This is a genomic window from Tengunoibacter tsumagoiensis (assembly GCF_003967535.1).
GTDB classification, from domain to species: Bacteria; Chloroflexota; Ktedonobacteria; order Ktedonobacterales; family Ktedonobacteraceae; genus Tengunoibacter; species Tengunoibacter tsumagoiensis.
This window is the reverse complement of record NZ_BIFR01000001.1, coordinates 4710803-4826145: the sequence shown is the minus strand read 5'-3', so window position 1 is coordinate 4826145 and position 115343 is coordinate 4710803. Positions and strand designations below refer to the sequence as shown.

The following is a 115343-nucleotide window of genomic DNA, read 5'->3' as shown; positions in this document are numbered from 1 at the left end:
GCTTTCAAGAAAGACAGCAATTCCAAAGTCTGCGATCAGAGCATCATTCTGAGCATCAAAGAGAATATTCTCAGGTTTGAGATCTCGATGAACATAATTCTGTTTATGAACATAATCGAGAGCCTGTCCTACCTGAGAGATGATTGTTAGCACCTTCTCCAGACTGAAGAGCCCTTGTTTTAGCTGAGCCTGATGTTTCATCAGATCGCGCAAAGATCCATTTGGGGCAAACTCAGCAATGATGTAGGGCGTTCCTTCATCCACGCCCACATCGTAGATTGGCAGGATATGCGGGTGCTTCAGCAGTTCAAGAAATTGAGCCTCCTGCAAAAAACTCTCCCGCTCATGTTCTGATGCGAGATTCGTATTATGCATCAGCTTGATTGCGACAGTGCGGCTGGACAGGATGACATGTACACCTTTATAAACAGATCCGAATGCGCCAGCGCCAATTGGAGCAGTTATGCGGTAATTGCCAATTTTCCTGCCGATGTACTTGTTTTCACTTTCCATGGCTTTCCCCTTCGTAGATCCGCTCTAAAGCTAGAGACGTTTTATACACACAGTTTCCCAGTATAGCAAGCATGAGCTCTTCATGTCAACACTCAGCAAGTGAATGAGTGCATAAGTAAGTGAATGCGGAGCATGACAATACCGGGCCTTCCGTCTGAGAGCGCTTTTCGCAGAAGGGGCCTTGATGATAAGAAGGTGAGTAGTCTATCGTTTAAGCCGAAATGGGAATGTCTATATATTTAGCCGCTACGGTTGTTTCAAGTAATGGAAGGTGTTCTTCCTGAAGCAATGCCAGATGTGTTTGCAAAGCCTCTTGTATAAGTGTTTCGACCTCCTCTTGCGTATCCCCTACAGCAACACAGCCTGGTACATTGGGTGCATAGGCACCATAAGAGGATTCACCTTTTTCAATAATGACTAGTATTCGAGCCATATTGCTTATTTCCCTTCTAACAGCGCTTGTTTCCAGACACTTTCTCTAGAATATTATACCATTCTTCCTGAGGAGACTTTTTGAAAACCAGTCAAAGGAGGCTCTTCTATGAACTCGAACAAATCGTGCTCTCTAGACGAGCTCGACTATAATAGGATGAGCAGTGGTGAATATTCTCTGCCTATTCAATACTACTTGCTACTGACAGATCGCCATGAGTGAACTTATGGTCTTTTTTGTATGTATGGAAAGATGATGATGTTCTATTTTATCTGGAAAAGATTATTAAAGAGTTTTTAAGTCGATTTATTTTTTTGTGCACATGTTTATTTACGTATAGAGGATGGTTTTCTTATGTCTATGCAACAGGGACGCTCCCACTTGACGCCGGGGGCACGATTATGGCGTAATCGACAGTTTAATATCTTCTGGTTCGGGCAGACACTCTCTGTATTAGGGGATTCATTTGCAGTCATTGCTATACCACTTTTAGTATTGCAGGCGACGGGCTCAGTGGCCACGATGGGGCTTGTCACCGGAGTCTTTGGTGTAGGGCAAGTGGTGATGGGGATTTTTGCGGGTCTGCTTGTTGATCGGCTGGATCGCCGAAAATTGATGATCTTTAGTGATCTTGCACGCACGCTGCTGTATCTGACTATTCCAATCTGTTGGTATGTGTATGGTCCGCAACTCTGGTTAATTTTTGTTGTTGTGGCGCTGGGATCGTGCCTGGGCATGACCTTTCAGATTACCTATGTTACGACCATCGCTAATCTGGTAGATACTGATCAGATTACTGAGGCCAATGGGCGGATGCAGGTCACCTATGCGATTGCCTTTGTCCTGGGTCCGGTGCTGGCGGGGGCTGTCTCTGGTAGCTTTGGCTCCAGTGTTGCTATCAGTTTTGATGCGCTCTCATTTTTTGTCTCTGCTTTTTCGATCTTCTTTATTCGCTTAAAGCCCCAGCAGACGCTGCCACCAGTGAGTATGAAAGGGAACGTCCGGCAAGAATTTCTGGCGGGCTTACAATTTCTGTGGAAGCAGCCGGTCTTGCGCTGGGTCACGATTCTCTTATTCTTTCTTACCATTTTAACGTCGGGCGCAATGGACCTGTTTATGTTTCATTTGAAGCATGATTTGAAGCAGAGCGATAGTGTCGTTGGAATTGTCTTTGGTCTGGCAAGCCTGGGGTCATTGGCTGCGGGACTCATGATTCCTACATTGCGCAAGCGCCTGGGTTTTGGTTTCTGCTGGATTGCTGGCTTTATGTTGAATTGTCTATTCCTGGGGTTAATAGGAGTCTCGGGTCAGCTTTCATTAATTGCCCTTATGGCGGTAGGCTTTACCTTTACCAGCACAATGGCTGGTGTAACCTCGATGTCTTTACGGCAGGAGATCACGCCCGATCATCTCCTGGGGCGCGTCACCTCAGCTTTCTGGACGATTACGGCTGCGCCCGGGCCATTGGGAGCGGCCTTTTTCACCGCTTTGACTGAGAAACTGGGGACGCCAATGGTCTCGCTTATTATTGGTGGAGTGGGGATGCTCGTTGTTGGAATTGCTATCTTTACACCCATTCGGCAAAAATATCCAGAGCGTGCTGCAAATCGTCTGTTAGCTCTAGAGGCAGATCAGCCCCTTGAAATCCTCCCAGGCGAGCCCCAATCAGCCCTTCCGATGGTGAGCAACGAGATCTTTTTAACCACCACTGGCAAACAGCGAGCGATCAAAGTGGGAACGAAAGATTTGTAGCATGAAGCCAGCAGAAATACGAGATGGCGATACAGATAAATCCTGCATCGTCATCCCGCATTTCTGGTGGGATTGTGCAAACGACTCGTTTGCAGAGGCTTATTCCTCAACTCGAAAGACACCTAATTGCTCTTTTGGTGGGATAAGATTCACGAGCTCTTCATCAGAGATTCCCTCGAGCTCTTCATAGATAATCTCAGCCCCATCTTCAAGCTCGCCATCAATGAGATTGAGATCGCTTAAGCCGCGGAAGGCTACGGTAACCCAGCGGCCTTCATCATCTTCATAGTTATCCTCGCGCTCTTTTCCGCGCTGCAAGGCTTTTTTGTATGCCTCCTCAGGCGAGCTTGCGCGGATCAGGACCAGACTATTATAGACGATATGTTCGGCTTCACCAGTGATGCGAGCCTCTTCAAGCAGCTCAGCAAGGTACCATTGAAAACCTCTAGCATTATTTTGCATTCTGTACACCTCGGTCTGTTTTACCCCCTCTTCAGGACGTTGAGAGTCTATTGTAGCGGACCAGTTTCAGAATAGCAAACAATAATTGTTACTTGTCGTCTTTACACTCTTCTCCATCTTGTTCGCCGGGTTGCTTAAGACCCTGGACGGCTGCAGGTGGCGGAGTAAGCCCCCTGGCTGGATGGAGCCAGGCTTTAACGCGCAGGTAGAGCGTCATGATCCCTCCAAACCAGAGGCCGCCATAGATATAGCCCGCCATGACGTCACTGGGCCAGTGTGCTCCGAGATAGATGCGTGAAGGGCCAATCGTTGCAATCAAGAACGTGCAGACCCCCATCAACGAATTGCGTAGTCTGCTTGAGCGCCAGTTTGTGCCAAGGAGATAGATTAAGAGGCCAAACAGATTGGTATAGTGCATGACATGTCCGCTAGGGAAACTGGGCTCATTGATCACGCGAGCCACCGTCACCAGATCTGTTGTCGGTCGAGGCCTTTTAATAATGCGCTTAACGATCATATTCAGAATATTTGAAGAAGAAGTAAGTAAGATAAAGAGGGCCTCCAGCCGGAAGCGCAGAGCCCAGAAGATGCCAGCAATCCCAATCGTAATAGGAGTTGCCAGCCAGGGAAAACCAATCTCTGACACACCCAGAAAGAACTTCCGAATCCAGGGTTGACGATATTTCTGTAGGCGAATAGTAATCGAGCGATCACCAGGGAAAAACTGTGTGCGTTGAGCAATCCAGGACAGAATCATAGCCCCTGATAGAAGCCAGAGATAGAATGCGAGAAACATCGTTCCACGTGAGACTGCGCGACGTCCCGAGAAAGACGTCTCAGCCGCCACGCGTTGAACCTCAGTGGCTACGCGGCCTGCCTCATTGACCATCGGCGCGATCTCAGGTAATTTGACCTGCGGAAGATTATACTGTGCCTCTGGTGTATTGACGTTTGTATCAGATGGTTTCGTGTTATTGGACATGCATTGGACCTTTCTCTTCAAGAAGTCTATCCTGCTGGGCCTTTTGTGTCTGGCGTTTATTTTCTGGTTGTTTTAGATTAGGGCCAGTGGCAGTCTTTTCTGGTACTCTTACGTGCAATACACTTGATTGGATGCTAATAGAAACAGGGGTATGACCTTTGGGGACGCCATCAGCATGAACATCGACAGCTAAGGCTGCATCCACATGAAGCGTTTTAATCTTGCGCTGTGTGACTTTTGTCGCGAGGGCGCGGCGGCCCTGACTGATTGAGATTGCATGACGGAGATAATCGAGCTTGCTAAAATTCTTATAGATAAGTACATCGAGGAAGCCATCATCCATAACTGCATTGGGAGCAAATTGGAGGCGCGCTCCATAAAAAGGAGAATTGCAGATGCTGATCTGTATCGCGTGAAATGTGCGGCTGCGGCGTCCATCGAAGCTCACTGTGTATTTTGTTGGTTGAAAAGAGAAGAGGGTGCCTAACCCCTTAAAAACCCCATGAATGTTCGAGAGCCAATGCTTGCTTTTCACTTCCTCGGCAGCAGGGAAGAGAGCTGCCTCCAGGCCAATACCGGCCACCTCTAGAAAGATATGATCATTCATCTTGCCAACGTCAATTAAACTTGTGGCACCATTGGCAATGATGTGGCACGCCTCGTCAAGATCTTCTGGAATCTTCAGACTCCTGGCAATGTTATTCATTGTTCCCATAGGGAGAATCCCCAGTGTACTCTGTGTATCGACCAGTCCACCTGCAACCGCGTGTAGGGTGCCATCTCCTCCGGCAGCGATGATAAGATCAGCTCCTTCGGCAGCAGCTTGTTGTGCCAGACCACGACCAGACTCTTCAGGAGTTGTATATTGAACTTCTGGTTCAATACCCTGCTTGCGAAGGGCTTCCAGGATTGCTTCCTCTTTTTGTTGGGGTGAATGTTGATTAGACGCGAGGAGCGAAGCTCCCGAACCAGGATTAAGAATAAGAACAGTACGCATAACACCTACTCCCTTAGAAACCACATACATCTCTCTATTAAAAAGAATTAAAAGATTCGTTATGTAAGATTGCTTCTACAACCATACATGATTGTCAGGCCAAACGATTCATTATGTGAGATTGCTTCTGCAACCATACATGATTGTCAGGCTAAGATGCTATTGAGATAGAAGCATAGCCCATCATTTTTTGATGAAACGGTTGAGATAGTTACTTTTAGTACGACTATGCTCATATGTTCGTCTCAGAGAGGTGTCGATGTGGACATGCTCAGATGGAGCTTTCAAAGTCGAGCGACCCTTTGACATGATCGGAGACCCAGCGAATTGCCTGACTTCGTGTTGGATATGGCAAAATAGTGGCAGCCAGTTGTTCGGCGGAGAGTTTAAGCTGCATTGCAAGAACAAGTGGTGCGAGGAGATCATCAGCACGCTGCCCAAGAATCTGACCACCAAGGATGAGTCCAGCCTCATCGACAAATAGTTTTACCTGGCCCATTGTCTCTCCGCTTGTAATGGCACGTTCAATCTCATTGAAAGAGATATGTCCAACGCGATAAATAGCCTGCTTTTCCCGCAGCTCTTCTTCTGTCTTGCCCACATGTGCAAGAGGAGGATCAGTATACGTGACCCATGGAATAATACGTTCGCCAAACGGTTGTGGTTGATTGGCGAAGGCATTTTGTGCCGCTAGTCTCCCCTGTTCATAAGCGAGATGAGTGAATTGTAGCCCACCAAGCACGTCGCCAGCGGCCCAGATATGGGGCACATTCGTCCGCAGCGTCTGGTCCACGGGCACGCCGCTGGCCATGCTTACCACGCCAGCCTTTTCCAGAGCCAGTTCTGTCAGGGCGGGACGCCGGCCAAGTGCAAGCAAGATCTCATCGACCTCAAGCTCACTCTGCTGACCATCCTTGTGTTGTAGTAGAAGTTTTTTCCCCGAAGGTGTGGATGAGACACGAAGCAACTGGACCTCGCTCTGCAACGAGATCCCTTCTTGTCGGAGCAGGCGGCAGAGTTCATTGGCCAATTCACGATCTTCTTTTTCCAGCAGGTGTGCGCTTTGCTCTAAAACGGAGACCTGAACTCCAAAGCGTTGAAAGAGCTGGGCAAATTCTATGCCAATCGCCCCTCCACCCAGGATAGCCAGTCGTCGTGGTAGGCTTGGTAGCGAGACAGCCTCTCGATTTGTCAGGAAGCCGGCCTCCGAAAGCCCCTCAATCGCCGGGATCACAGTTTGATTGCCCGTTGCAAGAATAACGCGTGGTGCTGAATAGGTAGTTTCTTGTACCTGAACTTCATAGGGTGAGATAAAGTGTGCTGTACCTGAGATGACATCAATCCCCTGTTCGTGCAAGCCCTGAACAGCTTCTTCAGGCGTCCCACCGCGAATACGCTGAATAACCTGGCGAACATAGCTCTGGACCTGTTGCCAATCAACAGTGACTGTAGGGATAAAGAGGCCGTAGGGAGCAGAATGTCTGGCTTGATAGAGTCGATGGGCGATTGCTAACAGCGTCTTGGTGGGATCGCAGCCATAATTCAGACAGGTGCCACCGAGCTGGTCGCGTTCCACAAGCGCGACGTGAGCGCCCTGGGCTGCCGCTGTCGCAGCGGCGGTACTACCAGCTGCACCAGCTCCCAGAACGATCAGATCATATTGTACGTTTGGCCTGGCTTGATTTGCATTGATTGTGGGCATTGTGGGCTCCTTTTAGTGACTCTGTTTGAAAGACGTTATCACTCTATAAAATGGCGCGGCTACGGCCAATGGTTGTGCTCATTAATAAGACTGAGGAGTGAAAAAGATATAAGTGAGAGCATGACCCTCCCCCTCTTTTCATAGGATAAGAACAGGGCCAAATGGGATCATTGTGCCTGTACCTGGATTCTTGCATGGTGTTTGAAACTGTTAGCTCAACAGCCTTGTATAGAAAGTAGAAAGTAGCATCTCATCAGCACACTGTAGAGAATATGAGATCATAAAATCATGCATGGGAGGGAAGGGTATGGATCAAGAACACCCGAATGACAAAGACATAGATGCGATCGAATCTGGGATGGCAGTTGAGACCCTGCGCGGCGACCTGGGTGAAGCTGATGTAAGCAAGCCGCAAGTCGTCGCAGTCGAACGAGATCAGGCAGGACATGTTGAGAAAGTCATTGTGAAAAAGGGAAAAATTTTTCAGAAAGAGCTAGATATCCCCATCAGTCGTGTGCAGAACGTTGAAGCGCCTTCCAAACAGGAGTCAGATGGAAGGATTACGCTGAATATATCCGAACAAGAGTTAGAAGCAATGACCTCCCCTGGTGCTGTACAGGTGCAGAAGGCGATAAATGAAGATGATTTTCTCGACGATATTGGAGAGAGCATTCCGACAGCAGAAGCTTTGAGAGATCATGAGGAGCTTTCACATCTTTCTAAAAGCCATCAAGTTCAGGTTGAAGAGCGAAAAGAACAGCCGAATGCCCTCTTGAGGCTATTAGGGCCAGGCTTTCTGGGAGGGATGGCTGGCAACGACTCTTCCGCAGTTACAGCCTATTCAATTGACGGAGCACAGAATGGTTTTGGGCATCTCTGGTTGATGTTGCTCTCAACGCCAATGTATTATTTCGTCATGACAACCTGTGCACGGATCGGCCGCGTCACCCAACAGGGTCTGGCAGAGGTATTACGAGAACATTATGGACGTTGGGTGGCTCTCTTTGCAGCGCTCGTTCTGGTAGTGGCAAATATCGCGATGATCACTGCTGATCTGGTTGCGGTTGGGAGTGGTTGTGAGTTAATTACAGGGATCAGTTGGGTCTGGTTTGTTGTCCCGGTTGCCGTGTTGCTCTGGTATATTACCGTTTTCCGCAATTTTGAATCCTTGAAAAAGATCTTTCTGGTCATGAGTCTGGCCTTTATCGTGTACTTTGTCACAGCTATTATGGCAAAGCCAGATTGGCAAAGCATACTAGTTCATACATTTGTGCCTCATATTGACCTCAATTTTGCCAGTGTGAGTAGTGCAGTTGCCTTATTGGGGGCCACTATCTCTCCATATAATATCTTCTGGCAGGTTCAGGGAGAAAAAGAAGAGATTCGCACAGGCCCTCTCAACAAGAAATTGCATGAATCGGCTCTGGATGTGATTGTAGGAGTCTTTAGTGGAAATCTGATTGCTTATGCGATCATTATTGCAACAGCCGCGACACTTTTTGTTCATCATCGAAGTATTGCCACCGCTGCTGATGCGGCTCTGGCCCTGACCACCGTCCTGGGTCCTGTGGCGAAATATCTCTTTGCGATTGGTTTTATTGGTGCTGGTCTGGTGGCCATTCCTGTACTACTTGCTGGTTCTTCTTATGCCATCTCAGGAACCATCGGATGGCCGGCTGGACTCTCAAAACGACCCTGGCAGAATGAAGGTTTTTATCTGATTTTGACCATAGCCATGCTTATCAGCCTTGGATTAGCCCTATTACATCTAGATCCTATTCAATTAATGTTCTGGGCTAATATCCTCTCAGGAGTTCTCTCTCCAATATTGATTATCTACCTGATTATTATCAGTCGCAATCAGAAATTAATGCGTGGGAAGCAGGTTGGGCTGGGAACGACTATAGCTCTTGTATTCACGTTTCTGGTGATGGCAATAGCCGCTGTGTTACTGTTTTATGGATTAGCGACCGGTCAACAGGCCTGAGAGACTTCGTGACAGAAACGAAATTTCGCGGATCTGCGTGTCAAGAAGGGAGGTTATTCTCCTTGACCGTTCTCTTTATGCTAGACAAGGAACCTTACCTATGGTGAGTAATGAAATCTCGAACTCGGTGAATGTCTTATTTGATAACCCTTTTCAAATAGAAGATATTCAAGTCTTTGATGATGAGACATTACACCATCTCTTAACCCATGCCTCATTTGGTCTGACCTGTTGTCAACTTGGATATGCCTTGCAGGGGGGGGCTGGTCCTTTAACAAAGCGCATAAAGCGGATCCTACCCAATGAGCAGCGAGAACGCTTTCAGGAAGCCTTGCATCAGAAGATCGCACCAGAAGAGAGAGATCATGCTCGTGAAGAGATCTTACAAGGGCTGTTCTGGGAATTAATCTATTGGAAGAAGCCAGAGCTCTACGAAGAGCTGACGGCGGGAGAGTATCTGCATCCTCAGATTTTTCAGCACCTTGCTTCAGATTTGCAGGGAAAAAAGATTTTAGATGCGGGAGCGGGAAGTGGGAGAGCCTCGTTAGAATGCCTACGCGCCAGAGCGCAATCGATTGTTGCCGTTGATCCTTCGATCGGTCTCTTACGCATCCTCAAGCGAAAATTAGCTTTTATGAAGGAGAAGCCACACCTGGTGCTGCGCCCAGGACGTTTTGAGGAGCTGCCTCTAGAGAATCAGAGTGTTGATATTGCGCTCTCCTGTTCGGCATTTACAGCAACAGATGAGCAGGGTGGTGAGCCAGGACTGGCCGAGCTGGAGCGTGTGACGCGGCCTGAAGGCAAAATAGTCATAATCTGGCCGCGAGTGCAAGATCATGATTGGTTCCGGGCGCATGGTTTTCACTATGTCTCTTTTCCAGTACAGGAGGAGATGTGCATTCATTTTCGTTCGCCTGCATCAGCACAACGTTGTGCAAGATTGTTTTATGCACATAATCCCGCGATCTTAGACTACCTTGTAGACAATCAGACGGCAGAGCTTCCCTTTTCGGTCCTTGGTATAAACCCACCACGTGATTATTTCTGGCGTAATGGAGATGAGAGGAACTGATCCTGGTCGCTACAGTGAGGCAATCAGAACTTTTGTGCTCGAGGTATAGATTCAGTATCCGAGAACGACAGGAGATGAAGAGCATGCCTGCGTAAAAAGAAGCAGAGCTCATTTGCGTATTGCTACAATAAAATAGGAATGTTCCAAGAGAAAGCCCATGGTCGGGCTTTCTCTTTTATTAGTAGAGAATTAACAAATAGTTACCTGATTTTAGGGAGATAAGAAAACTTTAAGAATACTAGTAATACGTTAAATTTTGATTACATTTTGCTAAAGCCGGGTTTAAAATAGTTACAGGTCATTGTAATTATAGGTAGAAGAGTATATGCTAGTACTGCAAAGACTCAGAGCTGGATTGATCATATATGCCAAGTGGAAAGAAGAGGTTACCTGTGCAGAAACAAAAAAAGACATTGAATGCAGTGCCAGAGATGTCAGATGCAATGTTAGCCCAACTTGTTTTAGAGGGTGATCAAGAAGCCTTTGAACTCCTGGTAGTACGCTATAATACCTCATTGTTTAATTTTATTTGCCGCTTCCTGGGCGACTATGACCTGTCCTGTGATGTCTTGCAGCAGGTTTTTCTGCGCTTCTACCTATCTCTTCCCAAATTGGGAACTGGTGAGCCTTTTAAATCCTGGCTCTTTCAAGTTGCCCGTAACTGTTGTGTTGATGAACTAAGGCGCAGGCATCGTTACGCTTTGCACTTTTCGCAATTAGAGACCGAGAATAGTGAAGGGGAGCTATCGGGGCTGTGTGAGTTACCAGACCCTGGTCCACTTCCTGAAGAGTTGATGGAGCGTCGTGACTTGCAGAAACTGCTCCATGATGCGATTCAAGCGCTTCCCCCCAAATTTCGTGCAGTTGTCATTTTACGCTATGCTTCACAGCTAAGCTTCTCTGAGATTGGCAAGAGTTTGAGTATGCCCGAGGCGACAGCGAAGACGTACTTTCATCGGGCCAAAGTCCTTTTGCGTAAAAATCTGGGCCCCTTGCAGACCGTCTTTGCTTAATGAATGGATCAACCATCTCATCTGGCAGGGGTGCTATGTATGATTTTTACCTATGTAATCTGGCGAGATTGTGCATAAAGATGAGCAGGTTCATGCGTCAAAGGCCATCAGCCATGTGAGCTATTTTCTGGCATGACTCGTGTTACCGATAGATTGAAACGAGTCATAAAGAAAGTTGGAGATACAATGAGAACGTTGCAAGCAGTGATCTTAGACGTGGATGGTACGCTGGTTGATAGTAATGATGCTCATGCGCATGCCTGGATAGAAGCCATGAAGGATTATGGGCATCAGATTCCTTTTGAGAACGTTCGTCGACTCATCGGTATGGGGGGAGATAAGGTCTTGCCTGAGATTCTAGGAATTGAGAAAGAGAGTGAGGAGGGCAAGAAGATTACCCAGCGCCGAAAAGAGCTTTTCAAAGCGAAGTATTTTTCCACAGTTAAACCGTTTCCGCAGGCAAAAGAACTGTTACAGGCTATGCATGATCATGGTCTTAAGCTGGTGATTGCGACATCTGCCGAGGAAGAAGAGCTCAAAAGTCTCTTGCAGCTCATTGGACCAGATGTTGAGCAGTTATTTGAGCAAGAAGCCGCTGCTAAAGATGCTCCGGCTTCGAAACCCGATCCTGATATTATGCAGGTCGCTTTAAAGAAGGCTGGTAATCATGCCGATGAAGTTGTGATGGTGGGCGATACAATCTATGATATCGAGGCGGCTCAAAAAGTCCATATTCAGACGATTGCCTTGCGTAGTGGAGGCTGGAATGGAGAAGATCTTCAAGGAGCGATGGCGGTTTACGATGATCCAGCAGACCTTCTGGAGCATTATGATGCATCACCTCTGGCTTATAAAGGATAGGAGTGATGCCTGAAACGGGGTCTGGAGCTCATCGGTTCCAGACCCCGTTCGTTTACACTACCTCGTTGTTAGAAGCCCAGGTAGGTGTTGTATTTGTTCCAGAGAGCAATGATGCGAGCGCGCGTCTCTGAACCTTTAATGGGGGTATAGAGCAGCGTGAGCACAACACCGATAAGCAAGCCCCAGCGGAAGATCGCCTTATTGCGCTTGCGTTTGCGCTGATACTGTGAGTACTGATCCTGCACCGAATCGCTGAAGTCTCTGGCATTGCTCCTGGCCTGTTGAAGGCTCTTTGCCGCTTTTTTCGAGCTCTTATCAAAGATCTCCTGAGTGCTGGCGACACCAGTGGTCAGTGTGTCCTGGACCGGAGCCTGTAGCTCTTTCAAGTTTTTCTGAGCCTTTTTAGCATTTTTCTCGTACGCCACCTGAGCAGCGGTCAAGCCTGCCTGGAAGGTATCTTGAGTCCTATTAACACCAGCCCCTAAATTATCCTGCATCACTCCTTGCAGCTCTTTCAAGTTTTTCTGAGCCTTTTTGGCATTTTTCTCGTACGCATCTTGCGCATATTCCAGGCTACTTTGTAGGACATCCTGAGCCTTAGCAATGCTTGCGTTATAGACCTCCTGTGCCCTATCAGCGCTGCTGCTATAGGTATCCAGGAGATTGTTCTGCGACTTTTTCAGGTTTTTTTGCACCTGCCTGGTATTCTTATCTGCTTTCTTCTTATTGTCTTGAAGCAGCAGGCCAGCCAGGCCCGTACCAGCGATCAAAAGATTTTGAGCTTTTTTGGCACCTGGTTTGGTGGTCTTGCGCGTATGTCCATAAATATCCGAAGAGGTATCCTTTGATGAACTATAGACCCCCTGGACAGTATGTTTAGCGCTATCATAAGCAGACTGGGTTGTCTCTCTGGCATTGTCGTAGGCTAGCTGAGCCTTATCTTTGGCAGTATCGTAGGCGAGCTGCGCGGTATCTTTTACCTTATCGAGTCTGGCTTGACTGACATTCGTAATTTTCGCCATGTAAGTTCTCCTTCTATCTGCAAAATGCCCTCATTCGTATTTTTTTGTGTTTATGTTTTACTCTGTTATAAGCACGCAGAAGTTATCTGTGTAGTTTCACTTTGTAATGAAGAGGGGCTTTGTCTCGCAAGAGGCCTTTTTGAGACAAAGCTGTTTTTGTAGTTCGGGAGCAACGTTTAGCTATGAAGATTCTGCCAGCATTCGCGGGCAATCTCCCAATCTTCTTCAGTGCGAACGATGAGCACACGTACTCTAGAATCGGGAGTGGCGATGTCAGTATCGGCCAGGGATTGCTCATTCAAGCTCTGATCTATCTTTAGATCGAGAAAGCCCAGCCTTTCACAGACGCTACTTCGTACAAGACGATCATTTTCACCAACGCCTGCTGTAAAGGAAAGGACATCGATTCCACCGAGAGAGGCAACCATAGCACCAATAAAGTAGGTAATGCGATAGATATAGATAGCAAGTGCCAGCTTAGCACGTTCATTTCCCTCATCGACAGCTTTTTCCAATGTACGCATGTCGCCAGAGATGCCAGAGATACCCAGGACACCGGATTCCTTATTCAGGACCTGATCCAGTCTATCGGCGCTATATCCATGTTCGCGTTGAAGATAGATCAGGATACTGGGATCGACAGTCCCTGATCGACTCCCCATCATCAAGCCCTCGAGCGGTGTAAATCCCATAGTGGTATCAACGCTCTGGCCATTGCGGATTGCAGCCAGGGAGCAGCCGTTGCCAAGATGACAATTCACAATCCGCAGTGTCTTCACATCGCGTTTGAGAATATGAGCGCTGCGCTGGGAGCAATAGAGATGACTTGTACCATGGAAGCCATAGCGTCGAATGCCTTGTTCATACCACGAATAGGGTCCAGGATAGATGGCTGCTTCCTGGGGGATAGTACTGTGAAAGGCAGTATCGAAGACGGCGACTTGAGGAATCTGCCCTAGAATCTGCTCAGTCGCTTTCATACCATCGAGCGCAGCAGGATTATGAAGTGGAGCATATGGGATCAGCCGTTCAATAGTTGCCTGAACTTCAGGGGTGATGCGGACACTTTCGCGATAGTCAGGGCCACCATGAACGACCCGATGCCCTACGACAGAGATCTCTTCAGGTCCAGAGATAACGCGAGTCTTGCCATTCCAGAGTGTCTTTATCATTTGATGCGTAATCTCTAAGCGGGTCCCGGCAGGAACTTTTTGTACCTCTGTCTGACCATTCGCCTTGATTTTAATCTCTGTACTTCCTTTCTCCTTGGTCCAATCGGCATTGGCCTCCCAGAGGGGAGTTAGAGGTTCAAGGCTGGGATTCTGGTCAATAGCGTATAAACGACATTTCTGGCTACTGGAGCCAGCATTGAGTACAAGTATTTTCATTGCAATAGTATGCCCTCACTTTATCAAAAGCGATATCTGCGCCTTATTTATGGTCAATGATAGATGAATTGTGAACGCCTATCATCGACCGTTCTATTATACGTCGCGCTGAACGTGAATAGTGCTAAGAGGGGTCAGTCCAGATCCAGTCTTTCACCTCAGGCAGGTATTGTCTCTTCAGAAGATTGTTGTCTAAAGAGACTGCGCATAGTGGCTGAGCGCTTGAGAAGGTCATTAAGCGTCCCCTGATCGCTTATTCTACCATCCTCGAGAAGCAGAATCTGATCGGCCTGCTCAAGAATAGCGCGGCGATGCGAGATAACCAGATAGGTTTGTGTTCCTTTCTGTTCATGTAACAATCGCTCCCACAGTAGCTGCTCAGTCCTGCCATCGAGCGCACTGGAGAGATCATCCATGACTAATACTTGCGCCTGACCCAGAAGCATACGAGCTGCGGCAGTTCTTTGCACTTGCCCACCTGAAAGCTTCATACCGTTTGTTCCAATCTCCGTCTGCATCCCATCTGGAAAGCCAGCCACATCTTTCTCAAAGACTGCCAGATAAGCGGCTTTTTGTAGCAGCTCCTCATCAGTAAGACGTCCCACTGACAGATTCTCTTGTAATGTAGAGCTAAAGAGATGAGGAACCTGAGGAGTGTAGCCAGCCTGAGGTGGCACAAAAAACTCGTCAGGTTGCTCGATGAGTGTCTCATTCCAATAGATCTCTCCTTCTGTGTGAGGGAGCAGACCCAGGAGAGAGCGAACAAGCGTCGTTTTTCCAGCCCCTACACGTCCAACAAGAGCTGTCACCGTCCCTTGTTGGATCTGAAATGAAATCCCCTCGATTCCTCGTCCTGACTCAGGGTAGCGATAAGTAAGATTGGTAACACGCAAGGTCTGCAAAGGCTCAGCCTGTACTTGTTGTCGAACCTCCAGATGTTTCTCGCTCAGAGAATGAGGCTCAACCAACGTTTTGCCTCCTTGCATAAGTGTGAGCAATCGGCGGAAAGAGATTGTTGTGCGTGTATAGTTTGTCAGTGTTCCTCCAATATTGAGCAGAAAGTTGGTAATAAAACCGATATAGGCGATAAAGAGAGTGATGTCACCGACTTGCAAATGGTTTGAATAAGCAAAGATCGCTGCGAGAAACAGGATCAGGCCTGTGCCCAGACCAGCAATATTGCCCAGGATTGCGTCCACCGTATCGTTGAGCAGGCGATCGCGCAACTGTGTATGCAGTCGTTGCGCATTGATGGTTCGGAAGTGCTCCATGACAGTCTTCTCTGCCTGAGCGACCTGGATGGCTTGCACCGCAGACAGAATCTCACTGATCATCCCTGTCACGTAGCCTGTTGCATTGCGATTAGCCTCACGATAGGTCGCAATCTTTTTCTGCCAGCGTTGTGCTATCAGCACTATAAGCACCAGGGATGCGAGCACCAGCAGAGTAAGCAGAGCATTCAGACGAATAAGAATAACCACAGCAATCACAACCATGACGACCTGACCGAGTAGTCCTATTCCAGGTCCATAGGCCACAACTTCTGTATCGTCACGAAGCGTATTCATTGCCTCACCCGGCGAGACGGCTAAAGCACTGGCAGCCGGAAGTTGAAAGAGCCGGGCCAGGACATTACGCATCATCAGACCTCGTACGGGATAGTGCGTCTTCAACGTATTATCGAAGCCAATAAACTGACCACCCATTTGTAGTAAGCTTGCTGAGATAATCAGGAGTAGAAGCCACCAGAGATGCCCATCAAAATGTGGCTGTCTTGCTGACAACGTATTAAAAAGATCTTGCATCCAGAGTCCACTGGCCAGTATTGCTGCATCCAGAATGAGTCCGATTGCAATCGAGCGAAGTTGGTAGAAAAGTCGATAGCGAATCAGGCCACCGAGAAGTTGATATGTTTTCATACAAGCATTGCTCCTGCTTCTAATTCAAGTTGCAACAGACGAGCAAAATGGGAGTTGGGAGAGGCCATTAGTTCGGCGCGCGATCCAAACTCTATGATATTGCCATCCTCAAGCACCAGAATATCGCTCACATGCTCAAGTGTTGCCAGACGATGCGCGATGATAATGCCAGTGCGACCTGTAAACAGCTGTTCAATGGCCTGTTCAAGCCGCTGCTCTGAGAGAGGATCGAGCCGAGAAGAAGCCTCATCCAGAATGATGAGATCTGGCTGAGCCAGGAGAGAGCGGACAAAGGCCAGGAGCTGAGCCTCACCAGCAGAGAGCCCATACTCCCCGTTGCCAATTTTCGTCTCCAATCCCCGGGGCAACGTAGAGTACCAATCGTACAATCCCACCTTCTGGAAGGCTTGCAAAATCGTCTCATCCTGAATAGCCGTATTAAAAAAGGTCAAATTATCCCTCACCGAGGCATTGAATAACTGAACATCCTGAGTAATGAGCCCCAGCCGTCGTCGCAGATCTGGCAGATGCATCTCCGTAAGTGCAACTCCATTGAGTTTGATCGCGCCCTCCTGCGGATCATACATGCGAAAGAGCAACCGAGCCATCGTTGTCTTTCCTGATCCCGTGCGTCCAACCAGGCCAAGGACATGGCCTGCTGGTAGCGTAAGCGAGAGATCCTTAAAAATGGGTCTCTCGGGGGTATAGCCGAAAGTGACATGCTCAAACGATAGCTCCAGCGGTCCAGACGCTGGCATCTTGCCTGTGCCATTCTTCAAACTTGATGAATGAAGAAGTAATTGATCAATACGTTGAATGGACGCCTGAGCCTGCTGGAGATCCTGAATCTGCCACTGAAGTTGCTCAAGAGGTTGCATCAGCAGACTTGAATAACTAAAGATCAGATAGACCGTTCCAGGTGTTGCCAATCCCCGCGTCCAGAGATATGCCCCCAGGACCAGACCAACAATACCACCGAGACGGAACAGATGTTGAGAGATAATCCAGGGCGATCCTCCAGACCAACCAGCTTTGCACGTTGTGGTATACCAGCGCTGAAAATGCTGATAGAAATGCTGCCAGATATAAGGGGTTCCCCCATTAGGACGGACATCTTCAAGAGCTGAAAAGGCTTCGCCCAGAAAGCCAAACAGATCTGCTCGAGCCTGATCCGCGATGCGCCAGCGATTGGGTGCAGGGCGGCGCATCCAGACCAGAAAGCCAACCACCGCAACGCAATACAGCCCCAGCACACAACCTAATAACCAGTTGATAATCGTCAGAGAGATCAACATACCAATCAGCAGGAGTGCATGGAACGGAAGGAGAACAATGAATTGCGAAAAAAAGTTCGCCAGCACATTGACATCGCCATCGATGCGCTCCAGAAGCTCACCAGATGTATGTTCCTTATGAAACTGTTGATCAAGCGTGAGCAGGTGCGAAAGCAGATCGTTGCGCATCAGATTGGTGGCAGTCCATGACACATTCTCACATAAATAGTTAGACACAACAGTAGCTAACTTTGTGATAATCGTCATGCAGATGAAGAGCAAGGCCAGCCAGATCAGGTCAGTTGAGATTCCATGGGTAGCTGTGGCATCGATAAACGAACTGAGAATGCGTGGATTATAGAGCTGCAAAGCAATACTTAGTAATAGCATAAGCGCCATCAAAAGCGTTTTTAGCCATTGTGGCTGGAGATAGCGAGCTAGCAAAGCCAGGGAACGTTTAAACGGTTGTGAGGTCACGCAGTATATTCCTTTCAATTCAATGCTCTCTACCAGATCAGAAAAAGGTGGTTAGATCACAAATCAAAACAGAGTGGGCGCTTACTCGAGGTGAAAAAAAGAGCAAAGAATGGCAGGCAGCTTTAAAAAAAGCCATTGTGGGCAGCAGAATGTACTATGCTTTGCGGTCCGATAAAGAACGACAACATATGGAAGCTGGCACAGATTTCTGTCTGGTTGTACATGGGCTGCTTTTTTAAGCGAGGAGACGCATATAACTTGAGGAAGCATAAGGAAGGAGAACCCCATGCAACTCAGAGTAGACAGCTCAATTTCCAAATCTGCCTTTGTACCGTATCAAGCGCCATTCATAGCACAAGGAAACCCTCAGTTTTTGCAACAGGGCTCTGATGTATGTGCTGTTTTCACCATTGAGATGAAGCGATACAGTATTACTGGCAGTCTGGCATAGTAGCTCCTCTGAAGACATGAAGATTTTTGAATGGATTGTACCGTCTCTATAAGATTAACTGGATAGAGAAGATTTGTCAAGTGGGAGAGGAGGGAAAAGTGATACCTGAAAATATTTCCACCGACAAGAGCCAGTGCTCTTGTCAGCATGGGGTTATGAGACGGGATACAATAGTTAAAAGGTGTGGAAGAGTAAGAGGGCCGCAATCAGCAACGAATAGATAGCCAGGGTCTCAGCAAAGACCAGGCCAAGAATAAAATTGGTGCGAATAGCTGGTTCTGCGCTGGGATTACGTCCAATCGCAACATACGCTTGAGAAGTAGTAAAAGCAATTGCAATACCGGCACCGATAGCACCCAATCCGATAGCCAGTGCGACTGCAAGGGCTTGTGTAGGCATAATGTCTCCTTTCAGTGAAAGAAATCTTATAGATCGAAACGTTACATTATTTATTGTAATGGATTTAGAGCGTAAAAAACAAGATGTGCGAAGCGAGATTTAACCAGGAAATTCTTGATCGAAGAGCTCACTGATTGCTTGAATGCATTTCTCATGTCGCCATCGTAATTGAGCTTGATTGTAGAGCGTACTGGCTATCTGGTAGTAAAAGTGGCTCCCCAGGTGCAGAGCAGCATCGACTGCTTCTGCAAGTAGCCGACATGTCTGATCACATTCTTCAAGGGCCAGCATTATTCTTGCTTTGAGCAAGAGTATCTCAGCGTAGATAGGAGTCTGATACATGATGGATGCCTCATCTGTACGCAGTAAAGCTTGAGAGGCCTGTTGTGGCTGTTGCAAGTGGAGGTAGACCCGCGCCTCATGGAGGTGGAGGTTTGTATGGTGGAATTGTGTAAAAGGGAAGCTCGAATCCTCTTCTGGTTGCTGCGGAAAGGTCTGACGAGCCAGTTCAAGATATTTCAGTGCAACCTCTTCCTCACCATAATGGGCGTAGACCACAGCCAGCTGGACGAAGAGAGAGCCCTGGAGGAGGGGTGTGCAATGAGAGCTTACGTGTAAGGCCTCCTCATAAGTAGTGAGGCTTTGTTGTGAACGTTGTAGATAGAGAAAGAGCTCAGCCAGACGGAGAGTTGTGGCCAGCAGCAAATTGGTATTATCTGCAAGCGAAGCGTAGGAGCATGCGTCTTGCAATTGTTTGAGTGACGTCCCAAAATCCAGCTTATGCAGAGAACAAAGTGCTGATAATTGAAGCGTCTGAGACGCGAGCGCCGCAGCCTTTGCTTGATAGGGAGAGCTCTGTTGAGCCAGTTGTAAGAGATGAGCGAGATAGCTAGGTAAGACCTGAGCTAATTCCAGGAGCCCACCTTCGGTATAGAGCTGCCAGCAGAGAGGAAGGTTCACGCTACTGAGCGCGAGTGATTCTTCTGGATGTAAAATAGTCATAGCGCTGCCCTGACTCACGCTTAAAACGGCGGCGGGAGCACTAATCAAGAGAGCAATAGCCTGTTTGCGGGATATTTCTTCATTTTCGAGTAGTTGTGGCACATTTATATGCTCAAGGTTTCTTTTTGTCTGTTCGAACACCTCGGCCTCAACGAACGTTGTCTGCTCATGGTACAGGAGCTCGGCAGGAAGGTCGGGCAAAGAAGTGACCATCTCTGTCATTGGATGAACCTTGTGAGGGGATCTGCGGCTGGTCCGGCGTTTAGCACTGATCGCATGAGCGAAGCCAAGCTCTTCTGGTGACATAGCGAAGGCGCGACAAAGAAGATCCAACGTCTCTAATTGAGGGACCTGAAGACCCCGTTCCCAACGGTTATATGTATTCACACTCACTCCAATCTTACTACTTGCCACTTCAACACTCCAGCGACGTTGTAAACGGGCCGCCTCCAGGCGGTTATTGGGTGTGGTCATCGCAATCACCTCCTGTCGTGATAGCCAGTATAGGATGACCCGAGGAGATGAAACAGGATAAGAGAGAAATCATGCCTATCATCTCGCTTGCTCTACCATACATAAAATCTTGAGATACTTAGACTATCATCCCAAAAGCAGGATCGTACAACACTTTTTGTTCCGATATTTGTATATTTCGAGTGTGTATATTTCGAATGTGTATATTTTGAATGATTCAGCAGTGTTATGTCAATACTCCGATGCAAAAATGATAAAACGTTATAAAATGAGATGAATAACAAATGTTGGTCGGATGTACAGCGTTATATTTTCTTATCTCTACATGAGAGTAAGATACGTATTTTTGCTGTTAAAGAGAGAGGAAAGAGGATATAACCAATATAGTTAAAGGTTGATATGGTATGGAAGGAGCAGAGTGTGCACGAACATGTAAGTGAGGTTGCCAGATTACGGCAACAGATTGCCGATGAGTTGGAATCGATGCAAAGAGGATTTAGTCATTTTGCAGCGGGTGTTGCGCGGCATGATTTTATTCGTGCCCGGATGGAGAAGATTGGTGATCGCCAGGAAGAACTGGCCCATTATATTGGTCAGCAGGATGCTGTCCATATTGTTTGTGAGCTGTACATTGATAAGATTGCAGGGAAGCAAGGTCAGCATTGATACTTTTCTACTCTGTAATTATTCATCTGGTACAACCTGAAGATTGTATTTGCTACGATCAAAATTTTTTCTTTTGTTTCATTGTGTGCTCTCTCAGGTCTTGATGGGCAGAGGGAGCACACATTTGTGTGTGACTCCTTCCTGAATTGAGAAGCGCCAGCATGGTCGCCCCTCCATACCATCCTTTCCCATTGAGCTATGGTGGGGCTCACACAGCGGAGCCAGGAGAGAGGAAAGAGACAAGCGGCTTTCCCTACTTTACATCATTTTATACGCAAAATAGATCATGATGTGATAAAACAGTCGCTTGTCTCCTGCCTAAACATCCCCTTCTATAATGGTAGCCCCACCATAGCTTCTGTTCCCATTTCCCGTTTCCCATTGAGCTATGGAGGGGCTCACATAGCGCAGTGGGACCAGAGGAAAGAGACAAGCGACTTTCCCTGCTTTACATCATTTTATATTTGAAATAAAGTCTGACAGCACAAAACAAGTAGGGAAGGTCGCTTGTCTCCTTCCGCATCTCGAAGCTCCGCTGTGTGAGCCCCACCATAACATCCTTTCTCATTTCCCATTGAGCTATGGAGGGGCTTACAGAGCGCAGTGGGACCAGAGGAAAGATACAAGCGACTTTCCCTACTTTACATCATTTTATATTTGAAATAAAGTCTGACAGCACAAAACAAGTAGGGAAGGTCGCTTGTCTCCTTCCGCATCTCGAAGCTCCGCTGTGTGAGCCCCACCATAGCTTCTGTTCCCATTTCCCGTTTCCCATTGAGCTATGGAGGGGCTCACATAGCGCAGTGGGACCAGAGGAAAGAGACAAGCGACTTTCCCTACTTTACATCTTTTTATACGCAAAATAGATCATGATGTGATAAAACAGTAGGGCAGGTCGCTTGTCTCCTGCCTAAACATCCCCTTCTATAATGGTAGCCCCACCATAGCTTCTGTTCCCATTTCCCATTTCTCATTGACCTATGGAGGGGCTCACATAGCGCAGTGGGACCAGAGGAAAGAGACAAGCGACTTTCCCTACTTTACATCATTTTATATTTGAAATAAAGTCTGACAGCACAAAACAAGTAGGGCGTCTCCTTCCGCATCTCGAAGCTCCGCTGTGTGAGCCCCACCATAGCTTCTGTTCCCATTTCCCGTTTCCCATTGAGCTATGGAGGGGCTCACACAGCGGAATGGGAACAGAGGAAAGAGACGCCCTACTTGAAAGTTTATTCATGCGAAAATGATTTTTTCGGGCTTTAATGGTTAATGTGCCATAAATTGTTGCCAGAAGAGATGCATCTTTTCCCGTAAGGGAGCGTGTTCTGGCTTACGGAGGTAGGGATCGCTCTCCCAGAGCTGGCCAGACAGAGTACGTGCTTGCTCAATCAGAACAGTATCGCTGAGATCAGCAATCTGCATCTCGGGCATACCGCTCTGGCGAACCCCAATGAAATCGCCAGGGCCTCGGAGACGAAGGTCCTCTTCAGCCAGGCGGAAGCCATCGGTTGTCTCTTGAAAGACCCCTAATCGATCTTGAGCTTGCATACTGGCATCGGCACTCAGAACATAGCAATAGGATTGATGTTTGCCGCGCCCCACGCGCCCACGGAATTGATGGAGCTGGGAGAGACCAAAGCGGTCGGCATCTTCAATCACCATCACGGTTGCATTAGGCACATCGATCCCAACCTCAATCACCGAAGTTGCCACAAGGATATCTAGTTGGTGATCGCGGAAGCGGTGCATAATCTCATCCTTCTCCTGCGCCTTCATCCCACCATGAAGAAGCCCCAGCCGCAGGTTAGGAAAGACCTCGCGTTGAAGCCGTTCATGTTCGCTCACCGCAGCCTTAGCGGCCAATGAATCGGACTCTTCGATTAAAGGGCAGATAATAAACGCCTGCCGTCCCTCGGCCACCTGATGCGCAATGGTCGTATACGCTTCAGAGCGACGAGCCCCTGTTCGCCAGCGCGTAATAATCTTCTGACGTCCAGGTGGAAGCTGATCGATCGCGGAAACATCGAGATCTCCATACAGGGTCAAAGCCAGCGTACGTGGGATCGGAGTTGCAGTCATGACCAGCATATGAGGATGATTGCCCTTCTGCCTGAGAGCATCGCGCTGTTCAACGCCGAAGCGATGTTGTTCATCCACAATCACAAGGCCTAACTGAGAAAAGATCACATCCTCCTGGATAAGGGCATGAGTGCCAATTGCCACCGCAGCCTGTCCACTTTCGAGAGCGGAGCGGGCCTGGGAACGTTCGCGCTGCTTCTGGCTTCCGGTCAGGAGAACGGTATGGATTCCAAACGGTTCGAGCATCTTGCTGATGCTACGTGCATGCTGTTCAGCCAGCAGCTCCGTAGGGGCCATAATTGCTCCCTGATAGCCATTGAGGGCTGCCATCAGAAGGGCTGCTGCGGCCACGGCTGTCTTACCTGCACCGACATCGCCTTGAAGGAGACGGGACATGGGCCTGCTCCTGGCCAGATCGGCAAAGATCTCACAGATGACGCGTCGCTGAGCAGGCGTGAAGGTAAAGGGCAGTGTCGCCTCAAAGGGTTCATCGGATGCGAACACAGACCAGAGCGTTGCCCCTAATGTTGGTGCAGCTGCCACCCTGGGAGCAGGTTGAGCTCGATGGATGGCTGCCAGAGCAGGTTCATTGGGCTGTTCAATGAAGATCTTTGCGGTATCAATCAGAAATGCATTGCCCTGTTTCGCCTCGCGAGCCCAGCGGCTACGGCGCTCTTGCATTCCTAATTGAATAATAAAGAGCTCATCAAAGGCCAGCCGGCGATGTGCCGCAGCTCGCATCTCTTCACTCTCAGGATAATGAATATGAGAGATAGCTTCAGATAGTGGAATGAGATTGCCGGTATGCCTGATAGAGGCTGGCAAATGTTCTGGCACGATCTGAGCATAGCGATCAACGACCCACTTAGTATAGCGGCGCATCGTTTTAGCATGCAGGCCTTCAGTCAGTGGATAGATAGGAACCAGGCGTCCAGTGCTTAAGAGATCGCCCTGTTCAGGGAGCTCATGGCTACGGACAGAGAACTCAACCTTATTGCCAAAGCGGCGCTTCTCACCGGTAACAACAATATAGGAGCCCTTGGCTGTATTGAGCTGTTTTTGGAGATAGCTCTGATTAAACCAGGAGGCATAGAGCTTACCAGTCTCATCGGAGATCTCAGCAATGGTGCGACTACGTCCGTTGGCGGTGCGCTGAAGTTTGACATCCCAGATCAGACCCATCGTTGTGACCAGCTCATTAAAAGGGATCTGACCAATCTTCGTGAGCTGACTATAATCGCGATGTTCACGCGGAAAATAGAAGAGCAGATCCTGGATAGTACGAAGACCTAAAGCATGTAAGCGCGTAGCAGCGCTGGGACCCACGCCGGGAATCGCAGTAATATCGGCTCTTAGCAGAGTCAGCGATGTATGTCCAGTCGTCATCCCAGCCTCCAGGCGTACAGAATTGGGAGGCGAGGGGGGTGGACTCTGGAGAGGTCTGCCAACCTCAAAGGCAGGCTCTGGATGCGGCTCAGTCTCTTCCAAACTGATTGGAGCACTCATCTTTTTTGCGTGTTTTGGGGTATAATCTGAGCTACTACTGGCTGGCGAGCTACGGCTATTTTCGGAAGGAGGAGCTGAATTGTTCTCAACGGGCGCTGAAAGTGAAGAACTACCAGGAGACTGCCCATCGATCTCATTGAGGAGCGCAAGGGCTGCTCGTAGAGTAGAGGCGCGCTGCATAGGATCTTGCTGTCGATAGCCCGTCAATAAAGTTACAAAACGGCGAAGCGGCGCACTATCCAGCCCGCTCTGCTGACAGAGCGCAGATGCCTCATCATACCAGCGGGCAGTGAAAGCCTCCAGGCCGCCGGGGCGGATAGCCTGATCTTGATGGTTCGTCCGTTGTTCGTGTTGTAATATCTTTCGTGCTCGTTCAACAGAAGGAGCAAGTACGGTGGTATTTTGATTTAGCATGATACTCTGGCTAGATTTCAAATCTGTGGCGCTACGGAAAATGTTCAGTTCCCATAATAGAGGGTAGTTGGAACAAGTGTCAAGTATGAGTACTATGAATCCATCTCGCTTTTTGGCTAAGCTGCCTGGTTCTCTGCTCTTGTAAAGAAGTTACCCATTTCTATCTGGAAACCGCATCTATACTGATAGTAGAGGCTGATCGTTTCCTTGCAGGGTGTATCGTGGAGCGTCTGGTAAGAAGAAACGTAGGCGTACATTGTATGTAAAAATGAATAGGAGAGCTATGATGCGACAGGAACTGGTGACTGATGCCTACGAGTATTGCCGTCAAGTGACGCAGCGTGCATCGAAAACCTTTTACTGGGGGTCCATCTTTTTGCCACCAGCGAAGCGGCGTGCCGTCTGGGCCGTCTATGCTCTATGTCGGGTCATTGACGATATTGTGGATGAGGCAGTGGATGGGCCTGCTGTGGGACATCTCTGTGGCTCGAGTTCTCCAGAGAGAGCCCTAGATGAATGGCGAGAAGGACTGACCCGTATTTATGAAACTGGTCGGGCTGGTGATAATCCTGTACAGCGCGCCTGGAGTGAGATGTTAGAGCACTATGCAGTGCCATTACAGCCAGCATTGGAGCTGTTAGATGGCGTAGCAATGGATCTGACAATGAATCGTTATCAGACCTTTGAAGATCTCTATCTGTATTGCTATCGTGTGGCAGGAACCGTGGGCCTGCTGACCTCGCCGATTTTTGGGTATCACAGCGAGGAGGCTTTACCTCATGCAGTAGAGCTGGGTGTGGCATTACAATTAACGAATATCCTGCGTGATGTAGGGGAAGATGCCAGGCGTAACCGAATCTATCTACCAATGGATGAGATCCACCGGTTTGGGTATAGTGAAGAAGAGCTCATGAATGGAGTCATTAACCATGCCTTTCGCGATTTAATCTGTTTTCAGATGGAGCGTGCCAATGAGTATTATCGCAAAGCCCAGCCCGGAATTGCATTACTAGATACTGACTGTCAACTGGCCGTACGCCTTAGTGGAACCCTGTATCGACGTATTCTAGATCGTATTCGTCTTAATAATTATAATGTGTTTACTCAGAGAGCCAGCGTTCCATTGAAGACCAAGCTTATGACCGTCTCTACCCATTGGTTTATGCAACAGTTTGACCTGTATGTGAGGTGAGCTTTCTTGCAACGTCTTGCCCATGAAACGTCACGTATGAACGGAGAAAAAAGGAGAGGACCTGCTGAAAATTGGGGCGGGAGCCTGATCTAAGGCTATCAGGTCAGGCTCAAATAGAAATGTGAGAATGTGGTTGATCTGAGATCTGGTACTTGCAGCCAGGCGGCTTACAATTCGATTTTGCCGTTGACGAGCAGTGCCTTAAGATATTCGAGGTTGCGTAAGATCTCGGCGCGGTCACTCCCACCGTGTTGATACCATTGACGGAGCCAGAGCAGAGAAATAATCTCATCGGAAGAGAATCCGCTCCGGGCTAATTGATCGGTTTCTGATACTTCATCGTTGATCTGTGTAATCATTTCCAGAGGCCGTGTGTTCATCATTCTATCCTTCCACCAGCGCCAATTTTGTGGGCGTTTTGTCTACACTGCATTCCTTCCACTTTGTTGGAATTCTTCCCGCGCCCTTTCGAGAGAAAGATATTCTCATAAAGAAGACGTTGGGAAGTACATTTTTTCAAATATATGTTTGCCTCTACTCGTGTCTGCCAAATCCTCCCTGCCAGCCCTCCCATACGAGTATAAGCGGAAAAGAATTCAGTAGCTATCATGTATTTGACAGTGAAGCTGTGAAATAGTTCACTATTTGTCTGGCCTGCTCATTGCTACCGCTCTGTAAGGCGGGTTCCTGCATTTGAGCTATCTGTCATATATACGTTTTAAAATCCCGAAAGGTTCCATTTGCCGGGATGAATGAACCAAATGTCTCACCGAGGAGCCACTGGTGTATTTATAACACGGTTCTAATGGAGAATTGGCTACTCATTTGATCACACTTCTAAGACGTTCATGTGATGAAAAGAGGGGAATGGACAGGGGGTGGCAAGATCACAGGAAAAGGCATCCAGTTGAAAGCCTCTTCCTGTGATAAAGATGTCTGTTAAGCGGGACGAACGACGATATTCACCAGTTTACGAGGGATATAAATCACCTTCTGGACGGTGGAATCACCAATAAAGGACTGAATGCGTGGGTTGCTCAGAGCCAGTTCACGAACCTCATCCTCGCTAATCGAGGCATCCACATCGATGCGTTCGCGGATCTTGCCATTGACCTGTAAGACCAGCGTAAAGCTTTCATCGATCGTCAGTCTCTCTTCAAAAGTTGGCCAATTGCTTGTATGGATACTCTGACTATGTCCAATCTGGTGCCACAGTTCGTCGGTCAGATGCGGGGCCATTGGAGCCAGCAGTTGCAGCAGAGTCTCCAGGGAGCGCTGGAAAGCGGCGCTCTGTGCCACCTCTGTTGGTTGCTGCTTAATCAGAGTATTATTGAATTCCATCAGAGCTGCCAGGGCCGTATTAAAGCGGAAGTGGCTCAGATCATCCGTCACCTTTTTGATAGTTTTGTTGCGCAGACGTTCGATGGCCTGGCTCTCCTTCGTCTCGCTAGCGCTGCCAGCCCCATTCAGCCAGCCATCACTTACCAGCGTCCAGACGCGATTCAGGAAGCGCCAGATACCTTCCAGATTATCGGCGCGGAACGAGCCGCCGGCTTCAAATGGCCCGATGAACATCATATAGCAGCGTACAGTATCGGCTCCATATTTCTCCACATACTGATCGGGGGCCTCAACATTGCCGCGTGACTTTGACATCTTCTGACCATCCGAGCCCAGGACCATCCCTTGATGTAACAGACGTTTGAAGGGCTCATCAAAGGTAACATGTCCCATATCATGCAGAGCTTTGACAAAAAAGCGCGAGTACAGCAGATGCAGGATGGCATGCTCTACACCGCCGACATACTGATCGACGGGCAGCCATTGCTGCATTTTTGCAGCGCTCCAGGCCTCTTCGCTATTGTGTGGATCGGCATAGCGCAGGTAATACCAGGACGAATCGATGAAGGTATCCATCGTATCAGTCTCACGTGTAGCGGGCCCGCCGCAGACGGGACAGGTAGTATTGACAAAATCTGGCTCATAGCGCAGCGGGGACTCTCCCGTAGCCTTAAACTGAACATTTTCGGGCAGCCAGACGGGCAGTTGATCCTCAGGAACGGGTACAGTGCCATGCTCAGGACAATAGACAATGGGAATGGGAGCGCCCCAATAGCGCTGGCGGCTAATCAGCCAGTCGCGCAGGCGATAATTAATCATTGCCTTTCCGATCCCTTGCTGTTCAGCGAAGGCAACGATCTTTTCTTTCGCCTCTGGTCCAGTTGCGCCATCGAACGGACCCGAGTTAACCAGGCGGCCCAGGGCCTCTCTAGCGGCATCCCATGTGGCAGGATCGCCAGGTTCTTCGCCCTCTGGGCGCACCACCTCACGAATCTCAATGCCGAATTTGCGTGCGAATTCAAAATCGCGCTGATCGTGAGCGGGAACGCCCATAATAGCGCCAGCGCCATAGCCCATCAGCACATAATCGGCAATCCAGACAGGAACCTGTTCGCCGCTAATAGGATTGGTGACATAACTACCAGTAAAGACGCCACTTTTTTCTTTTTCCGTACTCATGCGCTCGATCTCAGTCATGCGGCGAGCTTGTTCAACATAGGCCAGGACCGCCTCTTGCTGAGCGGGAGTCGTAATCTTCTCGACCCATGGATGTTCGGGAGCCAGAACAAAGAACGTTGCGCCATAGATGGTATCGGGACGGGTCGTAAAGACAGGAATCTCTTCGCGCTCTCCAGCGACCTCAATCGTAAAGCGCAGCTCGGCCCCCTCGCTACGGCCAATCCAGTTGCGCTGCATTGTAATCGTCTTCTCTGGCCAGTCGATCACCTCTGAAAAGTCCAGCAGGCGTTCGGCATAGGAAGAGATCTTCAGCAGCCATTGATCGATCTCTTTGCGAATGACCAGACTGCCACAGCGTTCGCAGGTTCCATCGGCCAGAACCTGTTCATTGGCCAGCGTTGTATTACAGCCAGGGCACCAGTTGGCAGGAGCTTTGGTGCGATAAGCCAGCCCCTGCTTATAGAATTGCAGGAACAGCCATTGCGTCCATTTATAGTAATCGGGCAGGCACGTAATAACCTCACGTTTCCAATCCCATTGGGCCCCCATGGCTTGCAGCTGTTTGCGCATATTCTCGATATTTGACAGAGTCCAGGTACGAGCCTGAATACCGCGTTTGATGGCAGCATTTTCGGCAGGCAGTCCAAAGGCATCGAAGCCAATTGGTTGCATCACATTAAAGCCCTGCATCCGTTTAAAGCGGCCATAGGTATCGAAGGGAGAGTAATTGTACCAGTGGCCCATATGCAGATCACCGGAAGGATAGGGAAACATAACCAGATGATAAAATTTTGGTTTGGGTGAGTCATCGCTGGCCGTATACAGATGCTCGGCTTCCCATTGTTCTTGCCATTTTTTCTCAATCTCTTTGGGATTGTATTTCGTACGTGTAATCACAAGGCCTCTCCGATCTGAATACTAAATCTGAATACTAATATGAACGATGATTGCGTGCTGAAATGAGAAGGGCGACGAAAGAGTAGCAAAAGGTCACAAGAGAAAAGCGACACCGACCAGCATTGGTAGGAAGAAAATAGAAAAAGACCTTTCATCCCGAGGGACGAAAGATCTTTTCGTGGTACCACCCTGATTGTTCGATCGTAGGCGGTGTTGGTGGACCTGAGGGGACTCGAACCCCTGACCTCCTCCATGCCATGGAGGCGCTCTACCAGCTGCGCTACAAGCCCAGGCGAATTGGTAAAACCGCTTTGATCTACTCTCATTATGCGCGATAACGGACGCCCCGACAAGTCCTACTGGTCTGCTGAGTACCTATATACCATCCAAAGGTCCTATGCAGGCTGTTCAAACTTATTGCTCACAGGCGAGTTCAGTCTACCTATGTAGCCTCACACCAACCAGCTACTCTCTGTAATCGTGAGACCTACTACTCCTGCTCTTCGCTCTAGCGTTTACTATACCATACACGTTTGCGTTTTGCAAGGCTTTTTGCCTGACGATTGCAGTGAGAAAAACCACGTATTGCCTGTATTGGTATGCAAAGTGGAGATGAGGGGACTCGAACCCCTTACCTCAGCAGTGCGATTGCTGCGCTCTACCAGATGAGCTACATCCCCGAACACCGATGATATTACCATAGTGGACCAGATTTGTAAAGCCTTTTTGGTCTGGTAATTTGCTGTGAAGATTCCTATTCTCTCAGTCCTCTATCAAGTGGCAAAAAGGTCCTGTAAAAGGTTACATATCTGCTGAAAAAAGCCGCCTGATAGCGTATAGTGAAAGGGACGAGGTGAGCGACCCCGATTTCAACACAGTATTGGGGCCGCGTTCTTGTATTCAAGCACACTCAGAACTAATAGCAGACAAGGCATGTATACGTTTTGTCTCTGCGCCTGACAGAGGCTCATCTGCTCTTCTATTCCAGGAGAAAGAAAACATCCTCGCCAACGAGGCCTGTTTGTGTACCTGCTCTGATAGATGTAGAGAAAGTATTTACAGAAAAAAAAAGCACTGTGAGTAAACCTGTCTGAAGGCTGAAAAAGAGTGTTCCGACGGGAGTTAGCGACGAAGTAGAGAAGATCTCTGCCCGGACAGATTGCAGAGTAAAGAGGGAGAAGCATGATTTATTACCGTGTCGCGTTTCGTATAGCACAACCACAACCGGTGCAGGTTGGAACTACAGAACAAGTCCTCACCAATGAGCCAGCCTGGAAATGGCGTTCGACTATTTTAACGTCGCCACATGCCTTGAATACCTTGTTAAAAGCCTATCATGCTATTCCACAAGAGAATATTCGTATCTTCTTTGCTTCGTCCGAGGATGGAATGGACGATATGCTGAAGCGCCTGAACCAGGGGCAGGTCAGCGCATCATTGACGGCTGAGCAGTTTCTCGCCCAAAAGAAGATCAATACTCAAGTGGTTCGCTGGATGGAATGTGAGCTAAGCACCGCTGCTGACCACGATCAGCCTTATATCTTTGCTTTTCCTACAACCATCCAGGAGCAACAGAGCTGGTTTGAGCTGGCTCGCCGTGTTCATACAGGAGAGCTTGAGCCTTAACCTTCGTATGTTTTCATTTGTTGGATAAAGAAATTGAGGGATGAGCGTCCATCAATGCGCAGGCGAAGCAGAACAAAGGGATCTGCTCCCTTCTGAAGAACGCCTGTCGGGCCAGGATCGGTGGTGGCATCGGTATAGCCCTGTGCATCCAGCAGGGCAGTAATCGCGCGTTGGAGCGTGACATTACTGCCTTTAAAAGGATCGCCATTGGGATAGCAGAAGTGTTGAATGACCATACCAAGCTGCTTTTGCATTGTCAATTGAGAGACCTCTAGCTCCTGCTGGGCCTGTTCAGGCGAGTTCTGATACGTTTTGCCGATCTCTACATGATGGATGGTATGAGAGCCCATCTGCATGCCATTTGCCAGCATCTCTCGGAGTTGATCCCAACTTGCCTGTCCCTGCCAGCCAACCTTGCCAGTAATAATATAAAACATCCCCGAATAGCCATGAGCTCGTAAAACAGGATATGCTCCTGTATAGGCATCCACATACCCATCATCAAACGTAAAAATAATCGGTCTGCTGGGAAGCGCTACCCCATAGTAGAGCGCATTCATCAACTGATTAAACGTGATTGAATGATAGCCCTGCGTTTTTAAATAATCCAGTTGCTTACTAAAAGCAGTGGGACTGACCGACAGGCTGCGGCGAAGCTCTGGATTGGGATCATTTGCAGGGACCTCTGAGACATAATGATACATCAAAATTGGAACATTGACATTCTGACTGACGGGTGTCATAGGGGGGAGAAGTGGCGCTTCAGGATCGGCAGGCCCGCCATTCAGTACATACCATTGATTGCCCTCGCCCTGATGTGCTGAGAGGGAGGCGCGTTGGACGATACATGGTATATTTGTCAGCACATCACTGGCATGCTGATCAATAATAGGTAGTGTGGCAAGATTCGCTGCTGGTGTGATCTGGAGGGTAATGGCCTGTTCTTCGACGCGATTATAGCGTGTCATCGTTTCAGGATTCATCCAGTAAGAAAGATCGTTGACGCTCCCTTTCGTAAAGGTCCCAAGAGTAAAGCCTTGAAAGCGTTTCTGCTCATAGGTAGCAAAAGCCTCCTGACTGCCCCATTGGGCCTGAATATCAGGATGCAGCATCGACCACATAACATCGTATTGGTGATTGATAAGTGCCGAAAAATAAAGCTGTGTGATGGCTCCTACTTCACCCTGATATTTACTGGCAGAAATAACTGGTCGATGCGGATGTGTTTTAGGTTTCTGAGCCGTCGTTGGTGTAAGAGGTTGGGATGAGTGTGCTGCTGAGACAGGTGATAGAAAGACGTATGCCCCTAGAAAAAGAGATAAAAGAATGAGAGCTACAGAACATATCATCAGTATTCTAGCCATAATCACGAGCAGACGAGCCTGGGGAGGGGTCTTTTTATTCATATGCTACTCGCTATACCATATCCTGTTCACGTATAAAAATAAACCAGTACACTCTATTTTTATTGATACATAAATATATGTCAATAAAAAGTGTGTATCTGGCCATTCTTCCTATCTGTGTGCCTGAGCTTATCCCGGGGGATAAGTAGATAAGCAGGGAAAAGGCGCTCATGACAGACAGAAGAGCGCCAGAACTCACTTCAATAGAAGGATCTTCTGGCGCTCTTCTGTCTAAAGAGGCGTGCTTAGCGAGCAGCTTTGGCAGCTTGTTTTGGCGGAATATGCAGAGGATGGCCGGTAACAGCCAGGATCGCTTCGCGTAGCCCTTCACTGAGAGAGGGGTGCGGGTGGATCGTCTCGCTAATCTCATCGACAGTGAGCTCGCCGCGCATAGCCAGCGAATACTCGCTAATGAGATTTGTGGCATCCGGGCCAATGATATGAGCGCCCAGGAGCTCGCCATACTTGCCCACAATAACTTTTGTGAAGCCCTCTGTATCGCTTGTTGCAACTGCTTTACCGATGGCCGTCCATGGGAAGCGTTCCACCCGAGCCTCAGGGTACTTCTCCTTTGCAGCCGCCTCGGTCAAGCCAACAAAAGCGATCTCAGGGAAGGTATAGATAGGATTAGGAATCACATCATAATCCATGACAGTGTCTTTGCCATTGATATTATCGGCGGCGACTTCGCCCTCAGTTGAAGCCACATGTGCCAGGCCAGCGCCATGGATGAGATCACCAATTGCATAGATACCGGGAAGATTCGTCTGCATTTTATCGTTCACGCGAACGCGGCCACGATCGGTATCAAGGCCCTGTTCGATCAGCTTCTCCAGGCCAGTTGTATTGGCGCGTCGGCTGACAGCCATCAAGACATACTCGGCATCGTAGGTCTGTTGACCCTTATCAGTGGTGGCAGTAACCTGTTTCAGGCCTTTTGTATCGCTGATGCCTTCAACGCGTGCCCCTGTCACGACCTTAATACCGCGTTTAGCCAGGAGGCGTTGCAGCAGTTTGCGTACCTCTTCATCGACTGGAGCGAGAATATTGGGCAACATCTCCAGGATCGTGACATCTGTTCCCAGAGCATTGAACATACAGGCCAGCTCAATGCCGATGACGCCACCACCGACACAGACCAGGCTTTTGGGAGTGGCGGTTAGATTCCAGCAGGTATCGCTATTCATCACATTCGTGCCATCGATGCCAGGCATAGGAGGCATCAGAGGAACGGAGCCTGTTGCCAGGATAATATTATCGGCACTAAATTGTTGCGTCGTGCCATTATTGGTCACCGTCACCGTGCGTGAGGCATCCACTGAGCCAATGCCATCGAAGACATCGATATTATTGCCCTTCATCAGGAAACTGACACCACCGGTCATACGTTTGACCACTTTATCCTTAAAGGCAACCGCTTTGGCCATATTGAAGGTTGGTTTGCCTGATAGAGTGATGCCCAGTTCATCCAATGTAGAGAGATTGTGGAATGCCTCGGCCACATGGAGCATCGCTTTAGATGGGATGCAGCCAACATTCAGGCAGGTCCCACCCATATACTGTTTCTCTACAATCGCGACCTTTGCGCCACTCTGGGCGGCGCGAATAGCGGCGACATAGCCCCCAGGGCCAGCGCCAATTACAGCGACATTGTAATGCGTGCTTGTCATGTAAAACTCCTGACAATCTAGAAGTAGACAGGTTACTACACCTTAATGGATTGTTATTGCTGTTCTTTCTATGATGGATTGGGGTCCCGCCGCCCTCTTCGTCTGCATGTGATTTTTGTCATTATATCACGTCGAGCTTCGCGACGATACTCGGCTGCCATGACCTCAGTTGTTTCCAGGTTCCCTGGGGCTTATAGAAGTGCAACCGGGCATGGGATCATGTCTCGTAAATGAGGGTTGGCCTATTTGGCCTATGGGCTGGAAGGAGGAGTGATCTTCAACCAGGTTTAAACGTATCTATAAATGCAGACATGTTTTCTCTATCTTCTATTGATGCTACCCCTGGCCTCAGTGTAGGTTTAAAGAGAGAAACGTAAGGATGTTTGTTGAGAGGATGGGAGTGAATGAGAAAAAAGAAGGTATTATGGACTGGGAGATCTGCAATGACTACAACAGGAGAACTACGCGCAATCATTGAAGAACTGGAGCTGGAAGATATCGGAGATGCTGCCAGCTATCTAGGAGAAGAGTCCGCCTTTATGGATGGTTCGACTGCAACGGAAGCAGTAGCGTTGACGTTCACCAATACTAGGGATTATCTGGCAAGAGATGACCGGTGGACATTCCCGGTGCTCTAATCAACTGTCGTCTTTTTTTGCTAGCCATGAATAGCGCAAGCTCGCGTCTTTGCGAGCTTGCGTATTTTTATAGTCATTGATGTTGGCTGTGCGATCCTAATATCTGGCTTCAGTGAGAACTTTAATGCGTTTCTCGACATTGGGAATACCACTGGTTTTTAGCTGTTTGACGACAGCCTTGAGATCATATTTGATCCGTCGATGTTCAGCCTGCCAGCTGTGATCCTTCCAGGTCAGAATAGCATAGGAGGCGCGAACATCGCCATCGCGCGGCAGGCCACAACTTCCCGTATCCACAAGTAAGAGATGCCGCCAGCGCTTGGAATAGGCGACATGATAGTGCCCAAAGGCCAGGGCTCCAATGGTGGTTGGTAATCCACCCAGTAGATGTTCAAGCTTGCTATTAGGTGAGGTGGGGAAGATGGCCTCCTCCTGATTAAGAGGGTTGGCATGGACAACCAGAAGATCCGAACCCTTTGGATTGGTCACAAGATAGGACTGTGGGAGATTGCGGAGGTATTCGATCCCGTCAGGTCCAATCTGTTCTCGCGTCCAGTTAATAACTGCCTGTTTCTTTGGCCCTTTTTTGGAAGTCTGATTCACCACATCGCTATCGACATTTCCTTGAATAACAGGGCAGTCAAGAGCTTTGAGCATGGTAATGACCTCGCCAGGGCAGGGTCCATTCAAGCAGAGATCACCAGCAATAATCATTTGATCGACCGCAGGCTGTTTGGCGAGATCGGCCAGGATCGCCTGAAAGGCAAGTTGATTGCCATGAATATCTGATATGATAGCTATACGCATTGAAAACCTTATGCTATAAGAGGGTTAGGCCAGCAAGGCTGAGCCTCTATCCCAACACAGTGATATTGGGAGACTGAAACTGTCTTATTGTTAAGTACGGTTGATAAAACAAGTTCGATGAGCAAGCCTATTCCAACAACCGACTAGAAAAAGACCATAGGTAATATATCCCAAAAAACGGACTTTTACCAAGGAGAGTGGCCTCAATTGGTGTCTGTCTGGTGTGAAGGGAAGAGAGAAGGGTGCTGTTCATGCTTAGAAAGATAGGAGTCATCTCGGATACGCATATTCCCCGTTTTACGCAGCTTCCAGAAGCTATCTGGGACTATTTTGCGCATGTTGAGCTGATTATTCATGCAGGCGATCTTTCTATTTTAGGGGTGATTGCTCAGTTGGAGACGATTGCGCCCGTTGTGGCGGTGCAGGGGAATGTGGAGCGGGAAGAGGTTACGCTCAAGCTGCCAATCAAGCGAGAGATTGTAGTGGGTAACTGTAGGATCGGCATTGTCCATATTCTGGGAGAGGCTACACAATATGCTCAGACGGCGCGACGAGAGTTCCCCACAGCGCGTGTGGTAATCTTTGGACACAGCCATAATCCTTACAATCAAGAGCATGATGGCCAACTTCTCTTCAATCCTGGCAGCGCCACTGATCGTCGCCGTCAGCCGTCCTGTAGCATTGGCCTGCTTACGATTGATGATGAGGCGGGTAGTGTACAGGGCGAGATTATTGCACTGAATGTGTAATTGATAGAGATACCTGTCATTCAGTGGTGGTCGTACATCGCGAGACCTGCGAAATCTTGCGATGTACGACCACCACTGATCTGGTTAGCCGATATATTCCTGGCCGCCTAAATAGGGGCGCAGGGCTTCGGGGATGCGGATACGGCCATCGGCCTGTTGATGAGTCTCCAGTAAAGGAATCAGAATACGTGGCGAGGCGATCGCCGTATTGTTCAGCGTATGGACAAACTTCACCTTACCATCCTCATCGCGATAGCGAATATTGGCGCGGCGAGCCTGCCAGTCATGGAGGTACGAACACGAATGGGTCTCGCGATAGCGGCCCTCGCTGGGAATCCAGCATTCGATATCATACATCCCGACTTTTCCATCGCCCATATCGCCTGTACAGACATTGATGACACGGTATGGCAATTCCAGGGCCTGGATGAGCTCCTCAGCATTGCTCAACAACTGTTCGAACCAGTAGAGCGACTCCTGATGATCGGCCTGACACATGATATACTGTTCAACCTTATTGAACTGATGGATGCGGAAGACCCCACGAGTATCTTTTCCGTACGTTCCCGCCTCCTGACGAAAGCAGGGGCTATAGCCAACAAATTTTAGCGGAAGCTCTTCATATTTTAGAATCTCATCTTTATACATTCCTGTAATTGATACCTCGGCGGTGCCAACCAGAAAGAGCTCCTGATCTTTCACCTCATAGACCTGATCGCGGCCCTTAGGAAACTGTCCATTGCCAATAAAGGCGAAATCACGGGCCATCGAGGGGACGATAAGAGGCGTAAAGCCCTTTTTTGCCATCTTATCCATCGCAAAATTGATCAAGGCTAGCTCAAGGCGGGCCGCATCACCTTTGAGCACATAGCTACGCGAGCCAGCGACTTTGACCGCTCGTTCGATATCGACCAGATTCCATTTCTGCATGAGATCGTAGTGATCGAGAGCAGGAAAATCAAACGTTGTGGGTTCGCCCCAATATTTAAAGGGAACATTCTCGCTCTCATCCTTTCCAACGGGAACGCTGGGATCGGGAATATTGGGCACGAGCAGCAAGAGATTATAGCGTTCATCGACTAAGCGGTTCAGCAGAGGCTCCTTCTCTTTGATGGTCTCTGCCAGTTGTTTGCCGTCAGCAATCAGGCTAGTGCGGAGCTCTGTATTTTTCTCTTTGGCGGCCTGTTGAATCTGTTTCGAGAGCTGGTTCTGGCGAGCGCGGGCCTCTTCAACCTCTTTTTGTAACGTGATGACCTGTTGATCCAGAGCCAGAAGAGCATCGATATCGAGCGAATTATTTTTGACGCGAGCTGCCTCCTTCACGATGTCAGGATTGCTGCGGATAAATGCGAGATCTAGCATCAGAGTCTCTCCTTCGATAATGCATAAAAACATGAATAAAAACAATAAAAAAACGCCGTCTCCTTGTGAAAGGACGACGGCGCAGGATGCGCAGAATCGTGGTGCCACCTTAATTCATTCAACCGCAGTTGAAACTCCTCTTTGCCTGTTAACGGGGGCACCGCAATCGCTTCTCGCGTGGGCTCCTGGGCGGACTTCGCTCGCTCAGCCGACTGTGTTGCACCATCCCACAGCTCTCTAAACAGAAGAGTCGAGTTACTTCTCCCAATCGTTGCCGATCTTTTTACTTTAGGCACAGCATAGCAGTCGATATGTGTTTTGTCAAGCAAGGGTTCCTCATTTTTTCAGGTCTGTGTTATTGTCCTGTCTTTGCCTTTGTCGTTCCTGTTGCGTCAGCCGAGGCTGAAGCACTGGGGGTTGGAGAAGCGAATGGATCAGGCGTTGGTGAAGAAAGAGAAGGATCAGAGCTCTGTAAGGACCAGACCTGAGCGTCGCTACAGGAGACATCAATAGGCGTTCCCTGATTAATGACCCCTAGCCCGATCTTCCCGGCACTGAAAGTGCTGTCATTAACACTATCGAGATATGTTCCATTCGCATAAAGGTTGATGCGATTACTATTTGCGATCACTGCCAGTGTATTAGACTGTCCCATACCAATCGTAATAGCAGAATTGCGTCCTTTAATTAACGTATTTGGATTAGCATTTTGATAGAGATCTAATGCGTACGAGCCATCGGAACCGATATGAAAGAAATAATAATTTTTATTGGTGCTATCGATGCGAAAGAGCAAGCCAGCCTGACCAGGATTGCCTTTATTGATCGTCAGGCGAGCCTGGTACGCAAAACTACTAAAGCGCGTTGCCTGAGCAACGCATGGCTGAAGATAGCCTTGTGTCGCCTCACTTACATGATACATCACATCAGTAGTAGAGAATGTGCAGCCAGTATTTGTAGAGGGGGCCCCCTCATCCCATTTGCCTGCGCCAGTATTATCGCTTAATGGATCATCAAAGAGCGGCGTTCCATTGGTTGAGTTTGTATAGAGATCCCCCAATGCAGAAGCTGTAGCTGTAGCGTTGTCAACGGCGGCTGTCGCCTGAGCTACTGTATCTGATTGGGCGGTGGCTGTTGCTTCGATATTTGTCTGGGCTGTATTGAGTGCATTGGCTGTGCTTTGAGCCTGAGCCTGTGCAGTCTTCTGCACACTACTGGTAGCTTTAACCTCGGCGGCCAGCGAACTTGTGATAGAAGAGCGGAACTGTGTCGTTGTGGAATAGGTAATAAAGCTAAAGCCGCCAATAACCAGCAACAGTGCCAGGACCAGGACAATCACTTTTAGGATCGTTGAGAGTCTGGTGCTTTTGCGCGTGCGTGGTGGAGGAGGCCAGACAGGTTTTGTGGTTGTTGGAGGTTGGGGTATGCCTGTCTCTGGAAGTTCCTCCCTGGGGAGAGGAGTCGTCAACGGCAGAGTTGTCTCTGTCGCCAGAGAGGGCTGTACTTCTTCGGGCGTTCTCTCAGACATCGTGCTTTAATCGCTCCTGTTTCTGCAATGTTCGTTTGTATGAGTTCAGCATGGGTAGAGATAACTCCAAGGTGTTTGACTTCAAATGATAGAATAGCACAGAAACGATGCTCGTGCATGCATATCGCCTAAGAGTCATAGGTCCTGTCGCCAGGGCATAGGACCAGACCGCTGTAGAATAAAAGAAGTGACTCAGCCCTCCAATCAGAGAGCTGAGTCAAGAACTGCTGAAAGACGTCACAGAAACATCAGGAAAAAGCCCAGATCTGGAGATTGCTAAAGATCACATCAGTATTCTGGGTATATTTATTCGCCATCAACGCAATATCGCCATAAATATATGCTGTATCATGGATGCTTGTGACATACGTTTGATTGACGTAGATAGAGATCTCAGGTCCCTGAGTAATAAGCGTTAACTGATTCGTCTGGCCCAGCCCTGTATGGAATTGAGGAACAGGGCCACTTTGTAAAAGAGTCATCGCGCTTTTTCCAACGTTATCAAATTCGTAGAAGCCATCCTGGGTCAGAGAGAGCCAGTAATACTCATTCGTTGAATTGTTGACGCGGAAAATAAGGCCCTCTCCATCCCCTGAAACAATTTTCATCTGCACCTGGAGCGCAAAATCTCCCATTGGTTTGATATCAGAGTTTGCACAGTAATAAAAATGATTGGTGTTATTTATCTGTATATGAAACTCTTTACCTTGAAAGAGACAACTCTTATCGCTTTCATTCACAATTTCCCAGTTTGATTTCGCTTGATCATTGATGGGATCATTGAATGTAGGTTGACCTTGCGTTGCCACTGTATAGAGCGTTTTATGATCAGTATCGATACTGGCCAGGGCTACAGAAGCCTTTTTCGTTGTAGTAGTCGCCTGTGCCTGAGCAGTAGAGACCTGATTGGCTGTGTCCGTAGCTCTGGCATGAGCGGTGGCAAAGGTCTGTACATTGTGGCGAACCTCAGCGGGATGCGTTGCGGCAGCATAATAGATCACTCCACCACTTTCGCCAAATAAGGCCACCAATCCCACCACGAGAGCTATCAATAGACCAATCGACCATCTGGGTTTATGGATCTTCTGTGCGTTCGTTGGAGCTGGATACGCGACCGAAGCGGCTGGTTTATCCGGCACAAATGGAATGAACGTCGATGAATATCTGCTCTGATCAAGTGGTGCAAGCGTCTGTTCAGAGGGAATGGGAGCCTCTTGTAAGGTTGGTAGTTCAGCATCCGTCGCCACAGGTTCCTGAAGCGATGCCGTTGCGTGTTGGGCTTCGAAGGCTGTGACGGGCTCTCTGAATGAACCCTCTTCTGGAAAGGTTTGAGCACCGAAAATCTCTTTATCAGGAGTGATGAGAGTTGGAGCCTCATCGACTGGAGAGATCTCATCAGGAGTGATGAGAGTGGGGGCCTCATCGACAGGAGGGACCTCATCAGGAGTGATGAGAGTGGGAGCCTCATCGACAGGAGAGACCTCATCAGGAGTGATGAGATTGGGGGCCTCATCGACTGGAGGGATCTCATCAGGAGTGATCAGGGTTGGGGCCTTAGCGACTGGAGAGACTGGCTCAACAGCAGGCGTTTTGATGGTAGACTCTTGATCATCAAGTGTTGGCGCACCTGATAGTGGCTGTTCAGCAGTCAAAGAAAAATTGGTAGGAGTCGATATTGTCTCCTGTTCGAAAGCAAGCCGATCAGCCTGTTCGGGCATTGACGCTGAACGGATAGCATTTGCATGGAAATCCTCCAATCCTTGCGAGATAGAAATTGGAGTATGGCAAGTTGGACAGACCACCTGTTCGGATGTAAGAGTTGTGCCGCAGACATTACAATGCATTCTGTTTTATCTCCAACCTGAGCATTGACGAGTCTCATGCTCAGATCTGTTATAAATAAATTGCTGCTACAATAATTTCCTACTGGAGGAACTACCAGAGTTGCAAATTGCTGAAAGCAACTTCCGTCGTATTTTTCTCTTCCTCAGCAAACAGGGCGATATACCCATTTGTGTAGGTTGTATCGTGAATCTCCGTGACTAACTGCTGATTGGCGTAGATAAAAAAAGTATTATTCTGCGAGATCAGCATAATTTGATTCATCTGACCTGCTCCACTATGGAAATCATAGGCATGGCCACTCTGAACTTTTTTAGCATGGTCCCCAACGTTATCAACATAGGTAAAGAGACTATAATCACCATCTACCCCAAAAGACAGTTTGTATAACCTGTCATTATTGATATCGGCATGGAAGATAATCCCGCCCTCATCACCAGAGAGAATATTCATTTGAATTTGTAACGCGAAATTTCCGACAGAGGGTATGATCGGTGTTTGACATGGAACAAATACATTGTTCTGGCGAGTCGAGATATGATACGCTCCATTACTAAAGCCGCACGCATTCCCGTATCTATCCTGGTAGATATCCCACAGATAGGTATTCTGCTGTAATGGATCATTAATAATAGCTGGAATACTCGTCATTGAACTGTAGAGAGTTTGAGGGGCTGCATCTAACTTCGCAATGGCATCATTGGTCTGTTTGTTTGAGAGATTGATCTGCCTCTGAGCAGAAGAGAGCTCTTGTGCCCTGGTCGTTGCCTGAGCCGAGATCGTCCCCAGAGCTGCATTTGTGTGATTGACCTCAGCAGGATGAGCCACAGCGGCATAGTAGATCACGCCAGTGTTTTCAATCAGTAAAAGAGAGCCAATGATAATAATGGCAATCAGAAGTGGCAGAAACACATTGAGAGGTTTTGCCGTTGGCCGTACAGGTGGTTGAGCTGATGGCAGCGGATACTGAGTCGGGTCAGTATAAGCCAGTGGTGATACCGCAGCGATAGGTTCTGAAAGCACAGCAGCTGGTACGGTATGATAAGACTCCAGCGGAAGTGGAGCTTGTCCCTCAGGCTCATCAGTTGAGAGATGAGGAAGCGTTTGTGTCTCCTCGGGGCTTTGCAGTTCTGTTGCAGAGGCATACTGTTCAGATGGGTGGCAGTTGGGGCAAACGTCCTGATCTGAAGGGAGCTCCATCTGGCAAACTTTACAATGCATAATAGTTCATCTCCAAAAAGGCATACTGAAGGAGAGAGAACAGTATGAAGTCATACTATAAATACAGGAATTGAAAAACGTTATCTCTTCTTACAGTATTGCTATAAAATAGAAAAGAAAGTTTCAATGCTTGAATATATTAAACAGAATTGTTCAACAATGCATTCGAATTGTAACATAAATAGTACGCCATTTGTTGGGTTTATCTCTCGCATGTGAGAAAAGTGTCAATTCAAGAGGGCCAGCGAAGGGCATCTATAGCTTCCAGACACGTAGATTTGAGAACGCCATCTCTGTCGGATTCGTCGTATCACTGGCGAAAAAGCCAATTTTGCCTGTACTATACGTCGTATCATTGACGCTACCGACCAGCTGCTTATTGATATAAAGATAGATATTGCTTCCCTGAGCAATAATCGTAAGGGTAAGCTTCTTGCCTGGAGCGAATGAGACAAGCGGATTTTTCTCATACGCTAAAGCTGTACCATGAGAAGGATCGGTACGGGCATCCAGGCTAAAGTAGCCATCATGAGTGAGTCGAAACATATAAGAGGTATGAGTTTGATCGTTAGCGCGAAAAATAACGCCGCCTGCATCTCCCTGGATTGGATTGAGTTGAACCTCGAGAGCGAAATTGGTGAGATCTGCCAGCGCTTTGCCCTGAGCGAAGCAGGAGAGATAAAACCCCTTGCCAAGAATAGCAGCATGAAAGGCTCCATCACTAAAGGAGCATCCCCCGCCTTCTTGAGCACTATAGGTATCCCAATTGGCAGTACCTTGTTCGGCCAGCGTTGAGGTTAACAATGGAGTACCGCTGGTTGCTTGTGTATAGATAGCCTGTTGAGCGGTTGTCGTAGCTTGAGCTTGTATAGTGGCCTGAGCCAGAGAGGTTGCAACAGCCCTGGCCTGTCCCTGAGCAATCGTTGTTGTCTGGGCTTGAGCCGTTACCGTTGAATTAGTAGAAGCGGTCTGAAGAGAACGAACAGTAGCCGTTGCCTGGCTGCGTAGCTCAGCAGGATGACTGACCGTCGTATAGAACAGTAAGACGACCCCACTTGTCATCAATAGAATGGTCAGTATCAGGATAGAGAACATCACGCCTTTAGGTAGAACGTATGCTTGCATAGCTTCAACTCAACTTTTCTTCACGAATGCCAGTGGTGGTGTTATTGCTGTGTTAGTATACCATTTAGAGCTTTCGCTGCCAACTCTCTTTGTCAAAAAGCGCCCATGAGCGTGAGCGGGTCATAATTGCCAGACCTGTACCTGTGTATACACGATCTCAGTTGCCGTATGAAGGTCATCGGCAATGACCCCAATCTGTCCAGTCGAGCGAGCTGCATCTTCAACACTTGTGAGATACGTCCCATTGAGATAAAAGTGAAAGGTTTTGCCTCGAGCGAGCACTGCTAACACATTCTCCTGCTGATTATTTGTTGCAATCAAAGAGCTCTGTCCTCCCGTAAGATGTTGTGCAGTTGTGCCTGTTTTATCGGGATAGTAATAGATATCGTAGCTTTGATCCTGCCCGATCTGAAAGAGATAAAATGTCGAGTTTTTGCTGTTGGCGCGAAAGATAATCCCGCCTTTATCGCCGCGCAAGAACTTCATGTGCGCCTGATAGATAAAATTTTGGAAATGGGTATTGAGTGCGGTACAGGAGATAAAATAACCCTTCTGGGTAACGCTTACATGATAGGAACCATTGTTAAAGGAGCAGCCGCTATCGGTCTCCCAATTAAAAATATCAGGTTTCTGGAGGGTATCAGTGAGGAATGGAGTTTTTTGCGTAAGCCGCGTATAGTCATCCTGAAGCTGTGAGACAGTAGTAGCTGTGGCATTATTCTTACTCTGAGCAGTCGCTGTGATGTGTGTAAAGTGCTCTTCGTTACTTTGTCGCGTAGCGGAGAGCGCATACAGAGCCGTTGCAGTTGACTGAAGATGGCTCTGATAGGGCTGGTAGAGCCGGTTGTAGGCCGTAAAGCCACTTATCAGAAGAACAAAAAGCAGTCCGACGAGGCTAAAAAGAAAGCCAGGACGTCGAAAGCGTGAGTGGGTGGTTACCTGTGTCGCCTGGACAAGATCAGATGGTGAGTGGTCCTTTTTCTGTAATGGCATAGCGTCTCCTCCCTACCACATATAGCTTCTCCAACCAGTATAACGATCGCTCGAAGTAGCAAAAAAAGAATTGAGAGTCAATGCTGAACGGGTTGTACCATATAGTATTGAAAGAGGCCATTGAAAAGAAAAAGCACGTTCAAACTGTTGTGAAAACCGTTTAAACGTGCCACCTGATTTAGACCATTCCAAGTTCCCACTTGGCGTCTTCGGTCATACGATCGGGAGACCAGGGCGGATCAAAGGTAATATCGACCTTGCAGCTCTTCACATCTTCGACCTCTTCCACGCGCATCTGAACCTCACTCATAACCTCCCCAGCCATGGGGCAGCCCATAGCGGTTAGCGTCATGGTAATCTGGACACTACCTTGTTCATTATCGATATCTACACCATAGATCAGGCCGAGATCGACGATATTTACAGGAATTTCTGGATCATAACACTCGTGAAGAGCGTCCATTATCGCTGCTTGATTGATTTCTGCCATAGAGCGTACCGTCCCTTGTCATTGTCTTCAACGTTAATCCGAGTAATTTGGTCGGAATATATTCTGTGAGTACTATAGCCCAAGAAACGGTGATTGTCAAAGGTCTATGGAGCGAAAGGGGTCCGTTCCAGGCCTTGATCAAGCTTGTGAGATCTAACGTGCAGTCCTACCAGTAGAGGATATCGAGTATGTTCGAAGAGGTTAAGATTTTTCTGCCTGTATCTGCAAAAATTAACCCTGTTACGCTTGCTAGATACAGATAAATGTAACGACAGAGCTGTATAGTGAAGGTAAGAGAAAGAAAGGTGCGGTCTATCCTCATTCCCTGGAGACAGTCCGATGTTCATTATAAGTGACGGCACCTTTTCTTTCATCATTCTCCACGCTCTAACGGATTTTTCTGTCAGGCGAACTGTACCTACTATAGACGCAATATAGACGCAGAAGACGCAATATAGACGCAGAGGAGAGAAGCTATGGGAGATTTGACAGCACGCGAGCACGAAATTTTACTTTTGATCGCCAGAGGAATGCTTCCTAAAGAGATTGCCAGTGTGCTTGTAGTCAGTGAAAAGACTGTTCGCAATCATTTGCAAAGTCTCTATCGAAAGCTTTCACTCTGTGATCGTACTCAACTGCTTATCTATGCGCTTAAGCAGGGCTTCATCGACCTGCATTCGCTTTAGGGATGTTGTGAGAGCTGTATAGCTTAGAGTTGTATGTTCAAGCGAGAAGTTAAAGCAGTATTTTAAAGCAGTATTTTAAAGTAGTGATATGCTTGTTGCTGATGAAAGCCACAGGATTGATAGAGGAAGAGAGCATTGGTATTGTCAGTCTCTACATCGAGGGCAATCTGCGACCAGCCTTCGGCCTGTAGCATAGCTACCGTGTGTTGGAGGACTTTTCGACCATACCCGCGTTGGCGATAGGCTGGAAGGATGCCAAAAGTTGTGATATCGATGCTCCCTTCTCCTTCTCCAACAACGCTGATGGTGCCAATTGGTGTGCCGTGAAGCTCGATAAAGAAGAAGCGGCGGTTGGATCTCAGAATCTCTCTGGTAATCCATGGTTCTATCTCTGCTGGATCGTCACCAAAGGCTGTACTACTCAAGTGGCTGATCTCACTGGCCTCGTTATGGGTTGCCAGGCGTAAGCTTAACCCCTCTTCATTCAAGAAAGGTGAAGACTGGGAATCAGTGTTGGAGAGCACCATATGATATTCAGAGAAGCTCAGTTCTCCGCCAACGGCTTTGGCAAAGGCAGTGCCCGCGGGAATGGTGTCTAATCCAACGACCAGGAGACTTTCTTGCTGGCGGGTGCGACACCAGGTTTGAGCCGTTTGCAGGAGGCTTCGGCCAATACCCTGGCGGCGATAATGAGGGTGGACGGCTCCCAGGAGCTCCGGGTTGTGTTCACCCAGCAGGTAGGCAAATCCCAGCAGTGTGTCTGTCTCATAATAAAGCAGGGCAGTACCTGGTGTCTCGGCCACATTAACGGGAAAGTGTATCTGATCGTGCTGCTGGCAGATTGCGATTAAGGCCTGTAGTCTGGGAAGGTCAGTTGCGTTCACGCCTTCTGTAATGACTGTCCGTATATGATTGGTTGACATAGTATTTCCTTTGATGTGCTTTTTCTAAAGCGCTCGTACGCGTTGAACGAGCGCGTAAACGTATGCAAAATAGTTTGAGGGAGACTGTGCATCAAAGGTGGTCCGAAGACGTGCTTGAGAAGCGTTCTGGTGATGATCGTGCTAGTGGAGCAGCGGATCAATCGCATGTGAAAGGATGCACAGCTTTAAGGAGAGTGTTGTTTCCATTATGCTGCCCCCTTTCGTCTATGATGATCGCACTGAACAATCAATCTTGTCGCAATTATAACAGAGCCGGGAACTATTGGCTAGTGTGAGGTGATAAGTGTGTTCATGCTGCGACAATAGGTAATCAGGCGACTGAAAATGGGAAGATTTTCAAGTGCTCTTGCATTACCAACCAGGATTAGTTTCCTCTGGGCGCGGGTAAGTGCCACGTTGAGACGATTGCCATTAATGAGAAAATCACGGCGTGGGCTCTCCAGAGCTGGTTCTTGATTCGTGGCAAAGGACATAATGATCACGGAGCGCTCACCACCCTGGAAGCGATCAACGGTATCTACACTGAGAGGAGTGTCCGCTGAAAGTCCTTCCCAGCCCAGCGGAGGGAAAGCACTAAACAGATGGCGGCGGATATTGGCAACCTGTGCTCGATAGGGAGCAATGATGCCAATCTCATGCGGTGGGATGCCACGTGAGAGTAACGTCGCAACGAGTTCGCGAATGGTCTCGGCCTCAATGATGCTCAGCTTGCCCTCTGGATTGAAGGTCTCTTCTCGCACATCCAGGAATACCAGGGGCCATTCTGGCTTCAGTGCCCTGGTAATAGCAGTCTCTGCTGAGGGCAATAGACGCTGACTGTGCTGGTAGCTCAGCGTACGATTGGCAATAGAGCGATCGGCCTGCAATAGATTGTCATAGAAGACGCGCGATGAAAAATTCGCAATCCACTTATTCATGCGATATTGTGTGCGTAGCGGAACGCAGGCACTGATGCTAAGAGGGTGCGCTTGCATATAGTCTTCATCCCATTGTTTGAGCTGGCTGAAGAGAGAAATAGCGAGACCTGCCTCTGCTGCCTCCTTGCTCAGAACGAGAGGAGGAAGCTGCTTTTCATCACCAACCAGGATAAAGCGTTTTGTAAAGCGCAAGGCTCCCAATAAGGCTGGGATAGTGAGCTGACCAGCTTCATCGATAATGGCTACATCGAAGCTGAGCCCTCCATTGGGAGTAAGATCCTCACCATTTTGCACCGATTGTGGTATATATTTATCGGATGACCAGGTTGCTGTTGTTGAGGCAACAACTGGCATCGTAAAGAGGATCTCCCTTACGGCTGTACCAGGATCTGTTGGTACGGCAGTGCGTAAGAAGGCCGCTCGTGGCGCAGTGGTCCGTGGATCAGCTAAAGCCTGTTCGACGAGCTCTTTGAGCAGATGGGGGCGCATATACTCATCAACGCTACGCTCATGGCCCAGGCGCAAATACTGCTGAAAACCTTCTCGCTCGAGCCGCTTGAGCATATTATCCACAGCTTGATTAGTAAACGCGACCAGCATAACTCGTTGTCCTTCGGCAACCAGCCGTTTGACAATCTCAGCAATGACACTGGTCTTGCCAGTGCCAGGAGGTCCTTGAATGAGCAGATAATCCTGCATCTGGAGGGCACGTTCAACGGCAAGGTTCTGCTCAGCATTAAAGTCTGAGCGAGCCCCCTGGTGATCAGAGAGGGCTTTGAAGCGAGGACGAATCTTACCAGCGACGAGGTCACGAAGATGAGGAGTTGCCTGTTGCCAGCGCCAGAGATTCTGAAGGGTGCGCATATGCACCAGATCATTATCATAGCGATCGATTGAGGTAGGATGTGCGATAAGTTCACGCGTCCAGATTGAGATCTGCTCAGAGCTCAGCCGCATAATCGTGCCAGTAACGACCTCGCCAGAGATGGGATTGCCATCGCTTAGCAGGATCTCATCGCCCTCGCGCAGTTCAGAGGTATTGGTACAACGAAAATCCTGTCGCCAGCCATCTTTCTCCACCTGAGGTCGTTCAAGTGGTTCCAGGCCTTGTATCGACATTCCCAGCTCGAGGCGTTCGCGCATAGTGGTCTTCCAGAGCGTCGCTTGCTGTTTCTCGCCTTCGCGCCCCTCAAGTTGGAGGAGCCGATAGTATTTTTGGAAGAATACTTTCTCTTCACTGGTCTGGAGTGTTGTATGCTGAACAGAAGCATGCGGAGTGGCCTGCTGGCGCTGTTTTAGCTGCTCAAAATCAGGTTCAGGCATGGGCCAGTCAAGCATGCTTGAGATGGATTGGCAGTGTTCGAGGAGCGAGCAACGGGTACAGCGCGACGGCCCTGGAGGAGCGGGTGGGACCTGCGTGACGCGGCTAAGCACCAGTAGATTGCGGGTCTCATTAACGCGCTGAATCTCGCGAATCGTAGCTGGAATGCCGAAGGCCTGAGCCTGTGATGGCGTCCCACTATAGAGCAGAGTAGCAAGCGCTTTCTTCATCTGGGAATCGCGTCGAACAGTGAGTAAGGCATGATAGCCATAGACCTGCCAGCGATGGTCGCGTTGTGGGAGATTTCCCTTCGCGCCCCCCGTTTTTAGTTCAAGCAGACGCTGGCGACCAGATTGTTGCCAGAAGAGGTCCAGTCGTCCGCGAAGACCGATTTCAGGTGCGAGCAGGAACGTCTCAGCGCGAACCTGATTCGCCTCTGCATTGTCACCCTGGCCAACCTGATCTGTATAAGAGGCAGGAAGATCCCAGAGCGTATTGCGCTCATGCTCATACCAGTGGGCAAGGCTCTCCAGATGAGGGGCCACCTCTTCCCTCATCGTCTCGACCTGGATATCGGCGAGCGCCATCTCGAGCAGAGAGAGATCCAGCGCCTCAGTAAAATGGCGTTGGAGTACTTGCAGCGCGGACTCGCCAGCATTTTCCTCGCCTGTTGTAGTCTGTGCTGGCTGGCGATCATGCTCTTTCAAAAGCTCTTTAAAAGCATGATGAATCAGATTACCACGAATCGTCGCAGGCGATGAGGTAGAAGGGAGCAGACGTTTCAGCGTATATTGGCGTCCACAGTATTCAGCTTGATTGAGATCAGTAATATTGAGCAAGATATCAGGCTCAAGGACCGCAAGCGTATATGCATTGGTGCGGTAACGGAGCCGTGTGCGCCCTGGATATTCAATCACTTCCGGGGCATATGGGAGATGATAGACCTGGAGTGTCAGTTGATAAGAGCCCACAACATCTCCGCGAGCCTTAATCTCATTGATCAACGAGCGATAATAGCTGCGATCCAGCAAGAGCTCGACCTGTTGAGAGCCCGTGTCGAGAATGAGAATCGGAATGCGTTCATTATCAACCTGGCGTTCGAGAGCGGTAACGATGCGTCCAGAGAGCTGGGCTGCCTGGCAATGCTGTTTGCTTGGATCAAGTGAGCAAAGGAAGCAGCCCTGTTTTGTATCATGTTGTACATTGGCATCATGCGTCACCATGTTTAATTCTCTCCGTTTTTGTTGTGCTGTCACGAAGTGTACGGTAGCGGTAGGAATTCGTCAAGTAGGGTGGGAGAGAGGATTTCAGACAGCAATTTAGTGGAAATAAGGGATCATAGGAAGTATGGTTACGATACGCACATTGACGTTGGGGATAGCCGAGAGCCATCCCTTGCCCGCCAGTATCCTTGGGCAGGCAGCGCATATATTGCAGGAGGCATCAGCACAGTATGCCGCCGCAGGCTATACAGTACAGACTCTGCGCATCTCCACGCGCTCGCTATTCCAGGATCTGGCTGATTGGTCGGCAGCAGCCATTCTCGTCTATGCACGAGAGCTGCAACAGATGCTGGATGACTTTGGATTAGAATACTGTTCAGTTGGAACGGTGCAGGTGAGTGAGCCTCATGTCTCATTGCAGCCTTTAGAGCAGGTGGCAGATATTTTAGCTGCTACCACTGCAATTAGTATGACCGTCCAACTCGCCACCCAGAGATATGGTCTGCGTCCAGAGGCAGCGCTTCCAACGGCAGAGATTATTCAGCGCCTGGCCCATGAGACAGATGAAGGCTTTGGGAATTTTCGTTTTGCCATGTTAGCCTGCGTTGAGCCAGGAAGCCCTTTTTTCCCCAGCGCCTATCATGAAGGTCCCAGTAGTCTCAGCATCGGTTTGCAGGGGGCCTCTCTTCTCACCGAAGAGTTAGCCAGCGGAGAGAGCAAGCGAACAGAGCCATTAGGATTGTCAATGATCACAGAGCGTGTGAGAACAGCTTTAGAGAGAGCAGCGGGACCGATCGTGAGCATGGCGCAAGAATTTGTTCGGGGGAAGCAGATACGATTCGGTGGTATCGATCTCTCGCCTGCCCCAATGGGCGAAGAGAGTATTGTACCAGCCTTAGAGAGTTGTGGATATGGAGAGTTTGGAGATGCAGGGACACTGGCGGTTGTGGCCGCACTCACAGAGGCCTTCAAAAGTACCGGGCTGCCTACCTGTGGCTATTGCGGTCTCATGTTGCCAGTATTAGAGGACCGTCTATTGGGGCAAAGATGGGCGGAGAAACGCCTCACGCCGCATCAATTGCTCCTCTATTCGGCTGTGTGTGGTACAGGATTAGATACTATTCCACTGGCTGGTAAGACGGAACCAGCAGTCATGGCTCACCTGTTACTGGATGTGGCGACCTTAGCGCTCCGTTTGCGTAAGCCACTATCTGCGCGTTTGTTTCCTGTACCGGGTCGGCAGACAGGGGAATTAACAGTTTTTACATCCCCTTACCTTACCAACACCCAGATTGGATAGAACAGCAAGAGGTAGCGAACATGTGTGGCTTAAAAAACGTTGGGAGCGCCCCAAAAAGCATTCATCACACCATGATAAGAGCTTTTGACGCTCTCATAGAGCCGCGCATTTTCAATTGCAAGGGCGGCAAGGCTAGCGAGCACAGATAAAAACTGAATATCGTCTTCATGAAAATCGACAGGAGTATTGGTATAGACGCGCATAACGCCAATAGCCTCGCCACGGACCTCAAGTGGGACACAGAGAACCGAGATCAGGCCTTCCTGGCGAGCGGCCTCTGGATACATAAAGCGTGGATCGATGCGTACATCATGGATAGAGACAGGAGAGCCATGGAGAGCCTCATGATCAATGGGGCTATGGACAACATCAACGGGCCCTTTACTGAGATAGTTCTCACTAAGCCCATAGACAGCACTGAGGTGGAGAAGACCACTTTCCTTGTCAAGTAAACGCAAGCCACAGGCTTTCACCTGCATTGCTTTTGTGATACTTATCACCACACTTTGAAGTACCTGATCGAGATCCAGACTGGACGAGATGGTTAGAGCGGCCTGATAGAGGGCTTGATAGTAATCGCGCTGTGGGGTCTGGCCTGTGGTGGCTGCATCAGTCATAGTCAAATTTCTCCCCGATGGTATGGTAGTCATCATATCGTTGTAAAAACAAATGGACACTTGTAATACGTATACAATAGTGAAGATGTAGCACGAGAGAGAGGGAAAAAGCTGAAGATAAAGATGTGAAAGCTGTTCTCAATCCACTGAAGTACTCTCATGAGCCAGAGAGATACAGCGTTGATGAGATTGCTGTTGGCACAGATTCATAGACTGGAAAAAGCAGAGCCCGAAGGGCCTGTGCTCTCCAGTCTCAATGGTCCACTGCAATGGGGGCCATTGAGCCAGACCGGTTATTTTGCTATTGTCGTTTGGGCCGGGGGATCCTGTACCAGCCAGACGCGACAAGGAGCATTTGCTAAGACATAAGCGACCGTACGGTCTAGATCTGCATGTGTTTTTCCAATGGTTGGTCGTGTCAGTCCGATTAAGAGTAATCCACAGTGGTGATCGCGAGCCTCATCGACGATAGCGGGGCCGGCATCGCGGGCCTGCACCACCTCAGCAATTGGATCGCTACCAACCTTGCGAGCAATCTCCATAGCAGCACTTAACAAATGATCGGCACGTTCGGATTCTTGTGAGAGTACAGCTTTGAGAGGTAGTGCTCGAGGCACTTCGATAACGTGGACAAGATGGACCTTACGTCTGGCTCCTTTCGCCATCTGGCAACCGAGATAGACTAGATTTGAGTCAAGCTTGTCACCGGCCAGCACAACGGCGATATCGCCCGCAGCGCACTCGCCTAAGGCGGACTTACTTATCTCTGTCTCTTCCTTGGCTCGGGAACCCCATAAGTGTACCATGATTTCTCCCCTCCTGATGGAGCGTGATAAACAGCATCATCTGGCACCTTCAGTGATTAGTGTCAGCATTGTTTTAAAGACCGTCTGCTGTCTTGGATAATTGAATCTTACGGATTCTATCGCTTACAGCAAGCAGCGTCAATAGCACAAGTATACATAGATCGTAATGTACCCAGGAACAGAGACTCCATATTCAATAATACATTGTACGCAGGTAAATTGTCATTGTGCCGATCCCAATTCCCCAGGTTCTGCTTCTCATGTCCCAGGTTACGTGTATTTCCTGGCTGCATCCTGCTGCATCCTATAGTACCATTTGGGATGAACCTTGTGCAAATTAAAAGACGACCACAGATAAGATGGTCGTCTTTTGGAGAAGGGAAGAGGTTATTCTGGCTCGATGGTAGCAATCAGGTTATAACTGAGAATCCGTTCTTGATAATATTCGGCAACTTCCTTGGGGCAGACAACAACCACGGCCCTGCCAGTGAGGTGAGCTGTTAACATGATATGTTCAGCTTCCTGCTGCGTTAATGTGTTGACTGCCTGTAAGAGCGCAAAGATGACATACACCATATCGTTGATATCGTCATCGAAGACAATGACTTTATATGGTGGAAGCAATCTGGTCAGATTGCGCGTAACCTCCTCAGGCCGGACTTGAAAGTCCGGTTGAGCAAGTATCTTGTCTGGCATTGTTTATTTTCTCCAGAAAAAACAGATAGATGGTGCTACTATCACCGTTTCATTTTTATTGTAACGAAGTGGAACTCATTTTACTAGTGGGATAGAAAACAGTCCTACACAAAAAATCCTCTCGCCCTAATTATTCTGGGTGAGAGGATTTTTTGTGCGAGAGAAGATTATACTTGTCGTTTGACGCTGCGATCGATTTTACCTTTATTGTTGAGGAGGATCGCGCGAGCACGTGATTTGCGACTGATATTTTCTGGATCATCAAACGTCAGAGCTACCACTGTACGTGCAGTTGGGAGTTGACGAACAGGTGCTCTGGTCGTCGTTGTGGGAGCCTGTCCAATGGCTCCACGGACGCGGCCTCGTTGTAGGAGCCCGATGATCAACCCGAGCACGATACCGATTGCGGCTCCGATTAGAACGGTGCCTGGTCTGGGAAGAGCGGGAATGACAAACGTAGTACCAAAGAGCAGAGCGCTGAGGACAACGCCAAAGAGTATCGCCAGAAAGGCAACAAACCAGGGGTTAGGGCCAGAGCGTCTGGTCTCTAAGAAGAAATTGCGGCGGTTACTATCGGGTCCATGCTCACGGAAGACAGCGTTTGTACTGACGATGCTCTGATCCATCTGATGGACTTCGTCATCGGTAAAGCCTTCTTTGCGCAATTTAGCTGATGCGGCTTCGGCGAGCGCCTCATCTGGGAACACCGCTAACAGATCAAAGTTAGCGGGCTGTTGTTTTTGTTGCATTGGAAATCGCTCCTGAAATAGGGTTTATGCATGATGATCGGAGGTTAGATTTGATAGTAATTATCTTATCATTCTGAAAACCCTGGTGCAACCAACAAAAAGTAAGGCCAGTGCTTCTTAGTGATGCTGGAACGATTCTAAGACGGCAGCAATCTCCTGGCGTATCTGATCATTGTTTGTCATCTCAGTATGGACTTTTTCCCAGCCATGCATAATCGTCGTATGATCGCGGCCACCCAGAGCGGACCCAATCTGTAGCAGCGAGGCACTGGTCTCTTCGCGCATAATATACATAGCGACCTGGCGGGGCCAGACGATATCGCGATCGCGCTGTTTCCCGCGCAAGAGAGTGGCATCGACGCTATAATAGCGGCTGACCCCATCCAGAACCTCTGAGACGGTCAGATTTGAGGCCACCTTCTTATCATAGATATGTTCAAGAGCCTGTGCGGCTAGCGGAACAGTCAGAGGTGCATCATGGAGGGTAGCATACGCGATGACGCGATTGAGAGCCCCCTCCAGTTCACGGACGCTACTGCATTCTGGGCGAGCAACGTACTCGAGCACGCCAGCAGGAACCGTAAAGCGCAAGGACTCGGCCTTGGAGCGGAGAATAGCAAGCCGGTGGTCATATTCAGGAGCCTGAACATCTGCAAGCAAGCCCCATTCAAAGCGTGAGCGTAGGCGATCTTGCAGGCTGCTAATGGCCTTGGGGGGACGATCGCTCGTCACAACGATCTGCTTATTCGCGTTGTGGAGCGTATTGAAGGTATGAAAAAACTCTTCTTCAGTGGACTCTTTACCAGCAATAAACTGGATATCGTCAACGAGCAAGATATCAATCTGGCGGTACTTTGCGCGAAACTCCTCAGTCTTCTGAAAGCGAATGGCATTAATAATCTCATTCGTAAATTTTTCTGAGGTTACATACAGCACATTCAGCCCAGCCTCCTCGCCAGCATGGCCAATGGCATGGAGCAGGTGGGTCTTGCCCAGTCCCACACCGCCATAGAGGAAGAGCGGATTATAGATACGGCCTGGATTTTCTGAAACCGCCAGTGAGGCAGCGTGACCAAACTGATTCGATTTACCAACAATAAAGCTGCTGAAGGTATAGCGAGGATTGAGCAGACCTTCAAAGGAAGGGCCTGCGGGTAAGGTTGGGCTATACTCTTGAACTGGATGAGCGGCGGCCATCTGTTTTGGAGGACGAAGGTGGTTCTCCTGATGGTCCTGGATCTCCTGAAGCTCACGCTGTTCTCGAGTTTCGCGGAAAGAGCGGGTTCCACGCATCTCCTGAGGCTCGCTGTGTTCGCGAGCCTCGCGTTTCTCGCGGGGGCGCCGTAACTCGCGCTCTTCATCAAAATTCTGCTTCTCTTCGAGCGCCGGAGTTTTTGGGCGCTCATGCTGGACAGAACGATAGGCCGGAGCAGGAGCGGGACTTGTGGGAGCCATCGAGTTGATGGCTGATGCGTTTGTGCTGGCACGTTTTTCGCGGAGAGCGGCGGCAAAACGTCCTTTTGACAAACGATAGGTCCGTTTTGGGGAAGGGGACTCCTCGGTTCCAGCGGATGCCTTTGGCTCTGGAACCTCTTTCGCAACGATAAACTGCACCTCAACGGTCGTACCAGTTACCTCAGAGAGAATAGAGCGGATTGTTTCAAGGAAGCGACCTTCTAAATGCGCTTTGGCAAACGTCGTCGGGACACGTACAATAAAGACGCCATCTTGAAAAGAGAGGGCGGATGTACCCTGGAACCAGGTTGTAAATACGGCAGAGCTTACTTTTGTCTGTAACCGTTCTATTGTTGTTTGCCAAATTTGTTTCGCATTCACACGCAGCACCCCTTTGGGGATAATTCAGTTTTGCCTGCATCGGGCTAGAACATTTAGATAATTGGGTTGAGAACCGCACGTTATTAGTATACCGTTACCGGGTAACAAAAGATAAAAAAAAGAGACGTTTCGTCGTTATATCCGTGTCGGCAGAGTGTAATGGTAGCATGTATTTTCGGGGCTGTAAAGCCCTACTCTTTTGGTACCAATGCAGCGTGCTCTGACGCGGGGCCAGAGTCAGATTGTGTGGAAAACGCCATCCAGATCCGTTTTGCTGAGTGGCGATATAGCGTCATCTTTCATAGGATAAGCTATACTAATCCAGAAGGAACTTTCTCTTACATAAACGATTGAAGCCTCCTTTCGGGGGAGTGGACAGGCCTTTTGGGTTGTGGGGGGAGATAAGCATGTCGTCTGCTGGAGAATATCGTCGGAGGCCATGGGCTGGTTGGAGACTGGAGAGATGGAATATGTGGAGGACATGGGGGCTCTGTTTTTGTGTTGCTCTGCTGCTGCTATCGTGTGCTGGAGAAGGAGATAATCGCAAGAGCCCGGCAACGCCATTGGTCGCCTTGCGGCAACTCCATTGGTGTCATCAGCCTCAAATAGTCTTTCAGGATGAGACGGCTGTGACAGAGCCCAGGACAGAGGCCTCCTCACCACTGGCGTCCGGCCCTGTGGATCGTACCCCTGATTGGAGCGTTGTGAAAGCAAAGCTTGGCTTTACCATTTTTTTGCCGGAGAGCCTGCCAGCAACCACATGTTTATTGAGTGCCTCTGGCCAGTTGCGCGATCCCTTATTTGGTAGTAACTTTGTGTTGACCTACCTATTAGAAGGTCAGGATGCCATCACATTTTCGCAGTCTCAACGTTCATCGAGCGCATCACCTTTATCCTTGCGTGTGCAATGCAGCATTTCGAGCGAGCTCACACTGGTTCAGCAAGCAAGTTCAGATTCCAGGACAGGACAACCAGTCCAGATTTGTACAGGAGTGCGTAATACAACAGAGATTGTGCTTTCAGCGCGAGGAACGGACGAGGCCTTACAAAGACAGTTCAGTGCTCTCAAGCCAGGCGTAGACTGGCTGCCGCATGCAGCGATTTCGCTGGATCGCCAGGGTGCGCATAAGTAATCTGCCTGTTACCGTGAAAATTAGTGAGTCTGTTCGTCCTATTAGTGGGACGATTGGTCGCTATGGGCATGCATCGCTCCGACCACCCTCGACGCTCAACTTTTACTTCTGGTATAATGGACAGAAGTTTTACATGTGCGCGAATTATGTATTCCTGCGCGCACTACGAATGGGAGGAACTTTGATCATGGATAAGTGTCCCTATTGTGGGGCCGAGACGCGGCCAGGAGATAACTTCTGTTTGAACTGTGGGAATCGCTTGCAGGCCCCCACTCCTTCACAACAGTCGGGAAGCGAGGCGACTCTGGCAACGGCTCCTGAGGATTGGGCTGCTGCGCAGAGCCCTATCGGAACTGGTGGATGGTCCGATCCTTCTGCTCCCACCATCGCGGCTTCCTCAGGTGCTGATCTGCCAACAGTGCGTGAGACTGTAGCACCAACGGCCCAGGCAACATTGGATCGTATCGAGCAGCCAGCACACTTTATTCTTCGCTCCGATACTGGTGAGGTTTTACAGGAATATCCCCTTGATAAAGACGAGATCACCATTGGCCGAGCTCCCAATAGTGATATATTGTTATCGAAGGATAAACTAACATCCCGCCGTCATGCGACCGTTCGTTTTGAGAATAATCGCTATATGCTGTACGACGAGCATAGTGCCAATGGTACTTTTGTCAATGCACAGCAGATTGATGATACTACTCCATACGAGCTAGTAGATGGTGATCATGTAGGAATTGGTGAGCACGAGCTTGTATTCCGTACGCATGCAGCGGCAGCTGGACAGGATATGCCAACGATTCCAGTGCCACAAGAGCCGACCTTCCGCACGCGTGAAGATCCATTGTTAACAGTACCCACCAGCAATCATGAAGATGAGTTTGGCACCGTCTCGCATGAAGAGCAGCCTGAGGTTGTGAAGGCGTATACACCTCTGACTGACTACCCGCCAGTTGCCGCGCCCGAGCCGAAAGTGGAGCCTACCGTGAGTGCACCAGCAGAGCAGCCCGTCGTTGAGACCAGCACGCCACCCCCTGCGCCAGTTGCCGAGAAGACAGCTCTAGGGACTGCGAATGGAGCGCGTCCGGCTGGCACTGATAAAGTTGATGGAGCAATCAACTTTAATCGTTTCAACAGTATTGCATCACCTTCATTGCCAGATGCGAGTGCGCTTGTAGCGGCATTGGCAGCATTGGATGGTCAGGTCAAAGATCTCCAGGATCAGATGAACGCCACACAGGATGCCATGCGCAGCCATGAGTCCGAGATCTCTCAGACAGCCAATCAGTTACGAAGTGGCATTCGCCGCGTCTCTGATCGGATGGATAGCACCATTGCTGACGTTGCGCGTAGCCGTGAGGCACTGGCCTGGGCAGAACTTCTCCAATTAATGGAAGATGTCATGAATAACCCCCGCGATATCGAGTATGTAACAAAACTGGCTCGCAAAGCGCGCGAATTAAACAAGGTCTTCCAGATTCATCAGAATGTGCTGAACACAATGGCTGAATGCAATAGCCTGTTACGCGGCATGATTGGCGAAGAAAAATAGGCCAAAATTTTACTAATGTGAGGGTGGCTGCAAAGGAGTAGGATACGGGTATGATCTGTGGGTAGCCGCCCTACAACTTATGTGGTCGCCTCCGCTGTAGCTTGCAGGGATGCGGTCCATATTTCATTGAGACACAGCGGAATTGGCATGTACAAACAAGTATCTCTTAGCGAAGCGAGCTCTTCTTCCACCGAAGCCTCTTCGACTACTCATGATTCCCAATCCACCGATGCTATTATTATTGGGGCTGGCCTGGGTGGCCTCTTAAGTGCTGCCCAGTTGTTGCAACGAGGGAAGCGCGTCATCATCGTTGAGCGTTTAAATCATTCAGGTGGACGTTTTACCGCCAAGACCTTTCAGGGCGTCCAGGTGAGCACAGGTGCTGTGCATATGGTCCCTTTTGGCAGTAGTGGTGTTCTGGCAACGATGCTACGTGGTCTTGGCATCCCTCATCGCCTGTATGATGCAGATGTCTTTGGGTCCTTTCATGTGCATGGAAAGCAGTATCGCTCCCGAGGACTGCTGGGCGTGCTTACATTTCTGGGTCCGGTCCAATCGCTTGGTCTACTCCGTCTGGGTCGGCTCATGTTTTTGACAGCGCTGCCAGAGGATGAGCGCAATCTCCCTTTTGATCAGTGGATGGCTCGCTATATCAAGGTTGAGAAGAATCCCCAACTGGTGGCATTCTTTACCAGCATCGCACGTTTTGCATTGAGCGTCGAACTTGATCAGATCAGTACTGCGGAAGTTGTTCATATCACGAAGAATATGTTTCGCTTTGGTGCGCCTGGCATCGTCCAGGGCGGGTGTGGAGCACTCACCCGGCAGCTGGAGCAACAGATTCTCGCGCAGGGAGCGCAGATTATGCACTCATGTGAGGTGTTACAGATCCTCCATGAGGAAGATCGCGTGGTAGGAGTGCGCATTCGTCAGAAGCAGAGCCAGGAAGAGCAGATCCTTACAGCAGGAATAGTGGTCAGCGATATTGGTCCACGAGCCACCGATGCGTTGTTAGAGAGCCGACGAGTGACACAGGCAGAGGTACTCAAGCAGCAGCAACCAGAAGCTGAGGATGAGTCTAACTGGCCAGGGGAGTCCGTACCAGAAGCAGTGGGCCTCAAAGTTCATATCCTGAGTGATATTTCGCTGATCCCCCATAAAGGTATTATGTATTGTCTGGATACCCGGCGTATTGCTGGCATGGTCCAGCCAACCAATAGTGATCCAACGCTTGCTCCAGCGGGCAAGCATCTTTTAATTAGCCATCAAGTGATTCAGAGTAATAATGTTGAGGAAGAGAGAGCGCTAGCCATTGCCGATCTCCGCCAGCTTTTTGGGCCAGCATTTGATCAACACTGCAAAGTATTGACAATGGGGACCTATCGAGGCGAATGGCCGGTGAATCGCATGGCTCAGGGGACAGATCGGGGTGGACGCTCTGCCTGGCAGGGCCTTTATCTCGTTGGAGATGCCGTCAAGCCATCGGGGTATCTGATGGTTGAGGGGGTAGCCCAGAGCGTCAATCGTTTTCTCGATCTATTAGCTGAACTTGATGAACGGCCCGGACGCTCGCATATGCTTGCGCCCCCTTCGCGGCTCAATGCTCTGCGCTGGTTATGGAAGGCTCCAGGTAATTCAGGTCAACGATAAGGAGACCATTATTCATGCTTGTTTCTGATTCGCAAAGTAAGGCGCCCCACTATCTGATTACTGGTGGGACGCCTTTGCATGGAGATGTTGTGCTCAGTGGAGCCAAAAATGCCGTCACTAAGATGGTCATTACATCACTGCTCACAACAAACCCCTGTACCTTACGGAATGTGCCACTACTGGGAGATCTTGATCTTACAATCAAGCTCTGTCAAGAGCTAGGGGCGCAGGTTCATTTAGACGATCATACTCTGTCCATCTGTACAGAACAGATCACCAATACGACTATTTCGCGAAAAGTTGGTGGCCTCAATCGCCTCTGCGTTATGACGATTGGACCGCTGCTTCACCGGACCGGTGAAGCCTCAATTCCCATGCCGGGAGGAGATCGCATCGGGCCGCGCCCCATTGATTTTCATATTCAGGGCCTGCGGCAGATGGGTGCGCATATCGTTGAGGAAGATGGTTACTATCACTGTACGGCTCCTCAAGGGCTGCGTGGAACGACCATTCGGTTGCCTTTCCCTAGCGTCATGGCAACTGAGAACCTTCTGCTCTCCGCATCTCTGGCCAAAGGCGTTACCATCATCGAGAACGCTGCAACCGAGCCAGAAATCGTTGACCTGGTCAAATTGCTGCAAAAGATGGGGGCGATCATCGAATTTAAAGTGGATCGCCGGCTCGTCGTAGAGGGAGTCAAGTCGCTCCATGGAGCCTCGCACACACTGTTAAGTGATCGAAACGAAGCAGTCTCTCTAGCCATAGCGGCCTATTTAACGCGTGGAGACATCTACCTGCGGCGCGCTCAGCAAGACACTTTATTGACATTCTTAAATACTTTATCCAAAATGAAGCTGCGTTTTGAAGTAGATGACGAAGGGATTCGTTTTATTGGTGACGGGAGCGTTCCTCCGCCTATCTCATTGGAGACCGACGTCCATCCGGGCTTTATGACTGACTGGCAGCAGCCTTTCACGATTTTATTGACGCAGGCCAATGGAATTTCAGTTGTGCACGAGACCATTTATGAAGACCGTTTTGGCTATACCAGCGCTCTCAATGAGATGGGTGCGCATATTGGCCTTTTCCCCAAATGTCTGGGAGAGATTCCCTGTCGTTTTCGTGAGAAGCAGCATATGCATAGCTGTGTTGTACGTGGGCCCACCCCCTTGCATGGTATTCGCCTGGACATCCCTGATATTCGAGCGGGTTGCTCCTATATCCTGGCGGCCCTGTGTGCCGAAGGAACCTCAGAGGTTTATGGTATCGAACATATCGAGCGCGGCTACGAGCATCTGGATGGCAAGCTACGCAGCCTGGGAGCTCAGATAGAGAAGATCGATGCAACCGTAGAAGTTTTAGGGTCATAAGAGAAAGAATTGGCGCTCAGAGGCCTCTGAGCGCCAATGTCTGTCTATCTATGTTTGTGAAGACCTAATTCTGGATGCTTGCGCGAACCTCGCGGAGCTGTTCGGGGGTCAGTATGCGGAAAAGGATCAGGAGATTCTCCAGATCATATTCCAGGCCAATTGCATGGAGCTCCTGACGAATGCGTCCAAGAGCGCTCACCTGATTGGTCGTGATCAAGCCAAAGCTAACCAGGCTGGCAGCCAGGAGCTGATCGGGAGTTAATAATTTAAACATAAGCAAAATCTCACCCAACTGATAATTCAAATCCACACCACGTAGCATACGCTGAATATTTTGTGCGACCTCCAGGCGATCTTGAGGGACCAGATGTCCATCTAAGAGAACATTGCCCAGAGAGCGTGTGGCCCTCCCATTGAGCACCTGAGGCTGTACTTCCTGTTGTTTTGGTAGATCGGCTATTGCCGGGAAGCTCTGGACGATATCAAGGAGGAGAGCGTGATTGGCTCCCATCTGTCCCTCGAGCATCTCTTCTTGTTTTCGTGTTAGTCGAATTTCGTCTTGCCAGTTATAGCTACTCTTCTCCTTCCCACTCTCTCCATTTCCTGATTGAGCCTGCTGCTGGATAGTCTCTTTGCGAAGTTCCTCTTGTCTTCGTGTGTTAGATTGAGCTTCTGAAGACGGCATTGTTCTAGGTTGCGGCGTTGCCTGTGCATTCTGCTGTGCGGCTGGCCCCTGTACAGGCGGGGGCGTCGCGATTGAGGCCAGTGGTGGCATCGCTGCCGATGGCTGCTGCCCTGTCGATTGTCCATAATTGGTTCGTGTGAGCACATCGGGCCGCCTGGGGCTCTCCGAATTGGGGAGATTTGTACCACTGACTGCATTGCCTCCACGCTCATTGGGTAGGCCTTGAATGGGAGAGGCGCGGAGTGGTTGTTCGCTGATTGTCTCATTGGCCGGAACTGGACGGGGCAATGGAGCGGATGTAGGCACAATATAGCTCACAGGCGCGGGGGGAGCTGCCTGCTGACGTTCATGTTCAGGGAGGACACGAGCAATAGGTGCTGGTGGGATGTTGATTTCGGCTGGCCCCCCTTGAACTGCGTGACCTCCTTGAGAAACACCTGGGCGGTGATACTCATCTGATAATTGGTAATTTGTACCAGAGTTGCCCGAACGTTTGAGGGGCGTCTCTGCTGGCTGGTATGTTTGTGGTTGAGAGCGATAATGAGCCTGGGGAGCGCGCATCTGAGGCGGCTCGACCTGATTTTGTGCGACAGCCTCTGTCGAGGGTTCAAGCGTATTTGAATGATAGCCCTGAGCCATGCGTGAGAGCTTGGCGAGACTAGATTCACTGCCATCGCCATTAATCTGGCCAGCAGCCAGGCGATGGAGAACAGTATTCTCAGAAGCAGGCTGAGAGGCTATGGGGGCAGCTGGAGGGCTTGCAGGCTCTGGCTGGGTATGTGTAAATGAAGTTGCGCTTGTCTGATTACTCCAGGCACGTTGATTGGGATAGAGGACTGCACGAATTTTATCGGTATATGTAGGTTGAGCCTCCTGTGGGGGAGCAGCAGGTGAAAAGCTCGGAGGGAAGGCGGTTGTCTGATTGTTGACTGGTAGAGCTGGCATTGGAGCGGTATTCATTCGGCCCTCAGCAGTCACAGCGGTTCGATAGCCAGTATTGCTATTGAGCATATTAGCTGGAGAACTTCCCAATGGAGTAATGGAAGACGGTGACTGAGATCGTGGAGATGAAGAGGATGGAGGGAGATTAACGCCAGGAAGAGGACCAGATGTTGTCGGCATCTTTTGCATGCGGGGCATGGTCGAGATTGTTTCCAGTGGGCCACTGGCACTACTCGTGCCAGGGACGCGAGCGCGTACCGCATCGACCAGGCTCATCAGGCCGAGCATCCCATCGATCTCCATATCGGCAACAGTATTTTGAGCATGGTCGTCCAGATCACGAGGACCATAGCCAGCTAGATTCGTACAGCGAAACGTAAAGACCTGCACCTTACGATCTCGTCGTTGTCCATCCAATGCGACCCAGAACTCGCGACGTGCAGTTGCAGCCTGTGCGAGATTCACGAGTACCAGCTGCACAGAATAGCGTGCAATCGCGTCAAAAACCTCGACTGCAGTGCGGGCGGTATGGCATTCATAGCCAGCTAATTGGAGCTCGCTGATGAGAAGCGCCGCCAGTTGTTGATCTCGCTCAAAAAGAAGAATATGTGGTCCACCTGTGCTGATGTTCATCCTGCATCACTCCGCTTGCTGACCGTTTATTGACTGTTCTATTAGGGAGGGGCACATCCCCTGTGATCAAACACATATAGTACTGTTCATCGTGGAAATGGCGCATGGTAATAACCTGGCAAAACCTCGAAGAGTTGGGGTTGTACATACAATACGAGGGCTTTTTGCCATCCCACCCTTGTTGGCGTATTGTTCCTCTGGCACTTCCATCAAAAGCCGAGTACAATCTTGATACAATAGTAGCAGGCTCGGGTCAGTACTATAAACAAGCTAGCAATAGCTTCTGATAGTGGTCTTAAGAACCTTGTTACCTTGCTTCAAGCCATATCTCTGTTCGGGGCTAGTATAGCATACATCTCTAGCAAAGTCCTAATAATCAGGTTGTTTATGTGACTATTGAGGCATGCAGGACTGTAGATGTGGAGAATTTTGCTGCTTATAACCTGGCAAGACAGTCGTATCAACCATTTCAGGCATGGTGAGAGCGATATGGAGAGAGGACTATTATCCTATGCATCAAAATAGTTCATTGTGTTCCCCATCAGGAGTGATTGCCCTCCTGACAGACTTTGGGGTAACCGATCCTTATGTTGGAGTGATGAAAGGGGTGGTTCTGCGTCTTGCTCCTCAGGTGCAGTGTCTGGATCTGACCCATGGAGTTGCCCCCCAACAGATTCGACAGGGGGCCTGGCTGCTAGAGACAAGCTATCGGTATTTTGCGCCGGGAACGATCTTTACCTGTGTCGTTGATCCAGGTGTGGGGAGTCAGCGCCATCCGATTGCTTTTGCAGCGGGAGAATGGTATTTTGTGGGGCCTGACAATGGGATGTTTAGCGCTATCCTGCGCGATCAGCCTGTACACGCGGTTGTTGCCCTGAGCAATCCAGACTATTGCTTACCTCAGATAAGTGCCACCTTTCAAGGGCGAGATATCTTTGCGCCCATCTCAGCCCATCTTGCCAATGGAGTCCCTCTGGCCGAATTTGGGCCATCATTACAGGCCAGCGACCTGCAACGTCTCCCCTTAGAGCCGGGCCAATACGATGGGCGCATCGAAGGCCAGATTGTGCATTGCGATCACTTTGGAAATCTCATCACCGATATCCCTGCGGACCTTGTGCCCAATCTCATGGCCAGGACCCCGGATGCTTCAATGCAGCTTGTCTTGCCTGTGCAGGGAATAGCTGTTGCCGAGCGTCGAAGCTATTTTGCAGAACGCGACGCATCGCCACATCCTTTCTACTACCTGGATAGTTCCGGGTATATCGGCATAGCGGTCCAGAATGGAAATGCGGCGAGCCAATTGGGTGTACAGATGGGTGATAGCGTTTTTGTGCTTTGTCAAGCTTAAAATTGTTCTGTATCGCTATTCCACTTGCCCTCTCAAGACCCTACCCAACTATTGTTCTTCTGACGTCTAGGTACTGGTATCCTGCGCTGCATCATTCCATTTCACTGTAGACCAGAAGGGCATGAAAGCAGGAACAGAGCCAGATGGAAGCATTGTGCCAGAGAAAGAATGGTTAGATATGAGCACATCATTTTTCCCTCCGATAGAATAAGAATAGGAAGACGCATGTGATTTTTGTGCAAGATAATTTCTGCTTGTCTAATCATTTGAACAAGCAAAGAGAATGAGGAGCTACTCCCTCTTAACTTTGGGCTAGAAATATGGTATAATGTGCGTATACCCTTATTGGTATGATGGGCTTAGTGTCACAAGAGTAATTGTCAAGAAAGTGAAAGACGAATACTTTTTGGGCGCTGAAGGTGTCGCAAGAGCGTATCATATGCGCACAATGAAGAGTGGAGGGGCATCGCAGAGATGCATCTCACACCGATTTCCTGGCAGGCCAATGATTGGGTCGCCAAAGCGTATCTCAATAGCCTCACAAATGTAGAAAGGGCAGATTCTCTCGCGGATTGTGTCGAGCAGGAATCGGCCCCTTTTGTTCATCTGGCACTATCGTGGTTGGGTGGATGTCATTGAAAGTTTAAGGACAGGGTTGTTCTTCCTGGGCTGATATCATTGATGCTTCCTGATCGTGAAGTGCGTTGCTGAGTCGTCGAACGTAGCATCAGTTGAAGAGTGTAGTGCATAACATACCTTTCCCTACTGAGGGGGTAGCGGAGATAACCGTTATTTATGCGCTATTAGTCATAACAGAGAGGATGAACTATGGATCTGGTGAAGCGGTTAGAGGAATATCGAGATCGTGAGCGCGAACTTTTGTGGGAAGGCACCTTCGCGCAATACTTCGAGATTGCGTGCAAGAAACCAGAGGTAGCTCAACTTTCTCACGAACGCATTTATCAAATGATTATGGACGCGGGTGTTGAGACGACCCGGACTGGCGAGCCCCGCTATAAGTTTTTTTCCCAGGAAATCTTTGGCATTGAGAAGCCGCTTCAGCAGATTGTTGACTACTTCCACTCTGCGGCTCAGCGTCTGGAAGTACGAAAGCGTGTCTTGCTGCTGATGGGGCCGGTTGGTGGTGGTAAGTCGACGATTGTGTACTTGCTCAAGCGAGGCCTGGAAGCCTATAGCCGAACCCCCCAGGGGGCGATCTATGCGATTACGGATTGCCCTATGCATGAAGATCCTCTGCACTTGATTCCTCATGAATTGCGCTCGGATGTAGAAAAAGAATTTGGGCTGTATATTGAAGGCGATCTGTGTCCTCATTGTCGTTTTATAGTCGATAATCAGTTCCGAGGTCGGATTGAAGAGATTCCTGTCAAGCGTATCACGTTTAGCGAGAAGTATCGCGTTGGCGTAGGAACATTCACACCCTCCGATCCCAAAAGCCAGGATATCAGCGAGCTCGTAGGCGGTATTGACCTCTCTACCATTGGTGAGATTGGCGTTGAGAGCGATCCCCGCGCCTACCGCTTCGATGGCGAACTTAACATCGCTAACCGAGGGGTGATGGAATTTGTCGAAATGCTCAAGTGTATGAGCGGTGATTCTCTCATCTTCACGCATAAGGGAATTGTGCGATTGGATTCATTGGCACAGGCTGAGCATCCCGTTGGTGAATCCCGCGAGTTAGAGTTACAGCTTGCTAGTAGCACAGGGGTAGAAACGGCGACGCACATCTATCGTTCAGGCCTGAACCAGACGAAGCGTATTACGACGCGACGTGGTTTTGTGCAAGAAGGGACTGCTGAACATCGCATCTCAGTGGTGAACAAGGACGGGGTTATTGTCTGGAAGCGGCATGATGAGTTGCAGGTTGGAGATTGGGCGGTGCTGCAAAAAGGGCAGAATATGTGGGGTCAGGATGTGGTATTCAATTGGCAGCCTGGCACCTCTCAACCGGCCCAGAGCATTAGCATGCCAGAGCAGATGACGCCAGAACTGGCGCGCTGGTTGGGATATCTCATTGCTCATGGAGATGTCAGCCCTGACGGCACGATTCGTCTGGCTACTGGAGAAGAAGAGCTTCAGCTGGATTATATTCAATTGACAAAGAGCCTGTTTGGTCTTACTCCTCATCAGCATCCTGTTGGCGTGGAGATACAGAGTGCGGCTCTTGTTGATTTCGTATGCTCGATTGGCTTGAAGACTGGCACCGTTGAGAAAGAGCTTCCCTGGTCTGTCTTACAATCGTCGCGTGCTTCTGTCCTGGAATTCCTCGCTGGCTACTTTGCTGGTGCTGGCACTGTTAATCTCAGCAGTCGGCTCTCATGGAGTACTGCTTCTGAGACACTGGCGAAGCAGCTTCAGATCCTGCTGGTGAACCTTGGAGTGGTGACGCGCCGTATGCAGACTCAGAGCCGTTCAACTGAGACCAGCTGGAATGTGACGGTGAGTGGTGCAGATGCTGACCTGCTGGCTTCGCAGATGCGCCTGTTGCCTCAGCACAAGCTTGTGGCCTATCAGAAAGGTGTATCAACAGAGCAGCGCTCTGGTCGTGCTGATCTGATTCCCAACACAATGGGCTATTGGGTCGCTCTCTCGGAAGAGCTTCAGCGGACAGTTCTGGCGTCAGCTACGGCTGTTGGCAGCTCGGACGTTCAGGTGCGAGAGGGCATCTTAGGGGATCACCTGCACAGCCTGAGTACCGCCACCACTCCCTGCACGCGCGCGATGGCCACGAATGTGCTGCATAAGCTTGAGGGATGGGTCGAACCACCTCCGGGCTTAAGTGTTCTGCTCAATCCATCTCAGTTCTATGATGAGATTGTTTCGATTGAGGAGAGCGAGGCTGAGTGCTGGGATCTCCACGTGCCGGGCTCTAATACGTACATCTCCAATGGTATCGTCAATCATAACTGTGATGAGAAGTTCTTGTATGTGTTGCTGACACTGAGCCAGGAACAGAACATCAAGACCGGGCGCTTTAGCATGATCTACGCCGACGAAGTTGTGGTCAGCCATACCAACGAGCATGAGTATCAATCCTTTGTCGGGAATAAGAAATCTGAAGCGCTGCAAGACCGCATCATTCTCGCCAAGGTTCCCTATAACCTGCGCGTCTCTGATGAGGTCAAGATCTATGAGAAGCTGCTGAAGCAGAGCTCATTGCAGAGTGTGCATATCGCTCCTTATACCCTGCGCATCGCCAGTATCTTCGCTATCTTAACGCGCCTTGAGGCCTCCAAGAAGGCAGGCATGAGCCTGATGAAGAAGCTTAAGGTCTATGATGGTGAGGATATGGAAGACGTGAAGCAGAAGGATGTACGTGAGTTACAGGATGAGGCTATACGTGAGGGGATGGATGGTATCTCGCCGCGGTATGTCATTAACCGCCTTTCAAACGCGCTCATTAAGCAGAACGTAACCTGCATCAATCCGATTGATGCCCTGCGTGCACTCCGTGATGGCTTAGATCAACATACCAGCATCACACGCGAAGAGCGTGAACGCTATCTTAATTTCATCAGCGAGGCCCGCAAAGAGTACGACGAGATAGCACGCAAAGAGGTTCAGCGAGCCTTTGTCTATTCGTACGAAGAGTCCGCCCGGACCATGTTGAATAACTACCTTGATAATGTTGAATCGTATTGCAACAAGACCAAGCTGCGCGATCCCATTACAGATGAAGAGGTCGAGCCCGACGAGCACCTGATGCGCTCAATTGAAGAGCAGATTGGGGTCTCCGAAAACGCCAAACGGCCCTTCCGTGAAGAGATTTTAATCCGTATCTCATCATTGGCTCGTAAAGGACAGTCATTTGACTACACCAGTCACGAGCGTCTGAAAGAAGCGATCGAGAAGAAACTGTTTGCGGACCTGCGCGATGTCGTAAAGATCACCACTTCCACACGCACACCTGATAAAGAGCAGCTGCGCAAGATTAACGAAGTTGTTGATCGTCTCATGTCCGAACATGGCTACTGCCACGTCTGTGCAAATGAGATTCTGCGCTATACAGGGAGCCTCTTGAATCGATAATGCAGCTCCAAGCAGGATACGTATGATCAGCGTGAGACGGCCCGTCTAGCTCTGCCCCCAGGACTAGCGGGCCGCTCCTATCCTCTCATTTGATGAGATGAAAGGACCATGATCAATGTCTGTCTCTCAACATGATTGGTCGCTGCACCGCAAAGGGCAGATCGATCAAGAGCGCCATAAAGAAAAAATCCGCGAGGCGGTCAAGAAGAATCTGGGCGAGATCGTCAGTGAGGAGAGCATTATCCTCTCTGATGGCAAGAAGAGCGTCCGAATTCCCATCCGCTCGCTGGAAGAATATAGTTTCCGCTATGACTTTGGCCGGCAACAGCATGGTGGGCAGGGGAATGGGAAGAGCAAAGTTGGGGATGTCGTGGCCCAGGAGCCCAAGCAAGGTAAAGGTAAAAAGGGTGATGCTGGCAAGGAGAGCGGATACGATTACTATGAGGCCGAGATCACCATGGAGGAATTATCGGCACTCATCTTCGAGGATCTTGGTCTGCCGAATCTGGAGCAGAAGCGCCAGCAGGAGATGCAGACGGAGGCCGTTCGGTTTACCGATGTGCGCAAAAAAGGCCCGATGAATAATCTGGATAAAAAACGCACGATCATCGAGAATATGAAGCGCAATGCAGCGAAAGGAGATGCCAAATTCAAGGACATCAAATCGGAAGATCTGCGCTTCAAAGTCTGGGAGCCGACGATCAAGTATCAGTCCAACGCTGTCGTCATCGCCATGATGGATATCTCTGGCTCGATGGGCGAATTTGAGAAGTATATTGCTCGCAGCTTCTACTTCTGGATGGTACGGTTTCTGCGCACAAAATATAACAATGTGCAGATTGTCTTTATCAGCCACCATACCGAAGCCAAAGAGGTCACCGAGGACGAATTCTTCCATAAGGGCGAGAGTGGTGGGACGCAGGTCTCATCGGCCTATGAGCTGGCGCTACAGATTATTAAAGAGCGCTTTAATCCCAACGACTGGAACATCTACCCCTTCCATTTCTCCGATGGAGACAACCTGCCCTGGGATAACGACCGCTGTGTCCAGCTGGTCAATAAATTGATGGAGCTGTGTAACATCTTCGGCTATGGTGAGATTCGCGAGGGCCATTATCGCTCTCCCAGTACATTAATGTCGGCATATAATAAGATCAACGATAAGAAGTTTACCGCCGTCACGATCTCGGATAAGAAAGAGGTGTATCCTGCTCTGCGCAAGTTCTTTGCTCTACGCGATGCTGTGCCCAGTAAATAGGTATCAGGAGGTGGGAATATGACCATTTATGATGCTCAGAGTGAGATGGAACGTCTGCGCGATGGTATCGACGCTGCCTGGGAAGAGGCGCGTAAGTTTGGACTTGATCCCTTCCCGACCCATTTTGAGCTGGTCCCGGCAGCGATTATGTACGAATTTGCATCTTATAGTCTTCCTGGCCGCTTTAGCCATTGGACGCATGGCAAGGCCTATCATCGCCAGAAGATGCAGTATGATCTCGGGTTAAGCAAGATCTATGAGATGGTGGTCAATACCAATCCAAGTTACGCCTTTCTCATGGAGATGAACAATATGCTGCAAAACACCTTTGTAGCAGCCCATGTCTTTGGTCATACCGACTTTTTTAAGAATAACGCCTACTTTCAGCATACCTCGCGGCGCATGATTGATAAGGTCAGTATTCATGCCGAACGGATTGCCAAGTATGAATTTGACCATGGGAAGGCAGAGGTCGAGCGTTTTCTGGACTCTGTGCTCTCAATTCAAGAGCATGTGGACTATAATCTGCTCTTGCGCGAGAATGAGAACGATGCCACTGGCAAGAAAGCTGGTCCTCTGAGCAGTGAGTATGATGATCTCTGGGGCCTGGAAGAGAAGGCGAAGAAGGTCGAGGAGGAGCGCGATGCGCGCCCGGGCAAGCCACCAAAGTTTCCGGAGAAGCCTGAGAAGGATCTCCTTCTCTTCTTCCAACGCTACGCTCCTCATCTTCAGCCCTGGCAACGAGATCTATTAGAGATTGTCCATACAGAGATGCTCTACTTTGTGCCGCAGATGCAGACAAAGGTGATGAACGAAGGTTGGGCCAGTATCTGGCATTCACGAATTATGCGTCAATTAGGGGATAAGGACGTTATTACTGATTCAGAGACTGTGGAGTTTGCGCAACTGCACTCGAGCGTGCTAACGCCATCGCGAACCTCTCTGAACCCCTATTACCTGGGCTTTAAAATCTTTGAGGATATTGAACGGCGCTGGGATAGCCCCTCAACAGAGGAGCAGGAGCGGCTTGGACGCAAGCCAGGGATGGGGAGACAGAAGATCTTTGAGGTTCGTGAGATTGACAACGACGTTTCATTCCTGCGTAATTATCTGACGGAGGACCTGGTTAAAGATCTCGATCTCTATGTATACAAAAAAGAAGGTGATGATTGGGTCATTGCAGAGAAGAACTGGCAGAAAGTGCGCGATACTATCGTTGCGAACATGACCAATTTTGGGTACCCCTATCTGGTCGTAGAGAACGGTGATTATCGGGGCAATCGAGAGCTCTACCTCAAGCATCTGTTTGAAGGCCAGGAACTGGATCTGGGATATGCAGAGAAGACATTGCAACATGTGTACACTATCTGGGGCCGTCCAGTCCATTTGGAGACAATGTTTGACGGCAAACGTATTCTGCTGACCTATGACGGAGAGCGCAATAGCAAAAGTACGCTCGAAAAATAACATTTGTTTGCTAACAAGATTGGCACTGCAATGTTGGGCCCTTACGACTGAGAAGGTAGGGCTGGACACGACAGTGCCAATCTTGTTAGCAAATTTTTTTTTGTCCTAATCCTGATCATTCAATCTGAAATGGATGTATAGTATAAATACTTAATAGTTTTTCATACTGGAGATATGATGATGCCAAAAAGCGTAAAGGTAAGATAGTGAAAATCAAATGTACTGAAAGTAGAGAAATTGGTGTAAAAGAGGCAAAGATTCGTGCAGGGATTGAGATTGCTTTGATTCTGTTGGGTCTGTTGGAGATCTGGTTTCTGCTGCCACACCAGATTAGTGGAGATGGGACGGATCGCTGGCAGGATATGTCCAATCTGCTCTACCTGCACAAACTCTATGATCCTGGATCGCGCTATTCCCTTGTTGGCCCTTTATTTTCACTGCCACTCTGGATACTGGGGCACTCAGCGTCAAACTTTATCGATATGTATAATCCCTGCCTCTTTATTATCAGTTTAGGACTGGTTTATTTGCTCCTCAAAGATCGACTGGAGCCAGCGCTTCTGCGGAAATTTTTCCTGATCTTAATTGCAGCCTCTATGTTTCCTGCTCATCTCACCAATTATTATGGTGAGGTGTTCACAGCACTTTGCTTTGGATTTGGTGCCTTCGCATTGGTGTCGCGAACAACTCATTGGTTGGGCTGGAGCGCCATTGTATTGGCAGTTGTCAATACGCCAGCGACCGTAGGTGGACTCTGCCTCTTTCTGCTGAAATACATTATGGATCATAAGCGGCTACGATATATACTCTGTCTTGTCATCGTTGGCCTGCTGATCATGGGTGAATCCTGGCTGCGCCGTGGTAGCCCCTTGAATCAGGGGTATAGTGGAGATGCTGGTTTTCCGACAGTCATGCCCTATACAGGGATCTCCGGGTTCAGTTACCCGTTTTTCTTTGGGGTGCTCTCAATTCTCTTCTCTTTTGGAAAAGGCCTGTTCTTTTTTATGCCCGGATTATTGTTGCCAGTGAGAAAGACCCTTCTTCAGATACAGCAAGAGAAGCAGTATCCAATCTATCATGTGTATTTATGGTGGATGGGGTTTGTGATTGGACTGGTGCTCATCTATGCTCGCTGGTGGGCCTGGTATGGAGGCTTATTCTGGGGGCCGCGCTTCTTTTTAATGGCAGCAATCCCAGCCTCATTTGCACTGGCAGTTCGACTGCATAGGCGAGATGCTTCACTGTTTGTTCATCTGCTCACATTAGTCGTTCTCGGACTTTCTTGTTGGGTTGGTCTTGATGGAGCATTATGGGAGCAGGCAAGCTCACGTATTACTACATGTACTCAAAATAGCTATGCTCTCGAGTTTCTCTGTCATTATACGCCAGAATTTAGTGCCCTATGGTATCCTTTTGTCAAAGGATTTTCCATAGTTGGTCTACAATGGCTCGTTCTGCTCTATAGTCTCTGTCTGTTTCTTTACCTTGCTCAGCCTCTCTGCCTGACGATTGTGAAGCAGGTAGGAACGCCATGGCAGCAATTGAGTAGCGAGCATTTTAACCTGAAGGGCTGGCGGTTTTAACTTTCTGGTGAGGAATGTGCCAATTCCATCCCTCTTTTCGTTTGTATGGGTGAAGGTTCTTTAGAAGAAAGTGTATTGTGTCTAATGACGACGATTCGGGAGGCTTTAGAGCAGGGGAAAGCGCTTCTCACAGCGATGGAGCCGAGAAATGCTCGACTGGAGTCTCAGATTTTATTAGAGCATGTTTTAGGTGTCGAGCGGAGCATCTTATATGCATACCCTGAACGCCAGCTGGAGCAGGCTCAGTGGAAGCAGTATCAGGCTCTATTAGAGCGACGCCAGCAGAAAGAGCCGATTGCTTACCTCCTGGAGAGCCAGGAATTTTATAGCCTGGATTTTTTTGTTGATCGGCGTGTACTGATTCCCCGCCCCGAAACGGAGATCCTGGTTGAGAGCGCATTGCAGGCTATTCGCCAGCGTCTGTCCTCTGGAGTGGTCCCACTGGTAGCTGATATTGGAACGGGAAGTGGAGCTATCCCCATTACATTGGCCGTTGAAGAGCCACGCCTCTCATTGCTCTACGCGTGTGATATCTCGCCTGATGCTCTAGCAGTGGCGCGTGTGAATGCTCAGCGCCATCATGTGCTTGAGCGTGTGTGTTTTCTACAGGGAGATCTGATTGCGCCACTGCCCGAACCGGTTGATATTCTCTGTGCCAATCTTCCCTACGTTGGAACGGCAGAGATACCCGATCTAGAGTCCGATGTCTATGACTATGAGCCCCATCTTGCCCTGTTTAGTGGCCCAGATGGGCTAGGTCTAATACAGAAAATGTGCAAAGAGATCAAAGAATTTGGTACCCTGAGGGAAGGAGGAGAAATCTTCCTGGAGATCGGCTATCGACAGGGCGACGTGCTCACCCACCTTTTGCAGGAGATATGGCCTGCTGCACGTATCACTTGTCGTCAAGATTACGCCGGCTGGGATCGATTGATGCATGTGGCCATCTAGCTTTCATGTGTGAAAGGCATAGAGGCGGAACATGGTATGCCTGTCTTTTATTCTGTGTTGGTAATCCAGGCCGGCATGTATACCTGGGCGGGTAGATGCTGTCCAGAACGGTCGCTGGCTTTAACCAGAGCGTATAGTAAACATAACCGTGAACGTAGGAATCTCGAATAATCAATCTGGTTGGTTAAGATCAGCGCTGGTATAATTCATTACAGGGGGCATCTCTCTATGGTTTTTATGAGTGAAGTGCACACTCCATTACTGCTCTTTATCCCCACCTTTCTCTCTAACAATCTTGTAACCTTGCTGGTTGGTGGAGCGTGTGCCTGTCTGCTGTCTTATCTCTTCTGCCTATTGATTATCTATCTCTATCGCAAGTCCGGGTGGACGCGACCAGTTGAGCCGGGGCGTAAGCCTGATACCATTGCGCGCCTGGGTGGCGTTGGAATCTTCCTCTCATTTGTCTTCATGTCATTTGTGTTTTATCTTCCCCATCCTGATCTGCGCGTTTGTGGGCCGCAAAATTGCGAGCTCACCAGCTACTGGCTCTTCCTGGTGGCAGCCACCTTGATCGTCGCTGTGCACGCATATGATGATCTCAAACCGATGAAGCCGCTGCCTAAATTGCTGGCCCAGACCCTATCGGTCTTTATTGTGATGGGGCCTTATCTCAATGGTCGGTTTAACGGAGTACTTCTCTACGGTTTTAGCAATCCGTTTCAGGCGGCAGTCCAGAGTCCTGCCTTACCATGGTATCAGCACGATGTGGTGACATTAATCATTCATCAGCCAGTCATCAACCTGCTGGCGATTCCGGCAGTCCTTTTTACCTGGTTCTGGATGGTGGGGATGATGAATAGTTTGAATTGGATCGACGGAGTAGATGGGCTTGCGGGTGGTGTGGTTGTGATCACCAGTGCCTGTATTACCATTATTAGCTGGACGCTGCAACAGTATACTATTTCGATCCTGGCGGCATTATTTACCGGGGCAACGCTGGGTTTTCTGTTGCTCAACTGGAACCCTGCAAAGATCTTTATGGGTGATAGTGGCTCACAGTTTCTGGGACTGGGGCTGGCGGTCCTCTCCATTATTGGTGGGGCCAAGTTCGCTCTGGCATTAATGGTCATGGGCATTCCCATTATCAATATGGCCGTCGTCATTATCAACCGTATTCATCGGGGTCAGTCGCCCATGCAGTACGACCTCAGCCATCTGCACGATCGATTGAAATCAACCGGTTTAAATGCACGCCAGATCTGTTATATCTTTTATAGCTTTACCGCCATCTTTGGACTGATGGCTCTCTGGTTTGTGCATCTGTATAAATTTCTGGGGATCAGTATCGTTGTGCTCATGATGTCAGGGCTGGTAGTCTGGCTGGACCGCAATCAGAATCATGCGAGCAAGATACAGAATGGTGGAGGCGAGCCTCATCTGGAAGGAAAAAAAGGGAAGCGGGAACCCGAGTTCCAGGTTCCCACTTCCGAGTACAATCATGAGTTTACTAGAGTGACTCCACTGCCTGCTGCACCCTCTGCTGCTCCTGTGCTAGATGATGGGCCATTTCCTCACTAAACAGGCGTTTAAGGAAGTGGCCAGTATAGGAGCGAGGGTTCTCAGCCACTTCCTCGGGCGTCCCCTCTGCTACTACGCTTCCACCGGCATCGCCACCCTCTGGGCCCATATCGACAAGCCAGTCGGCGCTTTTAATGACATCCAGATTATGTTCGATCACCACAATGCTATTGCCTGCATCCACGAGGCGTTGCAGGACACTGAGCAAGCGATCCACATCAGCAAAATGGAGGCCAGTAGTTGGCTCATCCAGAATATACATGGTGCGACCTGTTGCCCGACGTGAGAGCTCAGTCGCCAGTTTGACGCGCTGGGCCTCGCCGCCTGAGAGCGTGGTGGCTGGCTGTCCAAGTCGCATATAGCCCAGACCCACATCAAAGAGCGTCTTCATCTTGCTATAGATGGAAGGGACATTCTCAAAGAAGCTCAGAGACTCCTCAACCGTCATATCCAGCACATCCGCGATAGTCTTGCCTTTATAATGAATCTCAAGGGCTTCTCGATTGTAACGTTTGCCCTGACAGACCTCACAGGGAACATAGACATCGGGAAGGAAGTTCATCTCGATCTTGACAATACCTTCGCCCTTACAGGCCTCACAGCGTCCACCTTTGACATTAAAAGAGAAGCGGCCAGGCATATAGCCACGGAGGCGAGACTCAGGCACCTGTGCAAACAGATCGCGAATAATGGTAAAGGCATTTGTATAGGTAGCTGGATTTGAGCGAGGGGTACGGCCAATCGGAGACTGATCGATATCGATCACCTTATCCAGGTATTCTAGCCCTTCAATCGTATCGTGAGCACCAGGCTTCTCGTGAGCGCGGAAAAACGTCTGAGAGAGCTTGCGATACAGAATATCCGTGATCAACGTACTCTTGCCAGAGCCTGAGACACCCGTAATTGCGACAAACTTGCCCAGCGGGATCTCGACATCCACCTGTTTCAGGTTGTTCTCACGAGCGCCACGGATCACCAACGAATTTCCGTTCCCCTGGCGTCGTTCTTGTGGCGTTACCACAAACTTTCGTCGCGACAGGTAGTCACCCGTCAGCGAATTGAGATTAGCAACAATCTCATCATAGGTCCCTTCAGCAACCACATGTCCGCCGTGTTCACCAGCTCCCGGCCCAATATCGATGATATGGTCCGCTGCTCGCATGGTATCTTCATCATGCTCGACCACTAGAAGCGTATTACCGAGATTGCGCAGCCGTTCGAGCGTATGGATCAAGCGTTCATTGTCGCGTTGATGCAGACCAATGCTTGGCTCATCGAGAATATAGAGCACGCCCATCAGGCCCGAGCCAATCTGAGTTGCCAGACGAATACGCTGAGCCTCGCCGCCGGAGAGGGTCGCCGCAGTTCGATCCAGGGTCAGATAGTCAAGACCCACATCGATCAGGAACTGGAGGCGAGCTCGAATCTCTTTAAGAATCTGGCGTGCAATAAAGCGTTCACGTGCACTAAGATGAGTTAAGACCAGCGGGTCAGAGAGCCGGATCTTCTGCAATGGATCACCAAGGAGCGAGCCATTCTGTTTCGGCTCCTTTTTCTTCCCTTTGCCTGTAGAAATTGTGGCTGGTTCGTGGGTCACGACAGGCGCGACCTCTGGTGTTTCGGCCTCTAATTCCTCGAAGAAGCGTTGAGCGCGATTAATGGGAAGCTGAGTAACCTGAACAATATTGCGACCTGCAACAGTGACAGCTAAAGCTTCGGGTTTGAGGCGTGCACCATGGCAATCTGGACAGAGGCGAGCCGACATAAAGCCCTCGATCTCCTCACGGACCCCTTCGCTTTCGGTCTGTTGATAGCGTTTGGCCAGACTGGGGATGACCCCTTCAAAATTTGTGTTGTACGTGCGCGTATTGCCATGTTGTGGCGTATAGCGGATCGCGAGCGGCTCATCAACGCCGTAGAGAATCTTCTTCTGGATCTCCTTGCTGAGCTCACGCCAGGGAGTATTGAGATTCACATCATAGCGTTTGGAGAGCGCCTCCATTGTCGCCTGATGCCACTGGCTGCCGCTGATCATCTTACTCCAGGGAGCAATTGCCCCTTGTAGGATACTCAAGTCCCCATTGGTCACAACCAGATCAGCATCAATCTCTTGCTGCGTGCCCAGGCCAGTGCAGGTTGGACAGGCACCATGAGGGCTATTGAAGCTAAACGTGCGTGGGGCAATCTCAGGAAGACTGATATTACAGTAGACGCAGGCAGCTTTCTCAGAGAAAAGAATCTCTTCCCCATCCACAACTGCTACCAGTACCACTCCATTGCCTAGTTTTAACGTCGTTTCGAGCGAATCTGAGACGCGCTGACGGAAGGCCTGATCGACCTCTTCATGCGCAATCGCTGGTAAGGTGGGTTCTGCCAGACCCTCTTCGTCAAGATGGGGCTCTCTGGCTGCATTCACCTCATAGAGAGCGGGCCGCTCAGCTACTTTTAGCCCGGTGGTGCCATTTTGCGACCCATCTTCATGCGCTTTTTTGCGAATGACCAGACGATCCACCACCGCCTCAATCGTATGTTTCTTTTGTTTATCAAGCTCAATCTCATCGCTGAGATCAACGATCTTGCCATCGACGCGCATACGGACATACCCGGAGCGGCGCATCTCCTCAAACACATTCTTGTATTCGCCCTTGCGGCCTTGAACGAGCGGGGCAAGGAGAAGAATGCGAGACCCCTCAGGGAGGCTGAGAACGGCATCGACAATCTGTTGGAGCGTCTGTTGACTGACCTCGCGGCCACATTGTGGACAATGGGCATGACCGACGCGCGCATAGAGGAGACGAAGATAGTCGTAGATCTCCGTGACGGTGCCAACGCTCGAACGGGGATTATGAGACGTCCCTTTCTGGTCAATCGAGATCGCAGGCGACAGCCCATCGATATGCTCCACATCGGGCTTATCCATTTTATCCAGGAACTGCCGCGCATAGGCTGAGAGGGATTCGACATAGCGGCGCTGACCTTCGGCAAAGATCGTATCGAAGGCCAGGCTACTTTTTCCGGAGCCTGAGAGTCCGGTGATCACAACCAGCTTGTCTCGTGGTATGGTGACATCAATATTTTTGAGATTGTGCTCACGAGCACCTCGTATCACAATTTTATCTTGGGGCATACATCAAACCAATCCGTCACTAAACATCGCAACTTTTAGCAGTAGTCCTGATGGCTCTGTTTGTTAGCACCTATTTGAGGATAATCTCTACTGATGCACTTTGTTGGGTACAAACAAACGTTCCACGTAACACTACTATACTTTTTATCTTGACGTCAAGAGGTCATAGGGGTAGGTAAAGAAAGGCCGGTCTCCCATTCTCAACGCTCTCGTCTCCATCAAACAATTTACTACCTTTTTCTTGTTCTTTATAGAGAGACTACAATTTTTCTTGTTCTTTAGAGAGGCCAATAGAGAGACTACAATTTTTCTTGTTCTTTAGAGAGGCCAATAGAGAGACCATCATAGAAAGAGAACACCAAAAAGGGAAAACTTATTTCTCTTAGAGGGGAGAGCTATGAAAAATGGGTTATGATATCTGTTCTCCAAAAACGTAATCTGTCTTGACTCTCCAGGTGAGATCAGGCATATTTTAAATGGAATACTGACTAGAAAAGGATCAATAGAGAATGACTGTTCAATTGCATGATCGCTTTCAAGGCGCACTCCTGTACAGCGCAGTAGGTGATGCACTTGGTTGGCCAACTGAATCTGTCTATACCTATGCTAATCGAGGATTGCAGCCATTTTATGACCAGCCTGCAACTGAATTTGTGGCCTGGGATAAGTATCTACAAGACGTGAGTGGCTATAGAGAACCAGTGCGTACGGGCGAATATTCTGATGATACGCAACTGGCTCTGGCTGTTGCTCGCAGTATTCGTGCAGATGGGCAGTTTGCAGCAGCAGCATTTGCATATGCTGAGCTTCCCCTCTGGCTTCAGTATGTGCGTGGTGGTGGGAAACGATCTAAGACTGCTGCGCGGCTCTATCTCCGTAAAAATGTGTTGTGGGAACATAATTTTTATAAGACGCCCATTGTTGATTATACACAGATACAGACTAATGGTCCGGTTGTGAGGAACCTTTCTATTGCTTTAGCCAATGCGGGCGATGAAGAGGCGATTATTAAAAATTCATTTGTGAATGCCATTGTGACTCATGGGCATCCTCGGGCGCTCCTGGGGACAATATTATATGGTTTAGCTATTAATTATACCCTTACATCTGAGCAGAATAGTTCTCTGAAAACGAAGCTGATTGAGTATCTTCTAGATTGGATGCCCCGATGCCTGCCTCTATTGACCAGCTTTGACATAGCTCAGGATTGGATCGCTTGTTGGGAAGAACAGAGTAAGAGCTCTTTTCAGGATACCCTCCACAAAGCCCAACAGGAGGCGGGACAATATCTGGAGCGTATCGCCAGTACCTCTCATTATCTGGCATATTATCGCTTTATTGGGGCTCGCTATCCACTGGCAAATTGGGCTTCGGGTCTTTCGACCGTTTGTGCAGCGCTCTACCTCTTCTTGCACAATCTGGATGAGCCTGTCAGGTCTGTCGTCACCGCAGCCGATACCTTTGGCAGCGATACGGATACGATTGCAGCATGTGTGGGGGCTCTTCAAGGGGCCTATCATGGTCTGCATGCGGCAGAGCTGCCAGAGAACCTGTTGCAGACGGTGCAGGACCGTGAGTATATTTTACAGATGGCTGAGCGGCTGTATCATATTAAGCAACGGTGTGCGTCCACATCCTTCTCGTCTCTGGAAGGAGATCGTGAGACCCTTGCCCGGAAGATTTTAGACTGGGAAGAGCAATATTACCTGCCCCTCTGTCACGATCAACAGCTTCTACCCATCATTCATCATCCAATTTTAGGAGAAGGAACGGTATTGGAGCAGAGCGAGCAGCATCTGTCCCAGGCCGGTCTGCATATTAAGCTTATACGGGTCCAGTTTGCTCATGGACCATCATGCCTGTTTCGAGCGACAAGAGATAATCAAGGCGAGATAGTAGAGAGCCTGCGGAAAGAACTGATCTTAGAAGTATAAACAAAAGAGGCCGTTCAGGTTGTATCTGCATGATACAAAAGGTATTTTTGTTTCTCCTATGCTACAGTTGTTGTGACAGGAGCGAAGAGCACCCTCTTTGCAACGCGGGGGCTATTGTTGCGTATAGTAGGTAGGTTCATAGGCGTCAAAGTTTGCAGAAGGCGCTTTAGAACAGGATATCGTCGTTTGCCAGGCTCTGATCGGCATCAGGCCAAATGAGCATTCCATTCGGCAGATGCTTGTTTGTGATGATAGACTACATAGAGAGCCGAATCATGACCTTGCCCTCTAAACTTGCTAGCTCTGGCATACTATGATACATTGGAGGGCAATTAGAAACACTCACAGGTGAATGTTTTGAAAGTGGAACAGAATTTCGAGAAGAGGAACCGTCTCATTCGCGAGATCATTGAAACTGTTGTCTTAACTGCGCTGATGTTTTTTATCATTAACATTGCGGTACAGAATTACACAGTTGACGGTCCAAGTATGGAGAACAGCTTGCATGATGGGGAACGGATTATGGTGGACAAAGTCTCCTATCAATTTCACGCTCCTGCACGTGGTGATGTTGTGGTCTTCATTGCTCCTCCTCATCCTGAAGAGAACTATGTCAAGCGAATCATTGCTATCCCGGGCGATGTCGTAACCATTAAAGGGAATGACGTAACCGTGGATGGAGTAACCTTGCATGAGACGTATGTAACGCCTACGAGACAAGGAAATTCTTTTTATAATCGGCCTGGCTATCCTGTTTATGATCACTTTGTGCTGCCGAAAGATAAGTATCTGGCGTTGGGTGATGATCGCATTAATAGTTCCGATTCGCGAGATTGGGGTCTATTGCCGCGCAGTAATATTATTGGACGTGCGGCTCTCGTGTACTGGCCAATCATCCATGAGGATAATGCGGGTTTTCTTCCGAATGTTTCCTCTGTCTTTGCAAATGTTCATCAAGAGGGAACAAAGACGGCGACTCATGCACCAGATAGCGCGATCTCCTGGCAGAACTCAGGGGCGATGGCACTGCTTATTGGCCCGGGTCTTATTTTGGGGGCAGTTGGTTTTTCTCGAAGGTGGGGTCGGCGCTAAAGCGTCTCTCCTACCTCCGAGGAGAAGTAGGGGGATAAGGAGAAGAGTGGATGAGCCCTCATCCTTCATTCCCCCGGGGCGAGAGGATCCATAGATGGCAAGAGGGATATCGGTGGATTTAGAACTAAATTTTGAGAAGCGTTATCGATTGATACGTGAGATTATCGAGACTCTGGTACTTACAGTCCTTATGTTTCTCATCATCCAGATGGCAATCCAAAACTTCAATATCGATGGTATGAGCATGGAGCCAACCCTCCATAATGGAGAGCTTATGATTGTCGATAAGTGGTCCTATGCGTTCCATGCACCGGCACGTGGCGATATTATTGTTTTTGTTGCTCCTCCCAATCCCTCTCAAGATTATGTGAAACGAGTTATTGGGCTTCCCGGCGATGTTATTTCGATTCAAAATACAACGATTTCGATCAATGGGAAGGTTCTTCGCGAGCCATACATTGCTCCTGAGAATCAAGGGAACCCTTACTCCTCTTTTGTCGACCGTGTGATCCCCGCGAATACTTTTTTTGTGCTGGGCGATAATCGGAATGGGAGCTCAGATTCACGAGCGTGGGGCTGTGTACCAAGGGGAAACATCATCGGGCGTGGGGCGCTGATTTACTGGCCCTTTGGACAGAATAATCTTGGTCTATTGCCCAGCGCTACATCAACCTTTGAGAACCTTCCAGCCCCTCCAACTCATCTCCCAGCCGATGCCAGTACATGTCCTGTTCAGAATGGTGTGCCTGCCAGTGCACCTGTGGCCCTCCAATCACAGAGTCAGGGTGGGATACAGACAGGATTACTGTTGATTGCACCGAGCATATCTGTGGCCAGTCGTCGCCGTCCAACAGCGAAAGCAAAGGTATGAACGAGACCCCTACCAGGGGTCTCCTCCCTCGAAAGAACGCATTATCCCAGCGTAATATCGACCTCATGATCTTTTAATTGGACGCCAGTGGTTGGATGTTGTAAGCGTTGCTGAGCATCAGCCAGGTGGCGATTGAGCAGAGCTGTGATCTCATCAGAGGACATCACCAGACCAATAATGCCATCAACAGTCACATTTTTGACTTTGAGCTGGCCATTGTCCGCATAAGGGAGTGCCGAGATAGCGCAACTATAGCCGTAGAGCTGGAACTCCAGGCGCATGCCCGAACTTGTAATATGAGTGACCGGATGTTTGACAGGATTAGAGGGTGCGAGATTAACTGAGATCAAATTAGTAATAATCGTCTCATCCACAGGAAGCGTGAGTCCGCCGCTGGGAATCTGATCGCCTGCATGGCTAGGGACCTGATTGACCGCACTGGTCATGGCTTTATCTAACTGGTCAGAAGCGATAGTGTGGAGTGTGGGCCGGATCGCAACGAACCAGGCAGCTATCAGAAGCACGATGAGCACAAGAAGCGTTATAAAACATCCTGGGATACAGCCAGAACGCTTACGACGACCAGTCGATGGAGCATTGGCAGAGACGGGCTGAGTAGTCATAATTCATCCTTTTTATTATTAGTGATAAGAGTATATCAATCAAAACGTCTATAATCTATAGACCGAAGAGCCCAAAAAGGTCCTCGTACGATTCATTGAATATTCAATACACCTATGGAGCAAATGTCGTGCACAAAACTGAACTTACATACGCGTATTGAAAGATCCTGGTCTGGAGCTACCACTCGCGACGTAGAATCTCATCCATTGAAGTAATAATCTGAGAGCGAAGTGCAGAATCATTGTTGAGCGTTCGCGCAACCTCTGCAATCAACGCTTGTTCGTGTTCTTTTGAAAGCTGATAGCCATATTGTTGGTGGACTGCAGCAGCAGCAGCACGTTGAACCTTTTCATCATCGCTCATTGCCGGAAGTGGCTGGCGGTCAGTATTCCGTTCACTTGTTGTATTAGGAGGGCTTGCGCTTTTCAGAGGCATCACGCCATCTGCAGCGAAAGGAATCTCCGTTCCAATCAAGTGAGCTGAATATGTGGTCGCGCGTTCGATATGTACCACGACTGTCTGGAATTCAGCATGCAGAGCCACGATAGGTCCTTCCAGATAAATGACCTCCGGAGTGCCCCAATAGACGCGTTCTCCAACATGTAAAACCATAGTTGAAAGCTCCAATCTCGTCCGTAACTGGCTCCAGATATCTCTTTACTACTATATACGTGAACGGTAAGTAAGTAGTTCTAGGGAGGAGACCTTTTTGTAGCAGGTGATTGCCCCATAAGCAGATTTTTTATGGTATACTAAGATACGATCAATGTTCCAAAATTGTTTGTCCTCCAACACCCACGACGACTGTGACAGTTCAAGAGAAGCAGGAGCCAGGTTGTTTCTCATCCTCTTTATTATCAGAAAGATTCATTTATGAGTGCAATTTAAGAATCCAGGCCGACCAGAGTGTTGAGCGTTGGAGCTGTCGAGATAGCGATAGTCCGTGTGGATTGTATGAATAGAAGAACGTTTGCTGCGCTCCGTTTGTGGGTGCAGGCCCAGAAAAAAGGACTCATAAAAAAAGCATATGCACGAGAAAAGTATTCAAACATTAGAGTATCCCAAAATCCTGGCTAAGGTGGCGCATGAAGCAGCGTTTTCGGCAAGTAAAGAGCTGGTGATGGGCCTTGAGCCAACTGCTGATCTGCAAGAGGCCCGTCGCCGCCAGGCATATACAACAGAGGCTTCGCGCTTGATAGATCTTAATGCAGATGTCAGCGTGCGTGGTGCCCATGATATTCGAGCTCATCTGGTGCGAGCGGCGCGAGAAGGAATTTTGTTGCCCGCCGACCTTGTAGAGATATTATTTACAGTTCGGAGTGCGCATTTTGTCTCGCGAACTCTGGAGAAACTGGACCCTGAGAGCTTTCCGCTGCTGAGAGCATTGGGAGCAGATATCCCTGTGCGACCTCAGATTGCCCGTCGTATTGAAGAGACCGTGAGCGAAGATGGCGAAGTATTGGATACTGCGAGCCCTGGCTTGCGCAAGATCCGCTTTGAGTTGCGTGGAGCCAATCAGCGTCTGCAAGATCGGTTGCGAACACTGGTGAACGAGTTTGGGCCATCGCTCCAGGAAGCTCTGGTCACAACGCGCAATGATCGCTATGTCATTCCTGTTAAAGCTGAGCAGCGTAGCCATGTACGTGGCATTGTTCATGATCAGTCATCCAGTGGTGCCACAGTGTTTGTTGAACCAATGGTGATTGTTGAAATGAACAACCGGCTTCGTGAATTGCAAGCTGAAGAGAGGCAGGAGATCGAACGGATCTTGCGGCAGCTCTCATCTGAGATTGGACGTGAGGCCGAGACACTGAAGGTTGCGTTAGAGCTTCTGGCAGAGTTTGATCTTCACCTGGCCAAAGCTCGTTATGGGCGGATGACACGCTCTAGCGAGCCCCGGCTCAATACCGATGGTATTATTCAGTTGCGTAATGCGCGCCATCCACTGCTGACAGGCAAGGTTGTTCCCACTAATTTCCATCTGGGGCGCGACTTCTTTATGGTCGTGATTACTGGACCAAATACTGGTGGTAAGACTGTCGCCCTAAAGACCGTTGGCCTGCTTTCATTGATGGCACAGGCAGGATTGCATATTCCAGCCGATGATGACTCAGAGATCACGATTTTTCAAGATATCTTTGCTGATATCGGTGACGAACAGAGTATTGAACAGAACCTGAGCACATTCTCCTCACATCTCAGCCGTATCATTGAGATTTTGCGGACCGTAGAAGAGTATCGTAAGCGTAGTACGCCAGATATTCGTGGTAAGATGGCGGACGAACTGGTCAAACGTGAGGCCCGTCCTCAACCAACGCTGGTCCTCTTTGACGAGCTTGGCGCAGGAACTGATCCCAGTGAGGGCTCGGCTTTAGCGCGCGCCATTCTCACCTTTTTGTTGGATCGGCATATTACAACGGTCGCAACGACGCACTATTCAGAGCTGAAAGCGTTTGCCCATGAGCAGAAAGGGGTCGTCAACGCCTCGGTTGAGTTTGATATTGAGACGCTCTCTCCAACCTATAAACTGAGCATTGGTCTGCCCGGGCGTAGTAATGCCCTGGCGATTGCTCAACGTCTTGGTTTAGATAATCGCATTATTCGGGGCGCTCGCCGATTTTTGGGGAACGCGGGTGTGCGAATGGAGAATCTGCTTGAGGGCTTGCAGTCTGAGCGCAAGGCCGCAGAGGATGAGCGCTTTAATCTCAACATGGAGCGTGTCGAGGCTGAGTACCAGCGAAAGCAACTGGAATCTGAGCGCCATCAGTTGGAGCTGGACCGCATTCGTATCCTGAATGAAGCGCGCGCTCAGGCCAGCCGTGAGCTTGATGAAGTTCTGCGTGAGATTGGCAAAGTTCGTGCGACCGCGAAGCGTGGGAATATCACGCAGGACCACCTGGGTGAGGCGAGACAGCGTGCTCGTGCGTTGGAGCAGAAGGTGACCTCTATTCCAGAGCCTATGCAGCGCCAGAATGTAGCCAGGGATGAGCGCCTGGATGGGCCATTGCAGATAGGTGATACCGTCCGAGTGCTCAGTTTTGGACAGAATGCCGAGCTATTGGGATTATCGGCTGACCGTAGCGAGGCAGAAGTCCAGATGGGCGCGCTCCGTTTTCGCGTCAATGTCGATACCCTTGAACGCATCAGCAAGCGTAAGGCAGCCTCTGAAGAGCGAGCTCGCCCAAATATCATCATGCAGAATATTGAGGAGCGTCCTCCCGTCGATCTGCAATTAGATATGCGGGGATGGCGTGTCGAAGATGCTTTAGCAGAACTGGATACCTATCTGAACGATGCAGTCCTTGCAGGTCTCTCATCGGTTCGTCTGCTTCATGGCAAAGGGACCGGAGCTCTTCGTCAGGCCGTTCGCGAGCAATTGACGCATCATCCGTTGGTCAAATCATTTGCTTTTGCGCCACCAAAAGAAGGTGGAGATGGCGTGACCATCGTCAAATTTAGTGCATAGTCCCTGAGAGAAATCCAGTGACCGTACCCAGTATTGTGGCGATACATCGCAAAAACTTGCGATGTATCGCCACAATACTGAAACATCATCTATTCCCAATCGCTCATCTGCCCCTGCTCGCGTAGCCATTTCACAAATTGCATGCGATAATTATCCTCCATCCGTTGGCGCATCTCTCGATTATCGTAGAGATGTTCCTTCATCGTCAGGAGTGTAGCTGCCTCATCCCATTGAAATCCCTGATGAATAAGATAGTCAAGCGACATCTGTTCTTCATAGTTATCGGGGCGATAATGTTTGGCATCAGCTTTTTTAACAGACTTATCTGAATGATCAGAAGAGCCTCCAGCAGAGGAGGATGGCATATTTTTCATGATCTCGGTGACTCCTGGACGAATAACTGACAACGTTTTACCCGTGGCCTTATTGATCGAGCATTGAACAAGAGCGTCTACGTGGCTGCTCCATCCTCGTTTAGCGGTCTATCCTTACTCAATAACCTCATATATTCTTTTTATCGACCTCTACTATTTAAACTATATCCGCATTCTCCTACGGGACCTCTTGCAATCTTAAGATAGGACCTGTGTCAATGTTAACTTGCTTGCTTCCATACTACACTTTTCCTCAGCAGTGGCGGGGTTGAGAATGGTGAGCCGAGAGACAAAGATGAAAAAGGGGTACCGTATGGGGACAGATTCTGTCACAGAAGTGCAAGACCTCTGGATGTTATTCGTTGCCAGGAGAGATCAAAAGCTCCGTAATGAGCTTATTACGTTATACGCTCCGCTGGTCCGTTTTGTGGTGGGGCGGCTAGGGATTCCACCAACTGGTGTACTGGAGGCCGAAGATCTCATCAGTTATGGAATGATTGGCCTGATCAATGCGGTTGATCGTTTTGACCCTACGCGTGGAGTTCGTTTTGAGGCATTTGCCACAGTACGTATTCGAGGTGCCGTTATTGACCAGTTACGTTCTTTGAACTGGCTGCCGCGTTCGGCTATTTCTCGTGTAAGGCAGATCGAGGGGGCGTTGGCGGTGTTGGAGCAGAAATTGGGGCGTCCGGCAAAAGAAGAGGAGGTAGCGGTTGAGCTAGGCGTCACAGTGGAGCGTTATCGTCAGATGTTAATGGAAATGAATGCTTCTGTCCTCTCATTAGATGCGCCACTCAACTCCTTTTTACAGGATGACGAAGTCACGTCACTGGCCGAGCTTTTAGAGGACCACACAGCCCCAGGTCCTGTTGAGCAGACAGAACATCAAGAGTTGACCGACACGCTCAGCGCGGCGATTGAGCATCTGCCAGAGCGTGAGAAGCTTTTACTGGCTTTATACTATCAGGAAGAGTTGACAATGAAAGAGATTAGCAAAGTATTGAGTGTCTCTGAATCGCGCGTTTGTCAACTTCATATGCAGGCCATTATGCGTTTGCGAGCAGCATTATATGCATATCGCAGCGATGAAGGAGCACAAGGCAGTGAGAAAGTCGCCCAGGAAAGCCAGGAGTACTATAGCCAAAAAGTCACCGTTGAGAGAAGAGCACGCACCTATCCTACTAATCCGTCGTCAAATACAGGTAAAACGAATTCTACCCCCGATGGTCCCGCCCGTCATAAAAGAAAAATCTCTTGAAGTCGCAAAAGCCTCGTACTATGTTTCCTATTGACGCCCTTTGGAATGCCGATACTATGGTGTATGATGATAGAGGAGAGCAGGATAGCGATGGAGCGTATTAACCTCGTACTGGTGATATCACCTTAGGAAGAGTTGCCATGAAAGGACGTTCTGGAACCACGCATCTGTATCTTGTCAGTGCAAGGTTACCTGAAGAGGCCCGTAGGCGAGCTTGTAACCCGCTGGAAGCCGCTTGTAGGCTGGTACAGGCTTCTCGCTGCCGACCCCTACCCGCGGGGTGTAGAAGAGGTGCTCCTCAACAAGAGTCTTTCAAATATTCGGATCGTTTGACGCAAGTACAGAAAAACGTCAGGGCTGGATTGTACAGCATTGATTGTATTGCTTTGGCAAGGTGTATACTGATAAATGAGACGCATTTTTTGTAAGACCAACAGGAGTGAGATCACAATCACTCTTTGCTTGCTCTACCCAGTGTGTTGACACCTGGCGTCATCTGGAGGTGGGATCCGATCAATGTTCCTGTACAGAATCTTGTCATGCGGTCACGCTGAAAGAGGCGCCCTTGCTAGTGATTGTCCCAGCGCAGGGACGCTGATGCTTAGGATATGCTTCTCATGAAGGGAGCTTTACATGCTTGTGTTGCGAAGGAAAGTTGGAGAAAGTATAGTGCTTGCTGGGGTTATTAACATTTCAGTGTTGGCTGTGGAGGGCGAGCGCGTGAAAATCGGCATTAGCGCTCCGCCGGATGTGACGATTGTGCGTGAGGAACTGTTGCGCGCGAATGTGACAGATGCGGCCCCACCAAATTCAGGCGTGACTCCAGCACAGCCACATTAATTTCAACTGGCTGTTCGTCAGGGAGGAGACTGGTCCGTCAGGACTGGTCTCCTCCCTGAACTTTTCGTTATTTGCTTGTGCTAGCCTGTGAAGGGATAGATCGAAGCTTTACAGTTCTGAGGCAGTCTCGATACGATGGCCATTGGCCTGGGCATTCTCAACGGGATGCTGGTCGCTGGTGGACTGTGTGATGAAGTCTTCTGTCAGCTGGCGAGCAACATCGTCATGATACTGGATAGGAGGAGATTTCATCAGGTAAGAGCTTGGGCCTTCGAGTGTGCCACTAATACCGTGATCCAGAGCTAATTTGACCAGACGCACCGCATCGATAACCACACCGGCTGAGTTGGGAGAATCCCAGACCTCAAGCTTTAGCTCAGCATTCAATGGAACATCCCCAAAGGTACGGCCCTCCAGGCGAATATAGGCCCATTTGCGGTCCTCAAGCCAGGCCACATAGTCTGATGGACCGATATGCACGTTATTCTCGCCAATATCGTAGTCCAACTGACTGGTGACGGCGTTGGTCTTGCTGATCTTCTTGGATTCCAGGCGATCGCGCTCCAGCATATTGTAGAAGTCGGTATTGCCACCAACGTTTAACTGCATCGTGCGCTCGACGCGAACGCCACGCTCACGGAAGAGGCGGGTAAGAATGCGGTGGACAATTGTCGCTCCAACCTGGCTTTTAATATCATCGCCGATCATCGGGAGATTCTGTTCTTTGAAGCGCTCCTGCCAGTACTGCTCGCGAGCAATAAAGACGGGGATGCAGTTGACAAAACCCACTCCTGCCTGCAAGATCTGCTCAACATACCACTTGGTTGCTGTCTCGGAACCGACAGGAAGATAGTTGATGACGACATCGGTCCTGGTCTCTTTCAGAATCTTCACAATATCGGCAGTCTGGCCGGGGGCTTTAGTAATAATTTTAGAGAGATATTTTCCCAGCCCATCGTGAGTCATACCGCGATAAACCGGCACTCCCAGGTGGGGAACGTCGGCAAAGCGATATGTATTATTGGGAGTGGTATAAATGGCCTCTCCAAGATCTTTGCCAACTTTATTTGTATCTATATCAAATGCGGCGGTAAATTCAATATCGCGAATATGGTAGCCGCCCAGGTTCACATGCATCAGACCTGGTATAAAGTCATCCTCGTTGGCGTCTTTGTAGTATTGGACGCCCTGTACGAGCGCACTGGCGCAGTTTCCCACTCCAATGATAGCGACACGTACTTTTTTATCCTGTGTCATTCTGCTTATACTCCTCGAAAAAAAGTCTTTTTCCATCTTGCCTGCATTGGTTTAGGCCCTGTGCATAGGCGAGTGATTATCTGAGTACTACTATACCCCCAATTGACTCTATCGCGCCATGGTTTCCCTTACAATTTGTAAGGATTCAACGCTATTCTCAGGAGATACATAAAGATCTCAAAATACATACCGCGAATGGAAAAAAGTTCAATCCTTCTGTTAGTCAGAGCATCTTCTCTCAACTGAACGGGTCTACTATCCGAAATGTGTAGGTAATTTGCCTATAGAGATTGGAGGGAGAGTTGCTACTTTACACGGTAAAATTTTCCTTTGCTGATGAAAGATAGTATTTGTTAGCAACTGATGTTACAATATATTGCGGAGAAGACCATTCTTTTTAGGCAATTCCTCTCTCCTACTTTTCTCTGTTTTTTCTGAAATTTTGCTCCTTCCTGAGTGGAGGTGGGCACTGATGAGCAGATCAAAGGAGAGATGTTTCTCCAATGGGATCTGTGACTGCCGTTACTTCCTTTTGTTTTTCATTCTCCTCTGTTCGTAAGAGGTTGTGTACTCTTTATTGAGTAATAGGCGGCAGTATTCTCACCTGAATGAGGATGGCGAGATAGAAGATCCAAAGGTGATCACAAAGAGGTGAAAAGAACGAAACGAGCGGGTTCTGTGCAGAGCCGCATAGAGCAGATGATAGGTTCTACCTTGTGCTAATAGACTTTAGTGATGACGATCAAGGAGTTTCTCTATGGCGGCGAATGTTGGTTTCACTGTCTGGTTTACTGGACTCTCAGGTGCAGGAAAAAGTACGCTCTCTGAGGCGTTACAGCAGCGTCTACGTGAGCGTGGACGGAACCTGGAGATTCTGGATGGCGATGTTGTGCGTACGCATTTAAGTAAGGGTCTGGGTTTTAGTAAAGAAGATCGCGATACCAATATTAAGCGGATCGCCTTTGTGTGTGGTCTGTTGACACGCAATGGAGTTGCCTGTGTGTCAGCGGCGATTGCCCCTTATCGTGAGGCACGCGAGTGGGCGCGGCAGGAGATTGGGAATTTTGTTGAGATCTATGTGAAATGCCCAATTGAGGTTTGCCGCCAGCGCGATGTAAAGGGTCTTTACAAGCTCGTTGATGAAGGAAAGCTGAAAGGGTTTACAGGGGTGGATGATCCCTATGAAGAACCCGAGTCGCCTGAGTTGGTCATTGAAACGAATCAAGAGCCAGTTGAGGTCAGTGTCCAGCGTATTCTTGATAAATTGGAAGAACTGGGCTACCTGGCACCAGAAGAGGCTCAGGTCAATGAGTCCCAGGCCGTAACCGATCGGTTGGCTGCACTGGGCTATCTGTAAGCTTCAGTTAGAAAAGGATGTATCTCAATTATGACGAAGCCATTGATTGCCCCTCACGGTGGTGAGCTTATTCTGAATCAGGCATCAGAAGCAGAACGTGTAGCGTTATTGGAACGTGCTCAGACACTTCCTCAGATTACTGTCGGCTCACGACAACTGGCCGATCTGGAAATGCTTGCAATTGGCGCGTATAGCCCTCTAGGAGGCTTTCTTAAGCGCGATGACTATCTGAGTGTGGTAAATACCATGCATCTCAGTAGTGGGCTTCCCTGGTCCATTCCGATCACGTTACCTATCTCTGAGGAACAGGCAGCCAATATTGTTGAGGGATCGCAGGTAGCCCTGGTTACTGCGGAAGGAACTGTGCAGGCTTTACTGACAGTTGAGGAGAAGTATCACTACGATAAGCAGTTAGAAGCGCAGAAGGTGTATCGGACCGAAGATGAGGCGCATCCTGGGGTGAAGGTTCTCTATCAACAAGGTGATGTGCTCCTGGGTGGACCAGTGCGTGTGCTTAATCTGCCGAATCAGACCTTCGCGAAGTATCGTTACACTCCTACTCAGTCGCGTACACTCTTCACAGAGCGAGGATGGCAGAAGATTGTGGCTTTCCAGACGCGCAATCCTGTCCATCGTGCCCATGAATATATCCAAAAGTGCGCAATGGAGACCGTAGATGGTCTGTATCTTCATCCGCTGGTTGGTGATACGAAGGGTGATGATATCCCGGCGGATGTGCGGATGCGCTGTTATGAGGTGTTATTAGAGAACTATTATCCGCAGCAGCGGGTTATTCTCGGCGTATTGCCAGCGGCGATGCGCTATGCGGGCCCTCGTGAGGCCATCTTCCATGCGTTGATGCGTAAGAATTATGGCTGTTCACACTTTATTGTGGGGCGGGATCATGCAGGTGTTGGCAACTATTATGGGACCTATGATGCCCAATATATCTTTGCCGAATTTGATCCAGCAGCCTTAGGGATCACCCCAATGTTCTTTGATCATACGTTTTTCTGCCGCCAATGTGATTCTATGGCATCGCAGAAGACCTGCCCTCATGGAAGCGATCAACATATCATCCTGAGCGGAACAAAAGTGCGTCAGATGTTGCAAGCTGGTGAGGTACCCCCTCGTGAGTTTTCACGTCCAGAAGTTGCGAAGATTCTCATCGATGCGATGCGTCAGCCTGTCAGCCTCTAGCCTGATGCAACCGTTCTCAGTAGCTCTATAAAACTGGTCTAGTAAACGCAGGACCTGCCTCATTCTGGCGCTAAAACGTCAAATGAGGCAGGTCCTGCGTTTACTATGTCCGCTAAGATAGTTATCATCGCGTGTCTCTGGTTCTCAAGCCATGAGCTTCCTGACGACAACAATGGCCTGATTACCCGGCGTTTTGCAGACATTGTAGGGCTTGATTAATCTCCAGAGGATGAGCGAGAACAGGGAAGATCTGCATCCCTGTGATCTGTGTGAGTCGCATCAGCACGTTTGGATCTGGAGGATTACCCATCGCGACAGTAAGGTGATCGCGTTCGAGACCGAGAGGATAGCAGCAGAGCTCCTGTGCTAATTGAAGAGCAACCAGCCGTTTCACCTTATTGGGCAAGCGACGGGGCAGATTGGCTACATAAGGAATCCCCAATTGGCGTGACTGCTCTTTTAATTGTTCTCTCAGCTCTTCCTGGTGCGGGGCCTGCGCCATCTGTTCCGATAGTGCTTCTGGTACATCAAAACTGATGCGGGCTATGCGAGCTGTAGCAAGGAAGTGTTGAATAGACTTTTGTGGTGCTGGATAGGCGCTATAGCCAATTGCCATCTGGCTGGGGCGGTATATATCGGGCTCGTTTGTATTATGTACACACCAGAGCAGGCTTTCCCATAATCTTCTCTGCACGATCTCGCCACCATGGATAGTTGCGTCCAGCAGGAAGAAGTAGTATGTATACCCTTGCATGCAGACAGAATCCGTTTTGCGTACCAGAGGTCGTAAGTAATCCAGAAAGTACAGAAGACTCCGGGCCTGTATAGGCTCCTGTCCATTGTCTGAATCTGGCGCAAAGTGGAGGGTGATTGCGACCAGCGCGACCTGCGTCGCGCCTGCCTGAAGAAGCCTCTTTACGTGATCGGCAGGGTTTTGATCATTATCTGCCCATCGCAGAAGATCTGCTGTCGTGATAATGTCATTGGCAGAAGATCGCTGGTTATTGTCTATCGTCGTCTTTATGGTAGTCTGCATGTTTCTGCTTCCAATCTATGTGTAGGGCATAACCTTTCTGGACCTGCTGATCATGAGTATAGTTGGAACTTACTATGAAGGGTGCGTAATTATGGTTATGGACCTGTTAAGACCTTGTTATTATGGTTGAGATCACTTTCTTATTTGAAAGTACCCGGAAAGTACCCGCGTTGACCTCATCTGGTATAAAGCTATCAAGCAGAAATAAGATATCTGGGGTAGTTTAAGATGTATAAAATTTCTTTAAAAGTTCCAATGGTTCGAGGAGTAGCTCGCTCTGGATAAGGGCCTGATCGGTCCGTTGTAGTTGGTCCAGCAGGAGCATAAGGGCTGGCTCATGATCATGAGACTGAAGGGTAGAAAAAGTGGGAAGGGTTTCTTGAAAGAGGATCTCCAGGTTTTCTAAAAGCAAGCTGAAGGCTTTATCCATCATTGGGAGAGGGAAGAGCGCATTCTGTTGTGCAAATAGCAAGCTAAAGGATTGTCGTTTGCCTCGCCGCCAGGAGTGGATACGTTCTGCGAGGATGCGTTGTGTATGTTGCCATGCTTCTGGAGAGGATTGAGGTGAAGGAGCGTTCGCGTATGGGTTCGTAGGGAGCTCATCAAGAGCTATAATCAAGCTCAGTGTCACTTCACTTAAGAGGCGACAGAGTGGAGAGAGCTTCTCGATAGCGCGCAGGAGGTCATGGATCTGCAACCAGAGCCGCTTACGAATGAGCTGCTCATGCATTGTGGCGATTGTTGTGGTGTGCAGGCCAGGAAGTATATGTCGAAAGAGGTCATCGGAGATCTCAAAGAGTTGGCGCAGACTGATAATCAGTAGCTGGACATCCGAAGCCCTGGCCTTATCATGGAGATAGGTATGGATATGGTCCAGAAGACAATTGAGCTCATCCAATACAGCAATGGGCTGATCTTTTTCCACCTATCTCTTCGTCCTTTCAGGAGTGAACGCATGATTCTCTTTCTTTATTGTACTGCTTTTGCTAAGCAAACGGGCACTAATCTTTCCTTATTGTACTGCTTTTGCTAAGAGTGTGTCTTAAGATAAACGCAAAGGCCTAGAAAGGAGCCAAACGCGTCAAAAAGAGACGGATCGCAGCGATCTGGATAAGAGCCTCACTGCTCGAAGGGAGACCCTCATAATCGCGCGCCAAGCGACGAAACCGCGTGAGCCAGGCAAAGGTGCGTTCAACAACCCATCGTTTTCGTTGAACCTGAAAACCGCCTTTTGGTTTGGCAATCTTGACCGGTTCCCCATTGACGAGCACCCAATCGCTCTGGGAGTCGTTGTGTTCATGAGGGACAATCTCCGGTTCCCAGCCAAGGTGCTCTTTGATCCAATCAAGAAGCGGCCCAGTGTATCCCCGATCAGCGAACAGATACGAAACTCGTGGGAAGTATTCTTTTTGCCCGGCCAACAGCAGAGGAGCGCTCTTGCGGTCGGTCAAGCCCGCGGTATGCACTTTGACCGCCAGAACGAAGCCTTGCGTGTCAACGAGAAGATGTCGTTTACGACCCCAGATTTTTTTTTCCCGCATCGAACCCACGCTCGATGCCTCGGACGGGACTGGTTTTGATCGATTGGCTGTCGATGATGACCGCACTGGGTTCCTCTTCTCGGCCAATGGCCTGACGGGTTTGTTTGCGTAAGCTGGTCATGGCGGTCTCCCAAACCCCGCTGTGTTTCCACTGACGCAAATAATGGTGCAGCGTCTTGCCGTTGGGCAAATCGTGGGGTGTCAGTCTCCACGAACAGCCTGTTCGCAACACGTAGAGGATGCCGTTGACGATCTCGCGCCTGGGAATGGTCTCTTGGGTCGCATTGGGCGAGACATCTGGGATGAAGGGAGCCAGCAACTCCCATTGGGCATCCGTCAGATCGGTGGCGTACGGCTTTCGCGTGATGCTTCTTTCCATTGGCTGTGATCCTTTCTGATCGCTTGTTTGACTCCTTTCTTTTTTCTATCGGCCACTTACTGGTTTTAGGACACACTCTAAGCAAACGGGCACTAATCTTTCCTTATTGTACAGTACTTTTGCGGTTTTTTGATGGAAAATAGAAAATATGCAACCGGAGAGATGGCTTTGCGTAGCTCTCAATGAGGGTAATGAGCAGAATCGTCGATTGCCAGTATGCTATCAAAAAAGAGCGAGACTTGATGGTATAATGGTGTAGGCATAGCTGTTATTTTTCTTTTTTTGGACCGATATCATCACCCATGCCAATGCAGTAGGAGAACATGCGCATATGCAATTGTTAGGAAAAATTTTAGGTGATCCCAATAAACGAGATTTAAAGGCGATCCAACCCCTGATTGATAAGATAAATACTCTCGAACCAGAAATGAAGGCTTTGAGTGATGAGGCCCTTTCGGCCAAGACGACTGAGTTTCGTTCGCAGCTGGCGCTCTACCTTAAAGGTGGCATGGTCCTGGAAGATGAACTGGTCAAGCTTTTTCGCGAAGCTTTGCAGAAGGTTGAACCTTTAGCGGATAGATGCAGTGATGAGCAACTGCATGCGGCTGTGATGGAGTTTCGTCAGAAGTTGGACCTTCATGATAGTGAGAGTGCGTTGCGTGAGCATCTGCAAGCTACCTTATCGGATTGTTTTGAGCAGGGGTACAAAAATCTCTCGGTGGTATTAAACACCTTGCGCGTCCAGGCGATTATGGATCGTGCTGAAGATGAGCAACAGTGGCCGGATGAGGCCAAAGATCCCAGGAGTCTGACCTTTAAGCAGTTGAAAATGGCTGAGCCAGCGTTGCAAGACCTGGATAGCGATCTAGAAGAGGCTTATGCGCTGGCGTGGCCACGCTTTGAGGAGGCTTTGCGTGCAACGATAGATCGCCCCGATGCGGCTGATCGTCTCACAGAGATCTTCTATATGGACCTCTTTGGACAGTTGCAAGAGGAGATCGTAGCGATAAAAGCCGATGCCATGGATGAGCTGGTCCCTGAGATGGTCAAGCGCTACAAGCAGGGGAAGATGTTGGATGATCTGCTGCCAGAAGCTTTTGCCGTTGTGCGTGAGGCTGGCTGGCGCAAGATTAAGATGCGCCATTATGATGTGCAGTTGATTGGTGGCGTTGTGCTGCATCAGGGCAAGATTGCCGAGATGCGTACAGGTGAGGGGAAGACGCTGGTGGCAACAGCGCCAGTCTACCTGAATGCATTGACTGGCAAAGGCGTCCACGTGGTGACGGTGAATGATTACCTCGCCCACCGTGATGGCGAATGGATGGGGAATATCTATCGCTTCCTGGGACTGACAGTGGGCATCCTGGTCAATTCTGTCAATGCCCAATCAGCCGAACGACGTGAGGCATATCGGGCTGATATTACCTATGGTACCAATAATGAATTCGGTTTTGATTACCTGCGTGACAACATGGTCACGGCGCTGGATCAGATGGTGCAACGTGAGCTCAACTACGCTATTGTAGACGAGGTGGATAACATCTTGATCGACGAAGCTCGTACGCCATTGATCATCTCGGGTCAGGGCCAGGAGTCGACTGAGACATACGCACAATTTGCTCAGTGGTCCAAGTTTCTCAAACCTGAGGACGACTATACAATCGAAGAAAAGACGCGCTCCGTCATGCTGACCGAAGATGGCATCGACAAGATTGAGAAGCTGGCCGGCGTTGAGAATATTTACGACGAGTCCAATCTGGATCTCACGCGCTATATGGAGAATGCCATCAAGGCCCAGGTAATCTTTAAACGTGATAAAGACTACATCGTAAAAGATGGCGAGGTCGTTATCGTTGATGAGTTTACGGGCCGTCAGATGCAGGGTCGTCGCTATAGTGAGGGTCTTCATCAGGCAATTGAAGCCAAAGAAGGAGTGAAGGTTCAGCGCGAGAACCATACTCTGGCGACAATCACATTCCAGAACTACTTCCGTCTGTATAACAAGCTGGCTGGTATGACTGGTACAGCTCTGACAGAGGCCGAAGAGTTCAATAAGATCTACGAGCTGGATGTGATGGTGATTCCCACGAACAAACCGACCCAGCGTAAAGATATGCCAGATCTGATCTATCGGACAGGCGAGGCCAAATTTAAGGCCGTGGCTGAGGAGATCAAAGAGCGGCACGAAAAGGGGCAGCCAGTGCTGGTTGGTACCACTTCGGTTGAGATCTCAGAGCATCTTTCGCATCTGCTGGAAATGCAGGGTATCCCTCACAATGTGTTAAATGCCAAGTATCATGAGCGTGAGGCTCAGATTGTGGCTCAGGCTGGCCGTAGTGGTGCCGTGACGATTGCAACCAACATGGCTGGTCGTGGTACCGATATTCTGTTAGGTGGTAATCCCAAGGATTATTTTGATAGTATTCTGCGCAAACATGCCGAACAGGTTGACTCCATCCGCGAGATGCCAGAGCGTACTTCTGATGAGCGTGAGGAGAAGGAAGAGGCTATTCAGTTTTATCTGGAACAGATGACACAGGCTGAGAAGGATGAACTGCTGGCTACCAAGGTCAAGGAATGCGAGTTAGATCACGATCGTGTGGTTGAACTTGGTGGACTCTATATTATTGGTACAGAGCGTCATGAGTCGCGCCGTATCGATAATCAGCTTCGTGGTCGTGCTGGTCGTCAGGGTGATCCGGGGGCTTCGCGCTTCTTCCTGGCGCTGGACGATGAACTGATGCGCCGTTTTGCTGCCGATCGTGTGGCTGGCATTATGGAGCGTGTTGGTATGGAAGAGGATATGCCTCTGGAAAGCAAGATGGTCTCTCGCTTTATCGAAAGCGCTCAGACGCGTGTTGAGGGCTATAACTTCGATATTCGTAAAAATGTCGTTGAATATGACGATGTGATTGCGAAACAGCGTGAGGTTATCTATGCTGATCGTCACCGTGTTCTTGAACATGGCGATATGCATGATCGTATTCTGACGATGATCCGTAATGAGGTTACAAACCTGGTGAACAATACGATTCCAGGGACGATGGTGAGCGAGGAAGAGGAGCTAGAGACGCTCTTTAAAGCGCTGGAGCCCTGGGTTCATGTTCCAGAAGAGTTTGTGCCTGAAAATATTCACGCTGTCCGTCGCGACAACCTTCGTAGCGATCTGGTGGATCTGGTCCTTGAGCACTATGAGCAGCGCGGCGAAGAGCTACGGAAGCAAGCGGCAACGCAAGGTGTCTTTAACCTGGACCCTCAACGAGAATTTGAGCGTACCTATCTGCTACAGGTTGTGGATCGTCTCTGGATGGATCATATCGATGCTCTGGATGTCATGCGTGCGGGTATTGGTTTCCGTTCTATAGCTCAGCGTGATCCTCTGGTCGAGTTTAAAAACGAAGCCTTCCGGATGTTTGATGAGCTGAAAACTGCGATTCAGCATTACACAGTTGATGCGCTCTTGAAATTACTGCGGAATGAGGTTCAGATTACATTGCAGCGCCCTGAGCCCCAGCGTCGCATGCCTCAGGAGTTGAGCACGAACGCGGATGCAATCGCTGAATCCAGTGGGCAGGCCAAGAGCCAGGAGCCCGTTCAGGACAAGAAAAAGGCAGCCGCAGTTCGCAATGATGTCAATGCAGCAGTGCGCAAAAATGCTACACCTCCACGAGCGAATGGAAATGGTGGAGCGCGTCTTGCAACTGCACCGAATCAATCCTCGCCCGCCAACCTGGCGCGCGTTGGTCGTAATGATCCCTGTCCTTGTGGTAGTGGCAAAAAATTCAAAAAGTGCCATGGAGCCTGACATCCTTTGAAGGTGCTCAGGGCCCATACCCATACTTAACCTTCATATAAGTCGCCGGCCCGGAGCCTCTGCCGTATATGTGGCAATTTCTTCAGCACATATAGAGCAGGGGCTCCGGGCCGGTCCCTTTATAAAGCCACCAACTTGAACGGATGCCGCCTTTAATCGTTAACCTTGCTCCCCGGCCTGACAAGGTGATACGTTATCATCACCAATGCTCTTTATGATTGGTTCATGAAATGGAGCAACGTTAATGGAACATTCTACTGCACGCATTTCATCCGCAGCGCAGGGATTAAATTCGAACCCATCGAATTTGAACCCAAAGAAGGTTGGTGAGCAAACATCCTTTTTCATCTCATCAAGGAAGTTATGGCTGGGTAGTCTGTTTCTAGGACTGAGCGGGATTATGATAATGATCCGTTTTTTTGCTCGTTCGCAGATTCGGAATATACCACAGCCTCTCGAACAACCATCAGAAGACTATGAATCTGCACTACTGCGTTTTGCTCAACTTCAGGCTCAGGACGATGAGGAGATTAATCCAGTCTGCGGCTCGCAACTGCTCACCCATGGTCAGCGTACAAAGCATGTGATTATCTTGATGCATGGTATCACCAACTGTCCACAGCAATTTGTTGAACTGGCTCCTCTTTTTTATGAACGTGGCTATAATGTGCTGATCCCAAGAATGCCTCGCAATGGTCTGAAGGATCGCATGACAGATGAACTCAAGTATCTAACCGCCCAGGAGCTATGCGATGCCAGTAATCTGGCGGTAGATATTGCTCGCGGTCTGGGAGAGGAGATCACCTTTTTAGGTCTGTCCGCAGGCGGAACGCTGGCGGCATGGGTGGCACAGCATCGAGCAGATGTGGCACACGTGATCCTGATTGCTCCGATGTTTGGTCTTCTCTCCTTTGGGCCTCGTGTGACCTTATTCTTGATGTGGCTCTTCCTCAGGCTCCCAAATATTGGTACACAATACATCTCACCTTTTCAAGATGGACCCACACATAGCTATCTGGGCTATTCCAGCCATGCTCTTGCAGAAGTCATGCAGCTGGCGCACTCTGTCTATCGTTCAGCGAAGACGCAGCGTGCTGCGGTTCGTTCTGTGTTAGTAATCACGAATGAGATTGATAAAGCAGTGAATAATGAGATCACTATGCAGTTGATCGAACAGTGGCGCAGACATGGTCTGGAGTCCATCCATCTTTATACGTTCAGTGCCGAGCAACATCTTCTGCACGACATGATTGATCCCCAGCAGGTGGGTCAACAGACCAGTCTGGTCTATCCCATTCTGCTGGAGCTGGCTACTCATCTATCGTAAACGGAGCGAAGAGCTGGAGAAAGCGAGAAGCGTGTGTATACGATTGATACAACCACTCTGGGAAATTTCATCCAGACGCTCTGGTTATTCATACGAGGTGCCTGGCGGCTAGACCCGACCGCTTTTGCAGTACTCGCTCAGACGCATGGATCATTCTGGCTGGTGATCTGGATTCCTTTCCTGGGGGCCATCTCTGTTGGTCTTGGCCAGAGTGTGGCTCTCCTGGTTAATCGTGTCCAGCCCATTCGGTTTGTTGCCAGTCTCTGTCTCTCTGGTGCGCTGTATGTCATCAGCGTGAGCCTCTGGATAGCCACGATCTGGTTGTTTGGGAGCCTCATCTTGCAGCATCCGCTGGCATTTCTGCCCATTCTGCGCGCCGTGTGTCTGGCTTACGCGCCCTATTGCTTTGGCTTTTTGATTCTTCTCCCCTATATGGGGAGCTTGATTGAGCATGTACTGGATATCTGGTGCCTCCTGGCAGTCATATTAGCCATTCATATAACCTTACAACTGGACTTCTGGCTAAGCCTGCTCTGTACTGTGTGTGGGTGGCTGCTATTTGTGGTGCTAAAAGTGACGATTGGTCGACCTGTGCAGTCTGTTACGCGCTGGTTAAGAAGAATAACCGCTGGTGTCCCATTGACCTTGCATGTACGGGATCTGGCGAGCAGCCTGACGGAAGAGATGCAGCCACCTCAGGGAGGTCACAGATGATCTCAAGTTTCCTCGTTCAATTGCTTATTCTGGGCCTCATTCTCTTATTAGTAGCGGCCCTCTGGTCACCATTTGAAGCGTTAGGTTGGTGGGCTGGCTGGTTTGGAAGTCGCCCTCATCAACTGGTAGAGAGGCCGTTGGATGACCCAGACAAAGTCACAATGCAGTATGTTGTCTACCTGTCAGGAATCGGAGCTATTGGCGGTGATTTCTTAGAGAGAGAAGAGCAGGCCTTTCTGGATCGATTGCAAGAGCAGCTTCCACAGATCAAAGTTGTGCGCGATGTGTTCCCCTATGCGATGAATAACAATGGCTTAACGGGACAGCGTTTTTTTACAATGATGTGGAGATGGATTAAGCAATTGAAACTACAGAATCATGCCGTATTAACCAACCTGATCAATATTCGCAATATGTTTCAGGTCGCTGTCTCCGCAGATCGACGCTATGGTCCCATCTACAATTATGGAACTGCCGGAGTGATTGTCGATGGACTATTGCGTAGCGGCTATCGTATGAGTAGTGGTATCCCTGTGACCTTACTGGGGTTTAGTGGAGGAGTGCAGGTCGCGTTAGGCTCAGCCACCTATCTCAAGCCTCTGTTACAGGCTCCTCTCTCCATCATCTCCTTTGGCGGAGTCATGGCTGATGATCCAGGCTTGGAGATGATTGAGCATCTCTATCATTTTCGCGGAAGCAGAGATCCCGTGAACAGACTTGGAGCCATCGCCTATGCTGGCCGCTGGCCCTTGCTGAGCTACTCACCATGGAATAAAGCGCGACGGCAGGGAAAGATCACAGAGATCTCAGCCGGTCCAGTCACCCACAATGACCCTGGTGGTTATTTTTTGCCTGAATCAGAGCAGGAACCCTATGAAGAGACGCCACAAGGAAAGATATTTGCACAGGTTGTGGCTTTGCTGCAAGCTGTCATGAATGAGCAAAAGGCTGCCGGGTAGGTTGCAATTTGACGTAAGAGACTCTACACTGGAAGAACACTATTTGGAATCTCTGCAATCTTCTCAAAGGATTTCTTCATGGCAGAACACAAAGGTCGGCGGCTGTTGCGTTATGACCTCTTAATTATTGTTGTCACAATCATCTGGGGTGGAACCTTTCTCGTTGTTCAGGATACATTAAAGCTCACCGGGCCATTTACCTTCCTCTTTCTGCGTTTTGGCGTAGGCGCTTTGACTCTGGCCTTGCTCTTTCACCGCCGACTGCGCCAGATACAGCGCTCGGAATTGCTGGCGGGCTCATTTATTGGCATCTTTCTCTTTGCCGGTTTTGCTCTTCAAACGGTTGGGCTTCAGTATACGACCGTCAGTAAAGCAGGATTTATCACAGGACTCTATGTTCCCTTTGTCTCATTGCTCTCATTGCTAGTGCTCAAGCAGATTCCGACCATTATGGTCTGGGCAGGCGTGATCCTCTCATTTGTTGGGCTGATCTTCCTCTCGATCAACAGCACCTTTCAATTAACTTTTGGACTGGGTGAGTGGTTAGTGCTGGGCTGTGCGCTGGCTAATGCCCTGCATATTATCAGCATCAGCAAATTTGCGCCCAGAGCCGATGCAATCAACCTCTCAATTGTGCAGATAGCCTTCACCTCCCTCTTGAGCCTGCTCGCCATTCCCTTTGCGCATGAGCCTCTTCACCTGCCTGCTGCGTCAGTCTGGATCTCCGTCGTTTTTATGGGCGTAGTCGCAACCGCCTTCTGTTTATATGTCATGAATAGAGTCCAGCAGTTTATCAGCAGTACGCGAGCAACCCTGATCTATGCGTTGGAGCCAGCCTGGGCGGCCCTGTTTGGCTATGTCTTTGCCAGAGATCTTTTAAGTCCACTCGCCTGGCTGGGCTGTCTGTGCATCTTTCTGGGCATGATTATTGGGCAATTGCCACCTCCAGCCTTTCTGCGTAAACGCTCCTCAGTAAACGAACCAGTAGAGACAGTAGAGCTCTCTTCAGGCCGCTAAGCTTGAGGCCCCACCTTTTGAGGAGGCGCTCCCTCACTCAAAAGGTGGAGAACGAAATCGCTCTTTTGTGTGACGTTTCTCCCCCCATTTGCCTCTATACTGTAGTTGCCATATTCCAGCGTTGGATTTCAGCTTTGCGTGCAAGCTCTTGAGTGCAGTCAAGTAGATGTTTCTGCTCAGAAAGTGAGAGCGATCATGGCAGATAGTTCGCGGCCTTTTAATAATGAATCAGCTACTCGTCCCTTTCCAGATAAACCGCATTACGCAGCAAAAGTGTATCTCATAGCCATTGTAGCTGCCCTGGGTGGTTTCTTATTTGGCTATGATACAGGAGTCATTTCGGGGGCACTGCTGTATCTGAAGCAAGATTTTGCACTGAATTCGACTCAGCAAGAGATTGCTGTCAGTTCGGTTTTGATTGGCAGCATTCTGGGTGCTGTCGCGGGAGGGAGATTGAGCGATGGCTTAGGTCGTAAAATGAGCCTGATCATCATGGGAATCATTTTTGCGGTGGGAGCGATTCTGAGTGCCTTTGCGCCCAATTTTCCCTTTTTCCTGGTCTGCCGTATCATTCTAGGATTTGGGATTGGGGCATCCTCTTTCCTTGCTCCAATGTATATTGCCGAGATGGCACCGCCGTCTTTGCGTGGAAGCCTGGTTGCTCTTGATCAGCTATTAATTACTGCGGGCATCTCAATCTCGTATTTTGTCGATCTCGCTTTTGCGCATGCGGGCCTGGGTTGGAGACCAATGGTTGGTGTAGCCGTTATCCCTGGTCTGGCTTTACTGATAGGGATGTTGTTTCTCACAGAGACACCGCGCTGGCTGGCGGAACGTGGAAGATGGAGAGAGGCCGAGTTGGCCATGGATCATCTGAGCGTGGAAGAGCGACAGACAGAGTTAACGGCCATTCGTGAGGCATTGCGTGTAAATACCGGAGGGAAAGTAAAGCTAGCGGAGTTCTTTCAATCGGGCCTGACGTGGGCCTTGATTGCAGGCATTGGGCTTGCCATTTTTCAGCAGCTCGTGGGTATTAACACCGTCATTTATTACGCACCAACCATCTTCACCTTTGCCGGCTTCCAATCAGCGTCAAGCGCTATTCTTGCAACCAGCGTTGTAGGAGCAGTCAACTTCTTTACAACCTTGCTGGCGGTTTTTATCATTGACCGTGTTGGTCGGAGACCGTTATTATTGGGGGGCCTGGTGGGGATAATCATCTCACTTATCGTCATGGGATTTATCTTCCTGACAGGTGCCAGCAACACAGGGACTCTTGTACTGATCGCCCTGTTGGTCTACATCTTCTCGTTTGCGATTGGCCTGGGGCCAGTTTTCTGGCTGATGAGCTCAGAGATCTTCCCTACCCGTGTGCGTGCCAGTGGCGCAGCCATCTCAACCTTCTTCAACTGGACCTTTAACTTTTTGATTAGCGTCACATTCCTCTCATTGGTAAATGCCATCGGCATCTCCAGCACCTTCTGGCTGTATGCAGTGTTTGCCGTCATTGCTTTTGCCTTCTGCTGGTATGTGATTCCTGAGACCAAAGGCCGGACATTGGAAGATATTGAATCCTTCTGGAAGAATGATCGGAAGTGGGAGCCAGCTCCAACCGAGCGGCGTCTGGCTCATGATTAAATGTGGAATAGTTTGAGTGTAGTGAGAAGATAATCGTACTCTTCTGGAAGATAGCTACAACGGAAGGGGAGATGCTTGCATCAACGATATGCGTGGAGCAGAGCTCAACAGCGCATCCCCCAACGTTGTTCTGGGCAGCCCTTTCCGGAGCTATCTTCGACAGAATTGATTGGCACCCCCCGACCATTTCTCACTACAGATTCAAGTATAGCAGAAGCTCCTTTCGCCATACTTGCCTGAGACTTCACTGAGATTTTTCGTTTTTCTCAGCATAAAAGACCTGCTGAACAAAGGTGACACACTATCTCCATATGAAGATAGAGAAGACAATTCAGTGTGCTCTTACATAAGACAAAGGGCCCGGCTAGAAGCGAGAGCTCTGCGATCCTGCCTCAATCTGTGGTATGATAGAGGCAAGATCGGCACTTTTGAGAGCTCATTCTCCTCCTCTGTGATGAGCTTCTTGTGGAGTGTGCATCAATGTGTATGGCGTGCACTACCGCTGAGCTGAAGATTTCGCGGTTTTCTCGCCTTCCAAACTATAAAACAAAGAAGGAGATCGTGATGAAAGCAGTCAAGACACATGTTGGGCGCTGCGATACCTGTGGCGAGCCAGCTGCCTATGCGCAGTTGCTGGCAGGCGGGCGTAGCTTCCGTTTTTGTGAACAGCATGCTCCATTGCTTGTAAAGAAGCAAGCAGATGCAACCAATAGCAGCAACGAAGCAAATAGCAAGAAATAAATCTCGCCCTCTAAGCCATGGGCAATTGTATATGAAAGGTAGATCCTTCTCCAACGATCCCTTTACTTTCAATCCAGATCTTCCCCCCCATGGCTTCAATGAGCCGTCGCGAAATATACAGCCCCAATCCAGAGCCGCGCACTGGACTATTCATATCAGATTCCAGGCGAACAAAGCGTTGAAAGAGCTTTTCTTGATCCTGTACAGAGATCCCTTTTCCTTTATCCGAGATACTGATAATAATCAAGCTCCGCTGATCAAAGGTAATTCGCCCACTGAAGGTCAATGGTGAGCCTGGAGGTGAATATTTGAGCGCATTGGTGCTGACATTCATCAGAACCTGATGGAGGCGAAGAGGATCGGCGAAGACCAGCAGATGAGCAGGCACCTGGACGCGTATCTCGCGGTGTTCATGAGCGACCTGTGGCTCAATCATAATCTGTACTTTTTCAATCATCTCTTTCACCGAGACGCGGCTTATTAGAGCAGGTTTAATTCCCGCTTCGGCCTCTAAGCGGCTGGCATCCATGATATTGCGGAGCAGGACTGCCAGTTCCTCACAGCCCAGTTGAGCTTTTTGTAGAAACTCCTGACGTTGTTCCGCAGGCAGAATGCTGTCATACTGTGCCATCAGCTCGATATAGCCTTGCACAGCGGTCAGGGGAGTGCGTAGCTCATGGGAGGCCGTGATCATAAATTGATCCTTAAGCTGATCCAGCTCTTTCAAACGTTCATGTGTATCGTGGATACGTTGATAGAGCTGAGAATTGGCAAAGATCACGCTCACCTGTTCTGCAAACACCTGAGCTGAGGAGAGATCAGAATCTTCAAAAGAGAGATTGTTGCTCTCATCGGATTGAACGGAGCGGGCAAAGATTAAGATCCCTATTAATTCTCCGCCAGCGACCAGCGGAGCACAGATAGCGCGTTGAATGGAATGCTTTGAGAGCCGGGCCCGCAGCGTTGCCTGATTTCCTTGAGGCTCGCGAGGTGACCCATTGCCGATAGTATTTCCATGGGACTCTTCTGTTTTGCGGCGTGGTTGTACATAAAGCAAGAATGGATGGAGCGTATCCTGAGCTTCGGCCTCATAGTCAGAGAGAGAGAAAGAAGGCCACTCTTTCAGCCTCAGGGCAGATTGGTAGCTATTTGTGGTAGAGAGCGTCATCGGCTCCATGGTGTCATTACTTTTTGTCGCAATTGCCATCGGCTCCAGGCGTTCATCGTCGTGCTTGAGATAAAAGATGGCATATTCAGCGTGTAAGGCTCGAATCCCCTCCTCACAGATAAGCTGTCCAACCTCCCCTGGCTCTACTATCGTCGCAATCAAACGCTTCGAGATATTGGCAATTGCGCGAGCAAAATCCTCGCGGCGACGGGCTTCTTGATAGAGATAGGCATGCTCAATGATAGCAGCGATCTGCTCCGTATAGACACGGATAACCGCCTCCTCTGAATGTTGGATGCTAGAAAGCTCATGACGTGCGACGCCAAGACTACCTAAGATTTTGCCCTGGTAGCGAATGGGGAAGAACTCCATCAGAGCCACATGTTGTTTCTCCTGCCAGATGCGTACTTCTGCGGGGGTCTCAGGAATGTGTTGCTGCCAATAAACAATTGTCTGCTTGCCGAGTTTAACCGTCTGGTAGAGGATCGTATCCCCACGTAGGCGCCACTTTGTCGGATGTGTAGATAAGGCAGAGGTGCTGACCAGAAGATGGGATTGGCTGGTCAATTCGCGGGTATGATCTTCAATGAGCAGAAGCATAGCCGAGCTAAAGCCATATTCGGACAGAACCGTATTCACAATCCGTTCGCGCAAAGACTCAAGATCGCGGATATCAGTGAGCTGGGCCACAAGATGCCTGGCTCGCTCAGTCTCTGTAAAGCGGCGATCTCGTTCTTGTAAGAGCGTCTCGTTTTCGCGCATCGCAAAGAAGTAGCGGATAGCGATGAGAGCTGCGACAAAGATGCTTAACACAATAAAGGTTTTGGTCTCATTGTTCGCGGATGGATGGAACGCACTTCCTTCTTGAAGAGTCTCGATGAGGAGCAGCACACAGAGAATAATCGCGAGCGGCACATACAGCGTATGCATACGACGGCGATTATAAGAGAGAATACCAGGTGCTGGTAAATGAGCATCGTGCCAGTAGGTTCCGGTGAGATTGGGAGTAGTCATCCGTTCACGATAGAGATTGCGCATCAGACGAGAATAATGGAACAGCCCTGAGAGCCCGAGGAGTAAGAAGCTGATTAAGTAAAACGGTTCCATCAGTGTCGTGTCAGGGAAGGAAGCAGTCTGAAAAATCGAGAGATACGTATTGACCACATCTGACCAGAGCAGCCCCATAAAGCTAAGCGCGAGCAAGAGAAAAGGGAGGCGGAGTGCCAGATCAATTCCTTGTTGTAACACGAGTGCTAAAAAGAGCAGTAAGAAGATGTCTCCCATTGGCGCGGCCAGAGCAATAAAGACCTGACTGAGCGGGAGTGTCGTAGGGATCAATTGTCCCTGAATGTTGGTAATACTTTCGAGCTGAGAGACCAGGAACCAGCAGATCGCCAGAAAGCAGAGGGTAATAATGAGCACATCAAAGATCTTGCTGAGCCGGATATGGCCGATGCCAGGGATAACCATGAGGCCCAGAAATAGACAGGGATAAAATAACAGCAGAAAGATATAAGAAAATACCTGAGGAGTATTTAACGCGACGACGATATTGGGATCAGCAGGATGTTTTAGAGCCATACAAAGAAGAGCGCCAAAACCATTCGCCAGCAGGCCGCATCCGATGCATACCCACGCCATTCGTGCGCGTGAAGATTGGACAGGGCCATGATGAAAATGATAGGCAGTGCGGAAAGCCCAGCCTGCTCCGATGCAGACCGCTAAGAGATAGCTAACGCTCTTAAAGATGGCCGATAGCTGATCATCTGTCTGGAGTCCTCCTGTATGACTGTGAAAGATCAGCCAATAGAGGCTGATCAATACTAACAGGAGTGTAGTGATCAGAGCGATTGAATTCGTGCGATATGTTTTCTGTAACGCCGTCGTTGTGAGCCTGTCGTTTGTACTGACTCTCATGCATGCTCCCACTTTGCACGCGTATCTGTCGCGGTGTACTATTCGTGCTTTTTTTGCCTCTAGCGCGATCTATTGTAGCGCGAGAAGAAGACAATAGTTATAGATAAGCTTTACAGGAATAGATATGTGTCCCTGGTGTATCGAAACAAGAGAGGCGACTAGGGTAGAGATCTACGGACGAGATCATGATACCAAAAAGGTTGTCTACGGCGGAGCATTGGTTTGCTCCTGACGAGATTACCAGGGATGCCATCGAGAATATTGTACGCAAGCTCACCAGTGAGCGAGCCAGCCATATCGCCCGGGCTATACTCTAAAATGTGCGTTGTGCGTCGCCCGGTCTTCTGTTCACGTGTATCGATAGTCATCATCATCAACCCCAACTCACCCTCATCGGCAATCACCTCAACACTGGGATTCAGCCCGATGGATGGAGAGAAGATTCCACTCAGGCCATTGGCCGAGATGCCCGCCTGTTGTCCATACCAGTTCGCAATGGCGAGATAGATATTCTGTTCGGCGGCTCGGATACGCCAGAGCAGATGTTGTGGGGCTTCATGATGATCAAATTGATGGAATGTTTTGGCCTGTTGCAGATGTTGGGGGAACTGGAATGGGTGAGGGAAGCCCAGCAGTGCAGGGGCGCAGAGAAGGTCACAGCCTTGATTAGCCAGGACGCGCAGGGTTTCTGGAAAGAGGAGATCGTAGCCAGTTGCCAGCCCGATGCGGCCAGCAGGAGTATCAAAGAATGGTAGGCCAAGATCACCCTTACTGGCCCAGAGCTTATCCATAGGGCTCAGGTGTATTTTGCGATAGCTGCCATAGATCCCTTCCGGGTCCAATAGCAGTACCGTATTATAATAGCGCTCCTCCACTTTTTCGGCGACACCCACCACCATACTAAATTGCCACTCGTTGGCCAGGGCGACCAGAGCATCTGTCTCTGGTCCGGGAATCTGAATTGCCCCCCGTTGAAAATGTTGAATGATTGCTTCATGATGAGTATATTGTCCAGGCTCTGGTAGTGGACCAGGGACCACTAGTTCAGGAAGGACAAGCACGTCGGGACAGGCAGGAGCATTATTCTGCATCATTGTGCGGAGCTGCTCTCCAAGATGCCGAATCTGAGTAAGTTGATCCATCTCAGATGGTATCTGGAGCTCCATTTGAATAATGCCCACGCAGGAAAGTTGCCCTGGAGGCAATTCGCCCAGAGCATAAAGGCTATGGTAGCGTAAGGGTTCCCAGAGATAACTATTGTTGAGTAAGCCGGGATAGACTGCTGGCTGGCGGTCTGCCAGTGGTTGCCCCAGTACACGATCTGCATAGAGCCAGCGTTTATCCTGGCTTTGATGAAGATTGATCTCACCAGAAACGATGCCATTGCCCTTTTCCAGCAGAGCCTGTACCGAGCCATCGGGCTGAATAATACAACTGCCCCCCTGGAAAAAGATATTGCGCTCCTGCCCCGAGCGATCGGCGGCAATGAGATAGACCTTATTCTCGAAGGCACGTGCGAGCCACCAGGTACTGGGAGCGGGATCGAGCGTCCAGTTAGTAGGGAAGAGTAAGACATCGGCATGGTGCAGGGCTGCAATTCTGGCGGTCTCAAAATACTGTGCATCAGTTCCAAGCAGGATGCTTAAGCGACCAAGAGGTGTTTCCCAGACTGGAATGCCGAGATCCCCATCATGTGCCCAGCGGGGATCAGTAATGGATGCGTGCAGTTTGCGATATCGTCCAATCAAGCCATCAGGGCCCAGGAGAGCGGCACTATTATAGAAGACCTGCGTTTCGGGATCAACTTCTGGAAGGCCCACTGCAATAATGCATTGGAACTCCTGAGCCAGACGTTGGAAACGTTCAGTCGTGGGACCAGGAATCGCTTCAACATAAGGAGCGATCTCTTCGCGGGACGTCCAGCAGCTGCCAGTTGTCGCGAGTTCTGGAAGGACGATCAGGCGTGCTCCTTGTGCGATAGCCTGTTCAACCAGACTCAGGAGGTCCCGAATATTTTTCTCTTTTTCGCCAAGAGTAGGCTCATACTGAATAGCTGCGACCTGATAGGTCGTCAGCGCTGTTGTGAGCACGCTCATTGAAAGCATCCTGATATCTGAACTATGAATAAAGATGAGAATAAGGCCTGAAGTGCCGAAAAATTTATTTAGCCCTTGTATTATAGCTTCTTTTCCAGGGCTTTGTCTATTCCTTCTTTCTGGCGTAGGCCAACACGTATACCAGGGGAGTCACGGCAAGGTATCGGCAAGGCCTTTCCCGACGTGAAAAGTGCATAATGTATATTTTCGTGTGTAAAACAATAAGAGGAGTATGGCGTCTCCTCCCAAATCGTGAAGCTCCACCATGGTAGCCCCTCCATGGCTTTGTTTCCAATAATGCTATGGAGGGGCTCACAGCGTGGAGTGGGAGCAGAGGAAAGAGACAAGCGACTTTCCCTACTTTACATATTTTTATATCCGAAAGAGAGTATGATATGGCAATACAAGTAGGGCAGGTCGCTTGTCTCCTGCCGAAACGTCCCATTCCGCCATGCCAGCATCCCCATAGCCTCTGTTCTCGTTTTCCTCTTCCCATTAAGCCATAGAGGGGCTCACACAGCGGAGTGGGAGCAGCGGAAAGAGACAAGCGACTTTCCCTACTTTACATCTTTTTATATCCGAAAGAGAGTATGATATGACAAGACAAGTAGGGCAGGTCGCTTGTCTCCTGCCGAAACGTCCCATTCCGCCATGCCAGCATCCCCATAGCCTCTGTTCTCGTTTTCCTCTTCCCATTAAGCCATAGAGGGGCTCACACAGCGGAGTGGGAGCAGCGGAAAGAGACAAGCGACTTTCCCTACTTGAAAGTGCATAAGATGTTTTTGGATTGTTAGATGATAATACCAATATGGATGGTTGACCCACTGAGCTAAAAAATGGCTTTACTTCTAAAAAGGATTATGGTATGATGTAGACAATAGAATAAGCAGAACAGAGGACGTTAAAGCGAGACATGTCTCTTTCCGAAGCGGTCGACAGAGAGGATGCATCACCGGCTGAGAGTGCACCAACGATCATACGTAAGGGATACCCCTCGTGAGTCTGTACTGAGTCAGTAAAGTACACGCTTCAACCGCGGTAAAAGTTGTTTTAAAGCACGTTCTCCCTATCAGACCTTCGGAGTGATGCTAGCTACTCTGATTGGCGCTGATCATTGCATGAGATGAGCAGATGAAGGGAGCGTGAAAGCCGGGTGGAACCACGAAGAGTACACAACCTTTTCGTCCCAGTGTGGGATGAGAAGGTTTTTTTGTTTTGTATCGAAGGAGAAATTATCCATGTCTGTGGAAGTTGAATTAGAAGAGTCGGTCAACTATACGCCGATTCAACGCATGCGTCACTCGTCAGCGCACGTGATGGCGGAGGCTATTCAGGAGCTATTCCCCGATGCAAAGTTTGGGATTGGCCCGGCAATTGAAGATGGCTTTTACTATGATTTTGACCTGCCCCGCGCCCTCACTCCCGAAGATCTGCCAGAGATTGAGAAGCGGATGCAGCGCATCATTGCCGCTAAATATCCTTTTGTGCGCGATCGCTGGCCCCGTGAGAAGGCGCTGGAGTACTTTCGCGCTAAACAGCAGGATTACAAGGTTGAACTCATTGAGAATCTGCCCGATGCCGAGGTTGGAATCTATCAGCAGGGCAATTTCCTGGATCTCTGTCGTGGACCTCATGTAGAGAATACATCACAGATTGGTCCAATCAAGTTGATGCGTGTGGCAGGAGCCTATTGGCGTGGTGATGAGCACCGCCCAATGTTGCAGCGTATCTATGGTACAGCCTGGAATAATCAGGAAGAGCTGGATCAGTATCTCTGGCGGCTGGAAGAGGCTCAGAAGCGAGATCATCGTAAATTGGGGAAAGAGCTGAAACTCTTCTTCCTCAGCGAAGATCTGCCCGGCGGCGTGCCAATCTTCTTGCCACGCGGCGAGATGATCCGTCACCTGATGGAGTCCTATGTGCGTGAGACGCAAGAGCGTCACGGCTATCAACATGTCTGGACGTCTCATCTGGGCAAAGTTCGGCTCTACAAAACGTCCAAGCACTGGTATACCTATCGTGACAATATGTTCCCGGTCATGAAGGGTGAGCAAGAGGGCTCTGAAGATGATGCCTACATGCTGAAGCCAATGAACTGCCCACATCATATCATCACGTATAAGTCGCAGATGCACAGCTATCGCGAACTTCCTGTCCGCTATGCAGAGTTTGCGACGCTCTATCGGTATGAGAAGGCAGGTACGCTAACCGGTCTGGCTCGTGTGCGCAGCCTGACGCAGGATGACGCCCATGTCTTTATGAGACCAGATCAGATTCAACAAGAGTTCAACAATGCCGTGAATCTGACGCTGGAGGTGTTTGAGACGTATGGTCTGACCGATTATCATGTGCGCCTCTCGCTGCGCGATCCGCAGAAGAAAGAGGACTATGTTGGGAGCGATGAGGTCTGGGAGACGGCTGAGAGCGCTCTGCGCGATGCCGTTGAGGGCAAGGGCATCGAATATGCGATCGGGATTGGTGAGGCCGCCTTCTATGGTCCAAAGGTTGACTTCATGGTTCGCGATGCACTGGGCCGCGAGTGGCAGTGCTCGACTGTTCAACTGGACTTTGTCCAGCCTGAAAATTTTGAACTGGAGTATATTGGAGAAGATGGGCAGCCCCATCGTCCAGTAATGATTCACCGCGCCGTGACTGGTTCAACCGAGCGTTTTATGGCGATGCTCATTGAGCACTTTGCAGGTGCCTTCCCTGTCTGGCTGGCTCCAGTGCAGGCAATGATTATTCCGATTGCCGATCGCCACCAGGAGTATGCCAATCAAGTGCTGGAGTCTTTGAAGGCCGCTGGTCTACGGGCCGAGGTCGATAATCGTGGCGAGCGTATGAACGCCAAGATTCGCGATGCCCAGATGCAGAAGATTCCCTATATGCTGGTCGTAGGTGATAAAGAGGCCGCCGCAGAGGCCGTTTCTGTTCGCTTGCGTACCAATGTTGATCTCAAATCGATCCCACTGGCCGACTTTATTGAGCGTGTCAAAGGGATTACCAGCAGCAAGAGTATGGAGCTTTAAGCCTGTAAGCCCGCCCCCAATCAGTGAGGGCAAAAGATAAAGAGCACCTTTCTCGTTCCTATTCAATTTCAATTGAGAAAGGTGTTCTTTATCTTTTATATTTTGAATAATGTTAAGGGATGTCTCTTTCCTGTGTTCCTCAAGACGAGATTGGAAAGGTGAAGAGCCTTTCGTGTGGCGATGAGGGTGGAATGGATCGAGGCGGGCACCAGGGTAGAGTAAGTCACGAGGGCCATTATGCATGAAAGGCGGAACAGGGTGGAGTGGGTTACGAGCACGAGGGTCATCATGAATGAGGGGTGGAACGGGCGGAGTGGATCACAGCGGTCATTATGCATGATGAGGGGAACAGGGC

General features: G+C 49.4%; 83 protein-coding genes, 2 tRNA genes and 1 other annotated feature (1 of these 86 cut by a window edge). Of the genes, 40 read left to right on the top strand and 45 right to left on the bottom strand.

Annotated features, from left to right (window positions below):
• A protein-coding gene (locus tag EL628_RS18860) for a serine/threonine-protein kinase (RefSeq protein WP_126581456.1) crosses the window boundary here: on the bottom strand, positions 1 to 513 show its start. It extends 1335 nt beyond the left edge of the window; only the first 513 of its 1848 coding nucleotides appear in the window; it begins with the start codon at positions 511 to 513; its stop codon lies beyond the left edge, outside the window.
• Positions 514 to 724: 211 nt separating this feature from the next.
• A complete protein-coding gene (locus EL628_RS18855; RefSeq protein WP_126581455.1) occupies positions 725 to 946 on the bottom strand; it encodes a type II toxin-antitoxin system HicB family antitoxin in 222 nt (73 codons plus the stop codon).
• Positions 947 to 1300: 354 nt separating this feature from the next.
• Between EL628_RS18855 and EL628_RS18850 the strand changes: the two genes are divergently transcribed.
• A complete protein-coding gene (locus EL628_RS18850) occupies positions 1301 to 2698 on the top strand; it encodes an MFS transporter (RefSeq protein ID WP_126581454.1) in 1398 nt (465 codons plus the stop codon).
• Positions 2699 to 2797: 99 nt separating this feature from the next.
• Here EL628_RS18850 and EL628_RS18845 read toward each other — a convergent pair whose 3' ends face one another.
• The 4 genes from EL628_RS18845 to EL628_RS18830 all read right to left on the bottom strand — a co-directional run bounded on the left by EL628_RS18845 (position 2798) and on the right by EL628_RS18830 (position 6841).
• The gene (locus EL628_RS18845) at positions 2798 to 3160 is read right to left on the bottom strand and encodes a DUF4288 domain-containing protein (RefSeq protein WP_126581453.1); all 363 of its coding nucleotides are present in this window, start codon (positions 3158 to 3160) and stop codon (positions 2798 to 2800) included.
• Between the two features lie 88 nt (positions 3161 to 3248).
• Positions 3249 to 4142, bottom strand: a complete 894-nt coding sequence (locus EL628_RS18840) for a phosphatase PAP2 family protein (RefSeq protein WP_126581452.1) — start codon at positions 4140 to 4142, stop codon at positions 3249 to 3251.
• Positions 4132 to 5139, bottom strand: a complete 1008-nt coding sequence (locus EL628_RS18835) for a diacylglycerol/lipid kinase family protein (protein ID WP_161975604.1) — start codon at positions 5137 to 5139, stop codon at positions 4132 to 4134. Before EL628_RS18835 ends, EL628_RS18840 begins: the two co-directional genes overlap by 11 nt.
• Positions 5140 to 5410: 271 nt before the next feature.
• Entirely contained in the window at positions 5411 to 6841 is a 1431-nt protein-coding gene (locus tag EL628_RS18830) for a dihydrolipoyl dehydrogenase family protein (protein ID WP_126581450.1), read from the bottom strand.
• A gap of 307 nt (positions 6842 to 7148) precedes the next feature.
• Here EL628_RS18830 and EL628_RS18825 point away from each other — a divergent pair, with 307 nt between their 5' ends.
• The 4 genes from EL628_RS18825 (at position 7149) to EL628_RS18810 (ending at position 11774) form a co-directional block, all read left to right on the top strand.
• The gene (locus EL628_RS18825) at positions 7149 to 8828 is read left to right on the top strand and encodes an NRAMP family divalent metal transporter (RefSeq protein ID WP_161975603.1); all 1680 of its coding nucleotides are present in this window, start codon (positions 7149 to 7151) and stop codon (positions 8826 to 8828) included.
• Between the two features lie 100 nt (positions 8829 to 8928).
• Positions 8929 to 9900: a class I SAM-dependent methyltransferase gene (locus tag EL628_RS18820; RefSeq protein WP_126581448.1), complete on the top strand. Its 972-nt coding sequence runs from the start codon at positions 8929 to 8931 to the stop codon at positions 9898 to 9900.
• A gap of 392 nt (positions 9901 to 10292) precedes the next feature.
• Positions 10293 to 10913, top strand: a complete 621-nt coding sequence (locus EL628_RS18815) for an RNA polymerase sigma factor (RefSeq protein ID WP_245994158.1) — start codon at positions 10293 to 10295, stop codon at positions 10911 to 10913.
• Positions 10914 to 11099: 186 nt separating this feature from the next.
• Entirely contained in the window at positions 11100 to 11774 is a 675-nt protein-coding gene (locus tag EL628_RS18810; protein ID WP_126581446.1) for an HAD family hydrolase, read from the top strand.
• A gap of 68 nt (positions 11775 to 11842) precedes the next feature.
• On the opposite strand, the gene EL628_RS18805 is transcribed toward EL628_RS18810, so the two are convergent.
• The 6 genes from EL628_RS18805 to EL628_RS18780 form a co-directional block, all read right to left on the bottom strand.
• Positions 11843 to 12796: a hypothetical protein gene (locus EL628_RS18805; protein ID WP_126581445.1), complete on the bottom strand. Its 954-nt coding sequence runs from the start codon at positions 12794 to 12796 to the stop codon at positions 11843 to 11845.
• A 176-nt stretch (positions 12797 to 12972) separates the two neighbouring features.
• On the bottom strand, positions 12973 to 14184 hold the full coding sequence (locus tag EL628_RS18800) for an acetate/propionate family kinase (protein ID WP_126581444.1): 1212 nt from the start codon (positions 14182 to 14184) through the stop codon (positions 12973 to 12975).
• A 158-nt stretch (positions 14185 to 14342) separates the two neighbouring features.
• A complete protein-coding gene (locus EL628_RS18795) occupies positions 14343 to 16103 on the bottom strand; it encodes an ATP-binding cassette domain-containing protein (protein WP_126581443.1) in 1761 nt (586 codons plus the stop codon).
• Complete coding sequence (locus tag EL628_RS18790) at positions 16100 to 17854, bottom strand: ABC transporter ATP-binding protein (protein WP_126581442.1); 1755 nt, start codon at positions 17852 to 17854, stop codon at positions 16100 to 16102. Before EL628_RS18790 ends, EL628_RS18795 begins: the two co-directional genes overlap by 4 nt.
• Before the next feature lie 625 nt (positions 17855 to 18479).
• Positions 18480 to 18704 (bottom strand): ATP synthase subunit C-like protein, encoded by a 225-nt coding sequence (locus tag EL628_RS18785; protein ID WP_126581441.1) that lies wholly within the window; start codon positions 18702 to 18704, stop codon positions 18480 to 18482.
• 99 nt (positions 18705 to 18803) lie between these two features.
• Positions 18804 to 20180 carry a helix-turn-helix domain-containing protein gene (locus EL628_RS18780; protein WP_126581440.1) on the bottom strand — a complete coding sequence of 459 codons (1377 nt, stop codon included), beginning with the start codon at positions 20178 to 20180 and terminating at the stop codon, positions 18804 to 18806.
• 420 nt (positions 20181 to 20600) lie between these two features.
• Here EL628_RS18780 and EL628_RS18775 point away from each other — a divergent pair, with 420 nt between their 5' ends.
• Positions 20601 to 20846: a hypothetical protein gene (locus EL628_RS18775; RefSeq protein WP_126581439.1), complete on the top strand. Its 246-nt coding sequence runs from the start codon at positions 20601 to 20603 to the stop codon at positions 20844 to 20846.
• A gap of 1266 nt (positions 20847 to 22112) precedes the next feature.
• Here the strand turns inward: EL628_RS18775 and recG are convergent.
• Entirely contained in the window at positions 22113 to 24845 is a 2733-nt protein-coding gene (gene recG, locus EL628_RS18770; RefSeq protein ID WP_218028947.1) for an ATP-dependent DNA helicase RecG, read from the bottom strand.
• A gap of 283 nt (positions 24846 to 25128) precedes the next feature.
• Here recG and EL628_RS18765 point away from each other — a divergent pair, with 283 nt between their 5' ends.
• Positions 25129 to 26037 (top strand): phytoene/squalene synthase family protein, encoded by a 909-nt coding sequence (locus tag EL628_RS18765; RefSeq protein ID WP_161975602.1) that lies wholly within the window; start codon positions 25129 to 25131, stop codon positions 26035 to 26037.
• Between the two features lie 167 nt (positions 26038 to 26204).
• On the opposite strand, the gene EL628_RS18760 is transcribed toward EL628_RS18765, so the two are convergent.
• From EL628_RS18760 to EL628_RS18745, 4 genes are all read right to left on the bottom strand, one after another.
• Positions 26205 to 26420, bottom strand: coding sequence for a hypothetical protein (locus tag EL628_RS18760; RefSeq protein ID WP_126581437.1), 216 nt, complete (start codon positions 26418 to 26420; stop codon positions 26205 to 26207).
• Between the two features lie 556 nt (positions 26421 to 26976).
• A complete protein-coding gene (gene leuS / locus EL628_RS18755; RefSeq protein ID WP_126581436.1) occupies positions 26977 to 29454 on the bottom strand; it encodes a leucine--tRNA ligase in 2478 nt (825 codons plus the stop codon).
• A gap of 214 nt (positions 29455 to 29668) precedes the next feature.
• Positions 29669 to 29744 (bottom strand) — tRNA-Ala (locus EL628_RS18750).
• A 317-nt stretch (positions 29745 to 30061) separates the two neighbouring features.
• Positions 30062 to 30134: transfer RNA gene (locus EL628_RS18745), tRNA-Ala, on the bottom strand.
• 502 nt (positions 30135 to 30636) lie between these two features.
• Here EL628_RS18745 and EL628_RS18740 point away from each other — a divergent pair.
• A complete protein-coding gene (locus EL628_RS18740; protein WP_126581435.1) occupies positions 30637 to 31080 on the top strand; it encodes a hypothetical protein in 444 nt (147 codons plus the stop codon).
• Here the strand turns inward: EL628_RS18740 and EL628_RS18735 are convergent.
• On the bottom strand, positions 31077 to 32486 hold the full coding sequence (locus EL628_RS18735) for a polysaccharide deacetylase family protein (protein ID WP_126581434.1): 1410 nt from the start codon (positions 32484 to 32486) through the stop codon (positions 31077 to 31079). The two genes, EL628_RS18740 and EL628_RS18735, sit on opposite strands and share 4 nt — an antisense overlap.
• Positions 32487 to 32731: 245 nt before the next feature.
• Entirely contained in the window at positions 32732 to 34156 is a 1425-nt protein-coding gene (gene lpdA, locus EL628_RS18730) for a dihydrolipoyl dehydrogenase (protein ID WP_126581433.1), read from the bottom strand.
• A gap of 443 nt (positions 34157 to 34599) precedes the next feature.
• On the opposite strand from lpdA, the gene EL628_RS18725 reads away from it, so the two are divergent.
• Complete coding sequence (locus tag EL628_RS18725) at positions 34600 to 34794, top strand: hypothetical protein (protein WP_126581432.1); 195 nt, start codon at positions 34600 to 34602, stop codon at positions 34792 to 34794.
• 96 nt (positions 34795 to 34890) lie between these two features.
• Here EL628_RS18725 and EL628_RS18720 read toward each other — a convergent pair whose 3' ends face one another.
• Positions 34891 to 35601, bottom strand: coding sequence for a metallophosphoesterase family protein (locus tag EL628_RS18720; RefSeq protein WP_126581431.1), 711 nt, complete (start codon positions 35599 to 35601; stop codon positions 34891 to 34893).
• A gap of 251 nt (positions 35602 to 35852) precedes the next feature.
• Here EL628_RS18720 and EL628_RS18715 point away from each other — a divergent pair, with 251 nt between their 5' ends.
• A complete protein-coding gene (locus tag EL628_RS18715; protein WP_126581430.1) occupies positions 35853 to 36350 on the top strand; it encodes a metallophosphoesterase family protein in 498 nt (165 codons plus the stop codon).
• A gap of 84 nt (positions 36351 to 36434) precedes the next feature.
• Here EL628_RS18715 and serS read toward each other — a convergent pair whose 3' ends face one another.
• From serS to EL628_RS18675, 7 genes are all read right to left on the bottom strand, one after another.
• Entirely contained in the window at positions 36435 to 37712 is a 1278-nt protein-coding gene (serS, locus tag EL628_RS18710; protein WP_126581429.1) for a serine--tRNA ligase, read from the bottom strand.
• A 66-nt stretch (positions 37713 to 37778) separates the two neighbouring features.
• Positions 37779 to 37993, bottom strand: a binding site (T-box leader).
• Between the two features lie 74 nt (positions 37994 to 38067).
• Positions 38068 to 39240 (bottom strand): hypothetical protein, encoded by a 1173-nt coding sequence (locus tag EL628_RS18700; protein ID WP_126581427.1) that lies wholly within the window; start codon positions 39238 to 39240, stop codon positions 38068 to 38070.
• Positions 39241 to 39488: 248 nt separating this feature from the next.
• Entirely contained in the window at positions 39489 to 41084 is a 1596-nt protein-coding gene (locus tag EL628_RS18695) for a hypothetical protein (protein ID WP_126581426.1), read from the bottom strand.
• A gap of 91 nt (positions 41085 to 41175) precedes the next feature.
• Positions 41176 to 42303 carry a hypothetical protein gene (locus EL628_RS18690; protein ID WP_126581425.1) on the bottom strand — a complete coding sequence of 376 codons (1128 nt, stop codon included), beginning with the start codon at positions 42301 to 42303 and terminating at the stop codon, positions 41176 to 41178.
• Between the two features lie 255 nt (positions 42304 to 42558).
• Positions 42559 to 43428: a 3-keto-alpha-glucoside-1,2-lyase-like domain-containing protein gene (locus tag EL628_RS18685; protein ID WP_126581424.1), complete on the bottom strand. Its 870-nt coding sequence runs from the start codon at positions 43426 to 43428 to the stop codon at positions 42559 to 42561.
• 120 nt (positions 43429 to 43548) lie between these two features.
• Entirely contained in the window at positions 43549 to 44421 is an 873-nt protein-coding gene (locus EL628_RS18680) for a 3-keto-alpha-glucoside-1,2-lyase-like domain-containing protein (RefSeq protein ID WP_126581423.1), read from the bottom strand.
• 178 nt (positions 44422 to 44599) lie between these two features.
• Positions 44600 to 44884: a metal-sulfur cluster assembly factor gene (locus EL628_RS18675; RefSeq protein ID WP_245994155.1), complete on the bottom strand. Its 285-nt coding sequence runs from the start codon at positions 44882 to 44884 to the stop codon at positions 44600 to 44602.
• Between the two features lie 503 nt (positions 44885 to 45387).
• On the opposite strand from EL628_RS18675, the gene EL628_RS18670 reads away from it, so the two are divergent.
• Entirely contained in the window at positions 45388 to 45597 is a 210-nt protein-coding gene (locus EL628_RS18670; protein WP_126581421.1) for a response regulator transcription factor, read from the top strand.
• 62 nt (positions 45598 to 45659) lie between these two features.
• On the opposite strand, the gene EL628_RS18665 is transcribed toward EL628_RS18670, so the two are convergent.
• Entirely contained in the window at positions 45660 to 46520 is an 861-nt protein-coding gene (locus EL628_RS18665) for a GNAT family N-acetyltransferase (protein WP_126581420.1), read from the bottom strand.
• 287 nt (positions 46521 to 46807) lie between these two features.
• Positions 46808 to 50002: an AAA domain-containing protein gene (locus EL628_RS18660; RefSeq protein WP_126581419.1), complete on the bottom strand. Its 3195-nt coding sequence runs from the start codon at positions 50000 to 50002 to the stop codon at positions 46808 to 46810.
• Between the two features lie 124 nt (positions 50003 to 50126).
• On the opposite strand from EL628_RS18660, the gene EL628_RS18655 reads away from it, so the two are divergent.
• Positions 50127 to 51302 (top strand): DUF711 family protein, encoded by a 1176-nt coding sequence (locus EL628_RS18655; RefSeq protein ID WP_126581418.1) that lies wholly within the window; start codon positions 50127 to 50129, stop codon positions 51300 to 51302.
• A 29-nt stretch (positions 51303 to 51331) separates the two neighbouring features.
• On the opposite strand, the gene EL628_RS18650 is transcribed toward EL628_RS18655, so the two are convergent.
• The 5 genes from EL628_RS18650 to dnaA form a co-directional block, all read right to left on the bottom strand.
• Entirely contained in the window at positions 51332 to 51919 is a 588-nt protein-coding gene (locus EL628_RS18650; protein ID WP_161975601.1) for a GAF domain-containing protein, read from the bottom strand.
• A gap of 293 nt (positions 51920 to 52212) precedes the next feature.
• Positions 52213 to 52725, bottom strand: a complete 513-nt coding sequence (locus tag EL628_RS18645; protein ID WP_126581416.1) for a universal stress protein — start codon at positions 52723 to 52725, stop codon at positions 52213 to 52215.
• Between the two features lie 387 nt (positions 52726 to 53112).
• The gene (locus tag EL628_RS18640) at positions 53113 to 53421 is read right to left on the bottom strand and encodes an ATP-dependent Clp protease adaptor ClpS (protein ID WP_126581415.1); all 309 of its coding nucleotides are present in this window, start codon (positions 53419 to 53421) and stop codon (positions 53113 to 53115) included.
• 167 nt (positions 53422 to 53588) lie between these two features.
• On the bottom strand, positions 53589 to 54170 hold the full coding sequence (locus tag EL628_RS18635) for a hypothetical protein (RefSeq protein WP_126581414.1): 582 nt from the start codon (positions 54168 to 54170) through the stop codon (positions 53589 to 53591).
• A 117-nt stretch (positions 54171 to 54287) separates the two neighbouring features.
• A complete protein-coding gene (gene dnaA, locus EL628_RS18630) occupies positions 54288 to 56006 on the bottom strand; it encodes a chromosomal replication initiator protein DnaA (RefSeq protein WP_161975600.1) in 1719 nt (572 codons plus the stop codon).
• Positions 56007 to 56413: 407 nt separating this feature from the next.
• On the opposite strand from dnaA, the gene EL628_RS18625 reads away from it, so the two are divergent.
• From EL628_RS18625 to murA, 4 genes are all read left to right on the top strand, one after another.
• The gene (locus EL628_RS18625; RefSeq protein WP_126581412.1) at positions 56414 to 57139 is read left to right on the top strand and encodes a hypothetical protein; all 726 of its coding nucleotides are present in this window, start codon (positions 56414 to 56416) and stop codon (positions 57137 to 57139) included.
• Positions 57099 to 58694, top strand: a complete 1596-nt coding sequence (locus EL628_RS18620) for an FHA domain-containing protein (protein WP_126581411.1) — start codon at positions 57099 to 57101, stop codon at positions 58692 to 58694. Before EL628_RS18625 ends, EL628_RS18620 begins: the two co-directional genes overlap by 41 nt.
• Positions 58695 to 58841: 147 nt before the next feature.
• The gene (locus EL628_RS18615; protein WP_126581410.1) at positions 58842 to 60344 is read left to right on the top strand and encodes a phytoene desaturase family protein; all 1503 of its coding nucleotides are present in this window, start codon (positions 58842 to 58844) and stop codon (positions 60342 to 60344) included.
• A 14-nt stretch (positions 60345 to 60358) separates the two neighbouring features.
• Positions 60359 to 61714, top strand: coding sequence for a UDP-N-acetylglucosamine 1-carboxyvinyltransferase (gene murA / locus EL628_RS18610; protein WP_126581409.1), 1356 nt, complete (start codon positions 60359 to 60361; stop codon positions 61712 to 61714).
• A 64-nt stretch (positions 61715 to 61778) separates the two neighbouring features.
• Here murA and EL628_RS30550 read toward each other — a convergent pair whose 3' ends face one another.
• Positions 61779 to 63974: a hypothetical protein gene (locus EL628_RS30550; protein WP_245994152.1), complete on the bottom strand. Its 2196-nt coding sequence runs from the start codon at positions 63972 to 63974 to the stop codon at positions 61779 to 61781.
• A gap of 511 nt (positions 63975 to 64485) precedes the next feature.
• On the opposite strand from EL628_RS30550, the gene EL628_RS18600 reads away from it, so the two are divergent.
• The 8 genes from EL628_RS18600 (at position 64486) to EL628_RS18565 (ending at position 76212) form a co-directional block, all read left to right on the top strand.
• Positions 64486 to 65325, top strand: coding sequence for an SAM hydrolase/SAM-dependent halogenase family protein (locus tag EL628_RS18600; RefSeq protein ID WP_161975599.1), 840 nt, complete (start codon positions 64486 to 64488; stop codon positions 65323 to 65325).
• A gap of 474 nt (positions 65326 to 65799) precedes the next feature.
• Complete coding sequence (locus EL628_RS29900) at positions 65800 to 65964, top strand: hypothetical protein (protein ID WP_161975598.1); 165 nt, start codon at positions 65800 to 65802, stop codon at positions 65962 to 65964.
• A gap of 189 nt (positions 65965 to 66153) precedes the next feature.
• The gene (locus EL628_RS29895; RefSeq protein ID WP_245994150.1) at positions 66154 to 69375 is read left to right on the top strand and encodes an LAGLIDADG family homing endonuclease; all 3222 of its coding nucleotides are present in this window, start codon (positions 66154 to 66156) and stop codon (positions 69373 to 69375) included.
• A 115-nt stretch (positions 69376 to 69490) separates the two neighbouring features.
• The gene (yhbH, locus tag EL628_RS18585; RefSeq protein WP_126581407.1) at positions 69491 to 70633 is read left to right on the top strand and encodes a sporulation protein YhbH; all 1143 of its coding nucleotides are present in this window, start codon (positions 69491 to 69493) and stop codon (positions 70631 to 70633) included.
• Between the two features lie 18 nt (positions 70634 to 70651).
• The gene (locus EL628_RS18580; RefSeq protein WP_126581406.1) at positions 70652 to 72100 is read left to right on the top strand and encodes a SpoVR family protein; all 1449 of its coding nucleotides are present in this window, start codon (positions 70652 to 70654) and stop codon (positions 72098 to 72100) included.
• A gap of 206 nt (positions 72101 to 72306) precedes the next feature.
• A complete protein-coding gene (locus tag EL628_RS18575; RefSeq protein WP_126581405.1) occupies positions 72307 to 73683 on the top strand; it encodes a hypothetical protein in 1377 nt (458 codons plus the stop codon).
• Between the two features lie 84 nt (positions 73684 to 73767).
• The gene (prmC, locus tag EL628_RS18570) at positions 73768 to 74634 is read left to right on the top strand and encodes a peptide chain release factor N(5)-glutamine methyltransferase (RefSeq protein ID WP_161975597.1); all 867 of its coding nucleotides are present in this window, start codon (positions 73768 to 73770) and stop codon (positions 74632 to 74634) included.
• Positions 74635 to 74862: 228 nt separating this feature from the next.
• On the top strand, positions 74863 to 76212 hold the full coding sequence (locus tag EL628_RS18565; RefSeq protein WP_126581403.1) for an MraY family glycosyltransferase: 1350 nt from the start codon (positions 74863 to 74865) through the stop codon (positions 76210 to 76212).
• On the opposite strand, the gene uvrA is transcribed toward EL628_RS18565, so the two are convergent.
• Positions 76142 to 79339 (bottom strand): excinuclease ABC subunit UvrA, encoded by a 3198-nt coding sequence (gene uvrA / locus EL628_RS18560; RefSeq protein WP_126581402.1) that lies wholly within the window; start codon positions 79337 to 79339, stop codon positions 76142 to 76144. The two genes, EL628_RS18565 and uvrA, sit on opposite strands and share 71 nt — an antisense overlap.
• A gap of 509 nt (positions 79340 to 79848) precedes the next feature.
• Between uvrA and EL628_RS18555 the strand changes: the two genes are divergently transcribed.
• The 3 genes from EL628_RS18555 (at position 79849) to lepB (EL628_RS18545) (ending at position 83236) form a co-directional block, all read left to right on the top strand.
• A complete protein-coding gene (locus EL628_RS18555; RefSeq protein WP_126581401.1) occupies positions 79849 to 81273 on the top strand; it encodes an ADP-ribosylglycohydrolase family protein in 1425 nt (474 codons plus the stop codon).
• A gap of 363 nt (positions 81274 to 81636) precedes the next feature.
• Complete coding sequence (lepB, locus tag EL628_RS18550; protein WP_126581400.1) at positions 81637 to 82365, top strand: signal peptidase I; 729 nt, start codon at positions 81637 to 81639, stop codon at positions 82363 to 82365.
• A gap of 94 nt (positions 82366 to 82459) precedes the next feature.
• Complete coding sequence (gene lepB, locus EL628_RS18545; protein ID WP_126581399.1) at positions 82460 to 83236, top strand: signal peptidase I; 777 nt, start codon at positions 82460 to 82462, stop codon at positions 83234 to 83236.
• A gap of 41 nt (positions 83237 to 83277) precedes the next feature.
• Here the strand turns inward: lepB (EL628_RS18545) and EL628_RS18540 are convergent, their stop codons facing one another.
• Both EL628_RS18540 and EL628_RS18535 read right to left on the bottom strand, forming a co-directional pair.
• A complete protein-coding gene (locus tag EL628_RS18540; protein ID WP_126581398.1) occupies positions 83278 to 83859 on the bottom strand; it encodes a hypothetical protein in 582 nt (193 codons plus the stop codon).
• Positions 83860 to 84037: 178 nt separating this feature from the next.
• The gene (locus EL628_RS18535) at positions 84038 to 84472 is read right to left on the bottom strand and encodes a hypothetical protein (protein WP_126581397.1); all 435 of its coding nucleotides are present in this window, start codon (positions 84470 to 84472) and stop codon (positions 84038 to 84040) included.
• Positions 84473 to 84887: 415 nt separating this feature from the next.
• On the opposite strand from EL628_RS18535, the gene EL628_RS18530 reads away from it, so the two are divergent.
• Entirely contained in the window at positions 84888 to 87326 is a 2439-nt protein-coding gene (locus EL628_RS18530; RefSeq protein WP_126581396.1) for an endonuclease MutS2, read from the top strand.
• A gap of 89 nt (positions 87327 to 87415) precedes the next feature.
• Here EL628_RS18530 and EL628_RS18525 read toward each other — a convergent pair whose 3' ends face one another.
• The gene (locus EL628_RS18525; protein WP_126581395.1) at positions 87416 to 87700 is read right to left on the bottom strand and encodes a hypothetical protein; all 285 of its coding nucleotides are present in this window, start codon (positions 87698 to 87700) and stop codon (positions 87416 to 87418) included.
• A 313-nt stretch (positions 87701 to 88013) separates the two neighbouring features.
• Between EL628_RS18525 and EL628_RS18520 the strand changes: the two genes are divergently transcribed.
• Together EL628_RS18520 and EL628_RS18515 are read left to right on the top strand one after the other, a co-directional pair.
• Positions 88014 to 88958: a sigma-70 family RNA polymerase sigma factor gene (locus tag EL628_RS18520; RefSeq protein WP_161975596.1), complete on the top strand. Its 945-nt coding sequence runs from the start codon at positions 88014 to 88016 to the stop codon at positions 88956 to 88958.
• Between the two features lie 633 nt (positions 88959 to 89591).
• Positions 89592 to 89798, top strand: a complete 207-nt coding sequence (locus tag EL628_RS18515) for a carbon storage regulator (RefSeq protein ID WP_126581393.1) — start codon at positions 89592 to 89594, stop codon at positions 89796 to 89798.
• Positions 89799 to 89906: 108 nt separating this feature from the next.
• On the opposite strand, the gene EL628_RS18510 is transcribed toward EL628_RS18515, so the two are convergent.
• A complete protein-coding gene (locus EL628_RS18510) occupies positions 89907 to 91055 on the bottom strand; it encodes an inositol-3-phosphate synthase (RefSeq protein WP_126581392.1) in 1149 nt (382 codons plus the stop codon).
• 757 nt (positions 91056 to 91812) lie between these two features.
• Here EL628_RS18510 and cysC point away from each other — a divergent pair.
• Together cysC and sat are read left to right on the top strand one after the other, a co-directional pair.
• Positions 91813 to 92412, top strand: a complete 600-nt coding sequence (gene cysC / locus EL628_RS30380) for an adenylyl-sulfate kinase (RefSeq protein WP_126581391.1) — start codon at positions 91813 to 91815, stop codon at positions 92410 to 92412.
• Positions 92413 to 92442: 30 nt separating this feature from the next.
• A complete protein-coding gene (gene sat / locus EL628_RS18500) occupies positions 92443 to 93612 on the top strand; it encodes a sulfate adenylyltransferase (RefSeq protein WP_126581390.1) in 1170 nt (389 codons plus the stop codon).
• A gap of 181 nt (positions 93613 to 93793) precedes the next feature.
• Here sat and EL628_RS18495 read toward each other — a convergent pair whose 3' ends face one another.
• The 3 genes from EL628_RS18495 to EL628_RS31020 all read right to left on the bottom strand — a co-directional run bounded on the left by EL628_RS18495 (position 93794) and on the right by EL628_RS31020 (position 96568).
• A complete protein-coding gene (locus EL628_RS18495; RefSeq protein WP_126581389.1) occupies positions 93794 to 94648 on the bottom strand; it encodes a GspE/PulE/PilB domain-containing protein in 855 nt (284 codons plus the stop codon).
• A gap of 223 nt (positions 94649 to 94871) precedes the next feature.
• On the bottom strand, positions 94872 to 95573 hold the full coding sequence (locus EL628_RS18490; protein ID WP_126581388.1) for a hypothetical protein: 702 nt from the start codon (positions 95571 to 95573) through the stop codon (positions 94872 to 94874).
• Positions 95574 to 95709: 136 nt separating this feature from the next.
• Positions 95710 to 96568, bottom strand: a protein-coding gene (locus EL628_RS31020) for an IS5 family transposase (protein WP_371859653.1) whose coding sequence is annotated in 2 segments (ribosomal slippage) — positions 95710 to 96180 and positions 96182 to 96568 — 858 coding nt in all. Because the reading frame shifts where the segments join, the coding sequence is not laid out codon by codon here.
• A 331-nt stretch (positions 96569 to 96899) separates the two neighbouring features.
• Here EL628_RS31020 and secA point away from each other — a divergent pair.
• From secA to EL628_RS29890, 7 genes are all read left to right on the top strand, one after another.
• Positions 96900 to 100373 carry a preprotein translocase subunit SecA gene (gene secA, locus EL628_RS18480; protein WP_126581387.1) on the top strand — a complete coding sequence of 1158 codons (3474 nt, stop codon included), beginning with the start codon at positions 96900 to 96902 and terminating at the stop codon, positions 100371 to 100373.
• Positions 100374 to 100626: 253 nt separating this feature from the next.
• Complete coding sequence (locus tag EL628_RS18475; RefSeq protein ID WP_126581386.1) at positions 100627 to 101709, top strand: alpha/beta hydrolase; 1083 nt, start codon at positions 100627 to 100629, stop codon at positions 101707 to 101709.
• A 33-nt stretch (positions 101710 to 101742) separates the two neighbouring features.
• Entirely contained in the window at positions 101743 to 102423 is a 681-nt protein-coding gene (locus EL628_RS18470) for a hypothetical protein (RefSeq protein WP_126581385.1), read from the top strand.
• Positions 102420 to 103382 (top strand): hypothetical protein, encoded by a 963-nt coding sequence (locus tag EL628_RS18465; RefSeq protein WP_126581384.1) that lies wholly within the window; start codon positions 102420 to 102422, stop codon positions 103380 to 103382. The genes EL628_RS18470 and EL628_RS18465 overlap by 4 nt, the downstream gene beginning before the upstream one ends.
• A 78-nt stretch (positions 103383 to 103460) precedes the next feature.
• Positions 103461 to 104399, top strand: coding sequence for a DMT family transporter (locus tag EL628_RS18460; RefSeq protein WP_126581383.1), 939 nt, complete (start codon positions 103461 to 103463; stop codon positions 104397 to 104399).
• A 195-nt stretch (positions 104400 to 104594) separates the two neighbouring features.
• On the top strand, positions 104595 to 106037 hold the full coding sequence (locus EL628_RS18455; RefSeq protein WP_126581382.1) for a sugar porter family MFS transporter: 1443 nt from the start codon (positions 104595 to 104597) through the stop codon (positions 106035 to 106037).
• 564 nt (positions 106038 to 106601) lie between these two features.
• A complete protein-coding gene (locus EL628_RS29890; protein ID WP_161975595.1) occupies positions 106602 to 106778 on the top strand; it encodes a hypothetical protein in 177 nt (58 codons plus the stop codon).
• Between the two features lie 10 nt (positions 106779 to 106788).
• Here the strand turns inward: EL628_RS29890 and EL628_RS18450 are convergent, their stop codons facing one another.
• Both EL628_RS18450 and EL628_RS18445 read right to left on the bottom strand, forming a co-directional pair.
• Positions 106789 to 109863, bottom strand: a complete 3075-nt coding sequence (locus tag EL628_RS18450) for a sensor histidine kinase (protein ID WP_126581381.1) — start codon at positions 109861 to 109863, stop codon at positions 106789 to 106791.
• Between the two features lie 158 nt (positions 109864 to 110021).
• The gene (locus EL628_RS18445; protein ID WP_161975594.1) at positions 110022 to 111959 is read right to left on the bottom strand and encodes a nitrilase-related carbon-nitrogen hydrolase; all 1938 of its coding nucleotides are present in this window, start codon (positions 111957 to 111959) and stop codon (positions 110022 to 110024) included.
• Positions 111960 to 113197: 1238 nt separating this feature from the next.
• Here EL628_RS18445 and thrS point away from each other — a divergent pair.
• Complete coding sequence (gene thrS, locus EL628_RS18440) at positions 113198 to 114988, top strand: threonine--tRNA ligase (RefSeq protein WP_126581379.1); 1791 nt, start codon at positions 113198 to 113200, stop codon at positions 114986 to 114988.
• Positions 114989 to 115343 lie beyond the last annotated feature (355 nt).

Excerpts from the sequence above, each read along its gene's own strand:
- EL628_RS29890 (WP_161975595.1), top strand. The coding sequence starts at position 106,602 with ATGAAAGCAGTCAAGACACATGTTGGGCGCTGCGATACCTGTGGCGAG.
- EL628_RS18540 (WP_126581398.1), bottom strand. The coding sequence starts at position 83,859 with ATGACTACTCAGCCCGTCTCTGCCAATGCTCCATCGACTGGTCGTCGT.
- EL628_RS18495 (WP_126581389.1), bottom strand. The coding sequence starts at position 94,648 with ATGCAGACTACCATAAAGACGACGATAGACAATAACCAGCGATCTTCT.
- EL628_RS18445 (WP_161975594.1), bottom strand. The coding sequence starts at position 111,959 with ATGAGCGTGCTCACAACAGCGCTGACGACCTATCAGGTCGCAGCTATT.
- sat (WP_126581390.1), top strand. The coding sequence starts at position 92,443 with ATGACGAAGCCATTGATTGCCCCTCACGGTGGTGAGCTTATTCTGAAT.
- murA (WP_126581409.1), top strand. The coding sequence starts at position 60,359 with ATGCTTGTTTCTGATTCGCAAAGTAAGGCGCCCCACTATCTGATTACT.
- EL628_RS18680 (WP_126581423.1), bottom strand. The coding sequence starts at position 44,421 with ATGCCATTACAGAAAAAGGACCACTCACCATCTGATCTTGTCCAGGCG.
- yhbH (WP_126581407.1), top strand. The coding sequence starts at position 69,491 with ATGTCTGTCTCTCAACATGATTGGTCGCTGCACCGCAAAGGGCAGATC.
- EL628_RS18830 (WP_126581450.1), bottom strand. The coding sequence starts at position 6,841 with ATGCCCACAATCAATGCAAATCAAGCCAGGCCAAACGTACAATATGAT.
- secA (WP_126581387.1), top strand. The coding sequence starts at position 96,900 with ATGCAATTGTTAGGAAAAATTTTAGGTGATCCCAATAAACGAGATTTA.
- EL628_RS18780 (WP_126581440.1), bottom strand. The coding sequence starts at position 20,180 with ATGACCACACCCAATAACCGCCTGGAGGCGGCCCGTTTACAACGTCGC.
- EL628_RS18670 (WP_126581421.1), top strand. The coding sequence starts at position 45,388 with ATGGGAGATTTGACAGCACGCGAGCACGAAATTTTACTTTTGATCGCC.
- EL628_RS18665 (WP_126581420.1), bottom strand. The coding sequence starts at position 46,520 with ATGTCAACCAATCATATACGGACAGTCATTACAGAAGGCGTGAACGCA.
- EL628_RS18620 (WP_126581411.1), top strand. The coding sequence starts at position 57,099 with ATGCAGCGATTTCGCTGGATCGCCAGGGTGCGCATAAGTAATCTGCCT.
- EL628_RS18650 (WP_161975601.1), bottom strand. The coding sequence starts at position 51,919 with ATGACTGATGCAGCCACCACAGGCCAGACCCCACAGCGCGATTACTAT.
- EL628_RS18450 (WP_126581381.1), bottom strand. The coding sequence starts at position 109,863 with ATGAGAGTCAGTACAAACGACAGGCTCACAACGACGGCGTTACAGAAA.
- EL628_RS18735 (WP_126581434.1), bottom strand. The coding sequence starts at position 32,486 with ATGAATAAAAAGACCCCTCCCCAGGCTCGTCTGCTCGTGATTATGGCT.
- EL628_RS18510 (WP_126581392.1), bottom strand. The coding sequence starts at position 91,055 with ATGACACAGGATAAAAAAGTACGTGTCGCTATCATTGGAGTGGGAAAC.
- EL628_RS29895 (WP_245994150.1), top strand. The coding sequence starts at position 66,154 with ATGGATCTGGTGAAGCGGTTAGAGGAATATCGAGATCGTGAGCGCGAA.
- EL628_RS18615 (WP_126581410.1), top strand. The coding sequence starts at position 58,842 with ATGTACAAACAAGTATCTCTTAGCGAAGCGAGCTCTTCTTCCACCGAA.
- EL628_RS30550 (WP_245994152.1), bottom strand. The coding sequence starts at position 63,974 with ATGAACATCAGCACAGGTGGACCACATATTCTTCTTTTTGAGCGAGAT.
- thrS (WP_126581379.1), top strand. The coding sequence starts at position 113,198 with ATGTCTGTGGAAGTTGAATTAGAAGAGTCGGTCAACTATACGCCGATT.
- EL628_RS18700 (WP_126581427.1), bottom strand. The coding sequence starts at position 39,240 with ATGTCTGAGAGAACGCCCGAAGAAGTACAGCCCTCTCTGGCGACAGAG.
- EL628_RS18460 (WP_126581383.1), top strand. The coding sequence starts at position 103,461 with ATGGCAGAACACAAAGGTCGGCGGCTGTTGCGTTATGACCTCTTAATT.
- cysC (WP_126581391.1), top strand. The coding sequence starts at position 91,813 with ATGGCGGCGAATGTTGGTTTCACTGTCTGGTTTACTGGACTCTCAGGT.
- EL628_RS18520 (WP_161975596.1), top strand. The coding sequence starts at position 88,014 with ATGGGGACAGATTCTGTCACAGAAGTGCAAGACCTCTGGATGTTATTC.
- lpdA (WP_126581433.1), bottom strand. The coding sequence starts at position 34,156 with ATGACAAGCACGCATTACAATGTCGCTGTAATTGGCGCTGGCCCTGGG.
- EL628_RS18600 (WP_161975599.1), top strand. The coding sequence starts at position 64,486 with ATGCATCAAAATAGTTCATTGTGTTCCCCATCAGGAGTGATTGCCCTC.
- EL628_RS18850 (WP_126581454.1), top strand. The coding sequence starts at position 1,301 with ATGTCTATGCAACAGGGACGCTCCCACTTGACGCCGGGGGCACGATTA.
- prmC (WP_161975597.1), top strand. The coding sequence starts at position 73,768 with ATGACGACGATTCGGGAGGCTTTAGAGCAGGGGAAAGCGCTTCTCACA.
- EL628_RS18555 (WP_126581401.1), top strand. The coding sequence starts at position 79,849 with ATGACTGTTCAATTGCATGATCGCTTTCAAGGCGCACTCCTGTACAGC.
- EL628_RS18475 (WP_126581386.1), top strand. The coding sequence starts at position 100,627 with ATGGAACATTCTACTGCACGCATTTCATCCGCAGCGCAGGGATTAAAT.
- EL628_RS18855 (WP_126581455.1), bottom strand. The coding sequence starts at position 946 with ATGGCTCGAATACTAGTCATTATTGAAAAAGGTGAATCCTCTTATGGT.
- EL628_RS18845 (WP_126581453.1), bottom strand. The coding sequence starts at position 3,160 with ATGCAAAATAATGCTAGAGGTTTTCAATGGTACCTTGCTGAGCTGCTT.
- EL628_RS18760 (WP_126581437.1), bottom strand. The coding sequence starts at position 26,420 with ATGATGAACACACGGCCTCTGGAAATGATTACACAGATCAACGATGAA.
- EL628_RS18655 (WP_126581418.1), top strand. The coding sequence starts at position 50,127 with ATGGTTACGATACGCACATTGACGTTGGGGATAGCCGAGAGCCATCCC.
- EL628_RS18820 (WP_126581448.1), top strand. The coding sequence starts at position 8,929 with ATGGTGAGTAATGAAATCTCGAACTCGGTGAATGTCTTATTTGATAAC.
- EL628_RS29900 (WP_161975598.1), top strand. The coding sequence starts at position 65,800 with ATGCATCTCACACCGATTTCCTGGCAGGCCAATGATTGGGTCGCCAAA.
- EL628_RS18840 (WP_126581452.1), bottom strand. The coding sequence starts at position 4,142 with ATGTCCAATAACACGAAACCATCTGATACAAACGTCAATACACCAGAG.
- EL628_RS18690 (WP_126581425.1), bottom strand. The coding sequence starts at position 42,303 with ATGCATTGTAAAGTTTGCCAGATGGAGCTCCCTTCAGATCAGGACGTT.
- EL628_RS18660 (WP_126581419.1), bottom strand. The coding sequence starts at position 50,002 with ATGGTGACGCATGATGCCAATGTACAACATGATACAAAACAGGGCTGC.
- EL628_RS18535 (WP_126581397.1), bottom strand. The coding sequence starts at position 84,472 with ATGGTTTTACATGTTGGAGAACGCGTCTATTGGGGCACTCCGGAGGTC.
- EL628_RS18530 (WP_126581396.1), top strand. The coding sequence starts at position 84,888 with ATGCACGAGAAAAGTATTCAAACATTAGAGTATCCCAAAATCCTGGCT.
- EL628_RS18715 (WP_126581430.1), top strand. The coding sequence starts at position 35,853 with ATGCTTAGAAAGATAGGAGTCATCTCGGATACGCATATTCCCCGTTTT.
- EL628_RS18785 (WP_126581441.1), bottom strand. The coding sequence starts at position 18,704 with ATGCCTACACAAGCCCTTGCAGTCGCACTGGCTATCGGATTGGGTGCT.
- EL628_RS18645 (WP_126581416.1), bottom strand. The coding sequence starts at position 52,725 with ATGGTACACTTATGGGGTTCCCGAGCCAAGGAAGAGACAGAGATAAGT.
- EL628_RS18740 (WP_126581435.1), top strand. The coding sequence starts at position 30,637 with ATGATTTATTACCGTGTCGCGTTTCGTATAGCACAACCACAACCGGTG.
- EL628_RS18720 (WP_126581431.1), bottom strand. The coding sequence starts at position 35,601 with ATGCGTATAGCTATCATATCAGATATTCATGGCAATCAACTTGCCTTT.
- EL628_RS18625 (WP_126581412.1), top strand. The coding sequence starts at position 56,414 with ATGTCGTCTGCTGGAGAATATCGTCGGAGGCCATGGGCTGGTTGGAGA.
- EL628_RS18525 (WP_126581395.1), bottom strand. The coding sequence starts at position 87,700 with ATGAAAAATATGCCATCCTCCTCTGCTGGAGGCTCTTCTGATCATTCA.
- EL628_RS18825 (WP_161975603.1), top strand. The coding sequence starts at position 7,149 with ATGGATCAAGAACACCCGAATGACAAAGACATAGATGCGATCGAATCT.
- uvrA (WP_126581402.1), bottom strand. The coding sequence starts at position 79,339 with ATGCCCCAAGATAAAATTGTGATACGAGGTGCTCGTGAGCACAATCTC.
- EL628_RS18640 (WP_126581415.1), bottom strand. The coding sequence starts at position 53,421 with ATGCCAGACAAGATACTTGCTCAACCGGACTTTCAAGTCCGGCCTGAG.
- recG (WP_218028947.1), bottom strand. The coding sequence starts at position 24,845 with ATGCTAAATCAAAATACCACCGTACTTGCTCCTTCTGTTGAACGAGCA.
- EL628_RS18635 (WP_126581414.1), bottom strand. The coding sequence starts at position 54,170 with ATGCAACAAAAACAACAGCCCGCTAACTTTGATCTGTTAGCGGTGTTC.
- EL628_RS18805 (WP_126581445.1), bottom strand. The coding sequence starts at position 12,796 with ATGGCGAAAATTACGAATGTCAGTCAAGCCAGACTCGATAAGGTAAAA.
- lepB (WP_126581399.1), top strand. The coding sequence starts at position 82,460 with ATGGCAAGAGGGATATCGGTGGATTTAGAACTAAATTTTGAGAAGCGT.
- EL628_RS18835 (WP_161975604.1), bottom strand. The coding sequence starts at position 5,139 with ATGCGTACTGTTCTTATTCTTAATCCTGGTTCGGGAGCTTCGCTCCTC.
- EL628_RS18580 (WP_126581406.1), top strand. The coding sequence starts at position 70,652 with ATGACCATTTATGATGCTCAGAGTGAGATGGAACGTCTGCGCGATGGT.
- EL628_RS18515 (WP_126581393.1), top strand. The coding sequence starts at position 89,592 with ATGCTTGTGTTGCGAAGGAAAGTTGGAGAAAGTATAGTGCTTGCTGGG.
- EL628_RS18795 (WP_126581443.1), bottom strand. The coding sequence starts at position 16,103 with ATGAAAACATATCAACTTCTCGGTGGCCTGATTCGCTATCGACTTTTC.
- EL628_RS18800 (WP_126581444.1), bottom strand. The coding sequence starts at position 14,184 with ATGAAAATACTTGTACTCAATGCTGGCTCCAGTAGCCAGAAATGTCGT.
- EL628_RS18765 (WP_161975602.1), top strand. The coding sequence starts at position 25,129 with ATGATGCGACAGGAACTGGTGACTGATGCCTACGAGTATTGCCGTCAA.
- EL628_RS18695 (WP_126581426.1), bottom strand. The coding sequence starts at position 41,084 with ATGCATTGTAATGTCTGCGGCACAACTCTTACATCCGAACAGGTGGTC.
- serS (WP_126581429.1), bottom strand. The coding sequence starts at position 37,712 with ATGCTAGATCTCGCATTTATCCGCAGCAATCCTGACATCGTGAAGGAG.
- EL628_RS18455 (WP_126581382.1), top strand. The coding sequence starts at position 104,595 with ATGGCAGATAGTTCGCGGCCTTTTAATAATGAATCAGCTACTCGTCCC.
- EL628_RS18725 (WP_126581432.1), top strand. The coding sequence starts at position 34,600 with ATGACTACAACAGGAGAACTACGCGCAATCATTGAAGAACTGGAGCTG.
- EL628_RS18565 (WP_126581403.1), top strand. The coding sequence starts at position 74,863 with ATGGTTTTTATGAGTGAAGTGCACACTCCATTACTGCTCTTTATCCCC.
- EL628_RS18465 (WP_126581384.1), top strand. The coding sequence starts at position 102,420 with ATGATCTCAAGTTTCCTCGTTCAATTGCTTATTCTGGGCCTCATTCTC.
- EL628_RS18685 (WP_126581424.1), bottom strand. The coding sequence starts at position 43,428 with ATGCAAGCATACGTTCTACCTAAAGGCGTGATGTTCTCTATCCTGATA.
- EL628_RS18810 (WP_126581446.1), top strand. The coding sequence starts at position 11,100 with ATGAGAACGTTGCAAGCAGTGATCTTAGACGTGGATGGTACGCTGGTT.
- EL628_RS18675 (WP_245994155.1), bottom strand. The coding sequence starts at position 44,884 with ATGGACGCTCTTCACGAGTGTTATGATCCAGAAATTCCTGTAAATATC.